The following is a 114356-nucleotide window of genomic DNA, read 5'->3' on the forward strand; positions in this document are numbered from 1 at the left end:
ACGTATTTCGGATCATAGGCCGGAAAGATGGTGGCAAAGGTCGCGATGACCTTGTCATCGTAATACCCACCACGCGGCTTGGGTTTATCCGCCGTTCCCGTTTTGCCCGCAACGTCATAACCTTTGACATCGCCAAAGCTGGCGGTGCCGTCGGTCACCACTTTGCGCAGCATCTTCTGCGCCTGCGACGCGGCGCTGTCCGACAAGACGCGCGGACCGTATTGCGGGCCGTTTTTCTTCAGGATCGTCGGGCTGACATAGTGCCCGCCATTGGCAATCGCCGCATATCCCGCCGCCAGATGCATCGGGCTGGTCGACAGGCCATGGCCATAGGAAATGGTCACCGTGCTCAGTTCACCCCATTTCTTGGGCTTCAGCGGCGCGCCCCCGGCGGCCTCGACAATCTCGAACGGTGTGGGTTCAAACATGCCCAGAGTCTGCAGAAACTCCTGCTGTCGTTTGGAACCGATCTGCAAGGCCAACCGCCCGGTTCCCCGATTTGAGCTATGGACGATCACATCCGCGACGCTGATCTTGCCATAATTTTTGCCGTTGAACTCACCAATCGGGAAGCGACCGATTTTCATCGGCCCCGAGGTGTCGATAATGGTCTCGGAGTTCACCAGCCCAAGCTGCACGGCCTGCGCGGCAGTAAAGATCTTGAAGACCGAGCCCAGCTCGTACACGCCCTGCACATAGCGGTTGAACAGTGGGCTGTCAGACGGATCAAAGCCCGAGGTCGGCGGGCGCGGGCGATCATTGGGATCGAAGGACGGCAGCGACGCCGCCGAGACCACCTCACCCGTATGCGCATTCATCAGAACGGCCGAAGCCCCCTTGGCGTTCATGATCTTCATGCCGCCATACAGCACCTGCTCGACCGCGGCCTGAATGGTCAGGTCCAGCGACAGTTGCAGCGGCTTGTTGCCGTTGGCCGGATCGCGCAGATAATCATCGAATTTCTTCTCGACACCAGCAACGCCGATCACTTCGGCAGCACTCACCCCCTCGCGACCAAAACCTGACCCGCCCAGAATATGCGCGGCGAGTTTACCGTTCGGGTACAGCCGCATCTCACGCGGACCAAACAGGATGCCGGGATCGCCGATGTCGTGAACAGCCTGTTTCTGCTCGGGCGAGATGCGCTTCTTGATCCACAGAAACTTGCGGTTGCCGGTGAAGTCCTTGACCAGACGCTCTTTGTCCAAATCGGGGAAAATCGCCACCAACTGATCCGCCGCAGCAATCGGATCGATCATCAGGGGTGGTTGGGCGTAGACCGAATAGGTGTCCAGATTGGTCGCAAGAATCCGACCCTCACGATCCACAATATTGGCGCGCTGCATGGCAATCGCCGCCCCCGGCGCGCTGGCCAGCGGCTCTTGCGCCTCGGACGTCGCCAACATCCCCATCCGGAACCCAACAACCGAGAAGGCACAGAAAAAGAACAGGCCCAGCACCAGCAGGCGCCCCTCGGCCCTGGCGCGGGCGCGATCTTTCATCTGTTCATGGCGCTGACGGATGTTCTCGCGTTCGATGACCTTCGGATTTTCCCCACGCGCACGGGCATCCAGAACACGGGCCAAAGGGCGGAGCGGTGTACGTGTCATGGAATCTGCACCTCGCCCAATGCCTGCAAGTCAGTAATCGCCTGCAATTCAATCGGATCCACGATGGGCAGATCGGGGTCTTCGGCATAAGCAATCTGATCGGCACGCCCAAACTGCTCGGCCCGCAGGGGCAGCAGACCCAGACGTTCGAAATTTAGATCCGCCAGTTCGCGCAACCGGTCAGGACGGTTCAGATAGGCCCATTCGGCGTTCAGAACCGCCAGACGCACCTGCGCCATGCCGATCTCACGCCGCAATTTCTGCGTTTCTTTCAACACTTGCTGGGTGCGGTAATTCTCTTGATACGCCCAAAGCGCCAATCCAAACACGGACAGAGCGGTCAACACATACAAAACACTCTTCATCTTGCCCTTCCCCCCAATTGCGGCATCCCGATTGCGCGGGCGTCAATTTCCCCCGCCGGAGCCTCGGTTCGCACCGCAACACGCAGTTTGGCCGACCGCGCGCGCGGATTTTCCTGCAATTCCTGATCATCCGGGCCCACGGCCTTGCGGGTTTTCAAAGTGAATTGCGGCAATTCCTGTTCCATTTCGGGCGCATAGCGGTTCGCCCGGCCTGTTTTGCCCGCGCGGGACTGAAAGAACCGTTTGACCATGCGGTCTTCGATGGAATGGAAGGTGACAACAGCCAGTTGCCCGCCCGGCTTCAACGCCCGTTCGGCGGCCATGAGGCCCTGAAACAGTTCTTCGTATTCCGCGTTCACCGCGATCCGCAGCCCCTGAAAGCTGCGCGTCGCTGGATGCGATTGCCCCGGCTTCGGGCGCGGCAAGCAGGATTCGATGATCTCTGTCAGACGCAGGGTTGTGGTTATCGGCTCCTCGGCCCGCGCTTTGACAATTGCCTTGGCAATCCGACGGCTGGCGCGTTCTTCACCGTAGTGAAACAGAATATCGGCCAGTTGCGCCTCGGTCGCTTCGTTCACCAGATCAGCGGCGCTTTCACCCTCCTGGCTCATGCGCATGTCCAGCGGCCCGTCCTTCATGAAGGAAAACCCACGCTCGGCCTGATCCAACTGCATGGACGACACCCCGAGGTCCAGCACAACGCCATCCAGACCTTCGGCATATTCGTCCATCCGGGAAAACACGCCGGGTTGCATCACCAGCCGGTCACCATATTCGGCTGCCCAACCCGCCGCCATCTCAAAGGCCAGCGGATCGCGGTCCACGCCGATGACCTTGTCAGCCCCAGCCCCCAACAAGCCACGCGTATACCCGCCCGCGCCGAAGGTTCCGTCCAACCACACGCCTGAAACCGGCGCCACCGCACCCAGCAACGGGCGCAACAGAACAGGGATATGAGGTTTATCGGAAGGGGTGTCAGCGCCGGGCATGCCGTCACGCGTCCCCGATGCCATCGAGATAGACCATCGGGTCGAAATCGCCTGGCAGATCGTCCATCCACTCTTCGGCCTTGGCCAGTTCCTCGACCTCGTAGGTCTCAGGCTTCCAGATCTGGAAGGTGTCACCGGCAGCGATAAAGAACGCCTCATTTGCAAGGTCGATCTTGCTGCGCAGCTTTGCCGGCAGCACCAGCCGCCCGGTTTCGTCCACATTGGTCGGGAAGGATTGACCGTGGAACATGCGCTGCAACATCTTGCGCTCCATCGAGCCGCGCGGCAGCGCATCGATCTTGGCATCAACCTCGTCGATCGCCTGCATCGTATAGCATTCAAGATATTTGCGGCGGTGATCGCCATAGACAATCACAAGCTCAGGATTGTCACCGGGCTGCCAGTTGGGATCGGACGCTTCAAGCACACGGCGAAACGAGGCCGGGATCGAGACCCTGCCCTTCGTGTCCACCTTATGGTGGCTTTCACCTCTAAACCTGCGCGCCAAGACGACTGTCCCTTTCGCTTGCGCCCCACCTCAAATTCACGCCCCCCCCGGATGAAAAACGGCGGGTTGATCTGCTGCCACTGATCAACCCGCCGCATTGACCCGCTTTGCGGGATGTCCAGCTGCACGCGCCACCTGGGGGGATGTCTGCTCGCCCGCGCGCCGGATCTCTTGATAGATGAAAGCGAGATGCCTGTATGAAACCTGATTATTATTGGTTGGGGTCGTTTTGTGCCCCTGCTGCCTCGTCCTCATCGGATAAATAAGGGATGACATGGGAAATCATGGAAATCAACTGGAAAATTTGGTCACTGCGTTCGTCAAGCTGCGATGCGACCATCATATCACTATGATTCACAGGCGTATATACACTGCATATAGACAAGCCGGGCATCCATGTACCCATATGTTCCAATTTCTATAAGCGGAAGAGACTTCCCACGATTTCCCAACTTTTTTCAGAATTACCCCGGCTTTCCGGAAATATCGCCCAAAAACCGTGACACCAATCCCGAATCAATGACCTCAAAATCCACGGCAGTCTTGCTTGGACTATCAATCCACAGAACATCCCATGAATTCCAAAGTGGGGGCCGTCACAGTCCCAAACAGGCTGGCGCTGCTGAAATCTTGGGCTTTTACAACGCACAAATTTTCCAAGTTAGCGCTCAAACATATGGCGAATGCTTGCGGTAACTTTTTTCCGCTTCGCAAACCACAAGCAAAGGCGTGTCCAAAACCCATATTTATAAGGGGAATCTACAGGTGCCCGCTCAACATTCTGATATCTATGCATTTGCTGCATAGCAGCATTGACGTCGCCCGGTATTGTGCAATCGCAGCATTTGCCTATTTTCAGTCTCAAGCAAGCGCCGGACGACACCGGCACAGACACACGAGACCGAGTAAAGCACATGGCTGTTGCAGCAAATTCCACCGCGCTGAATGGCGCACACACAAGCGGGCTGAGCGCGCTGATCGAAGCCGCCAAAACCCGCTTTGCCCGTCACCGCATGTACCGCCAGACGGTCAACGAACTGTCTGGCCTGTCCAACCGCGAGCTTGCCGATCTGGGCCTGCACCGCTCGATGATCCGCCGCGTAGCGATGCAGGCGGCTGACGACTACACCGCGCGCTAAGCGCACCGAAATACCCGAGATCAGACCCTTCCTCCTCCCTTTAGGGTCTGTAATCAGCGGCAGCGTCTCTCCTCCTCCCTGACGCTGCCGCACCTTATACCGGCCCTGAACGCCGGAAACTGATACATCGGGGCTCTCCTCCTCCCTGCCCTGATGTTGAAAGCGCGCGGCGACGTCCTTCTCCTCCCTGACGTCGCCGCGTCGTACCCATACCGGGCTCAAACCCGGGTGCTGATACATCAGGGCTCTCCTCCTCCCTGCTCTGATGTTTCAAAGAGCGGCGGTTCCCCCTCCTCCTCCCTGGGAACCGCCGCTTTTCATTTGCGCACAGCAAAAAAGGGCGCGAACGCCCCTGCTTCTTCTGTTCAAAAATACCTCGGAGCGCGAGGCAGAGCCTCGCAAAAGATCAAAACGGCACGTCGTCCTTGGCAGACAGGAACCGAGAGACAACTTTCTTGGTCCCGGCCTTGTCGAAATCCACCTCGACCTTGTCGCCCTCGATGCCCACCACACCGCCATACCCGAATTTCTGATGAAAGACCCTTTCACCCAGGGTGAAACTGGCCACGGCGGTTGCATCGATCACCGTATTGCGGCTCTCACGCGGTTGCGACATGCCATACTGCCCCTGCCGCGCCTGCATCCGCTTCCAGCCCGGCGAATTGTAGACATTCGCCTCCGCCGCACGGGTTTCGATGCCTGCCGTGGTTTGACCACCGCCATACAGCCCCGGAGGCGTCAGCACCTCCACATGATCCTCGGGCAATTCGTCGATGAACCGCGACGGCATCGAGTTCTGCCACTGCCCGAACACCCGCCGATTGGCCGCAAAAGAAATCATACAAACCTCTTCCGCACGAGTGATGCCCACGTATGCCAAGCGACGTTCTTCTTCGAGGCCTTTGATCCCCGATTCGTCCATAGAACGCTGTGATGGGAACAACCCATCCTCCCACCCCGGCAGGAACACGGCGGGAAACTCCAGCCCTTTGGCCGCGTGCAGCGTCATGATGGAAACCTTGGCCCCATCCGAATCCTGCTCGTTATCCATGACCAGGCTGACATGTTCCAGAAACCCTTGCAGGTTCTCGAAATTGTCCAACTGGTTGACGAGTTCTTTGAGGTTCTCCAGCCGTCCCGGCGCTTCGGGTGTTTTGTCGTTCTGCCAGTGACCGGTATAGCCGGACTCGTCCAAAACAATCTGCGCCAGTTCGATATGCGTATGCTCGGGCGCGCCATAGCGGATCGGCGACACGCCATCGTCGATAACCGAGTCATCATCGACCTCAATCCGAGGGCCCCGCGTCATCGCATTCCAGCGCGCCAGACCATCGATCAGTTCACGCAGCGCCTTCCCGCCTTTGCCCTTGATCAGCCCGTTATCAACGGCAATCCGCGCACCATCGACTAGAGACACCCCGTGTTCCCGCGCCGTCATCTGAATCGTCTGCTGCGCCTTGTCACCGAGGCCTCGTTTGGGCGTGTTCACAATCCGCTCAAACGCCAGATCATCCTCGGGGCTGACCACCAGCCGGAAATAGGCCATGGCATCGCGAATCTCCATCCGTTCATAGAACCGAGGGCCGCCGATCACCTTGTAGGGCAGACCAATGGTCAGAAATCGATCCTCAAACGCCCGCATCTGATGCGAGGCGCGGACCAGAATAGCAATCTCATCGAGGTTCATCGGCCGCACGCCGCGCGTGCCGCCCTGCATCGCGTCGATTTCCTCGCCGATCCAGCGCGCCTCTTCCTCGCCATCCCAATGGCCGATCAGACGAACCTTTTCGCCTTCTTCCCGGTCGGTCCATAGCTCTTTGCCTAAGCGACTTTCATTGCCTCGAATGACATTCGACGCAGCCGCCAGAATATGCGGGGTCGAGCGGTAGTTCTGTTCCAGCCGCACCACATAAGCACCGGGAAAATCCTTCTCGAACCGCAGGATGTTGCCCACTTCGGCCCCGCGCCAGCCATAGATCGACTGATCGTCATCGCCGACGCAGCAGATATTCTTGTGCCCTCCGGCCAAAAGACGCAGCCACAGGTATTGGGCGACGTTGGTATCTTGATACTCGTCCACAAGGATGTATCGGAACCAGCGCTGGTATTGCTCCAACACGTCCGCGTGGGTCTGGAAAATCGTGACCATATGCAGCAGCAGGTCACCAAAATCCACCGCGTTCAACTCCCGCAGTCGGGTCTGGTACTGCGCGTAAAGCTCGATGCCTTTGTGGTTAAAGGCCCCGGCGTCTGCAGAGGGCACCTTATCTGGCGTCAGGGCGCGGTTTTTCCAATCGTCGATGATTCCGGCCAGCATCCGCGCGGGCCAGCGTTTATCGTCGATATTGGCGGCCTGTACCAACTGCTTGAGCAGGCGCAGTTGGTCGTCGCTGTCCAGAATGGTGAAGTTCGATTTCAGATCGACCAGTTCGGCATGCCGCCGCAGCAGCTTGACACAGATGGCGTGGAAAGTGCCCAACCAGGGCATGCCCTCGGCTGGTTGCCCAAGCAGCCGCCCCACACGCTCTTTCATCTCGCGTGCGGCTTTATTGGTGAAAGTTACTGCCAGAATCTCATTTGGACGCGCTTTCCCGGTGGTCAGCAAATGCGCAATCCGGGTCGTCAGGGCCTTGGTTTTCCCCGTCCCCGCGCCCGCCAGCATCAGCACGGGCCCGTCCAACCGTTCAACCGCTTCGCGCTGGGCCGGGTTCAGGTCATCCAGATACGGCGCTGGTCGCGCGGCCATGGCTCTTTGCGACAGCGATGCGCCCTCGAAGGCGTCCATTTCGTCAAAACTGCTCATGGCTCCAAACTACGCCGGATGCGTGCCAAGGGAAAGAGTTTGTTCACGGCTTGTTCACACGCGCTTTCAACTTTCTTGACGCGCACTGAACAGGCGGCGTAACGCGCGCTTCGAACGGCTCATTTTGATCGGCCAAGGCGCGTCGAAGGACCTGCACCGCCCCAAACCCTTGCCGAATCGCCGTGCAGGTCGGATCAATCCGCATGGATTTGCACAGCATGTATCCCGGAATCCCGGATCTGAAACGCCGCGCCCGGCGCAGGTTGCCGCATTTTGTCTGGGAATATGTAGACAGCGGCACCGGAACGGAAACCACTTTGCACCGTAACCGGCAGGCGCTGGACGATGTGCGACTGTACCCTTCGATCCTGCATGGAGAGTTAACGTTCGACACACAGGTCGAGCTTTTGGGGCAGACCTGCGCCTTGCCTTTTGGAATCGCTCCGATCGGGATGTGCGGCCTGATCTGGCCGAATGCCGAAGCACTGCTGGCGCGCGCAGCCGCGCAGGCCGGTCTGCCCTTCACCCTGTCGACCGTCGCCAGCCAGTCGCCCGAGGATATGGCCCCGCATCTGGGTGAAAACGCGTGGTTTCAACTCTACCCGCCCAAAGACCCCGAGATTCGCAGCGATGTGCTGGCCCGCGCACGTAACGCCGGGTTCAAGACTCTGGTTCTGACCGCCGATGTGCCGGTTGCGTCGCGGCGCGAACGACAAACGCGCTCGGGCCTGACGCAGCCGCCGCGTCTGACGCCGCGATTGCTGGCTCAGGTTGCGATGCGCCCGGCCTGGGCCATGGGCATGTGGCGACACGGAACGCCCAGGATGCGGACCCTGGACAAGTATATCGATGGCCAGCAGACCCTGCCCCCAACCGCCCATATCGGGTACCTGCTGCGCACCTCGCCCGACATGGATTACGTCAAATGGCTGCGCGATCATTGGGACGGGCCGTTTGTCGTGAAAGGCGTATTGCGCCGCGAAGATGCGGAACGGCTTGAGAAAACAGGCATTGATGCGCTTTGGGTCTCGAACCACGGCGGACGCCAGTTTGACGCTGCACCGGCCAGCATCGACGTGCTGCCCGAGATTCGCGCCGCCTGCGCCCTGCCGCTGATTTTCGACAGCGGCGTCGAGGGTGGTTTGGACATACTGCGCGCCATGGCCAAAGGCGCGGATTTTGTCATGTTGGGGCGGGCGTTTCTGTACGGGTTTGCGGCCCTTGGCGCGCAGGGTCCGACCCATGTGATCGACATTCTGCGGCAGGATTTGCTGGCCAATATGGGTCAAATGGGCATCGCTTCGCTGGATCAGGTGCCGCGGGGTCAACTCTGCGATTGATGCTGCGCCGCAGCAACGCTAAAGAGAAACCGCCATAAGGCGGCGTTTGCGAGCGATAACATGCCGGTTCTACCCAGAACGACTGATATACGTGCGCGTATTGTCCGCCTATTAAACGGCCACACCTAAATGACCGGGACCTAAAATGACCGACTTCAACAAGATCCTGATCGCCAACCGCGGCGAAATCGCTATCCGCGTCATGCGCGCAGCCAATGAGATGGGCAAACGCACCGTCGCCGTCTTTGCCGAAGAAGACAAGCTGGGCCTGCACCGTTTCAAAGCGGATGAGGCATATCGCATTGGCGAAGGCATGGGACCGGTCGCGGCCTATCTGTCGATTGACGAGATCATCCGGGTGGCCAAGGAATGCGGCGCGGATGCGATCCATCCCGGCTATGGACTGCTGTCCGAGAACCCAAGCTTTGTGGATGCCTGTGTTCAGAACGGCATCACCTTTATCGGCCCCAAGGCCGAGACGATGCGCGCCCTGGGCGACAAGGCCAGCGCGCGGCGCGTGGCGATTGAGGCAGGTGTTCCGGTCATCCCCGCGACCGAGGTTCTAGGCGATGACATGGATGCGATCCGGGCTGAGGCCAAAGAGATCGGCTATCCGCTGATGCTCAAGGCCAGCTGGGGCGGCGGCGGGCGCGGGATGCGTCCGATCGAGTCCGAGGATGAGCTGGAAGAAAAGGTGCTGGAAGGTCGGCGTGAGGCCGAGGCCGCATTCGGCAATGGCGAGGGCTATCTGGAAAAGATGATCACCCGCGCCCGCCACGTTGAGGTGCAGATCCTTGGCGACAAGCATGGTGAAATCTATCACCTCTATGAGCGCGACTGCTCGGTCCAGCGTCGGAATCAGAAAGTCGTCGAACGTGCCCCTGCCCCGTATCTGTCCGAAGAACAACGCGCAGAAATCTGCGAACTCGGCCGCAAGATCTGCGCCCATGTGAACTATGAATGCGCAGGTACTGTCGAGTTTCTGATGGATATGGAAACCGGCAAGTTCTACTTCATCGAGGTGAACCCCCGCGTGCAGGTGGAACACACCGTCACCGAGGAAGTCACCGGCATCGACATCGTGCAGGCCCAGATTCTGATCGCCGAGGGGAAAACGCTGGCCGAAGCCACCGGTGCTGCCAGCCAGGCCGATGTGCGCCTGAATGGCCACGCGCTGCAAACCCGGATCACCACCGAGGACCCGCAGAACAACTTCATTCCCGATTATGGCCGCATCACCGCCTATCGCTCGGCCACTGGTATGGGCATCCGTCTGGATGGCGGCACGGCTTATGCGGGCGGGGTGATTACACGCTATTACGACTCGCTTCTGACCAAGGTCACCGCGAAAGCGCCGACGCCGGAGGCTGCGATTGCCCGAATGGACCGCGCCCTGCGCGAGTTCCGTATTCGCGGCGTAAGCACCAATATCGACTTTGTCATCAACCTGCTAAAGCACCCGACATTCCTGTCGAATGAATACACCACCAAGTTCATCGACACGACGCCGGACCTGTTCCAGTTCAAGCGCCGCCGCGACCGGGGCACCAAGGTTCTGACCTACATCGCGGATATCACCGTGAACGGGCATCCCGAAACCAAAGACCGCCCGGAACCGCGCACTGATCTGAAAGAGGCCAAGGCCCCGGCCGCTAAGGCCGAACCGCAGATGGGCACCCGCAACCTGCTGGAACAGAAAGGCCCGCAGGCGGTTGCCGACTGGATGAAGGCGCAGCGGCAGTTGCTGATCACCGACACCACCATGCGGGACGGGCACCAGTCGCTGCTGGCGACCCGGATGCGCTCGATCGACATGATCAAGGTTGCCCCGACCTATGCGGCCAACCTGCCGCAATTGTTCTCGGTGGAATGCTGGGGCGGTGCGACTTTCGATGTGGCCTACCGCTTCCTGCAGGAATGCCCGTGGCAGCGCTTGCGCGATCTGCGCGAGGCGATGCCGAACCTGATGACTCAGATGCTGCTGCGCGGCGCAAACGGGGTTGGCTATACCAACTACCCCGACAACGTCGTGCAGGAATTTGTGCGTCAGGCATCGAAGAACATCGACGTCTTCCGCGTGTTCGACTCGCTGAACTGGGTCGAGAATATGCGCGTTGCGATGGATGCGGTTGTTGAGAGCGGCAAGATCTGTGAAGGCACAGTTTGCTATACCGGCGACATTCTGGACCCGGACCGCGCCAAGTATGACCTGAAATACTATGTCGGTATGGCGAAAGAGCTTCGCGATGCTGGGGCGCATGTGCTGGGCCTCAAGGATATGGCGGGCCTGCTGAAACCGGCCTCGGCCAAGATCCTGATCCGCGCGCTGAAGGAAGAGGTCGGCTTGCCGATCCACTTCCACACGCACGACACCGCCGGTATCGCCAGCGCAACCATTCTGGCGGCCTCCGAGGCGGGCGTGGATGCGGTGGATTGCGCGATGGACAGCTTCAGCGGCAACACCTCGCAGGCAACGCTAGGCACCGTGGTTGAAGCCCTGCGTCATACCGAGCGGGACACCGGGCTGGACATCAAGGCCATCCGTGAGATCAGCGACTATTTCGAAGCAGTCCGCGGCCAGTACGCGGCGTTCGAATCCAGTCTGCAGGCCCCGGCCTCTGAGGTTTACCTGCACGAGATGCCGGGCGGTCAGTTCACCAACCTCAAGGCGCAGGCCCGCAGCCTCGGCCTTGAAGAGCGCTGGCACGAGGTCGCTCAGACCTACGCCGATGTGAACCAGATGTTCGGCGATATCGTGAAGGTGACGCCTTCGTCCAAGGTGGTGGGCGACATGGCGCTGATGATGGTCAGCCAGAACATGACCCGGGAACAGGTCGAAGACCCGTCGACGGATGTGGCCTTCCCCGACTCGGTGGTGGACATGATGCGCGGCAATCTGGGCCAGCCTCCGGGCGGGTTCCCCGAGTCGATCATCAAGAAGGTGCTGAAGGACGAAACGCCCAACACCGAACGCCCAGGCAAGGGGGTCGAAGCGGTCGATCTGGAAGCCACCCGTTCCGATCTGTCCAAACAGCTTGAGGGCATGGAGGTCGATGACGAAGACCTGAATGGATACCTGATGTATCCCAAGGTCTTTCTGGACTACATGGGCCGCCACCGGGTTTACGGCCCGGTCCGCACCCTGCCCACGCGCACCTTCTTCTATGGCATGGAACCGGGCGAAGAGATCACTGCGGAAATCGACCCCGGCAAGACGCTGGAAATCCGCTGTCAGGCCATTGGCGACACTGATGAAAAGGGCGAGGTCAAAGTGTTCTTTGAACTCAACGGCCAGCCCCGCGTGATCCGGGTACCGAACCGCATGGTGACATCGACCACGCAGGCCCGTCCGAAGGCCGAAGCCGGCAATCCCAACCATGTCGGCGCGCCGATGCCGGGTGTCGTGGCAACCGTAGCTGTGACAGCCGGGCAAGAGGTCAAGGAAGGCGACATGCTGCTGACCATCGAGGCGATGAAGATGGAAACCGGCATCCACGCCGAACGCGACGCAGTTGTCAAAGCGGTCCATGTTCAGCCCGGCGGTCAGATTGACGCCAAGGACCTGCTGGTTGAACTTGAGTAACTGACATTCAAGCAATCGACGAAAAAAGGCGCGCCACCGGCGCGCCTTTGTTTTTGCAAGGTACAACCGTCACGGGTCGGTTTTCCGGCCTTACCCCATTACCTCAGGGCTCAACTGCCCCCACAACTGCCGCCAATCGTCAGGTCACCTCGGGTCCAACAGGACTATCGTGGCAGTTTCCGCACGCATTCGACCGACATGCCGCATCTACACAAAACTGTGACTGGCCGAACTGAACCGATCTGTTTAGTCCGCGTGGCTGTAAAGCCGCCCGGACGACCCGGCGGTTGCAAAACGGCCCGAGGAGAAACAGGACCAATGCTATCGATCACCCCGCTTTATGCGGCCCCCATCGCCATTCTGTATGTTGTACTCAGCCTTCTCGTCGTCCGGTATCGCCGCTCGGGCCAGGTCTCGTTCGGGGATGGCGGGAAGGAAGAAGTGCTCAAGGCGATGCGCACGCAGGAGAACTGCCTGGAATACGCCCCCTTTACCCTGCTGTTGCTGGCGATGATCGAAATTCAGGGGGCCGAAGGCTGGCTGATCCACGCATTTGGCGCCGCCCTTCTGGTCGGACGCCTGATGCACGCCTATGGTTTCGGCCGCACGCCTCAGATTCAGCCGCTGCGGATGTACGGGATGATCCTGACCTATATCGCCCTTTTGGGTACGGCCATCACCAGCTTCGTTCTGGCCATCTGATGGACCCCGGCGGCGCAAAAGAAAATTTCGATTGCGCCGCATTTTCCACTTGCAGCCCCGCGTGGGAATTTATACATCCCTCCTCACTCAACGGCGCGGGCGTAGCTCAGGGGTAGAGCATAACCTTGCCAAGGTTAGGGTCGGGCGTTCGAATCGCCTCGCCCGCTCCATTGAGAGGTCTTCGGACCTACACATATGTATCTGATGCGGGCGTAGCTCAGGGGTAGAGCATAACCTTGCCAAGGTTAGGGTCGGGCGTTCGAATCGCCTCGCCCGCTCCAGATACCAAAACCTTCAGAAAGCCTTGAATGTCATCGTGGTCAGTGACCGTTCGATGTTTGGGATGACCAGCAGGTTTTCATTGATGAAATGGCCCACGTCCTCGGTTTCCGGGATATAGAGCTTCAGCAGCAGGTCATATTCGCCGCTTGTCGAATAGAGTTCGGAATGGATTTCGCGCAGCGCGATTTCCTCGGCCACACTGTAGGTGGTGCCGGGTTTGCAGCGAATCTGGATGAAAACGCAAGTGGACATGGCGTCGGTCCTTCAATTGACTTGCCGGCAGGCTGGCACGGGGCCGGGCCGGGTGCAATCCCCTGCAACAGTTTGCGGCGAATGCCACACATGGTCTGGATCAACCCGCCCCACCCCGTCTATAAGCTCCCTCGAAGCAAAAGGAATTCGCCCATGCGCACCGCATCGATCAGCCGCAAGACCGCTGAGACCGAGATTTCGGTTCAGGTCAATCTGGACGGCACCGGCCAGTATGACAATCAGACCGGCGTTGGCTTCTTCGACCACATGCTGGACCAGCTGGCGCGCCATTCGCTGATCGACATGACCATCCGGGCCCAGGGTGATTATCACATCGACGATCACCACACGGTCGAGGATACCGGCATCGCGCTGGGACAGGCTTTGACGCAGGCGTTGGGCGACAAGAAGGGCATCCGTCGCTATGGTGAGTGTCATTTGCCGATGGATGACGCGCAGGTACGCTGTGCGCTGGACCTGTCGGGGCGTCCGTTCCTGATCTGGAATGTCGATCTGCCAACGCCCAAGATCGGCAATTTCGACACCGAACTGGTGCGCGAGTTCTTTCAGGCGCTGGCCACTCATGGCGGTATCACGCTGCATATAGATCAGCTGCACGGTTTCAACAGCCACCACATCGCCGAGGCGGCGTTCAAGGCTGTCGCGCGCGCATTGCGGCTGGCGGTTGAGACCGACCCGCGCAAGGCGGATGCGATTCCATCCACCAAAGGCGCTTTGTAGGCGGTCGTAAGGGGCGCTGCCCCTCTTGGCCTGCGGCCAATTCACCCCGCCGTATTTGGAACAAGAAGAAGAACAGGTCCGTATCATGCTGACTGCGATCATTGATTATGAGTCGGGCAATCTGCACTCGGCCGAGAAGGCGTTTCAGCGCATGGCGCGTGAGGTGGACGCGGGTGAGGTTGTCGTCACCTCGGACGCGGATGTCGTGGCGCGCGCGGATCGGCTGGTGCTGCCAGGCGACGGGGCCTTCCCGGCCTGCGCCGCCGAGCTACGCGGGCACAAGGGCATCTATGACGCTATGGTCGAGGCGGTCGAACAAAAGGGCCGCCCGTTTCTGGGCATCTGCGTGGGAATGCAATTGATGGCCTCGAAGGGGCACGAATACACAGAAACCGACGGGCTGGGCTGGGTTGGCGGCGATGTTGTTCGAATCGAGCCGTCAGATCGCGCATTGAAAGTGCCGCATATGGGCTGGAACGATCTGGTTCTGGAAAGCGACCACCCGGTGTTCGATGGGGTGCGTTCAGGCGATCATGCCTATTTCGTTCACTCCTACCACTTCCGGGTCAGCAATCCGGCGCAGCGGCTGGCCTATGTGGGCTATGGGCAAGAGGTCACGGCCGTGATTGGCCGCGACACAATGGTTGGGATGCAGTTCCATCCTGAGAAAAGTCAGGATGTGGGCCTGCGCATGATCGGGAATTTCCTGACCTGGGCCCCCTGAGCAATTACTGAACGCGCGTCCAGGTCTGCCCGCGACAGACCAGACCACCAGCAACGCAGCCTTTGACGGTCAGTTGATTCTGGCTGTCCAGAGTCATCTTCGAGTTATAGGTCTTGTCGCGGTCTGGGGCCCAGATCTTGCCATTGTCATAGCTCCCGTCACCTTCAGGGACCATGTCCCAAATGATTTGCTTGCCCAGATTCTCGTATTCCAAGTTTTGATTGCCGCTGCCATCAAATGCACTGTCAATGGTTCCGCAGACGGCGCTGCCGCATTCCGAAATGGATACGTGCAGGTAACCGCCTTCATCACCTGCTTGGGTTTTCCAGATGCCATCGACCGGATCGGCAAAAGCACCGGTGGCCAGTGCTACAAAACCGGCGGCAAGAGTGAGTTTCTTCATAATCAACCTCCCTGATTTGCGGGCAGTCTGACCCGAGGCGTGCGTGTGGGCAAGAATGACCCAGCGTCGCGTTGCATCCCCTGCCCCGCCTGTGCGATATGCCGCGCGTGTAACACTTAGATAGGGCCGCCCGACATGATCCTCTACCCCGCCATCGACCTGAAAGACGGCAACGCCGTTCGCCTGCTGCGCGGAGAAATGGACAAAGCCACCGTGTTCAACGAGGACCCGGCAGCCCAAGCCCGCGCTTTTGTCGAGGCCGGGTGCGAATGGCTGCATCTGGTCGACCTGAACGGGGCATTTGCGGGCGAGCCGGTCAATGCCGCCCCGGTCGAGGCGATTCTGAAAGCCTGCGACGTGCCCGCGCAGCTGGGCGGTGGTATCCGCGACATGGCAACCATCGAGACCTGGATCGACAAAGGGCTGGCGCGCGTCATCCTGGGCACTGTCGCGGTTGAAAACCCTGATCTGGTGCGCAATGCGGCCAAAGCATTCCCGGGCAAGGTCGCCGTGGGCATCGATGCGCGCAACGGTATGGTAGCGACCAAAGGCTGGGCTGAGGAAACCGACGTGCAGGTCACCGACCTTGCGCGCAGTTTCGAGGACGCAGGCGTTGCCGCGATCATCTACACCGACATCAACCGCGACGGCGCGATGCAGGGTCCGAATATCGAGGCGACGGCGGCTCTGGCGCAGGCTGTGTCGATCCCGGTAATTGCCTCGGGCGGTGTCAGTTCACTGGACGACCTGATCGCCCTGCGCGATTGCGGCGTTGAGTTGAACGGCGCGATTTCGGGTCGCGCGCTTTATGATGGCGCGATTGACCTGGCCGAGGCCATTCGCGCCCTGAATTAACCTCTACTGCGCGGCAGCCGAGGTCAGTTTGTTCAACGCACCGCGCATCTTTTCGATCACGGGCGAGTTTTCGACATCATCAAGCTCGTCCATGGTCTCTTTCGGGTCTTCATAGGCCAGCCAGACCTGCCCGTTTTCGTCTTCATAGGCCTGCACTTTCAGCGGCAGGAACAGACCTGCGCGCGGATCAATTTGCATCGCTGGCGTGCCCAGTGCGGGGTTGCCAAAGATCAGAACCTGATTGGGCGGGATGGGTGTGCCAACCTTCTCGGCCCCTGCCGCGTGGTCGATCCGGGCAAAGACCGTTGCGCCTGCATTGCCCACTGCAGCCTCAAGCGCGTCCAGCGCCTCGGCCACGGATTTGTCGGTTTCCACCTTGATGATATCGTCTGCCATTGCGGCGACTGCTCCTGCAAAAATGAACGTGGTCGTCAAAAAGAGGTTTCGCATCTCATTGATCTCCTGCTGAATTTGGGAACAGTTTTCACAGCTTTGAGAGGGGTGGCAATCACAAGTCTGGCATCGGCGGGGCTTTGCCGGTAGAGGTGCGCTCAACAAAGGACGACCCATGCTGAAAACCCGTATCATTCCTTGTCTGGATGTTGCCGATGGCCGCGTGGTCAAAGGTGTGAATTTTGTGGGCCTGCGCGATGCGGGCGACCCGGTGGAATCGGCCAAGGCCTATGACGCCGCGGGTGCTGATGAGATCTGTTTTCTGGACATCCACGCCACGCATGAGAACCGGGGCACCATGTTCGACGTGGTGCAGCGCACAGCAGAGCAGTGTTTCGTGCCCCTGACCGTGGGCGGCGGCGTGCGCACCAAGGACGACGTGCGGGCCCTGTTGCTGGCGGGGGCGGATAAGGTCAGCTTCAACTCGGCTGCTGTAGCGAACCCGGACGTAATCGCCGAGGCTGCGGATCAGTTTGGCAGCCAGTGCATCGTCTGCGCGATCGACGCCAAGACCGTCAGTCCCGGCAAGTGGGAGATTTTCACCCATGGCGGCCGCAAACCCACCGGCATAGACGCGGTGGAATTTGCTAAGACCGTTGTGGCCAAGGGTGCGGGTGAGATTCTGCTGACCTCGATGGATCGTGACGGCACCAAGGCGGGGTTCAACCTGCCTTTGACTCGCGCGATCTCGGACGCGGTGGATGTTCCGGTGATCGCAAGCGGGGGCGTCGGCAATTTGGACCATCTGGTCGAGGGCGTGACCGAAGGCGGCGCAAGTGCCGTTCTGGCGGCATCCATCTTCCATTTCGGCGAATATACCATTCGCGAGGCCAAGGAACACATGGCCGCTGCGGGCATTCCGATGAGGCTGACATGAGCATTCTGAACGATCTGGCCACCACCATTGAGGCCCGCAAAACCGCCGATCCGGACTCCAGCTGGACCGCCAAGCTGCTCGCCAAAGGCCCCGAGAAATGCGCGGAGAAATTCGGGGAAGAGGCCGTTGAAGCCATCATCGAAGCCGTCAAGAATGACAAGGCGGGGCTGACCTCCGAGGCGGCGGATGTGCTGTATCACCTGCTGGTCATGCTGGCGGCGCGGGACGTGGCACTAGACGATGTGCTGGCCGAACTGGCACGGCGTCAGGGCCTCAGCGGTATTGCCGAAAAGGCCGCGCGCCCCAAGGGGTAAGCTGCGGGGTTTCAGAACGACCGCCCCGGCCCTATGATCGGACTGTGCGGTCTTTAACCCTGAGGGCATGAGAATGATCAGAGCTTTGGCCTTTGTTCTGGCCCTCGTGATACTGGGGGCCTGTGCCTCCCCGCCGCCGTCGACCGGCGACGAAGTCCAGCGTCTGGCCACCGAAATTCGCGAATTGGGCCCCGGCATCGATCCCGAAGAGGCCGACCGCGCCGCCCGGATCGCCTATGCCTATACCGCGCAACTGGTGCAGGAATACCAGATCACAGACCCGCCCCTGATCCACAATGCAAAGGTCAACAGGGGGCTGCGCCCGCGCGGGTTGTGCTGGCATTGGGCCGAGGATGTCGAACGACGTCTGAAGCAGGAACAGTTCCAGACACTGACCCTGCATCGCGCCATCGCCAATGCGGACAATCCGTTCCGAATCGACCACAGCACCGCCATCATCAGCCGCGCCGGAGACCCTATGGACCAAGGCATCGTGCTGGACCCGTGGCGCTATGGCGGCGTGCTGTACTGGTCCCCCCTGTCCGAGGACACAAGATACGATTGGGTGCCACGCAATGTGGTTCTGGAAAAGCGTCGCCAGACGCAGGTGGCCCGGCTGAGGCCCTACCCGGCTGAATAAGCTAAAGCTTGGATGAGATGATGCCGGTGCTGAATCCACCCATGCGCAACTCGCCAAACAGGCGCTGATATTCGATCTTCGGGCAACGGTTCATCACCACCTCAACGCCGCGCGCCTGCGCTTTGGCAGCGGCCTCGGCGTGTTCGACGCCGATCTGCATCCAGACGGTCTGCAGATCGGGGAAGACCTCCAACGCCTCATCCACAATCGGCGGAACGGCTTCGGACCGTCGGAAGATATCCACCATATCGACGGGCTCGGAAATCTCGGCCAAGCTGCCGCGCACTGTCTGACCAAACAGGTCCTTGCCCGCGTGGCCCGGATTGACAGGGATCACGGTATACCCCTTCAGCGACAGGTAGCGCGCCACGTAATAGCTGGGCCGCACAGGATTCATCGAAACGCCGACAACAGCAACACGTTTGGTGCACTGCAGGATACCTTTCAGATGATCATCGGAATAGTCAGGCATAGCGGCATCCTAAGCACAGACCGCAAAAAGAAAAAAGCGCCCAAGAAGCCTTGGGCGCCAGTTGTTGGAACGAGGGACAGTGAAATGACCCGCGGCAGTTCCGTTCCGCGGTCACTGTGACATTTAAGCATGATCCGGATGAAAAAAAGAGGGGGCCTTCTTTTTTGTGATGACTTTTCACAAAAAGCGGAAACCGACCTATTCCTCGTACAAAACCACCGGCCAGTTCTGTTCGGCCATCTGGATGTATTCCGACCTGTCCTGCTGCCAGATCTGCTCGATTTCCGGCGAATGCGTCAGGTACAGTCGGCCATCTACCACCTGCCACGCCATCGGGTCGGTGCTTTTCAGCACACCCTTGGCCATCGCGTAGGAACAATACCCACCGAATTGCGGCGCATAGGCGCGCGGATTGCTTTCAAAACGCTCGCGGTTTTCCTGCGACGCGAAATGCCATTCGGCCCCTTTCCACATCACGGCAATCGTCGGCTGACCCTGAATCGGAACGTCGCTGTCAAAATAAGACACGGGATCGTACCCCGCCATCGCGGCCCCTTCGGTCGCGAAATAGACAGGTTTATCCTGCGCCTGAACGGCAGGCGCCAAGGCCAAAGCAAATATTGCACCAAAGATGGAGCGACGACAAAGCATCACGGAACCCACAACTGAGAATCGAGAGTATCAAAGTGCAATTTTTTGACGCTTCGGGAACCCCTGTTGACGCGGTTGTGAACGCCTGTGCTGCCTGGGTTGCAGTTTAGTCGAAAATATCCTCGATCACGTCCCAGGCTTCGTCCAGCACCCGATACAACACGCTTTTCTTCTTTTTTTTCTTGCGTGCCTTGGGCGGGGCAACATGGCTGATTGCGGTGCGTTCCTGCCTGGGCTTTGCCACTTTGCGCTTTGGCAGCTTCTTCAGGTCATGCAACGGCGCGCCGCAATTGGAACAGCTCAACTCGTGCCGGTTCTTACCGGTCAGAATCAGCGCAGCCCGGGTCCCGCAGTAACAGCAGGTGGCGATTTTGGATGGTCCGGAAATGACGCTCTCCTGTTCAATGGTGACGTGAGGCATATAAGGCGATTGCCGCCGCATTTGAGACGTTCAGGGACCCGAACCCGCCGGATGCGTCAATTTTCACCAGCTGATCAACCGTTTCCTTGGTCTTTTGCCGCAATCCCGGCCCTTCGGCGCCCAGCACCAGGGCCACGGGCCGGTCGCGCTGATCGCCCAGGGCGGTTTCGATCGTCTCTTGCGCCTCACCGTCCAGCCCAAGCACCAGAAAGCCCATTTCCTGCAATTCGGTGATCGTGTAGGCCAGATTACGCACCCGAAGATAGGGCTGACGTTCCAACGCGCCGCTGGCCGTTTTCGCCAGCGCCCCGGTTTCAGGGGCCGAATGGTGCCGCGTTCCGATCACGGCGCTTGCGCCCAGAACCTCGGCCGAGCGCAGAATCGCCCCCACGTTATGCGGGTCGGTCACCCGGTCCAGCAGGATCACGCGCGGGTGTTCGCGCCCGATGCAGTTTTCAGCCAGACCGCCCCAATCCAGCGGCTTGACCTCAAGCGCCGCGCCCTGATGGACCGAGCCTGCATCGATAGGTGCCGTGAACTTGCGCGGATCGACCATCTCGGCTTCGATCCCTGCAAACTCAATGGCTTCGGCCAGCTTGTCGCGGGCATTTCGGGTCACGATCAGGCGCAGTTTTTGGCGTTTGGGGTTCATCAAAGCGTCCCGCACGGCGTGCAGGCCGAACAACCAAACGGTCTCTGCAGCGGCGGCTTTTCGCGCCTGTTCCTTTTCGACGACCCACTTGGGTTTTTTCATTTTGGGGGCCTCCGGGCCGGGAATTCGGTTTCCTGCGTCAAAGCGGAATTTTCCTGTTGACGCTCCTTTGGTGCGCTAGTAATCACGCCTCCACGTCAGGTGCAACGCCTGACAGTGGGCGACAGGCCGCAAGGTGTGGCAGGGGACTGTAACTCCCTCGCGGAGACGCACGCCTGGTTCGATTCCAGGGTCGCCCACCACTTCTCCATATACATGAAATCAAGGCAATGGGCGGTTATCACTTGCGCCTGGCAGGCCTTTTCGCCTGCGGACCTCCGTTCGGACCCGCCACCCCAAAAACCACGCTTTTTATGCCACGAAGCTCTTTTGCCCCTCGAAACCGACCCGTCCGATAACAACAACGTTCTAGAACGTGCTCTTGTCGAATCAAGGTGTTTCATGTTCTGTCGCCCGCGATGGTTCCCGACCGCTTTCTGCGGACGGGACAAAAGGGAATACGGTGCGGCCCCATGGCCAATTCCGTGACTGCCCCCGCAACTGTAGGCGGCGAGCGACCCGAGATCGTCCACTGGGCATTTGCCTGGGAAGGATCGGGACAGCGTTGACCCGCAAGTCAGGAGACCTGCCATCCGAATTTGAATGAACCTGGGCGGGGTGTCCCAGAGGGAGATGACAATGTTTCAAACGGCCTGTGCCGTCCAAAACCTTGCACTCGCTTTGCCCTCGACCTCGCGAAGGAGGCGATGCTTTTGTCATTGCAAACAAATGAATTTCCACCCTGCAACCCGCATCGGGTGACCGTCGCCCCGGTGACCTGCAACACCCCTGTTTGCGCGCACGCCATTGGGGTAACCCGATGACGCGGCACATTACCCATGACGACTCGGGTGCACGAGGGCGCTGCCTAACCGAATTCAGCGTTGTGGCGCTGATTGCTGGCGCTTCGGCCGTGTCGGCTGTGTTGTGTCTTGCGATTTACGTGGTGCTGTGATGACGGCTGTCTTGCAACTCCGCGATCTGACGCTTGGATACCCTGATCTGACGCTGTTCCGTCGCCTGTCCATGGATATTGAAGCCGGCACAACTCTGGCCGTTCTGGGGGCCAATGGGTCGGGCAAAAGCACGTTTGTGAAGATGCTGCTGGGTCTGCTGGATCCGCTTTCGGGCAGCATGAACTGGCCCAATGGCCGCCCCGGCGCCATCGGCTATCTGGCGCAAATGACCGAGTTTGACCGCCGCTTTCCCATCCGCGTGCGCGATCTGGCCGCGATGGGGGCCTGGCGTGGGTTTGGCTTCCGATCCGGTCTGGACCGCGCCGCGCGCGACCGGATGACCGCAGCACTGGACGAGGCCGGGGTTCTGGACATCGCCGACCGTCCGCTTCACATGCTGTCGGGTGGCCAGCTTCAGCGCGCCCTGTTCGCGCGTGTCATCATGCAGGACGCCCCTTTGATCCTGCTGGACGAACCCTTTGCCGCCGTTGACCAAAGCACGGAGGCGCATCTGCTGACGATCATCCGCCGCTGGCGCGATGAGGGCCGCGCCGTTGTGCTGGTCGTGCATGACCTGTCATCGGTTCTGGACCATTGCAGCCATGCCCTGCTGTTGGGCGGGCAAGAAGCGACCCATGGTCCGGTGAATGACGTCCTGACGCCCGACCGGCTGGTCGCGCAGGGGTATCTGTCCGAGAGTCAGGCCTCGTGGATGTTCCGTGGAAACCCTTCAGCATCGGAGCATGCCCATGTTTGATCTGCTTACCGAAATGTGGAGCTTTGCCTTCATGCGCCGCGCCTTTGTGGCGACCACCGTTCTGTCGGCCTCGGTCGCGCCGGTGGGGGCATTCCTGGTCCTGCGCCGCCTGTCACTGGCGGGTGAAGCCATGGCCCACGCGATTACGCCCGGCATCGTCATCGGGTTCGTGACGGCGGGTCTATCGGTCATGTCGCTGTTGGTCGGCGGGCTGATTGCTGGGGTCGGGGTGGCCATCCTTACGGCCCTGCTGGCGCGCCGGACGATCCTGCGCAGCGATGCCAGCCTTGCCTCGCTGTACCTGATCGCCTTGGCCGTAGGGATATTCATTCTATCCGCAGCCGGGTCCGCCGTTCCGCTGAAAAGCTTCCTGTTCGGTTCGATCCTCGGAATTGACGATGCGTCGATGATGCTGGTGGGTGGGGTCGCGACGGTGACGCTGGTGGCCTTTGCTGTCCTGCTGCGCCCCTTGATTGTCAGCACCTGCGACCCGGTGTTTTTCGAAACCCAGACGCGCCGCCCCTGGCTGGTCGATCAGGGCTTTATGCTGCTGCTGGTTCTGAACCTGCTGGCCGCGTTCAAGACGCTGGGCACACTTATGGCTGTTGGCCTGATGATCCTGCCCGCAACCGCCGCGCGGTATTGGGCAAGTACCATCACGGCGCAGCTGGTTTTGGGTTTCCTTTTCGCCCTGTCCAGCTGCTGGATCGGTCTGACCCTGTCCTACCTGTTTCCCGACACGCCATCCGGCCCGGCCATCGTGCTGGTCGCGGGCGGGTTCTTCCTGTTTTCGGCCATCTTTGGGCCGCTTGGTTTTGGCGGACGGCTGCGCAAACCGTCCGTTTCGAAAGACATCCCCGTCGCGCAAGTTCCACAAGAAGAGAGAGCTCAATGACTCTTATGAAATCCCTCTATGCCGGTATTGCCACGGCATCCCTCGCTCTGGTTGCCCTGCCAGCCTATGCAGGTGAAGACCACGTCAAGGTCGTCGCCAGCTTCTCGATCCTCGGCGACATGGTCGAAGAGGTCGTGGGCGACCTGGCCGATGTGACCACAATCGTTGGCCCCGATGCGGACGCGCATGTGTATCAGCCGTCGGTTGCGGACGCCAAGGCCGTGGCGCAGGCGGACATCATCTTTGTCAACGGTCTGGGCTTTGAGACATGGTCCGACACGCTGATCGCGGAATCGGGCACCGAAGCCACCGTGCATGTCGCAACCGACGGCATCACGCCGGTCGAGGTCGACGGTGCAATTGACCCCCACGCCTGGAACTCGCTGTTGAACGGCGTGATCTACGTGACCAACGTGGCGGACGCGATGAAAGACGCCATGCCCGAGCATGCAGATGAAATCGCCGCCAATGCCGACGCGTATATCGCCAAGCTGGAGGCACTGGACGCCGAAACCAAAACCAAACTGGCGAACCTGCCCGCAGACCGCCGCACTGTCGTCACTGCCCATGACGCGTTCGGCTATCTGGCGGACGCCTATGGCATGACCTTCCTGGCGCCAGTCGGCATCGACACCGAAGCCGAGCCGTCCGCCAAGGAACTGGCCGTTCTGATCGACCAACTGAAAGCCGAAGGTGCGGCAGCCTTGTTTGTTGAAAACATCACCAGCCCGGCCTTGGTTCAGCAGATCTCGGACGAAACCGGTATTGAGATCGGTGGCCGTCTGTTTTCGGACGCCCTGTCCGAGCGTGGTGGCCCGGCCACAAGCTATCTGGCGATGTTCCAGCATAATCTGGGCACGCTGCTGACTGCGCTGGAAACCCAAGGCGCGAGCTGATGATACCCGGTCGAGGCGGTTTTCAAGCCGCCTCGTACCACCTCAGGCAGGTTGCAACCGGTTGCAGCCGCTTCGCAATAGTGCATAATCAAACCCAATGATTATCGCGACCCCACCCACACCCCAACCGCATGAACGGTACGCCCTGTGAGCGTGACTTTGAAAGATGTTGCGGCGCTTGCCGGGGTGTCCCGATCCGCCGTTTCGCGAACCTTTACCGAAGGGGCCTCGGTCTCGGCCAAGACGCGCAGTAAGGTTCAAAAAGCGGCGCGTGAGTTAGGCTACAGCCCAAATGCGCTGGCCTCATCGCTGACGACCGGGCGGACCAAGCTGATCGGCCTGATCTCCAACAACTTCCACAACCCGATCTTTCTTGAGGTGTTCGACCAGTTCACCCGCGCGCTGCAGGAGCGCGGCTTGCGCCCGCTGATCGTAAACCTGACGGACGAGACCGAGCCTGCCAATTCCGTGCGAATGCTGCGTCAGTATTCAGTCGATGCGGTCATTGTCGCGTCATCAACCCTGCCCCCCAGTTTTGCCAAGGCGTTCCACGATGCGGGCGTGCCGGTTGTGCATACGTTCGGACGGTCGGCGACCTCGCCCGAGGTGCATGTGGTCGGCATCGATAACGTCGAATGCGGGCGTATGGCGGCGCGCGAGCTTGTTTCGCGCGGGTACAAACGCGTCGGCTACCTCGGCGGGCCAAAAGATGCGACCTCGGCCATGGATCGGTATCGGGGATTCATCGAGGAAACCGATCAGCACCCCGACCTGGACGTGTCGCATTCCTTCGCCGACAACTATTCGTTCGAGGCGGGGCGCGCGGAAATGCTGCGCCTGCTGCAAGGCAAACCCGCCGAAGGGTATTTCTGCGGCGACGACATCCTGTCCATTGGCGCGTTATCGGCGTTGAAGGATCACGGGCTGAAGCCGGGGCAGGACATCGGCATCATCGGTCTGAACGACATGGAGATGGCCCGATGGGAAAGCGTCGATCTGACGACCATTCACCAGCCAATCAAGCAGATCATCACCTCATCCGTTGATCTGGTCGAGGAGATGCTGAAAGAGCCTCAGAGATACCCTGAGGCCCGGATTTTCCCCTGTCGGGTGATCGAGCGGGGCACGTTGCGGCCCCGCCCTTGATCAGCGGAACATCGGCGGGCGGGCGTCTTTCCACGCACCCTGCTCTTTGCCGGACGCGACAGCGGCGTGGACTGCCGCGATAGACCGCACCCCATCCGCAGCGCCAGGCAAGCCGTCGCGCGTCTCGCCCCGGATCGCGTCGGCCAGATCGCAGTAGATATTGGCCACGGCCAGCGGAAAGCCCTCGGGGTGCGCGATCGCCACCCGAGAAAGACGTTGCACTTCATCGTGCAGCCCGCCCTCGCCCTTTTCGATGATCTGGGTGCGCCCACCGGCAGGCGTGTAAATCAACTGGTTCGGCTGTTCGGAGGCCCAGCGCAGGCCGCCGGTTTCGCCAAACACCTGAATGTCGAACCCATGCTGTCGCCCAATAGCCACGGACGAGGTCCAGAGCCGCCCGACCGTGCCGCCTTCCATCCGGAAATTCACCATCGCGTCGTCTTCCAGTTCCCGGCTGGAGATGGTCGAGGCCATATCGGCGGACAAGGACTTCACCTCGTCATCGCAGATGAAACTGGCCATATGCAGCGCGTGAATGCCACAATCCGCGAATTGGCCCGAGACACCCGCCATCGCCGGATCGTATCGCCAGCGCACGCGCGGGTTGTCGGCATCCGTGGCATCACCGTGGTGCCCGTGGCTGAAATTGGTGACAACCAGACGGACCTTGCCAATATCACCCGCCCGTACCATGGCGCGGGCCTGACGAACCATCGGATAGGCCGAATAGCAATAATTCACCGCGCAGATCTTGCCCGAGGTTTCTGCGACGCGAACGATCTCTTCACCCTCTTCCACTGTCATGGTCATCGGCTTTTCGCACAGGACGTTGAACCCGGCTTCCAGAAACGCCTTGGTGATCTCGAAATGGGTCGAGTTTGGCGTGGCAATCGTCACCAGATCGACGCGATCGTCGCGGTCTTTCTCCCCCGCCAGCATTTCTTGCCAATTGCCATAAGCGCGGTCGGCAGCAATACCCAACCGTTGCGCGTATTCACGGCCTACCTCGGGCCGATGATCCAGCGCACCTGCGGCGAATTCGAACATCCCGTCCGCCTGCGCGCCCAACCGGTGGGCGGGCCCGATCTGGCTGCCTTCGCCACCGCCGATCATGCCCCATTTCAGCTTTGCCATGGTCTTGGTCTCTCTATCGATTGTATCGTTAAGCGATCAGAAATCGCTGATGTTTTTCCACTGCCGCTGATCCGATGAGGCCAGCGCCGCCGCCAGCACCCGGTTGACCTGATGCCCGTCGCGGAAGGTGGGCCAGATCGCTTCGCCTGTGTGGATAGCCTGCAGGAAATCCTTGGCCTCGATGATGATCTGGTCCTGATAGCCGGTGCCGTGGCCGGGTCCCTGACAGAAGGGTTCGTAATCCGGGTGCGCCGGGCCGGTCAGAATCTTGGTGAATCCCCGCTGCGCCTCAGGCCCTTCGCGCCGATAAAGCCACAGGGCATTCTGATCTTCCTGATCAAAGCGGATTGCGCCTTTTGTTCCCGAAATCTCATAGGCATAGCCCATCTTCCGCCCCGTCGCGACGCGACTGAAATAGAGGTTGCCCATCACGCCGTTTTCAAACCGGCACATCATCTGCGCGTGATCGTCATTTGTGACCTCACCGCCGGGGCGCGTGCGGTGCACGGTTTCCACATCGGCCATGACCTGCGCAATTGGCCCGATCAGGGCCATCGCGCCGTTCACCATATGCGGGGCCAGATCGCCAATCGTGCCGTTCGCCATGCCCGTGGTGCGCCATGTGGCGGGGGCTTGCGGGTCAGCATAGAAATCCTCGGTATGCTCGCCGCGAAACCAGGTGACGTTGCCAATCTCGCCCTCGGCTATCAATTGACGGGCGTACTGGCTGGCGGGCGTGCGAATATAGTTGAAGCCCACCATATTGACGGCGCCCGCAGCCTCGGCAGCGTTGACCATCGCCTGACTGTCCTCAAGCGACGCGCCCAGCGGTTTTTCGCACAGAACAGGCTTGCCCAAAGTAAAAGCTGCCTCGGCGATCTGGCGATGGGTTTCCTGCGGTGACGCGATCACCACGGCCTCGACCTTTGGGTCCTCGACCAAAGCGCGCCAGTCATGGGTCGCGCGCTGAAACCCATAGGCTTCCCGATACCGCTTGGCGCTTGCAGGCATGGACGCGCAGATCACCTCAAGCCGAGGTCTGAGCGCCGTATTGAACACCGCACCCACGGCGGACATGGCAACGGAATGCGCCTTGCCCATATAGCCGCCACCAACGATTCCAATTCCGATTCCAGGCATCTGTCACGGCTCCGAACATATCATTTGCAACCGGTTGCAAAATCAGTATCGTGTGAATCGATTCAACGCAAGGTCCAAACTTTGCCGACGCCCCTAAGCCGGAGGAATATGACGTGAGCGCTTTGATGGACGGTATCAAAGGGAACCGTTTTGCAGTTTTCGGGCGTGCTGGCATGGACCTGTTTGCCGATCCCATCAACGTCAAAAGCGAGGATGCTGAAACGTTCCACGCCGATCTTGGCGGGTCGTCGGCCAATATCTGCGCGGGTCTGGTCAAGCTGGGCAGTCAGGCGTCGCTGGTCACCTCGGTCTCGGATGACGCAATCGGGCGTTTTTGCCTGAACCGGCTGCGGCATTACGGGGTGGATACGTCCTATATTCGCGTATTGGGGGGCGAATATCGCACCTCTCTGGCGTTGTATGAAAGCCGGACCGAGAATTTCCAGAACGTCATCTATCGCAACGGGGCTGTCGATTTTCAGGTGACCGAAGAGGACGTGGACCGGGTCAACTACGACAAATTCTCGGCTGTCCTGTCCGCCGGAACGGTGTTCGCCTCGGAACCTTCCCGAAGCGCCACGTTCCGCGCTTTTGACAATGCACACAAAGCCGGGTTGCCGGTGATCTTCGATGTCGATTACCGGCCCTATAGCTGGCCCTCACCCGAGGTGGCCGCCGATGTCCTGTCCCGCGCCGGAGAGGCCAGCGACCTGATCGTCGGCAATGATGAAGAATTCGGTTTCATGGCCGGTGGCATCGAAAAAGGGTTCGACAAGGCCCGGGAACTGGCCTCGAAACCGGGCCGGGTTGTCATCTACAAGATGGGCGAAAAGGGTGCCGTGACCCTGACCGACGGGCAAGAGATTCAAACAGGCATCTTCCCGGTCGATGCGATCAAACCCGTTGGCGCGGGTGACAGTTTCATGGCCGGTCTTTTGGCCTCGATCGCTGCTGGCGCGTCGCTGGAACAGGCGGTCCTGCGCGGTTCAGCCTGTGCGTCCATCGTGGTTTCCAATCCCGGCTGCGCCCCCGCCATGCCCACAACCCCGGAACTGGATGCGTTCCTTGCCGATCATCCCGGCCCGACCACATAGGAGTTTCCCATGCACATCGCGCCCTATGACAACCAGAACAAACCCATTGTGGATGCCGACGATCCGACGGTGCCGCTGAACTATTTCAACATCGTCAAACTGCGCCGTGGCGAGGCGTTCGAATATCAGGTACCGGGGTATGAGACCTGCATCGTGCCGGCCACCGGCAGCGCCGATGTCGAAGTCGAGGGGGTGCCATTCCCCAAGCTGGGCAACCGGGGCGAGGACGTGTGGGATGGCGAGCCCGAGGGCGTCTACGTTCCGGTCGGGGCCAAGGCACAACTGGTCTGCGTATCGGACGAGGCCGAGGTTTTCGTCGCGGGCGCGAAGTTCGACAAGGTGCTGGATCCTTTCGACGTGCGCGAACATGACCTTGTGCAATATGGCAGCGATGACACCAAAACCCATCGTAAAATCAAACACATCCTTGGCCAGAAGCAACACGACAAGGTCGGTCGCCTGCTGGTGAGCGAGTTGTTCACGGTTGGTCAGGGCGGCTGGTCAGGTTTCCCCAGCCATAAGCACGACACCAACCGCCTGCCGGATGAATCGCGCCACGACGAGACCTATAATTTCCGCTTCAAACCCAACTGGGGCTCGGGGCTGCAAATGCTGCAGCGTGAGGATAACGAACCGGGCGATGCCTATCACATCGTCGATGGCTCAACGATCTGCATCGACAAGGGCTATCACCCCTGCTGCGTGCTGCCGGGGTACGAGATGTATTATTTCACCATCCTCGGCGGTCTTAGCCAGCGGTCTCTGGTGCAGTATTTTCAGCCCACGCATGCCTATCAGATCGAAACGATTCCAGGCATCAAAGACATGATCGCGAAGTTCAAATGACCCTCGTCACTCTGAAAGACGTCCTGCAACCGGCCTACGAACAAGGCTATGCCGTGGGCGGGCTTGTGACCCTCGGCTGGGAAGACATGCGCGCCTATGTGGCCGCGGCCGAGGCCGAAAATGCCCCGGTGATCCTGCAAGCCGGACCCAGCTGCCGCGAGCATACGCCGCTGCCCATTCTGGGTAAGATGTTCCGGCATCTGGCCGAGAACGCTTCGGTGCCGGTAGTGGCCCACTTGGATCACGGCTATACGTTTGAGGAATGCAAGATCGCACTGGACAGCGGCTTTACCTCGCTGATGTTCGACGGATCGCGCAAGCCCCTGCAGCAGAACATCGACGAGACCGCCGCAATTGCCGAGATGGCCCACGCGGCAGGCATTTCCTGCGAGGGCGAGATCGGGTTCGTCGGCTATTCCGGCGGCGAAGGCTCGAACGGAACCGACCCGACCGAGGCTGCGCAGTTCGCACGTGACAGCGGCGTGGACGCGATGGCGATCTCGGTCGGCAATGTCCATCTACAGCAAAACAAGGAAGGCGGGCTGGACGAAGATCGCATCCGCCAGATCGACGCCATCACCGAGGTTCCGCTGGTCATCCATGGTGGTTCAGGTGTGCCGGTCGAACAACGCGCGCGCCTCGCCCGCGAGTCCGCAATTTGCAAGTTCAACATCGGAACCGAACTGCGCATGGCCTTTGGTCAGGCCCTGCGCGAGGCCGTGAATGCAGACCCCGACAGGTTCGACCGCGTGACCATCCTGAAGGAAACGCATGACCCCGTCGAGGCTGCTGCTCGCATGGTGATCCGCGCTTTTGGTGCGCCGTCGCAGCGATAGAAGCAAAAAGGCCCCGGAATGGCGGGGCCCGGTATCCAGCAGGCGCTAAGCGTCACGCTCCATGATCCATTCGACCTCGGGGGCCGGGACGAACCGCCATTTTCGCAGCGGCCCGGCCATGACGTTCAGGTAATACATCTCGAACCCATAGGGCGCGCCGCAGGGGTGGTGGCCGCGCGGGACGGTCACGACGTCGCCATCAGACACCGCCATCGTTTCATCTAACTGGCCGTCATCGGTATAGACCCGCTGGATGCCGAAGCCGTTGGACGGGTTCAGGCGGTGGTAATAGGTCTCTTCCAGATAGGTGATCCGGGGATAATCGTCCTCGTCGTGGCGGTGACTGGGATAGGACGACCAGTGGCCATTTGGCGTGAAGACCTCGGTCACCAGCAGGCTGTCGGCGAAGTCCTCCGCCTCCATCGCTATGTTGTTGATATAGCGCGTGTTCACGCCCTTGCCGCGTTCGGTCAAGGTTATTCCATCAGGGCCAATACGCCGCGCCGCATGACCGCTTTTGCCCGGTGCCGAACAGACGGCGATGACACAATCGGTTTCTGCCACGGCTTCCCATTCGGTTCCGTTCGGCAGGTACAGGCAATGCGGTGGCGTCTTCTCGAACACGTTCATCCGGTCGCCCAGAACACCCCAATCCTGCCCGGCCCCGGTGATCTGTGCCTTCCCCTCGACCATGACCAGAATGACCTCACGATCCCCGGTGACCTCAGACGCCTTGTCTCCGGCCCGCAAGTGATAGAGACCAAACCCGACATACCGCCACCCGGCGCTGGCCGGGGTGATATCGTGGACCTTGCCGCGCGTGCCGAAGGGTTTCTTGAGCAGATCTGCCATTTTGTTCTCCTTGCGGGCAGCCATTCGGGCCGCCCGATTGTTGTTTCAGGCAGCTTGCCTTTGGTTCAGGGCCGAAAGAGCCTTGGACAGTTGCGCCTCGGTCCAGCCTTCCGCAACAGCACAGCGCAGTATGTCCGCCTGACTTTCAGGCGCGTTGCCCCTGACCGGAGGGTCCGTGTCCAGATTGGTGGGGAAGGGATAACCCTCAGCCGTGGCTGCAATCGCGGCCTCCAACTGCGATGCGTCCAACGCCCCGCGCTGCTTCAAGGCAACCAGTGACGGGAACACCGCCAGCGACATCGCCTGACGATCCACCGCCTCCATCGCACGCCCGAAGGGTGACGAGATTTGCAGCAGGTTCGCCATGCGGTGAATGTTGGTGCTGCTGTTCCCGCCCGCCGCGTGGAACAGGGCCGGGTTGAAAAACACCGCGTCGCCCTTTTCCAGTGGGAGCTGGATATAGCTGTCCTCGAAATACGCCCGGTGGGCTTCGTCGTGGAAGGCCAGATAGCCCGGCGGGTAGAGCTGCGAGAACGGTAGTAGTTTGGTAGGACCGCTTTCCAATGGCATGTCGCAATGCGCAACCGCCCCCTGCAGCGTCAGCGAGGCTGTTACCAGATGCGCATGGGCCGGGTATCGGGCCGCGCTGTCCGCGCTTTGAAACCCAAGGTGATAGTCCCGATGCGCCTGTTGCGCCTTGCCACCGGGACGCACCTGATTGATCTGCGCCGTCACCTGATAGTTCGGCCCAAGCCATGCTTCACAAGCCGCCGAGATCGCCGTGTTCCCGAAATAGAGCGCAAACCCCTCCGGATCGCGCAGGCACTGTTTTTGCAAGGCGTTCCAAATCCGGTCATTCGCGCCTGAGGCGGCGAAATGATCACCCTCACCCGCCCCGCTTTGGCGTTCTAGTTCGATAATCTGACGAAACACATCCGTCGCCCGATCAATGATCGAGGTGTCCGGATACGCCCCTTTCAAAGCGATCACACCGGCGGATTTGTCCAGAACCCAGCCCCATTCCGCCAGCAAAGCACGGCGTGTGTCGGGCTGTTCCAACATCGGACGCAGCGCCTGCATGTCATAGACGGGCACGTTCTTTTCGACGGAGGCCGCAAAAGGCACCGTTTCAGCCAAAAGGTTCTGAGAGGTCAACACCTTGAATTCATCCAGATCACAGGATTCCCGGTCGAAATAGCCGACATATCCAAGCTGTTGAGTCACCATGACAGTCTCCTTTCTCATGGCTTTTGGTGTTGCCCTTTGGGGCTGGGTGTTACGCCGTGATCTCCAATCCCGCCCGTTTGCAGACCTCGACAATGTGGTCGTAGCCCATCTTGGAATACTCATAGGGCGGCGCCTTGGCCGGGTCCTGTTCGGCCTCGACCACAATCCAGCCGTCGTAATCCATCGCTTTCAGCGCGTTTGCGACCGCCTGAAAGTCGATGCAACCATCGCTTGGAACGGTGAAAGCGCCGCCGACCACCGCATCCAGGAAAGAATGGTCATTCTCGCGGGTTGTCTGCACGACCTGAGGGCGAATGTCCTTGAAATGCACGTGATGCACCCGGTCGCCCCAGCGGTTCAGGGTTGCCATCACATCACCGCCGCCAAACAGCAGATGGCCGGTGTCAAAGCACAGGTTCACCTCGGGGCCCGATCCCTCCATCAGCCAGTTCACGTCATCCTCGCTTTCGATGATCGTGCCCATGTGGTGGTGATAGGCCATCGGCATCCCCTGATCGGCCATCCATTTCGCCAATTCGGTGATCTTGGCTGCGTAGGCTTTAACCTCATCCTTCGACAGTTTCGGACGGTGATTGACCGGCGTGCCCATCTGCCCCTGCACGGTGTTCGAGCATTCGGCATAGACAATGCACGGGCTGTTCAGCGCCACGAATTGCTCGACCTGTTCGCGCACCGCCTCACGTTCGGTCGCGAAGTCGTTGACCAGCGACGCACCGGAACACCAACCGCCGCACAGGGCGATGTCGTTGCCGTCGAGATAGGCGCGCAACCCTTCGGTGTCGCCGGGCATCCGCTGGCCGCGCTCAACGCCTGTATAACCAATCTCTCTGGCCTCTTTCAGCGCCTGTTCCATGGTATAGGCCGCCGTCAGGTCGGGCAGATCGTCATTCTGCCACGCAATCGGAGAGATACCGATCTTCACGCTCATTTCGTGTTTCTTTCCTTGATCGCAACTTCATATGCCGCGCGTTTTTCGTTCACTTCGGGGCGGATTGAGACCTCGGGCACGGCTACTTCCCACCACGTGCCGCCATATTCGGTCGACGGGTACGGATCGGTATCAATGACCACCACGTAAGGTCCTTTGATGTCGCCCCGTTTGGCCAGTGCCTCTTCCAATTCAGCAATTGAACTCACCTTGACCGAGGTCGCCCCCATCGCCGCCGCATGTGCGGCAAAGTCGATGGCCGACGGTGTCTCATGCACCGCGTGATCCAGCAGATTGTTAAACTCGGCCCCGCCGGTGCCCATCTGCAAGCGGTTGATACAGCCAAAGCCCCGGTTGTCGGTGATGACAACAGTGAAGGACACGCCCATCATCGCGGCAGAGGCCATTTCCGAGTTCGCCATCATATAGGTGCCGTCGCCGGTAAAGCAGATCACGTCGCGCTCGGGCTGGGCCATCTTGATGCCCATGGCGCCTGCGATCTCATACCCCATGCAACTGAACCCGTATTCCATGTGATAGGCGCCGGGGCGCGGGGCCTTCCACAGCTTGTGCAACTCACCGGGCATTGTTCCGGCGGCGCACATTACAACGGTGTCGTTATGCGAGGCCCGCTGAACCGCGCCAATCACCTGCATGTCGGTGGGCAGAGCATTGCCGTCACCGGGCGCATCGGTCAGCTTGTCGACCTTGCCGAACCAATCGGCTTTCAGGGTATCGGCCACTGGATCGGCGCTGTAGCCCTGCAAGCCTGCGCCCAGCTCTTGCAAGCCCACGCGTGCGTCGGATTGCAATGGCATTGCTCCGTGCTTTTCGGCGTCATAGGCTGCGGTGTTCAGGCAGATCATCTCGCGTTCGGGGTTCGAAAACAGGCCCCATGACCCGGTGGTGAAATCCTGCAACCGCGTACCAACCGCAAGAACCAGATCAGCCTCGGCGCATACATCGTTGGCTGGTTCTCCACCGGTCACACCAATCGGGCCAAGGTTCAATGGGTGGTCCCAGGCCAAGGCCGATTTGCCTGCCTGCGTTTCAGCGACGGGGATATTGTGGGTTTCGACAAAACTCTGCAACGCGTCGGTCGCGCCCGAGTAATGCACCCCGCCCCCGGCCACGATGACCGGGCGCTTGGCCGCTTTGATCGCGGCAACGGCGCGGGCCAATTCACCCTCGTCCGGGCGGATGCGGCGCTGATACCAGACGCGTGGCTCAAAGAAGCTTTCGGGATAGTCGTAGGCCTCGGCCTGCACGTCCTGGCAGAAGGCCAGCGTCACCGGACCGCAATCTGCCGGGTCGGTCATGGTACGGAAGACGCGCGGTAGCGCGGTCAACAGGTGTTCGGGGCGCGAGATGCGGTCATAGTACCGGCTGACCGGCCGGAAACAGTCATTGGCGCTGACCGTGCCGTCACCGAAATTCTCGATCTGTTGCAGCACCGGGTCCGGGCCGCGCGAGGCAAACACATCGCCGGGGATGATCAGTACCGGCAGTCGGTTCGCATGAGCCAATGCCGCCGCTGTCACCATATTCGTGGCCCCCGGCCCGATGGATGAGGTCACGGCCATCGCCCGCGTGCGACGCATCTGCTTGGCATAGGCAATCGCGCAATGGGCCATGGTCTGTTCGTTGTGACCACGATAGGTGGGCAGGCTGTCCTTGACCGCGTGCAAAGCCTCACCCAGACCTGCCACGTTGCCATGGCCGAAAATGGCCCAGACTCCGGCGATATAGGGCTCTCCGGCCTCATTCATCTGTGCCCCGAGATAGCGCACCAGAGCTTGCGCCGCGGTCAGTCGGACTGTCTTGCTCATCATGATCCCTTTCAACACGAAGCCGTCATGGGCTTTAGGTCGGTTTTCACATTTCTGAAGGTTCCAGGCCACCCAATCTGACCTGTGATTTATGTGTGGCCTTGCACCACTGAATGATCGGGCGCCCCGCATGCCTGCGGGGCACCGGTGTTTTAAACGGTCCCGCCCAGCGAACCTTCCAGCTCGGCCAGTTCCTGACCGCCAGCCATGAGGTCCTGAAGTTCCTCAGGCGTGATCTCACCCCGCTTTGCGGTGCCCAGCGTCTGCCCCCGGTTCAACACGGTAAAGCGGTCGCCCACCGCCAACGCGTGGCGGACGTTGTGGCTGATGAACACGACGCCCACACCCTGACTGCGCACCTTGTCGATGGTCGCCAGAACGTTCGAAGTCTGACGCACCCCAAGGGCCGAGGTCGGCTCGTCCAGAATCAGGATCTTCGCACCGAAATGCACGGCGCGGGCAATCGCAACTGTCTGACGTTCCCCACCCGACAGCGTGCCGACGGCCTGATCCGGGCCACGCAGGTTGATGCCCATCTTGCGCATCTCTTCCATGGTGATCTCATCCGCCAGTTTCTTGTCGAAGAAGTTGATCCCGGCCACTTTGCGTGTCGGTTCATTGCCCATGAAGAAGTTGCGGCTGACGCTCATCAACGGGATCATGGCCAGATGCTGGTGCACCGTGGCGATACCCGCTGAAATGGCGTCACGCGGGTCTTCGAAATGCATCGGCCTGTCTTCGAAGAAGATCTCACCGGCGGTTGGCTTGTGCACACCGGACATGGTTTTGATGAAGGTCGACTTGCCCGCGCCGTTATCTCCCAGCAGGCAATGGCATTCCCCCGGTTTCAGGTCGAAACTGACGCCAGCCAGCGCGATCACCGAACCAAAGTGTTTCTGAATGTCGACCATACGGATGATCGGCTTTTGCTCTTGCGAGTCGCCGTGGTGGAATTTGGTGTCTTCGGTCATCTCAGCGTTCTCCTGTGATGATGCGACGAATATAAGTGTTCAGGATCACCGCACCCAGCAGGATCACACCCAGAAACACCCGGAACAGCGAACTTTCGACGCCTGCAAAGAACAGCCCCTGCTGCACCACACCAAAGATAAGCGCACCCAGCGCCGCCCCCAGAACCGAGCCATAGCCGCCGGTCAGCAACGCGCCACCGATGACCACGGCGATGATTGCCTCGAACTCTTTCAGCAGACCACGATCCGCGCCGGCCGAACCGAATTCCATGACCTGACAGGTCGCAAATACGGTGGCGCAGAAGGCGGTGAACATGAACATCAGGATTTTCACCTTGTTCACTGGCACACCCGAGTTTCGCGCGGCCTCGGCATCGCCACCGGCCGCAAAGATCCAGTTGCCAAACTTGGTTTTGGTCAGCAGCACATGGCCAAAGATAATGATGACAATCGCCCAGACGATCAGCATGGGGATACCGTCAACAACAGGTTGACCGGCGCGCGTACCGCGTTCGAACGTGGCGATAATGCCGTTGTCGCCCAGCCAGACGAACAGCCCCTGCAGAACTTTCCCACCAAAGATCGGGGCCAGCCAGTCGCCTTCTGCCGCGTCGCGGATACCGCCGATGATGGTCTTGTTCTCGAAGGTTTGCGGCAGATAGATGGTAAAGCCCCGCAGCACGAACAGCGCCGCCAGCGTCACGATAAAGCTGGGCAGCCCGGTGCGGATCACGATCCAGCCGTTAAAGGCACCGATCAGCATGCACAGAATGAAAGTCACAATGATCGAGATCCAGGCGGGCCAGCCCAGGATCACCAGAAAGATGGCAATCATCATGCCCGAAAAGCCGATCATCGAGCCGACGGACAGGTCGAATTCACCCGCGATCATCAGCAAGCACGCGCCGACAGCGATGATCATGAACTGAGCGGACACGGTGCCCCAGTTCATCACGCCCTGCGCGTTGAACATGCCGGAATCAGCGGCGAATAGAAGAAAGAAGGTAAAGACTGCGACGGTTCCAACGATCCCGCCCAGCTCGGGGCGGATCAGCCAGCGGCGCAGCGCGGACATTTCCTTGACGCGTTCGTCAGCGACTTGGGTGGTGGACATGGCGTGCCTCCACGATTTGAAAGGTGCGGATTTAAGTCAGGCGGGTGGCGCGCCCTGGCGCCACCCGGTTGGGATCAGCGGTATTCGCCCGCGTGTTCCTCGACTTTTTCAAGGGCGTCTGCGGTCACAAAACCGGGGCCCGAGTTGATGTTGTTGCCCGGCAGAACGCCGTAGCGATGGTAGTTGGTCAGGATCACAACCGGCAGATACGCCTGCAGGAAGGGCTGCTGGTCGATGCCCCACTGAATGGTGCCGTCCTTGATGCCTTTGACGATTTCCTCACCCAGATCGAAGGTGCCGAAATAGATGTCACCGGCCATGCCGTTTTCCTTCAGCGCCGCCACGGTGGGATCAGCCGACACCGGACCCAGAGTCAGTATGCCATCGGTATCCGGGTTTGCGGACAGATAGGCCAGAACCTTGTTCTTGATTTCCGCCGGGTCGGTGCCGCTGTCCAGCATCGCATCGCCCAGTTCAACACCCAGACCATCGGCAAAGCCACGGCAACGCTCGCCCACCGTGGGCTGCTGGATCGCGTGGTTCACGCACAGGAATTTGGTAACGCCGTCACCTTTTGCGCGCTGACCGGCGGCAAGACCGGCGTCATATTCGGGCTGGCCGACATACATCAGCGCTCCAACCTCGCGCGCCTGATCCGGCGTGCCGGTGTTCATGATGATAACGTCAATGCCCGAGTCCACGGCAGATGTGATCGGACCTTTCAACACGTCATAATCGGCCAAAGTGGTGATGATCCCGTTCGGCCCCGAGGCCGCCGCCTGATCGATGATCCGCGCCATGTCGGCGATGTCGCCGGTGGGCGGGTTGCGATACTCGACCTCGACACCCATCTGATCACCCGCCAGCGCGATGCCGTTCTTGATCGTGTTCCACCAGCTGTCGCTGTCCGGGGCATGGCTGACCAGGATGTACTTTTCGCCTTCCGCCGCAGCGCCCGTGGCCGCTGCAACCGCCACAGCACTGGCCATCAGCACTCGTTTCACAAACTTGTTCATTTGGTTTCCTCCCATAAAAACCGTCTGTTTTTGTCCTGGGCTATCCGCCCCATTCACTCGGTCGGACCGAATCTGTCGTAGCCGGAAGTGGTACCGAGCCGTTTTCAGTTTGAAGAAATTCGCTCATTTTGCAACCGGTTTCAAAATTTCCGCCATTTGGACGGGTGCGCCCGAACGTGCGGATTGCGTTGCCGCTTCGGCCATGGCCAGCGCAGCGACACCGTCATCCAAAGTCACCGGAACCGCTGCGCCCGACGTTGCGGCCTGGACAAATGCATCCCATTCGGCCCGATACGCAGGCATATAGCGTTCAAGGAAAAAGTAGGTAGGCTTGGCCCCGACAACGCCGTCCGACGTCGATTTGACCACCGTATTTTCCAACATGTTCTGGGCCTGCAGCAGTCCCTTTGATCCCAGCATTTCGACCCGTTGGTCATAACCATAGGCCGCACGGCGCGAGTTCTTGATGACCGCGATCCGACCGTCCGCGTAAGTCATTGTGACAACAGCGGTATCAACATCCCCGGCCTGCCCGATCTCAGGGTCCACGACCGAGGATCCAACGGCGGAAATAGAGGTCGGGATTTCCCCCATCAGATAGTTCGCCATGTCAAAATCGTGGATCATCATGTCACGGAACAGCCCGCCCGAAACCTTGATGTAGCTGACCGGCGGGGGTGCAGGATCGAATGAGGTGATCGACAACAGCTCAGCCTTGCCAATCTCACCTGCGTCGGCAGCGGCCTTCATCGCGGAAAAGTTGGGATCAAACCGGCGGTTGAACCCAATCATGACAGGTGGCTTGCGCCCGGCCACAACAGTCTGGCAGTCAAGCGCCCGCTGCAGGTCCAGATCGACCGGCTTTTCGCACAAAACCGCCTTGCCTGCCTGCGTTGCAGCCTCGATCAGGTCCGAATGCGTGTCGGTCGGCGTTGCGATCAGTACCGCATCAATATCCGGGTTATCGATAATTTCGTCCGAGCTTTGCACCTGCGCGCCATGCGCCTCGGCAAGTTGCGTCGCGGCTTCGGCCATTGCGTCCGACACCGCACATAGCTTGCTTTCCGAATGCAACGTAATGGCTTGCGCGTGGACACGTCCGATACGACCAGCACCAAGCAGCCCGACCTTCAGCATGTAATTCTCCCGAATCTTACTTGGCGTCACAATGTTGCTCTTTGCAACCGGTTGCAAGATTTTTTTTCGGGATGCCACGAGGAAACAGGCAAACACAGGCCAAGCGCCTTTTGACGGATGGGAATCACCCGTCGGACTCACGCCTAAGGTTGGCCCTGTTTTGATCAAAGGCCCCGAAAATCGCTCGAATTTTGTGGGAAATCGCAGAAAATCCGACCAGAAAAGGCGATCCGTACGGGAATCCCCCAATATCCGCGGCCCGAGACTTGGGCTAATTTGAGGTCAGCGGATTACACTACCACTCAGTAACCCCTTACGAGGGGCTGGCCTGACCCCCTCACCCAGCCCCTCACCCTCCCCCAAGGCCAAAAGAAAATGGCGCGTTTGAAACAAACGCGCCAAGTGTCTTGGGGAGAACTTTAAAAAAACTCACGTCATAAAACCAACTGACGCCAACTCATCAATAGGGTCACTTTGACTGATTCTGTGGGGCCGGTCAGTGACCCCGATCACACAAACGAGATTTCGCGAGCGATGTGTCGGTTGCAACAGTTGGAAATGGCGATCCCTGAAGGACTCGAACCCTCAACCTGCTGATTAGAAGTCAGCTGCTCTATCCAGTTGAGCTAAGGGACCGCTGCGCCCTTCTTGCGGTTTTTACGGGCGGGGTTCAAGGCCCAAGCGCATGAAGGCGCTGTTGGGATCATCCTCATAGCCGTAGATCGGACCGCAATAGGAATATCCCAATGCTTCGTACAGTTTGCGGGCGCCGTCATATTCCGGCAAATGCGCCGCGCCGGTTTCCAGAACCAGCGCGGACATCCCTTCCGACCGGGCGTGTTCCGCAAGATGATCCATCATCGCGCGCGCAAGCCCGCGTCCGCGCACTTGTGACAGGATGTGCACCGATTTCACCTCGGCCGTTTGGTCCGGCAACAGCTTCAGCGCCCCGCATCCCACCGGTTGATCGCCGTCATAAACGGCCCAAAACCGGATCCCCGGCCCGGACAGCGCATCGGCATCCATTGTATGATTGCTTTCCGCAGGGCCAGCCGTTTGGCTATGGGCAAAATGCGCCTCGACCACCGGGCGCAAAGCGTCCGATGTGGGGTCGGCCTGACGAATGTCGATCACTCAGTGCGTCCAGGGGCCGCGCCGGTCGGTGGCGAAGTTTTCGCCATAACCCCGGGCGCGCAGGTTGGGTTTGCGCTTATGCGGCTCGCTGACCTGCGCCTCGATACCGTTATCCTTGGCGTATTCCAGCGCCTCTTCCTTGGTATCGAATTTCAGCCGAACCTGAGTCTGCGTGTCATTGGACGAGGTCCAGCCCATCAGTGGATCAACCTCGCGCGCCGAGGCGGGGGCATATTCCAGAACCCATTTGCGGGTCTTTGCCATGCCCGAGGTCATCGCATTTCTTGAAGGCTGGTAAATCCGTGCGCGCATGTCGCCTCTCCGTCCTCACTTGGCTGATCATGTTTATGCGCGACGCAAGCGGCGCGGACAAGTCCGCAATTGTCGCGGGTTTCAGCGATCCCACTGATGCCAGAAACTGTCATCAGCGTGACCTAAAAGGGTTCAGCTCATGATGAGGATTGCAACATGATCCACCAAGAAAGAACCCTTGAAATCGATGCCCGGCCCGAGGCCATCTAGGCCGGTTTATGAACACTGATGAATTTCCGCCACAGGTGCAATCAGATCAAATCCCGGACGGTCGGCTTGCGTATAGCTGAAAGGCGTTTTCAAAAACCAGATCAGGACTTGCAGTTGGACAAAATAAGAACAAATGTAAGGGCCTGACCCGGAGCCTGCCCATGCCCTACGCCCATTCCGACAAGACCCAACTGACCGCCGAAGACGTCCGCGCGCGCCTGAAACTGGAAGGCGGCAAACAGTTCGTAATGCATACCGAGTTTGCCCCCGCAGGCGACCAGCCGACAGCGATCAGGGAACTGGCCGGCGGCGTTCTCGACGGCGAGCGCGATCAGGTTCTGCTGGGCGCGACCGGGACGGGCAAGACCTTCACCATGGCCAAGGTGATCGAGGAAACCCAGCGCCCCGCCATCATCCTTGCCCCCAACAAGACGCTGGCGGCGCAGCTATATGGTGAATTCAAGGGCTTCTTCCCCGAGAACTCGGTGGAATATTTCGTGTCCTACTACGATTACTACCAGCCCGAGGCCTATGTGCCGCGCTCGGATACGTACATAGAAAAAGAATCCCAGATCAACGAACAGATCGACCGGATGCGCCACTCGGCCACGCGGGCGCTGTTGGAGCGGGACGATGTGATCATCGTGGCCTCGGTCTCGTGCATCTACGGCATTGGCTCGGTCGAGACCTACGGGGCGATGACGCAGGACCTTAAGGTTGGCAATGAATACGATCAGCGGCAGGTGATGGCCGATCTGGTGGCCCAGCAATACCGCCGCAACGATCAGGCGTTTCAGCGCGGCTCGTTCCGGGTGCGGGGTGACTCGCTGGAAATCTGGCCCGCCCACCTTGAGGACCGCGCCTGGAAACTGTCCTTCTTTGGTGAGGAACTGGAACAGATCACCGAGTTCGACCCGCTGACCGGTGAGCGCGCTGCGACGATGGAACAGGTGCGCGTCTATGCGAACTCGCACTACGTGACGCCGAAGCCGACGATGCAGCAGGCGATCATCGGGATCAAAAAGGAACTGCGCATCCGGCTGGACCAACTGGTGGGCGAAGGCAAACTGCTGGAGGCCCAACGTCTGGAGCAGCGCACCAATTTCGATCTGGAAATGCTCGAGGCCACTGGCGTCTGCAACGGGATCGAGAACTATTCGCGCTATCTGACAGGCCGCGCACCGGGCGAACCGCCCCCGACCCTGTTCGAATTCATCCCCGACAATGCCATCGTTTTCGCCGATGAAAGCCATGTCAGCGTTCCGCAAATCGGCGGCATGTACCGGGGCGACTATCGGCGCAAGTTCACGCTGGCCGAACACGGGTTCCGCCTGCCGTCCTGCATGGACAACCGCCCCCTGAAGTTCGAGGAATGGGACGCTATGCGCCCGCAATCCGTCTTTGTCTCGGCCACCCCGGCGAAGTGGGAGATCGAACAGACCGGCGGCGTTTTCACCGAACAGGTGATCCGCCCAACCGGTCTGCTGGACCCCGAGGTCGAAATTCGCCCGGTATCCATGCAGGTGGACGACCTGCTGGATGAGGTGCGCAAGGTCGCCGCGAGCGGCTTCCGCACGCTGGTCACCACACTGACCAAACGCATGGCCGAGGACCTGACCGAATACCTGCACGAACAGGGCATCAAGGTGCGCTACATGCACTCGGATATCGACACGCTGGAACGCATCGAAATCCTGCGCGACCTGCGGCTTGGGGCGTTTGATGTACTGGTCGGCATCAACCTGCTGCGCGAGGGGCTCGATATCCCCGAATGCGGTCTGGTTGCCATTCTGGACGCGGATAAAGAGGGGTTCCTACGTTCCGAAACCTCGCTGATCCAGACCATCGGCCGCGCCGCGCGTAACGCCGATGGCCGGGTGATCATGTATGCCGACAAGATCACCGGCTCGATGGAGCGCGCCTTGGGCGAGACCAACCGCCGCCGCGCCAAACAGCTTGCCTATAACGAGGAACACGGCATCACGCCTGAGACGGTCAAGAAAAACGTCGAGGACGTTCTGGCCGGTCTCTACGAAGGCGACGTCGACATGAACCGCGTCACCGCCACCATCGACAAACCGATGCACGGTGCCAATCTTGAGGCCCATCTGGACGGTCTGCGCGACCAGATGCGCAAAGCCGCAGAGAACCTGGAATTCGAAGAAGCCGCCAACATCCGGGATGAGATCAAACGTCTGGAAGCGGTCGATCTGGCGGTCGCAGACGACCCCATGGCGCGTCAGTGGGCGGTCGAGAAGGCGTCAGAGGATGCGGTGAAATCGCGCGGACGGTCAACGGCTGGGCGACCGGGGCAGCGGGGTGGGAATGTGAAGCGGCGGAAGCGATGACGTTGAAATCCTCAGTTCAAGCATTTTGGAACAGGACTCTCCGTCCAACGCTCTATGCCGCAGTTCAGTTTCTGATATTTGGAGGTTACTCAGCTTACCTATTACGAGCCAACGAACCTGAAAAATTTGCCAAATTTGGAGCTTTGATTATTGCTTCGGCAGTTTTAAAAATAGCTTTTCAAAGAAACCGATTTACCCGGGCGCTGGAAAGCTGGGAACGATCCCAAGCTAAATGGCAATTCGATCAAACGGCCAAAGCGATAGCTTTCAGGGACAAAGCGATTGTAAACACTTTTGACGTCCACGCATCGCAAATTGCCCGGCTAAACCATCAGCTTGGATATGACAACCCGTTTGTCGAAAACACCCCTGACTCAATTAGAGAGTTTCTGGAAAGTACTCAGATTGACCAAGAGCAAGCCGACAGATTTCGTCGAGAACAAGAGCAATTCCATAAGGAGTTTCTGGAGTTTCAAGACCGCTACCGAAGTTCTACTCAATTTCAAGAAGGCTGGAGCAGTCTTATGTGGCGATTGGAGTTGCTGCTGGTCGCCGTTGGAACCGTTCAAACAGCATACGGCACCGATTTTGTGGTTTGGTTTCATAGTGTTTTCTAAATGGTAAGCGTAGGATGGGTGCTCGCACCCACCTTTTTTGGTGATGAACATTGATGGGTGAAATCACCCATCCTACAGCCCGACACTACCCTTACAGCCCAACGCCCTCTCCTCCACGTTTGAAAAAACAGGTTGTGTTTTCAAAACGGTTGTCATGACGAACACCCCGCGCAGCCCGCATGAAGTCCAAAGCGCCATTCACCGGGTGCGCAGCACCCGCGTGGTGCTGGCCGAGAATCTGGCGCGCCTCAGCGGAAAGTTCATCAGCGCCTTCAACCAGGCCGCCTCGTGCACAACCAACCTCTGTCGTAAAGACAGATCACCACCCTTGCCCAAGGCCCATCGACAGCTAAGTTTCCGTCATGCGCCTTCTTCTGCTCTCTATACTCCTTGCCACCCCAGCCACCGCATGGGAGGCCTCGGTGGGTTCAATCTGCACCCTGTTACACGACACCGGACAGGCAGAGATCTTCCTGACCTACGACCCGGCCCAACCTCTCTACACGCTGACCGTCACGCAAAAGACCGAGGCTTGGACACAGGCCCCATGGTTTGCCATGCGGTTTGATGGGCCGAACCCGATCGAAATTGCCACCTCGCGCCATGTGTTGTCGGACGGTGCGGCCTCGCTGACCGTCGCGGATACCGGGTTCGGAAATGTGCTGGACGGGTTGGAATACAATCAGACCGCCTACGCGTTCACTCAGGACGGGCTGGCCGAGTTTCCGTTGGACGGGGCCGCGCCCCAGGTCCGCATTTTCCGCGACTGCGCCGGGGCTCAATTGTCCTGAGGTGAAGAAATCAGGCCGAACGGATCAGGGGCGCACGAATTTCGCGTTCCCCACAGCGCGTTGTGTTGCCGTGCCGGATGTGGGTGCTTTGTTGGCGCGCACCTGACCTGACTTTTCGCACGAGACACCGTTGCGGTCCGGGTCATAGCGTTCGTGATACCCGGCATAACCTTTGCGGAAGGGACCAAAGCCAAGCTTTGCGGGTGCTTCGCAGCCTGACAGGGCGATGAGGTGCAGGATCGCTCCGTTCCGGTCGAACTCGGACATTCGGATGTAGATGTTCGCCGCGATCAGAGCAGTTGTCAGGGGTAAGGCCACGACCATCAGCCCAATGCGAAAAGGCGACAAAGCCCGCCGCCGCGTCGCATCAGCGCGCAGGTGTCGCTTTGAGGGCTGCGGGTTCAGGTGTTCCTGTTCCTGCGTAGGGCGATCCAAATCCATACCCCGTCTGTATACGCGATTTGTGGCAAAGCCGAGGCGGCGGCGACCCGACGGGCTGGAACTGTGTCCCTCAAACCCGTATCAAATGGTCATCTCTGACGCGACAGCAAGCCGAGTGCGATGCCCAAGGCCGACCCATACCAACCCACGGACGATACAGCGCGCAAGTTGGCGCGCGATCTGGTGGGCAGCGCTAGTTTTGCCGCGCTGTCCTTTCTGCGCCCGGACAACGGCTTGCCATCATCGTCGCGCATTGCATTGGCGACAGATGAGAATGGGCAACCGATCTCGTTGATTTCAACGCTGTCCGATCACACACGTGCTCTGCACGCGAACCCAGCCTGTGCGCTATTGATCGGAGAACCGGCGGACAAGGGCGATCCGCTGACACATCCGCGCCTGACATTGCACGCCACAGCGCAGTTGATCGCCCGAGGCACACCCGATCATGCGGGTCTGCGCCTGCGCTATCTGGAGTTGCGCCCGAAGGCCAAGCTTTATGTCGATTTTGCCGACTTCGGGTTTGTTCGCTTTGACGTCACCGACGGGTTGCTCAACGGCGGGTTCGGAAAAGCCTACCGCCTGAGCCCTGCGGATTTCTAGACGTCATCGGACCACGTGAACCGCGCATTTTGCGTGGCGCACGACATGCGTCGCGGTAGACCCCAACAGCAGGTCCTGCATCCCCGGCCGATGCGATGCCATGATGATCAGATCCGGGCTGTGTGCCTCGGCCCAGTCCAGGATACTGCGGCCCGAATGCCCCTCGATCACCAGCCCTTCGGCATTGGGCAGTTTTGCGGCAAGGTCATCCAGCTCAGTCTGAATGGCCTTGCGCGCTTCGGTCAGATATTCGGCGGGCATGTAGGAAATCGCATAGTTGGGAATATGCTCGACAACATGCAGCAAGGTGACCTTTGCGTCCGATGTTGCCAATAACTCGGCCAGTTTGATCGGGCCGGACGTATCCCGTTCGGTGTCGAAGGAAATGGGGACAAGAATGTTGTGATACATTTTAGGGCCTCCGTTTAACCGCAGTCATAGTAAACCACGCGGAAATCAGAGGCCTTGATCCAGGTCAGGATCGGTCAAAGGTTTCGGCCACCTCGTACATGACCGGTTCAAAACTCTTGCATAATTCGTTGAGCTTGCGGTTGCGGTCCCGCATCTCGGGCGTGCGCAACATGGCCAGGAAATCCTCACGGCGTTCCCACTGTGAATAGTTGGCAATGCGGGTCTGCGCGTCGTTCACATGAAGGCCCGCTGACACAAATCCCGGCTGCTTGGAGATGAAGCTGGAATAGGCATCCGTCAGCGCTTCCAACAGATCCTGACAGGTTCCCGGTGTCATTTCAAATGTTGTAATGACGGTCTGCACGGTTGCGGTTTTGGCGATGGTCGGCATCTGATCCTCCTTTGGCTGATCTCAGCCTAGCACAGGAAACCTATAAGTCGCGCAATTCCTTGGATTCTTGTGATTTTGGCAAGAGAATGACGGCCGCCCGCTTGGGGCGACCGCCTGAGCACTTACCGCTCCATTCGCACCAGAACAGATGCCGTACCCCTCAGGTTTTCCTGCCACCGCAGGCGAACGCCGTCTTCGTTATTCCCCTGCTCGACATCGACATAGGGCGTGGCATAGCGGACTGTGCCAAGCGTACTTCTGAGCGCCCCCAGCGCGGTGACGGAATCGCAGCTGCGCGCCTTGCCCTTGAATGGCAAGCGGGCAGAGGTCCAAACGCTCCATGTCCCGGCAGCCGTGTTCTGTGTATGGCGAAGCCGAAGAGGGTTCGCTACTTTCTTGTCGATGCCGTGAAAGGTGTTGTTCTGGAACGTCACATTGACGTGGCGATCCTTATTGAGGTCAGCAAAAGTTGTATCCACCCGCTCGGCACGTTCGATGTCGCTGCTGCTTGACCGGAACACGTTCCCCGTCACCGAAAGCCCGTTCAGAAAATGCCCCGGCCCATGGGGGCGGACCACAATATAGCTGAACCAGGGCGGTGCTTCGCTGGAATAGAAGATGTTGTCCGTGATGCTCATGGCGCTGAACGAATTGCCCGAAACATAGCTGGGTTCTGCGTCGCGCTCGTTGCTCCATTCGATAAAGCAGTTGTCGATGTAGTTCTGGGCAATGGTCGAGCTGTTATAGGTGCCAATCATGATCAGGCCAGCGGTGCGAACGCCCTGCGGAATGCTGTCCCCCTGAAAGAAATGATTGCCCAAAATCATGTTGTTGTCGCCGCCCACCACGGCGAAATGCTTGAACCTTACGACACGGTTATGGCGCAACTTGATGTCATTTGCGTTTGTGTTCAGCGCAATCGAGTTACGCTCGGGTACGGTGAAGGATTCCTCGGCGGACAGGAACTGACAATTGTCGATCAGCATCCCCTTGCACCCGGTCCCGGTTGACGAGATGCCGCGATCTTTGGGGCGGCTGATGAAACAATCGTTCAGCGAAAACGTGCTGCCCGACTGCGCCAGACGGATGGCGCTGCACCGGCTGTTGCACTGGAATTCGATCTGCTCCATGCCGAATTTGCGCAGTGTACTGAAGCCGCTGAAATCCAGCAGATATTTGAAGGACTGGAATGTATAGGTCTGCGTGCCCGAGGCGTCATAGATCGGCGCATTCAGCGTGATCTCGCCCGCGCCGACATCCTTGGACCGCACGTAAATCTCGCGCCCCACGCCTGCGCCCTGCACCAGTGATCCAACAGGGATGTTCGCCACATTGGCCACATCCGTCAGACGGGTATTGTCGGAAGGGTCATAGGTGGCGACCGAGGTGAAGGTCTCGGTGTCCCAATCCGTGCTGCTTTTGACGTCGAACTGTCCGTTACGGATCACACGTCGGGTGGAGAAGCCTTGCTTGTTGGGCACAGCCGCCGCCATATCAATCGGCCCCGTCACCGCGACCTTGCGCCCGCCCAGATCCAGCGAGTCGTGGTCCGAATTGTTCAGCAACGCCTGAAATGCCTTTTTGAAGGCCAGTTCCTCATCCCCGAAAGCGGTGATGTAGGCAGGCAGATCGAAATTCTTGGTCAGCAGCAGCATCTTGTCGTCGGGCATGGTCACTGTGCCCTCGAAATCCATCTCGGACGCCATGCTGGTATTTTCGGCCAGATGATATGTTCCCTGCGGAACATAAACCCGACGACCGCCCGCAGCCTGATCCGCCGCTTCGAACGCAGCCGAGTCATCGGTGACGCCGTCGCCAATGGCCCCGTAATCGCGCACATCCACAACGCTGATCATCTCGCGCAGGAACACGCCGGTCACATCCGTGATCTCGATGTCATCGACCCGCACCAGTGCGCCGTTGGCACCAAGGATATCCAGACCAAAATGGCCGTACAGCGCATCGACACCCCAGGGCATGTCCACCCCGGGGCGACGCCCGGTGCCGACGATTGCGGTGATTTCATGCACCGCCCCGTAGCCTGAAAGTTGCGTCGCCGGCCCCTCTTCGATCACGCCGGTCAGGTTTGTATCCCCGGCCCCGCCGGCCCAGGCCGCAATCCGAACCTCGGGCAACGGACCGCTGACGGCTTTGACCCGCGCCTTGATCTGCAAATAGCAACCAGGCAGCAGCGGTGTCTGGCCCATATAGCGCAATTGCTGCGTTGGATTGACCTTCAGAATCTCAAGACAGCCGCCAAAATCCGCATCCGCTGGCACAAATGCCCCCGTGCCCGACCCGGCATAGGTGGGAGAGCCCGGTGTCCCGTCCCCCGCAGACCAAACCCCCAGACCATCCGCGAATTGAGGCGGCATGAAAACGATGCCGTCGGTGATTGCCTTGTTCATAGAAATCCCTTTCCCAATCGCGCCGCACAAAACAGCGGCACGTTCAAACCCTCAGCCCGGGTCCACCCCGAACGCGAAAGTCTGAGTATCCAAAAGGGATTAACTGCGGCTCATCCCACCGTGACGGTGGCGTTGCCTCAGGCTGATGGGTCGGAATTGCCCAGCAATTGCACGCCGTTGATTTTCCAACCGCTTTCCTGCTGGATCATCTGGTAGTCGAGAATGTGAACCCGGCCGTCACCATCCACGATCATGACCTTTTGCCACAGCGCGCCCGCAATCTCGCGCAGTTCCAGAAACCGCACCTCGGACGGCCGCCACACCATCGGATAGCCGTTGCGCACCATGGCACCAAAGTTGTCGGGATTCTGGAACAGGCGCTGGATATTCGGGCTGGCAAAGGTGAAGGCGGTGGCGAAATCGTCAGCTTCGAACGCTTCGATCTGCGCCGCGATATTGGCCTCGATCTCTTCGCTCTGACCATAGGCACCCGAAGCCAGAGCGACACTCAGGGATACAACAAGCAAAAATCGACGCATGGGGCCACCTCCTGACGGAAGGGTAGCCCCAAGCGGGGTCAGGTCAAATCAGACCAGCTCTCCGGTCAGGGCCTTGTCGATCAGGGCGATCGTCTCGGCCACGCCGTAAAGCGCGATGAAACCTCCAAAGCGCGGCCCCTGTGAGGCCCCCAGCAGCACCTCATAAAGCGCCGTGAACCAACCGCGCATCGGGTCGAACCGCTCGCGTCCGATGGAATAGACCACCGATTGCAGCGCCTCGTCCTCGACCGGGCCGTCATAGGCCTCAAGCGCGGCTTTCAGCGCCTGCAGCGCTTCGCGTTCCTGATCGGTCGGTGCGCGGTGCTTGCGGGTCGGTTTGACGAAGTCGTTGAAGTAGCGCACGGCAAAGCCTGCCGCCTGATCCAAATCGGGATGGCTTTCCGCAGTCGCGTCGGGCGCATAACGGCGGATAAAACCCCACAACGCCTCTTTGTCCTCGGCCCCGGACACTGATGCCAGGTTCAGCAACATCGCAAAGGGCACCATCAGGGTCGACTCGGGCACCTCTCCGCCATGGATATGCCAAACCGGGTTGTTCAACTGCGCCTTCAGGTCCTGACCCGGATAGGCACGCAACTGTTGATGATACTCGTCATAAGCTTTTGGGATCACATCAAAATGCATCCGCTTGGCGGTCTTGGGCTTTTGATACATGAAATAGGCCAGCGACTCGGTCGGCGCATAGGTCAGCCATTCGTCAATCGACACGCCATTGCCGGAGGACTTGGAGATCTTCTGACCGTTTTCATCCAGAAACAGCTCATAGCTGAAATGCTCAGGCGCACGGCCACCCAACGCACGGCAGATCGCGTCATAGATCTTTTCGTTGGTCGCGTGCTCCTTGCCATACATCTCGAAATCGACGCCCAGCGCCGCCCAGCGCGCGCCGAAATCCGGCTTCCACTGCAGCTTCACGTGGCCGCCGGTGACGGGCACGGTCCATTCCTTGCCGGTTTCATCGTCAAAGGTCACCGTGTAGGTCTCGGCGCAGACCTTTTTCATCGGCACATACATGACCCGCCCGCTTTCCGGGTGCAGCGGCAGGAAGATCGAATAGGTCTGCTGACGCTCTTCGCGCAGGCTTTTCAGCATGATTGCCATGATCTCGTCATAGCGTTCGACCGCGCGCTTGAGGATCTCGTCAAACTGCCCGGACTCGTAGAATTCCTTGGCCGAATAGAACTCGTAATCGAACCCAAAGGTATCAAGAAACCGCCGCAGCATCGCGTTGTTGTGCGCGCCAAAGCTGTCGTATTCGCCGAACGGATCCGGGACCGAGGTCAGCGGACGCTGCAAATGCTGTTCAAGTATCTCAGGGTTCGGCACATTGGTCGGAACCTTGCGCATCCCGTCCAGATCGTCCGAGAAACAGATCAGCTTGGTGGGGATATCCGACAGCGCCTCGAACGCACGCTTGACCATCGTGGTCCGCGCAACTTCGCCAAACGTGCCGATATGCGGCAAGCCCGAAGGGCCATAGCCCGTTTCAAACAGAACATAGCCCTTTTCCGGAGCATTCTTCTGATAGCGCTTGAGCAACCGGCGCGCCTCTTCAAAAGGCCAGGCCTTGGACGACATTGCGGTGTCACGCAGTTCAGACATTTCGATATGCTCCATCGGGAAAGCTGTGCCGGTCACCCGATGCGACCGGACCGACCCCTCCTATTGTGCTAGTGCAGCATGAGTCAATAATGGCTCATGCTTTTTCGGCCAAGCAAGCGTGGCAGGCTGATCGCACGCAGACGAAATCGGCCTGGCTGGTCAGCCAATCCCCAAGATCGCGCGCGCCTCGGCCGGGGATGCGACTGCGCGCCCGGCGTTGCCAGCACATGTGGCCAGCGCTTCGATCAACTGCCCGTTGCCCGAGGTTTTGTCGCCCGACGGCAGATAGAACGTGTCCTCAACCCCGGTGCGCAACATACCACCCAACTCGGCGCTTAGCTGGTGCACTGGCCAAATATCCGCCCGTCCGATCAACGTTGTCTGCCATTTTGATCCGGGGATCATGTATTTCTGAAGCAGACGCAGCAGATCACCATCCACCGGCATGCCCGAGGCGACACCCATCACAAGGTTATACTGTGCTTGCCTGGCCATTCCCGCACGGACATACATCTCGACCGAACGGACAATGCCCACGTCAAAGCACTCAAACTCTGGGATGCTTCCGGTCTCTGCCATTACGTCCAAGAAGCCCTGCACCTTTTCGGGCGGGTTATCGAAGACCATCGGTGGCCAGGCCCAATCGCCCGAGGCCCGCAGCTTGAGGTAGTTCAGCGTCCCGGCATTGCAGGCCGCAATCTCGGGCCTGAGTTCACGCAACACACCAACCGGCGCGCTGATATCCGCACCGGGCAAGCCGGTGGTCGAATTGATCAGCACTTCCGGACAGGCATCGCGGATTGCATCTGTAATGTCACGGGCAACTTTTGGATCCCAGCTGGGTAAGTGGCCGCGACCGGGGCCCTGATCCCGGTAGTGGACATGAATGATCGACGCCCCCGCATCATAAGCTTCACGCGCCGAGGCTGCGCAGTCTTCGGGGGTAACCGGAACGGGATGCTGCATCGGGTTGGTCAGCACACCGTTCAGCGCACAGGTCAGGATCGCCTTATCCATGGTCAAGGCCGTGGCAGGCACCAAACGCAGCGGGTTTGATGGGGGTGGTTGGGTCGTTCAAATGGGGGCTCATAAAGGCTCCTGTTCGGGGGGATTTGCATAGATTGCATCGATTAAAGCGGCATGGTTTTTCTCGATCACCCGTCGCTTCATCTTAAGGGTCGGGGTCAGTTCATCGGCGTCCTGAGACAGAGGTCGGTGCAGAATACGGAATTCATGCACCTGATTGACGCGAGAATAACGAGGGTTGATCTGGGCAATGGCGGCAGCGACAACCTCTTGCACGCAGGGATGCAACGGTGTCGGGTTGTCCAACCCTTCGGCCTCGGCAAAGGCGGCCAGCGCATCTTCCGAGATACTCAGCAGCGCGGCCACGAATTTGCGCCCATCTCCCAACAACATGGCGTGTTCGACCAGCGGAATATCCGTCAGGTCATTTTCAATCGCGGCGGGCGAGATGTTCTTGCCGCCGGTGGTGATCAGAATTTCTTTCTTGCGCCCGGTGATGGTGACAAACCCATCCTCGTCGATCTGCCCCAAGTCACCTGTAAGAAGCCAGCCATCTTCGGTCAGGGTTTCGCTGCTGGATTCAGGGTCTTTCAGATACCCATCAAAGACGTTCGGACCACGCACCAAAACCTCACCGTCCTCGGCAACGCGCGCCTCGATGCCCGGCAGAGGTTTGCCGACACTGCCCAATCGGTTGGCGCTGGCGCAGTTCATCGTGCTGGGGCCGCAGGCCTCGGACTGGCCGTAACCTTCATAGACATCGATGCCGAGGCCGAAAAAGAACTGCAGTGTCTGAACCGAGATCGGTGCCGCAGAGGACAGGATCGTACCGCAATCCGCCAGCCCCAATGCGCGGCGCACCCTTCTCAGCAACAGCCGATCAGCCAGACGGTATTGCAGCGCAAGGCCAAAGCCGGGCTTTTGACCCCCAAGCCGCTTTTGAGCCACCTCCTGCCCAACACCCAGTGCCCAGCGCGCCATCGCGCCTTTGGCCCCTTTTGCCGCAGCAACACCCGTGGTGATCCGTTCTTCGATCTTCTGCCAGACGCGCGGCACGCCCAGAAACACCGTTGGGCGGCACAGGGGCAGCACATCGCGCATGGTCAAAGGGTCCAGACAATACCAGACCTGACTTCCAAACACGGCTTGGCCCAAAATCGAGTTGTTGAACTCTGCAATATGGGCCAGCGGCAGGTATGACAGCATACGCGCGCCGTCCTTGACCTGCATGAACTCACCAAGCGTCTGCGTTATCCAGATCGCGGCGCGATGCGACAGCACAACCGCCTTCGGTTTCCCGGTGGTCCCCGATGTATAGACTAGAAGTGCCGTGTCTTTCAGCGTCAGCGCATTGCGGCGGGCGTCCAATTCGGGCTGAAACTCTGCCCCGCCAAGCCCAAGGAAATCAGGCCAGGACAGCACATCGGCCTCTGCCACCTGTCGGTTCATGGACACGACGTGGCGCAGACCCGGGACATCTGCCCGCACCGATTGCACCCGCGACAGGTTTTCGTCCGTGTCGCACAAGACCAGCGGGCAATCCGAATGGCGGATGATATAGTCAATCTCTTCGGCTGATGAGGTGAAATAGATCCCTGTCGGATTGCACCCGGCCGCCATTGCCGCATGGGCCATGACCACCCATTCCGGGCGATTGCGGCCGAGAATGCAAACGACCTGTCCGGGGTCAAGCCCCAAGGCGATCAATGCACGACCCGCCCGCTCAACCTCGGCCCCGAACCCCGACCAGCTTTGCGATTGCCAATCCCCATCAACCTCGTGCCAATAAGCAGGCGCATCCCCAAGCCGCCTGACGGTGTCGATCAGGTGAAGCGGTACGGGCTTCAGGGTATTGGCGTCGATCGGCTGCATCTCGTCCTTTCCGGGGTCAGGACCGTTTATTGCCGGAACCGCGATCCGGGCGGCGGCGTGGTCTCAGGCGGTCCAGCAAAGCACTGGGCGTTTTCCATCCATTCCCTCGCCAGATCGCCCGAAACGGTCAGATCAGTGTCCACATAGCTGCGCGTCTGCGTCACCGTCTGCGCAAACCCAAGGGCCGAACCGCTGATCTGCCCCACCGACGCGTCGCCAAATTGCCAGACCTCGCCCGAGGGCGCAGTCAGTTCGACGGCAGGCATCGCAGGCGGAACCTCTTTCCCGCGCAGTTGGAACGAAAACCCGAATGTGTTGACGCCCAGAATGACGATGTTCTTGATCCGGTCGCTCTCGGTGCGTTCCGCGCCGAAAAGGTCAAAGACCTCGTGCCCATGGGCCCAGGTCTCCATCTGGCGCGCGCTGATGGACGACCGCGCCGACATCGACGGTCCCACCCAGGGCAGGCGCGTTTTGGGATCCACACCCTGCCAACGGGTGGCCATATCGCGGAAGTAATCCCGCCAGAGGGTCAGCAGCGCCTCGCCCCGTTCCGAGATGGCGGCGTTTTCCATGGCCCGAAACCCCAGCGTCTGGATTTTGGGCAGGCTTTCACCCAGCATCGCATTGAACGCATCCGCCGAGGTCAGCGACAGATCGGCGGCCCGGTTCCAGAAATGCAGATGCGCCAACACATCATTCACCGTCCACCCCTTGAACTGGGTGGGCGCATCCCAACGTCCGTTGCACTGCGCCTCGATTACGGCAGCCAATGCTTCGCTTTCCTCCAGAAAGGCAGTGACCTGTTCCATTATGTCTCCAACAGAGTATTGAGCCGGTCGACGGCGTCCAGAAAATCGGCTTTGAAATCCTGAACGACCTGTCCGGCCGAGGTTGTTTCATTCATCAATCCAACCGCCTGTCCGACCCAATAGGTCGCCAGTTCGGTCGCACCTTCATGCCCGGCTGAGGCCAGTTTTTCGGTCAGATGCAATGCCGGCTCGCTGACGATGGTCTGGAACGGCATCGGCAAGGGGGACACATCGCTGTCCTCCCACGCATCTGTCCAGGCCGATTTCAACTGTCGGGACATCTTGCCGGTACGCGACTTGCTGCGCACAGTGTCCGAGGACGTGGCCGCCAGCATCTTGTCCTTGATCGGCTGCGCCGGTTCCCCTTCGGCAGTTGTCAGCCAAACCGAACCGCACCACGCGCCCGCAGCCCCCATCGCCATCGCGCCCGCCATCTGGCGACCCGTGGCAATACCGCCCGCCGCCAGAACCGGCCTGCCTTGCGCGACCGAGACGATCTCGGGCGTCAACACCATGGTTGAAACCTCACCGCAATGACCACCCGCTTCGCCGCCCGCAGCCACAAGAACATCCACCCCGGCGGCGATCTGCCGTTCGGCGTGTTTCTTTGCCCCGACCAGAGCGGCCACCGGAACGCCCCGCTCATGCGCCATGTCGATCATGATCTTCGGCGGCTCACCCAAAGCGTTTGCGATCAGCTTGATCGGGAACGAGAACGCAACCTCAAGCATCGCCTGCGCGCCTTCTGCATCCATGTTGCGGGCGAAATCCAGGAACCTGATCCGATCATCATCAATCCCGGACGTGTCGATGCCATGGCTTTGCAGGACTTGTTCGGCCAGTAGTTTCTGCTCGGCGGGCAACGCGGCCAACAATTGGTCGGGGTCAAGCCCTGCACCAGAGGCCGCCAGGTTGTTCGGTACGATCAGGTCCACGCCGTAAGGTTTGCCATCGACGTTGGCGTCAATCCATTCCAGTTCCTGCCGCAACTGCTCGGGCGTGTACATCACCGCGCCAAACACACCCATCCCACCGGCCCGCGACACCGCAGCGACCACATCCCGGCAATGGCTGAAAGCAAACAGCGGGAACTCCAGCCCCATATTCTTGCACAGCTCAGAATTCACGGCGCGTCTTCCTCCAACGCGATCATCAGCGCGCCAGCGGTCAGTTGCGCACCGGCCCGGGTGACAACCTCGCGGACCTGTCCGTCGCGCGTGGCCGTGATCTGGTGCTGCATTTTCATCGCTTCGAGAACGGCCAGCGTCTGGCCCTTTTCGATCTCATCACCCGGCGCGACGTTGATCGAGACCACAACCCCCGGCATCGGAGCCACGATCCGGCTGCCGCCCGCATCGTCGCCTGACGCGGCCAACGGATCGAAAATCGTGAAGGTAAGGTCAACTGTGTCGCGGCGCAGACCGAATTGGCCGTTGCCCCAGCGGGTGAAGCTGACGGTAACGCGCCGCCCGTCCAGCGCCAGGGTTGCGCTGGTGTCGCCCATGCTCTGAACCGTCACGACAAAGCTGTCATCGCCGCAACGGACGTCGAAATGATCGCCAACCGGTGAGACCGAGACCTTGGCCTCGGCCTCGCCGTGGATCAGTGTGACCATGTTCGGCAGCGGCGCAACGCTGTGCCAGTCCAGCAGTTCTTCGCTGACGACGGTGGATCGCGCAAACAGGCGGTCGCGGTCCTGACAATGGATCAGAACGGCGGTCAACGCGAAATCGGCGGGCCGGGCCTGAACCGGGTCGACGCCATCGGGATAGGTCTCGGCGATAAAGGCCGTGGTGGCCGATCCGTCGGCAAAACCAGGCTGGTTCAGCGCGTCGATCAGAAAGCCGCGATTGGTGGTCAGACCCAACAGCGCGGTTTCCTTCAGCCCGGCGACCAGACGACGACGCGCCACGTCGCGGCTGGGGCCGAAGCCGATCACTTTGGCCAGCATCGAGTCGTAGAAGGGCGAGACCTCACCCCCCGTTTCGATGCCGGTATCGGTGCGCATCCCTTCGCCGTCGGGTGTTTGCCACAGGGCAATCGGGCCAGTCGCGGGCGCGAAATCCGCGCCGGGGTCTTCGGCATAGAGACGCGCCTCGATGGCGTGCCCGTCAAGCCGCACATCCGCTTGCGTCAACGGCAGGGGCAGGCCTTGCGCCACGATGATCTGCAACTCGACCAGATCGAGGCCGGTGATGGCCTCGGTCACCGGGTGTTCGACCTGCAACCGGGTGTTCATTTCCAGGAAATAGAACGCACCCGAGGCATCCAGAAGGAATTCCACCGTACCCGCGCCGCGATAGTCCACCGCACGGGCGGCGGCGATTGCAGCGTCGGTCATTTCCTTGCGCAGTTCGGGCGTCATCACCGGGCATGGCGCCTCTTCCAGAACCTTCTGGTGACGACGCTGGACCGAGCAATCGCGTTCGCCCAGATGCAGAGTTGTGCCGTGATCGTCAGCAAAGACCTGAACCTCGACATGGCGCGGTGCGATGACGGCTTTTTCCAGAATCAATTCGCCGGACCCAAAGGCGTTTTCCGCCTCCGACCGGGCCAGTTGCAATCCTGCGGCCAGATCGTCGGCACCACGCACGATGCGCATCCCGCGCCCGCCGCCACCGGCAGCGGCCTTGATCATCAGCGGGAAGCCGATCTTGGCGGCGGCCTCGGTCAATGCGGCATCGGATTGATCCTCGCCTTCATAACCGGGTACGCAGGGAACCCCGGCGGCGATCATCAACCGTTTTGCGGCTGCCTTGTTGCCCATCGCACCAATTGCTGCGGCAGGCGCGCCGATAAAGGCCAACCCCGCAGCACCCATGGCGGCGGCAAACGCCTCATTCTCGGACAAAAAGCCATAGCCCGGGTGGATCGCCTGTGCGCCCACCTGTTGGGCTGCGGCAATGATGGCATCGCCGCGCAGATAGCTGTCCGCCGGGGCCGAGCCACCGATATGAACCGCATCATCCGCCAGTTTCACATGGCGAGCGTTGCGGTCCGCGTCCGAGTAAACCGCGACCGTCCGCAGGCCCAGCCGCCGAGCGGTGTCGATGACGCGGCAGGCGATCTCACCCCGGTTGGCAATCAGAATTGTGTCAAACATCTTCGGCCTCGGCCCATTTCGGATTTCGTTTCTGCATAAAGCTGGTGACGCCTTCGATCCCTTCGGGCGACAACAGGCACCCGGCGAAGTCATCGGCGGCGCGGGCAATCTGGTCCTGTCGTGGCAGGCTTTCCATGTCGCGCAACAGCGCCTTGGTCACTGCCAGAGCATTGGGTGACACACGGGTGATCTGCGCCCGAATGTCGGTCAAGGCCGCATCAATCCCGTCTGCGCCGCTGACCAACTGATCGACCAACCCAACCTCAACGGCTTGCTGGCCGGTCAGAGTGGCAGCAGACAGCATCAAACGGCGTGTCTGACGCCGCCCCAGCCGCCGCTGCACCATGGGCGCGATCTGGGCGGCAACGATGCCGATCCGGGTCTCCGTCAGGGCGAATTTGGCGTTTTCCTCGGCGATCACCAGATCACCGCAGCAGACCATGCCAAAACCTCCGGCCATGGCGGCCCCTTCGACCACGATGACCACGAATTGCGGCAACTGATCGATGGCATCGAACACCATAGCCCCACGGACCGATGCCGCAATGACCTCATCGCGCGCATCCGCTCCTTGGAAAGCGGATTGAAACGCCCGCAGGTCCCCTCCGGCGCAGAACACTCCGCCCCGACCGCGCAGAACCACGCCGCGAATGTCACGGCGTTCCTGCAAATTGGCGCAGAGGGCCAGCAACTCATCGATCCGCTCGAACGTCAGCGGGTTGCGACGGGCCGGTTCGTTGAACCAGACCGTCAGCCACCCGCCCTGCTGTTCAAGGTCCAGATGCTTATAGGCAGCGCCGTCCATCACATCCGCCCCACGCCAAATGCGTTGAGTTTGAGACGGCGATTGCGGCCTTCCTCGACCGTTTCCAGACACATGGCCAGAACCTTGCGGCTGTCGCGCGGATCGATGATGCCATGGTCCAGAACACGCCCCGAGGTGACGAAGCTATCGGATTGTTCGTCAAAGATATGGCGGATGATCTTGCCTTGCTGCTCCAACGCCTCTTTCGGCAGGTCTATGCCCTTGCGCTTGGCGGTCATGGCCTGCACGACACCCATGGTCTTGGCAGCCTGCTCGCCCCCCATCACACCGGATTTCGAATTCGGCCAGGCGAACAGAAAATCGGGCGCAAAGCCATATCCGGCCATGCCGTAATTCCCGGCGCCGAAGCTGGACCCGATATACATCGTGATCTTGGGCACCCGCATGTTGGTGACTGCCTGAATCATCTTCGAGCCGTGCTTGATCATGCCCGCCTGTTCATAGGCGGTGCCGACCATGTAACCGGTCGTATTGTTCAGGAAGATGACCGGGATGTCCGCCTGATCGCACAGCTGGAAGAACTGCGTGGCCTTGTTCGCCCCTTGCGTATCAATCGGACCATTATTGCCAATGATGCCGCAGGCAAACCCGTGGATCGAGGCGCGCATACAGACGGTGGCCGGGCCGAAATCCGGTTTGAAATCCTCAAACTCAGACCCGTCGACCAGACGCGCCACCACCTCGCGCACGTCATAGGGCACCTTGGGGTCGGCAGGCACAATCCCAGCCAGTTCCGCCGGGTCATAGACCGGAGGTTCAAACGCGCGGCGCGGCGGCATGGATTGTCCCTTGTTCCAGTCAAGCTTGCCGACCACATCGCGTGCCATGGCAATCGCCTGCACATCATCCTCGGCCAGATACTCGACCAGTCCGCTGACCGAGGCGTGCATCTCGGCCGAGCCAAGCTCTTTCTCGTCCGCCTCTTCCCCGGTGGCCGCATAGACCAAGGCGGCCCCGGCCAGAGCCGCCATGCCGTTCTTTTTCACCCCGATCACATAATCCGACAAGCCGGGCATATAGGCCCCGCCCGCAGTTGACGCCCCGTGCAGGACCGCGACTGTGGGAATGCCTGCCGCGCTCATCCGGGCCAGATTGGCAAAGGCTGTGCCGCCCCGCGCCCACATCTCGACCTTATAATTGGTCAGGTCGGCCCCCGCGCTTTCGACCAGATGAACAAAGGGCAGCTTGTGTCGCAGCGCCAACCGCTGCACGCTTAGCCCGGCCTCAAGCCCCTTGACGCCCATCGCACCAGCTTTGATGCCGCTGTCATCCACCCAGATGATGCAGCGCACGCCGTTCACAAATCCGATCCCCGCGATCAGCGAAGAACCCGGCACCGATTTCTCTTCTTTCGAGCTGTCGATCAGATACCCAGCAATGGTGTGCAGCGCCAGAAACGGCATGCCGGGGTCAAGCAGCCGGGCCAGACGCTCGCGCGGTAAAATCTGCCCGCGCTTTTCGAACCGCTCGCGCTTCTGTTCCGACAGCTTCACGGGCCGCGCCTCAAGCTCGCGCAGTTTTTCGACCAGAGACAGCATCGCCGCCTGATTTTCGTGAAAAGTTTCGCTGCTGGTCTGAATTGATGATTGATATGGCACGGTGGCTCTCATATAAAACAGGACGTCCTGTTTTTTTCACAAGTCCAGAGCAGCCTGTCAACATGAAAACCAACACGACTTCGTCTGACGCAACTGGCACATCGCCCCGTCGCCAGCAGGATCGCGCGGTTGCGACACGGCGCGCGGTGCTGGATTCCGTGATCGAATGCCTTGACCAACTTGGCTATGCCGAGACCAGTTTCAGCGCGATCCAAAGCCGGTCAGGCCTGTCGCGCGGATCGGTGAACTATCACTTTCCAACCCGCCACGACATGATCGTGGCCGCTGCGGAACTGATGTTGGACAACGCCCGCGCCGGTGCGATCAGCTATTTCGGACGCGCGCATGGTCAGGACAGCGCCGGGGACTATGGGCAGATCGCGCAGTTGCTGTGGTCAAGGGTTGTGAACACCTCGGCCGGGCGCGCCTTTGTCGAGCTGATGGTGGCTGCGCGCACTGACCCCAATCTGGAATTCGCGCTTAACGACATGCTGGCGCAGTGGGACGCGGATTTGAACCAGCAACTGCGCGCCACCTATCCCGATGATCCGGAATTGATGGTGATGGTCTGGGATCTTTGCCGCACCTATTTGCGCGGGCTGTTGATTCAGGCGCGGTTTGCGCCGGACCCGATGGCCCTGCAATCCAAAATCGACCAGTTCTCAAAAATCGTCTGGCAATTCGTTCAGTCCAGAAATAGCACCTGATCACAGTTCGGGGGAAAGAGCATCATGTACGACAATACGCGGCCCGACCGTCATTTCAGCGCAGAGCATCAGGCCTTCCGCAGCAGCCTGCGCGCTTTTGTCGAGGCCGAGATCATGCCCAATATCGACACATGGGAAGACGCCGGTCGCCTTCCGCGCGAGCTGTACAAGAAAGCTGCCGAGGTTGGATTTCAGGGCGTCGCCTTCCCCGAAGATCTGGGGGGGGCGAACGGTGATCTGTTCATGCAAGTGGTTGGCACCGAAGAGATAGCGCGCTGTGGTGCGGGGGGCGTTGCAGCCTCGCTGGGGTCTTTTTCGATTGCGCTGCCTCCGATCGCGCAAAGCGGCAACGCGGTACTGCTCGAAAAGTTCGTGAAACCGGTGATCGCAGGCGACCGCATCGCGGCGCTGGCCATAACCGAGCCCGGCGGAGGATCGGACGTGGCCGCCCTGCGCACCACCGCGATCCGGGATGGTGACCATTACATCGTGAACGGGGAAAAGACCTTTATCACCTCGGGCATGCAGGCCGATCAACTGACCGTGGCTGTGCGCACAGATCCTGACGATCAAAGCATGACCGGCATCTCGTTTCTGGTTGTCGAAGGCGACACGCCGGGGCTGACCCGGACAGAACTGAAAAAGATGGGCTGGTGGGCGTCGGACACAGCGCATCTGCATTTCGACAACTGCCGCGTTCCGGCTGAAAATCTGGTGGGTATGGAAGGCGAAGGCTTTCTGGCGGCCATGCTAAACTTCAACAATGAAAGACTGGCCCTGGCGGTGCACGCCTACACGATGGCGCAGGTCTGCTACGACGAGGCCCTGGCCTGGGCCAGACAGCGCACTGCCTTCGGCAAACCGCTGACAGCGCGTCAGGCCATTCAGCACAAGCTGATCGACATGGCGGCCCGGATCGATGCGGCCCGAACCCTGACCTATGACATCATCTGGCGCTACATGCAGGGCGCTGACCCCTTGAACGTCCACGTCGCCCGCACCTCGATGGCCAAGGTAACAGCGACGGACGCGCTGAAATTTTGCGCCGATGAGGCGGTGCAGATTCTGGGCGGTGCGGGATATATGCGGGGGACGGCCTCGGAACGGATTTACCGCGAAGTGAAGGTGATGACCATCGGCGGCGGCACGGATGAGGTGCTGCGCAATCTGGCAGCGTCACAACTGGGGATTTGACGGGGCATTCATCCTCAAAGTTTCATCTGTCACCTGAAGCACATCGGCCTGCCTACAGATCAATTCAAACCGCTTTGCGTGCTGGAATTTTACCGGTCCGCATACGACCCCGGTCTGACGACCGGGGTCAAAGACAGATCAATGGCCGGTCAGGACCAGAGTGTTCACCGGCATCAGGATCAGTCGCAGACGCAATCCCGCAGCATGAACCACGCCGATGGTGTCGACGACATGCAGGAAGGCCCCTTCCCAAAACCCAAGGTCTTCATGCTCTAGCCGTTCGTGGTTGTCGGTGTAGACATTTGCCAGACAGTTACTGCCCGGCGGAATGTCGTCGGTCATGCCTTTATACAGTGGCTCCATATACACCAGAATAGAACCGGGGTTGTTGTTGGTCTGCACGTCCCGCAACTCATCCGACGGGCGGATCTGGCCCGAGGGGATCACGTCCTGCACTTCGACCACGACCATCGGGATCACGGTAAAGGGTTTGGTCATGCAACCCAGCTCTCCGATCATGCCGGGTTTGATGACTTGTGCAGAAAGCTGGTTGAATGCAGCCTGAAACCTGTCATGCCCGAAATGCGACGGCACCAGAATACCGGCAGGTCGCAAAAGCGGGCTGACGTAATCCCCCACTTGCAGCCCGAATTGTTCGACCCGACCGGTTACTCCGGCGTTGATCACGGTCTTGTCCAACTCGGTCAGCGCGGCGTCCAGTTGGGCGTTGGCGCTGGCTAGCTGGGCCGGGATCAACTCTTCGATCTGCTGAACCACCGCCGCACGCCGGGATTCCGCAGCCGTGACCTGCGCCTCGCGCTCCTCTACCAGATTCTCCAACCGCTCGATCTCGGTCAGACGAACGGCGCTCGATCCTTCATCCCGCAGCGTGGTATTGCGTTCCAGATCCTCAAGCGATTGATCCAGCGCGGCGCGGGCACCGGCGATCCCGGCGTCGGCTTCGGCCAGATCGGTTTCGGCCACTTTCAGCGAGGCCTGCACCTGAGCAACCTGCGCATGCGCGGCCTGAACCTGCGCCTGCTGAGTGAAATCCTCGATCCGGAAAATCGGCTGGCCCGCCTGCACCAATTCGTTGTTGCGGACATAGACCTCGGACACGCGCCCACCCAGTTGCGGCAGGATGGTGACCGTCCGGAAATAGGACGCAGCGGTTGTGCTGGCCGGGTGGAAATAGAACAGCGTGGTGATTACCGTCAGGGCCAGAATGGCACAGGTGGTCAGCCCCCAGCGCAATTCATACCACATGGTGAACAACGTAATCTCATGCCCGATCCGCTTACCTTGGACAAAGCGGCGGAACAGATAGTCGGGCAGCACCGTAATCAGGGCGCAGATCATCGTCTCGATCATGACTTAGTGCTCCTGCGCTTCGGTTCTGTCCGCACTCGGCGCGGCTGGGGGCGGCGCTTCGGGCAGCGTCTCTGGCACAGGTGACCGACCCAAAGATCGAATAGCGTCGGCAATGTTCTTCATCGGCGTCGCAAAATCCGGGAACTGGAACCCGGCAACCAGAATGGCCGCAATCCAGAAAATTCCGTTATGCGTGAACAGGGCCAACAGCGCCAGAATTCCCACCAACTGGAACTGCGGATGGTTGTTTTCATGCGCCATTTTCTCGGGAACCGAATGAAGTGTCAGGTAGCCAACACCGATCAGCACCACAAGCACCACAAAGAAAACGACCATGGCGGAGAAAAGGTAATCGCTTCCGTCGGCTGCGACGACGTATCTGGGAATATGCCCGGTGGCCATTGGATGAAGCTCTGCTGCGGTCACCTTACCCTCCTGTTTGTTTTGCTACTTCTTTGACCGGGTTGAAGCACAAATTCAAGCTTGCTTATAGTCCACGGACCGACTGTCGAGACGAACAGGGACCTCAGACACCGATATGAAACCTGAAACCCTTTGGGGTACCTGCCTAAATGAAAGCACATGATATGATTGATTTCCTCATCATAGGCGGCGGCATTGCGGGGCTGAGCGCAGGTGCCCGGCTGTCACAGCACGGGTCCGTGACCGTGTTAGAGGCAGAAGATGCAGTTGGCTATCATGCATCCGGTCGATCAGCCGCCCTGTTCGAGCAGAATTACGGCCCGCCATCGGTGGTAGAGCTGAACAAAGCCAGCGCCCGGTTTCTGCTTACAGAGAACGGAGGCTACCTTACACCCCGCGGTCTGATGCTGGTCGCAGCCAAAGATCAGCGTGAAGCCTTCGATGCTGATCTGAGCAGTCTCGACATGAGCAGGGTGTCGGTCGAAGATGCAGTTTCCCGAATACCAATTCTTGATCGCGCAGGTGTTGGCTATGCCGCACTCAGCGAAGCCGCGTTTGACATCGACACGGATCGCTTGCTGCAGGATTTCTCGCGCACCATTCGCAGAAATGGCGGGGCCGTGCTGACAAGGCACAAGGTGACGGCCATTCACAAATCGGCGTATTGGCGGGTCGAGGCCGGAGACGTATTCGACGCCCGCCACCTGATCAACGCGGCAGGCGCATGGGCGGATGAGATTGCACAACTGGGCGACGTTCAGCCCATCGGCATCACCCCGCGCCGCCGTTGCATGGCGCGAATCCCGGCCCCAGGAGGGCACGACGTCTCGGGCTGGCCGATGATGCTGGGCACAGACGAAAGCTGGTATGCTAAACCGGATGCGGGCAAGTTGCTGGTATCTCCGGCCGACGCAACACCGGTTACACCGCATGACGCCTATGCGGACGACATGGTACTGGCCGAAGGCTTGGCGCGGTATGAGGCTTTGGTGACCGAACCTGTCACGCGGATTGAGACAAACTGGGCCGGGTTGCGCAGCTTTGCGCCAGATGGGACGTTGGTGTTGGGCCCCGACCCGCTGGAACGGTCGTTTATCTGGTGCGTTGGTCAGGGCGGGTACGGGTTCCAAAGCGCGCCAGCCGCTTCTCAGTTTCTGGCAGATCTTGTTGTCGGAAACACTCCGATATTTGATCAAACCATCATCGACATGCTAACCCCGGACCGATTGAACAGATGAGCAAGCGCATCCCTCCGCCAAATGCCAGCGTCGCCACCCCGGCGGAAAACGGCAAACTGGTCGCGCCCGCCGCCACCCGGAACGCAGGCGTTCTGAGTGACCTTTTGGAAGCGTGGGCCCCCTCCGACGGCTCCGCCCTCGAAATCGCCAGCGGCACGGGCCAGCATGTTTGCGCCTTTGCCGAGCGTTTGCCCAACCTGTTCTGGCAGCCGACAGAGATTGATCCCGAACGCCGCGCCAGCATTGATGCATATGCACTCAATCTCCCCAACATCGCACCGGCTTTGGAACTGAACGCAACGCAAGCGGGTTGGAGCAAGCAATTCGCGCCGAAGGACCTGATCGTGCTGATTAATCTGCTGCACCTGATCAGTTGGGAAGAGGCGGAAACTCTGGTGTCGGAAACCGCAAAAAAGCTCTCACCCGGTGGGCGCTTTATTCTGTACGGCCCGTTCAAACGGGACGGGCTGTTGACCAGTGACGGAGATAAACGGTTTCATGAGGCGCTTGTCCTGCAGGACCCCGAAATTGGTTACAAAAACGATGCCGACATTCGATCAATGCTGTTTGCCAAGGGGATGAAGCGCGTCGAAACCGTTGAAATGCCCGCAAACAATCTGGCCTTCATTGCCACGGCATAAGTCAGCCGGCCTTGTTCAAAAAGCCTGCTGTCGCAGGCTTGCCTCCGGCGGAGGTATTTTTGAACAGAAGAAGTAACGGATCGTTAACTCTGATCGGCGACAGTGTTTTTGCGGTACAGGCGGAGGCGCCGATGACCGTAACAGGAGAAGGCCCCCCTCGCCAAAAGCAGGGGGGCTGGATCTTGTGACCAGCCCCCGCTTCTCTTGTTCAAAAATACCTCCGCCGGAGGCATGGGGCGCCGCAGGCGGCCCATTTATTGCGACCCATTAGCCGTCCTTGCGGATGACCTCGTTTTTCGGGTCATACGGGCTGTCGCAAGTGACAACCGCATCCCACAGTTTGTCCTGCATTTTGACCTGCAGCTTGGTGCCTTCGACCGCCAGTTCTGGTTTCACGTATCCCATACCGATGGATTTTTCGAACGCCACCGAGTAGCCACCCGAGGTCAGACGTCCCACGCGCTCACCTTCCGGCGTATAGAGCGCCTCGCGGCCCCACGGATCGGCATCGTCCGGCCCGTCGATCAGCAGCGTGCAGCATTTCACGCGCACGCCGGTTTCTTCCAGCTTGGCCTTGCCGTGGAAATCCTTGGACAGGTCGACAAAACGCGGCAGGTCGGCCTCAAGCGGGGTCGCATCGCGACCTAATTCAGTGCCGAAGGCGCGATAGGATTTCTCCTGCCGCAGCCAGTTTTGGGCGCGGGCACCGACCAGCTTCATACCGTGTTTCTCACCGGCCTTTTCCAGCAGATCGAACAGGTAGTTCTGCATCTCGATCGGATGATGCAGTTCCCAGCCCAACTCACCGGTATAGGCCACACGGATCGCGTTGACCGGGCACATGCCCAGTTCGATCTGGCGCGCCGACAGCCACGGGAAGCGCTTGTTGGACAGCGCGGTGTCCGGGTCGGCGTCCTTGATGACCTCTTTCAGAACGTCACGCGACTTGGGTCCGGCGATAGCGAAAACACCCCACTGAGTGGTCACGTCCTGGATTTCGATATAGCCAAACTCCTCCATCTTGTCCTCAGCCGCCTTGCGCAGGTAGTCGGCGTCATACTCAGTCCAGGCACCGGCTGAGACGATGTAGTAGTTGTTTTCGCCATTCCGGACGATGGTGTATTCGGTGCGGGTGGTGCCGTGCGAGGTCAGCGCGTAGGTCAGGTTGATGCGCCCGACCTTGGGCAGCTTGTTGCAGGTGAACCAGTCGAGGAATGCGGTCGCACCGGGGCCTTTGACGACATGTTTGGTGAAGGCCGAGGCGTCGATCAGGCCAACTCCCTCGCGGATCGCCTTGGCTTCTTCGACGGCGTATTGCCACCAGCCGCCACGGCGGAACGAACGGCTTTCCTTGTCGAAACTGTCCGCCGCGTCTAGCGGGCCAAAGTAGTTGGGGCGTTCCCAACCGTTGACCCAGCCGAACTGTGCGCCACGCGCCTTCTGGCGGTCATACGCCGGGACGGTGCGCAACGGGCGGCAGGCCTCGCGCTCTTCATCCGGGTGGTGCAGGATGTAGACGTGTTCGTAGCATTCCTCGTTCTTGCGGGCTGCGAACTCGGTGGTCATCCAGTTGGACGAATAGCGTTTCGGGTCCAGCGAGGCCATGTCGATCTCGGCTTCGCCATCGACCATCATCTGCGCCAGGTAATAGCCGGTGCCGCCTGCAGCGGTGATACCGAAGCTGAAGCCCTCGGCCAGCCACATGTTGCGCAGGCCCGGAGCCGGTCCAACCAGCGGGTTGCCGTCAGGCGTGTAGCAGATCGGGCCGTTGAAATCGTCTTTCAGACCAGAATCGGCGCAGGAAGGGACGCGCTCGGCCATGGCCATGTACTGATCAGCGATCCGGTCCAGATCCAGCGGGAACAGGTCGGCGCGGAAGCTGTCCGGCACACCATGTTCGAACTGCGCAGGCGCACCATGTTCGTAGATGCCCAGAATCCAGCCGCCGCGTTCCTCGCGCGCATAGGATTCATTGTCGGCGTCGCGGATTACAGGGTGCTCCGCGTTGCCCGCCTCACGCCATTTGACCAGCTCGGGGTCTTTGTCCATGACGATGAACGTGTGCTCGACCGGGATCGCGGGCATCTTGATGCCCAGCATCTTGGCGGTGCGCTGCGCGTGGTTGCCTGATGCGGTCACCACATGCTCGGCGGTGATGACCACCTGCTCATCGGACGGGATAAGGTTGCCGCCCTTTTCGACCATCTTGGTGCAGGTGACTTCCCAATGGGTGCCGTTCCAGTGGAAGGCATCGGCCTGCATCTTGCGCACGATGTCCACGCCGCGCTGACGGGCACCCTTTGCCATGGCCTGAGTAACATCCGCAGGGTTAATATAGCCATCTTCAGTGTGATAAATCGCGCCCTTCAGGTCCGAGGTCTCGATCAGCGGCCAGCGTTCCTTGATCTGCTCGGGCGTTAGCCATTCATAGGCGACATCGCAGGTCTCGGCGGTCGAGGCATAGAGCATGTATTCATCCATACGCTCCTGCGTCTGCGCCATGCGCAGGTTGCCCACCACGGCGAAGCCCGCGTTCAGGCCGGTCTCTTCCTCAAGCGTCTTGTAGAAATCGACCGAGTATTTGTGGATGTGGGTCGTTGCGTAGGACATGTTGAACAGCGGCAGCAGGCCCGCCGCGTGCCAGGTCGAGCCCGAGGTCAGCTCATCCCGTTCGATCAGCATCACATCGTCCCAGCCCGCTTTGGCCAGATGATAGGCAATCGAGGTGCCGACGGCACCGCCGCCAACAACCAGTGCTTTGACTTGGGTTTTCATAACCGGGCGTCTCCCCTTGAATTCAGTTGCACCCATATGGCGCAAATCCAGGGCGCGGCGCGACATTCATCCGACCGGTGATAAGAAAAAAACGACCCGCAGGCTGAATCAGTGTCCTAAAAAGTCGCAGTGAGACAGCGAATATGGCCCGCGATACAGCGGGCTATTGGTCCCGAACCATCTTTCCTGGGTTCATGATATTGTCCGGATCCAACGCAGCCTTGATCGTGGCCATGTACCGGGTCGCAGCGCCAAGTTCCTTGACCAGATAAGGGCGCTTTCCCTGACCAATTCCGTGCTCACCCGTGCAGGTTCCATCCATCGAGATCGCCAGATCGTTCAGCCAGCCGACGAACTGATCGGCCCTGGCAACCTCATCTTTGTTGTCCATATCGATCAGGGGTAAGGTGTGGAAATTCCCATCGCCCACATGCCCGACAATCGGGGCGATCAGGTCCAGTTCGGCGGCTTTGCCTTGCGCGGCACCCACCGCTTCGGCCAAGCGCGAGATCGGAACGCAGACATCCGTCGATATGCCCTGTGCGCCGGGGCGCAATTGCAGGCAGGCCCAATACATATCATGGCGCGCCTGCCAAAGCTTGTTGCGTTCTTCGGTGGTCGAGGTTGCGGCGAAATCGGTTCCCCCGAATTCAGTCGCTATTTCACCAAAAGTTGCGGCCTGTTCCGCCGCGCCATTCTCGGACCCGTGGAATTCCAGCAGCAACAGCGGAGTTTCGGGCAACGTCAGGCCAGAATAGGCGTTCGCGGCCCGAACCGACATCTCATCCAGCAGTTCAATCCGCGCGACCGGGATGCCGTATTGGATTGTCATCATCACCGCCTGACACGCGGCATCGACGGTTGGGAAAGAACAGCGGGCCGAGCTGATCGCCTCGGGTATCCCGTGCAACCGCAGCGTCAGTTCCGTAATAATGCCCAGCGTCCCCTCGGCCCCGATCAGCAGCCGGGCCAGATCGTAGCCGGCCGAAGACTTCTTGGCGCGGTTCCCGGTTCGGATCACCTGCCCGTCTGGCATCACGGCCTCAAGGCTCAGCACGTTGTCGCGCATGGTCCCGTATCGCACGGCATTGGTGCCCGAGGCCCGCGTTGCGGCCATTCCACCCAGCGAAGCGTTGGCCCCCGGATCGATGGGAAAGAACAAGCCCTGATCGCGCAGATGGGTGTTCAGGTCCTCTCGGGTGACGCCGGGTTGCACGACACAATCCAGATCGCTGGCATTTACCGCCAGCACCCTGTTCATCTGCATCAGATCAACGCAAACCCCACCGGCTGGCGCATTGACGTGCCCCTCAAGCGAGGTGCCGGTGCCGAAGGCAATCACCGGAACCTTGTGGGCCGCGCAGGTTTTTACGATGTCGGCGACCTCGCTGGTCGTCTGCGGAAAGACGACGGCATCGGGGCTTTGGTTCGCGATCCACGTCGTGGTGTGACCATGCTGTTCCCGGATCGCGGCGCTGGTTTGAAGCCGGTCGCCAAAGCGCTGTTTCAGAATTCCAATCGCCGTTTCAATACCCGCGTCATTGCGGGGCAGCGCGGTTGCCTGCACCATCTTGGTTCTCCCCTGCCCGACAGGGTGCCGGGCCTTTCAGTTCATGACTAAAAGGCCCGGCAACGCGGGACAAGTCCCAAGACCTATTCGCCCAGCGCGATGCCTTCGCGCCGAGGGTCCGCGCCACCGCTCAGCCCGTCGCGAATTTCGATGGCGTGCAGGCCCGAGGTCAGGTCGCGGGGGTTCACCTCGAACCCAAGCTCGGTCAGGGCATCGACATAACCTTCGGCGGTGGTCCCCAGTTCAACGTCATAGGTGCCAAACCGGTTTACCAGATGCGGCAGCGAGACGGCCTGCTGCACATCCATGCCCCAATCCGCCCAGGCGATGATCGACTTGGCCACGTAGCCAATGATACGGCTGCCACCGGGCGATCCAATGGCCAGAACCGGCGCGCCGTCCAGCATCACAATCGTCGGGCTCATCGACGAGCGGGGACGTTTGCCAGGCTCCAGCCGGTTGGCAATGGGTACTCCGTCCGAATGGGTCTTGAACGAGAAATCCGTCAATTCGTTGTTCAACAGAAAGCCGTTGGTCATCAGCCGCGAGCCAAAGCCGTTTTCGATGGTCGTGGTCATCGACAGGACATTGCCATAGCCGTCCACAATCGAGATATGCGAGGTCGAAGGCAGTTCCAGCGAGGCATCATCGGCCCAGTTCAACGCGTGGTCGAATTCGGGATTGCCGGGCGCGACCTCGATCAGCGCGCTTTCGGTGTTCAGCAAGGTGGCGCGTTCCGACAGGTAGTCCGGGTCCACCAGCCCATTGGTCGGCATGGGGACATAATCGCTGTCCGCCATGTACCGCCCTCGGTCCGCAAAGGCGAGGCGCGAAGCGTCTCCGATCAAACGCCAGGCTTCCATGCTGTCCGGCCCCATGGCGGACAGGTCGAAATTGTCCAGCTTGCCCAGAATCTGCCCCACGGTCAGCGCGCCCGACGAAGGGGGCCCCATACCGCATACATCAAACGACCGGTATGCGGCGCAGACCGGCTCACGCTCGATCACCTGATACAGCGCAAGGTCAATGCCTGACAGAACGCCCGGATTGCCCGGAGCGGTCCGAACGGTGTTGACGATGCCCGCAGCGATATCACCGCCATAAAACCCCGCAGCCCCATCGGCCGCCAGAGTCCGCAACGTCTCCGCGTAATCGGGATTCACCAATCGCTGCCCTTGTTGCAAGGGTTCGCCGCCGGGCAGGAAATACTCGGCCGTTGCCGGAAAGCGGGAAAGCCGCTCGGCATCATTCTCGACCAGCGTGGCGAGGCGTGGCGACACAAGGAAGCCGTCCTCGGCCAGCCGGATACCATCTGTGAACAGGCCGGGCCATGGCGACCGGCCCCAGCGGCGATGGGCCTCCTCCAACAGGGCGGGCGTTCCCGGAGTACCCACCGACAGCCCGCCGACAACCGCGTCGAAGAATTTCAGCGGTTCACCGTTTTCGTCGTGAAACAGCCTCGGCGTCGCCTCCAGCGGGGCCGTTTCGCGCCCGTCCAGCGTGTTCAATTCTCCTGTGGCGGCATCGTACCAAACCAGAAATGCCCCGCCCCCAAGACCCGAAGATTGCGGCTCGACCAGCCCCAGAACAACCTGAACAGCAACCATCGCATCCGCAGCCGAGCCGCCTGCGCGCAGCACCCGCGCCCCGGCTTCGACGGCCAGCGGATTGGCGGCGGCGACCATCCAGTTGTCGGATTGCACCGGCACGCCTGCGGCCTTCGCCTCAAGCGCGGCAACCACTTCTTCGGTGAGGGCCTGAACCTGACCTTCCGTTGCCCCTTCGGGCGCAACCGCATCTGCGGTTTCCTGCGCAATAGACGGGGCAGCAAACGTGATCGCAGACAGTATGAGACCTGAAATATAACCGGAACGCATCGTATCCTCCAATTCAACTATTGCTTTCAACACTGTACGGGCCACCGCAACACCGCAACCATCGGTTGATACAGAACCGAACGACGGCAGAGTTCCGCCACGCCGTTCATCACCTAATCTGCGCGGTCCCGATCGTATCGTTGCATGCCCTCAAATTCGGGCAGCCAGCCTTCCCGCCGGATTGTCCAGCATTCATATGTCGGTTTCAATTGGCCGGGTTGGTCAAAACTGCCCAAATGAACCTCGACCTCTTCTCCGGTTTGGGCAAATACCGGCGAACCGCAGATCGGACAAAATGACCGCCCCGCATAGCTGCGGACCACTCCGCTGATCTCAACCGCGTCCGTGGGAAAGATGGCAGCGGCATAAAACAACGCTCCGTGATGCTTACGACAGTCAAGGCAGTGGCACATCCCAACCCGCGACGGAGGCCCCTTTGTCGTTACGCGCACGCTGCCACAGCGGCATCCGGCCCGATAAACCTCCATCACAGTCCTTTCCCAATGCGCTATAGCATAGCGGGCACAACCTGATCCGGCGGGCGGTGGCCATCCTCAAACGTCTTGATATTGATGATCACCTTCTCGCCCATCTCGATCCGCCCTTCCAACGTGGCCGATCCCATATGCGGCAGCAAAACAACGTTCGGCAATTGCCGCAGGCGCGGGTTCACATTGGTGCCGTGTTCATAAACATCCAGCCCGGCCCCGGCGATCTCACCCGCGCGGATCAGGCGGGTCAGGGCGTTCTCGTCCACCACCTCACCCCGCGACGTGTTGACAAGCACTGCCGAGGGTTTCATCAGCTTCAACCGCCGCGCATTCATCAAATGAAAAGTCGATGGCGTTGACGGACAATTGACCGAGATCACATCCATGCGCGCAACCATCTGATCCAGGCTTTCCCAATAGGTCGCCTCAAGCTCTTCCTCGGTCTCGGGGCGCAGGCGGCGGCGATTGTGATAATGCACCTGCATGCCAAAGGCGCTGGCACGGCGGGCAACGGCCTGCCCAATCCGGCCCATGCCCAGAATGCCAAGACGCCGACCACCGATCCGGCCACCCAGCAATGCCGTGGGTGCCCACCCGGCCCAATCGCCCTGCTGCATCACGGCCAACCCTTCGGGTATGCGGCGCGTAACCGCTAGAATAAGGCCCATGGTCATGTCGGCCGTATCGTCGGTCAGCACACCCGGCGTGTTTGATACCAGAATGCCGCGCTGCCGGGCTGTGGCCACGTCGATATTATCGACACCCGCGCCATAGTTCGCGATCAGACGCAGGTTCTCACCCGCCTGCCCCAGCAATCCACCGTCAATTGTGTCGGTCACTGTGGGTACCAGCACATCGGCCTCTTGCACCGCCGCGACCAGTTCTTCGCGTGTCATGGGCGCGTCATCCTCGCGCAGGCGAACATCGAACAACTCGCTCAACCGCGTTTCCACTGCCTCGGGCAACCGTCGCGTTACAACAACACTCAGACGTTCTCTTGGCACTTCAGCCCTCCCATCGCTTTGCAAACGCGCGCGCTCCATGGCATCGTGGCGCAGGATAAGGCGGGGCACAAGAACCCCTAAGGCATTGAGTCGACCTTTTTTCGAAAGCAGATCAACAGGCACAAGAGCAGACAGTCAGTGAGTGGTCTTCTACCGGTGAAACGCCGCTGTTTGGCGATCCTTACCGTGGTTCTTATGGCGTTCGGCCCAATCGCCGCCGCGACGCAAGAGGCGCGCGGCCCCGTCACGAATCTGCCCCTGCCCCGCTATGTCTCGATGAAAGCGGCCGAGGGGAATGTGCGACGCGGCCCGTCCCTGACCCATCGAATCGACTGGGTGTTCAAACGTCGGGGCATGCCGCTGCAGATCACCGCCGAGTACGGCAACTGGCGCAAGGTACAGGACCGTGACGGAGCAGGCGGCTGGGTCCATTACGCGTTGCTGTCAGGTGTTCGGACCGTTCTGATCGAATCCGATATGTTGCCCGTTTACGCCCGCCCTGACCCGAATTCTCAGATCAATGCGCATTTCGAAACCGGAGTCGTCGCCCGCCTTGGCACATGCTCATTGGATTGGTGCCGGATATCCGCAGGCGGCTATCGCGGCTGGACCTTGAAATCCAACCTTTGGGGCGTCGAACCCTCCGAAATCCGCGAGTAAGAGCCACCGCCTTGTGCTGGCGGCACCGCGCAATCGTTCGGGCGCGACCGAGGTTCGAATCTCTGGCAATGCCCCGCGACGCAGCTAAATTGACCTGACAGGGCCGAGGGGACACCATGAAAGCCATCACATACTCAGCATTCGGCGATGCGTCAGACGTTCTGAAACTGGAAGACCTTCCCGACGTGCCTCCGGCCCCAGGTGACGTGATCGTTGATCTGGCCTTTTCCGGTGTGAATCCCTCGGACGTCAAAGCGCGTGCCGGATCCAGACCCGGGGTCACGAAACCTGCGTTCCCGGTGATCGTCCCCCACAGCGACGGGTCCGGTGTAATCTCTGCCGTTGGAGAAGGCGTTCCAAAATCGCGGCTGGGTCAGCGCGTCTGGATATGGAATGGCCAGTGGAATCGCGCCTTGGGAACAGCGGCCACCCAAATCACACTGCCCTCGGATCAGGCGGTTGCCCTTCCTGACGCCGTCTCCCTGGAAACCGGGGCGGTTCTGGGCATTCCGGGCCTGACGGCCAGCCACGCTGTCTTTTCAGGCGGTGAAATTGAAGGCCAAACCATTTTGATCCACGGCGGAGCAGGCACGGTTGGCTATCTGGCCGTCCAAATGGCGAAATGGGCAGGCGCCCGTGTCATTAGCACTGCACACCCTCGCAACTATGAGCGCGTGCGACAGGCCGGATCGGAAACGGTACTGGACTACAGCGATCCTGATCTGGCCCAGCAAATCCTTACCGCCAATGATGGCGTTCCGATCAACCGAATCGTCGATGTCGAATTTGGCCGGAATGTAGAAACAAATACTGCCGTGATCGCCGAGAATGGGCGTATCAACGCGTTCGGCTCCGCGCAGGAGATGTCCCCCACCCTGCCCTTTTACCCCCTGATGTTCAAAGCTGTGACGCTTGAGCTTATCCTGATCTACCTTCTGCCGCCTGCACCGCGATCTGCGGCGATCAATCGGCTGCATGCAGCATTGGAAGATGGCAGCTTAATATGCCCGGTTGAAAAGATCCTGCCGCTACAGGATTGCGCATCCGCCCATGACCTTGTCCAAACCGGCAATCGCAACGGCGCAGTGCTGTTGAAAACCACCTGACGACCGGCCAAAAATATTTTTTCAAGGCAGTCGCATTTTTTACCCAAAAGCCCTTGAACCCCGCCAACAACAATCGTAGATAGCCGCTCACCGTTGGGGTGTAGCCAAGTGGTAAGGCAGCGGTTTTTGGTACCGTGTATCGTAGGTTCGAATCCTACCACCCCAGCCATGATCCTCCCATAACATATTGATTTTCAACGATATTACCCAACATCGTTCCGTAAATGTTGCGGGATAACGCAAAATCCCGCAACATTTTTGAAGTTGCTTGCATCCGGCGCTTTCACTAAGGCTCTGAAATAATTGGGTAGTCCTTTTTTGTTTGAGGCAATATGAAATACGTTCCACCGTCGATTGAAGAAACCGCATTCAACTGCCCACACTGCAGCGTTTTGGCCAAACAATTTTGGTACACCGCATATGCGGATCCCATGAGAAAAGACGATTCTCCTCAGGTTTGGTCGGATGAAGAGGCAAGGAACTTCGATCTGAGCGAAGAAGAAGACCCTGACGAGCGGGAAAAAACTCGCTCTCGTTTGATACGTTTGGCGCAAGGTATTCCTTATGTTGAAAGTAGACGCGCTAGCCGGGAAAGCTTGGTCTCCAATTTATGGTTATCCAGGTGCTTTAACTGCGAAAAGGTAGCAATTTGGGTTTACGACAAACTACTTTACCCAAACTCGGGGGTAGTAATAGCACCAAACCCAGATCTGCCCCCAGACATACGCCGAGACTATGACGAGGCCGCAGCGATTTTAGATAAATCTCCGCGAGGGGCGGCGGCACTAATCAGACTTGCTATTCAGAAACTCTGCGTGGTGCTTGGACAGGCCGGAAAAAACATAAACGATGATATCAAAGCATTAGTAGCTAGCGGTTTGGATCCCCGGGTGCAAAAGGCGTTAGATGTAGTTCGTGTTGTTGGCAACAATGCAGTGCATCCCGGCCAAATTGACCTCCGCGACGATAGAGCGACAGCCGAAACCCTGTTCCGGTTGTTAAACCTTGTCGCAGAAAAGATGATCTCAGAACCGAAGCATGTCGACGAAGTTTACGCATCTCTACCCCAGTCCCAATTGGACGCGATTCAAAGGCGCGATAAGAAATGACGGCTTTCTGCGTTGCAGAAATTCCCGCAACAAATCCCGCAACATTTTTTCGCCGAACTAGATGTAAGATGCTGAAATAAAATACTTTTTGCAATAATCCAAATCCTACCACCCCAGCCATGATTTTCCATTAAATCACACACTGAATAATTGGTTGCCGATTGTGGCTAATTTTCAGGGACTTAGTTTTTGACGATTCGAGCTGAGACGCGAACGTGAGCACAACAATAGCCGATTTCGGGCCGCAGTCTCAGTACGCGGTTCCGGCGGTACGAGTTTGGTGACTTTGGGAGAGTCTGTAGATCAGAGCGCAGCGAACTGCTGGCGCTGTTCTGACCAGATCGCTGGGAAGCCGGACTTGATTAGGTATTCCGTGGTCAGGCCGTCAGGTTGCTCGCCTGCAGCGATGGCATCCAGAACATCAGGCGCTAGCATGGCCAGATCGACCACATCCTGAACGCGGCGTTTGGAAATGCCCTCTTCTTCAGCAATCTCAGAAAACGTTCTGCCGTCAATAATCATCGCCAACAATTGGCGCGCCTTGATTATGTTGCGGACAAGTGTCTGATCGATCTCAGGAGGCGGATCGCCCAAGTGCAATTTCAGTTCCACGCCTCTGCGGCGCATCTGGAATGGAGCTTCAATTGTTAGTTCTTCGGCATTGACCTGATCCGCTCTGCACTCGATCATCCGGGCCAGTGCCTGTAGATCCAGCTGCAGACTCAGCGACCCCTGTCGTATGTCTGCCCGCGCAATCAGGTCGAGGCATTTCCTGACGGACTGGCAATTTCTGAGATGCTCCGCTGCTGAAGCAATTTCGGCCGCAGACATATCCTGTAACATTGATGTCACAGCGTTCGGTCGGCTTAGGTGTTGTCTAACCACTTCAGCCAGGAGGTTCTCAAGCTGTTCTGCAGGCAGTCGCCACGTATCGGGAAACTTCTGACTGCGATCCGTCACAAGACGACCAGAGATAAAGTACCGCAACCGCTTTCCATTTTTGCGACTATGGCTGGGCGTCAGCCGATCTCCGGTCTCATCATAGAGCTTTCCGGCCAGTGCTGATCGCTTTGCTTTCTGCTTAACGCCGCGCTCCCTTACTGCGCCATCTTTCAGCAGCTGCTGCACCCGCTCCCACACCGCCGGGTTGATGATGGCAGAGCGTACCTTTGCCAGATCCAGATCGCTCAACAGTATGTCCCGCCTTGCGCAACATCGAAATCGCCGCGCGCGCGGAATGCGGTTGCCACCCAAAGGCGTTCTGAATCTGCGCAATCGTTGCACCAGCCTTGCGGGACAACAGTTTCTGCAACTGTTGCTGTCGCGTCGGGTTGTTCCGGGCGGGTTTGGCGGGTGGTGTTTTGATTTCCGTATCACATGAAGTTGTCATTGATGTCTCCACTTTGCGGGCACAGGCTGATCCTGCGCCCTGTACTGAGTGGAGCCCGGGTGCCCCGAGCGAATCTCAACCGTCGTCAGTACCACTTCCGTACAAGCCAAAGTCCAGTTGTTTACTGTAAGAATCGGGCGGGAAGCGGTCGTTCGCTGCGTTCGCGAAACCACATGGTTTGCTGTCAAAGCGGACTTTCGAATTGATCGTCTAAGGAAGTGCATTTGAACGTCCCAGAGCTAAGGAGTGCCCCCCAAAAAGATTCGATCCAATGCGTCACCGCGGTGTTCACTGTAAAATTTTTTGATACATGCAAAGAAACTGTGCAGACATTCCGCTGCGCGCGAAAAATAAGCTGAGAAATTGGGCGAACCGGTAGTCCGATGACTACTTTTGATGGAGTTGTAATTGCGATCAATGACGCTTGGGCTCACTTGATTCTCTATGAAAACAAACCTGACAGTCGTTGTAGTCGAACAGAATCAAGAACGTGCTTTTGCAATTGTAGATTCCTTAAAAGAGTCCGGAGACGTTGAGGTTTTTGTGATCGGTAATGTCTCCGGGCTGGCACGCAAAATCGCAACGCATAGCCCAGACATTGTCCTGATAGATATCGACAATCCCTCGCGCGATATGCTTGAAGAGCTGACCGTTGCGTCGGGTCCACTGGAACGTCCTGTGGCCATGTTCGTCTCGGGCGCAGCGGGCGCGTTGTCAAAAGCCGCCGTTGAAGCTGGGGTCTCAGCCTATGTAGTCGATGGACTTCAAGTCGAGCGCATAAAACCTGTGATCGATACCGCCATCGCTCGCTTTCAGGTACTACGTCAGATGCGGACCGAACTGGCGGAGACCCGCCGCGCCTTGGAAGATCGCAAGGTGATCGACCGCGCCAAAGGGTTGTTGATGAAGGCCAAGGGTGTGTCGGAAGACGAAGCCTATGCCCTGCTGCGCAAAACTGCGATGAATCAGAACCGCCGGGTCGCGGATGTTGCCGAAGCCCTTGTAACTGCGTCGGGGTTGTTGTCATGAGAACCGCAATCCTGCCCGTCGCCTATATGCCTCTGGTCGACGCGGCCCCGCTTATCGTCGCGCGCGAGATGGGGTTTGACCATGCCGAGGGTATTTCGCTGGACCTGCACCCAGCCCCGTCATGGTCCTCTTTGCGCGACATGCTCGCCTTCGGGCATGTGGATGCGGCGCATTTGCTGTCGCCTATCCCCGTTGCGATGGCTTTAGGTCTTGGTGGCATTGCAACGCCGCCATCCGCCGTGTCTGTCCTTTCCCTGAATGGCAATGTCATCGGCGTTGGAACGCAATTGGCTGGCCGGTTGACCGAACAAGGTTACGGCTTCGACTTCTTTGATGCCGCTGCGGCTGGGACTGCGCTGGCAAAGGCCGCCGGTGACGTTTTGGTATTTGGCGTGCCTTTTCCCTTTTCAATGCATGTTGAATTGCTGCGCTATTGGGTTTCTAGAACCGAGCTGGCCTCTAAACGGGTCGAAATCCGAACTGTGCCACCGCCGCTGATGGCAAAGGCACTCGCGGGTGGCGAGATCGATGCCTTCTGCGTGGGCGAGCCTTGGGGCTCATTCGCCGTAGACGACAATGTCGGCGCACTGCTGCTGCCCGGCAAGGCGATCTGGACCTGTGCACCTGAAAAGGTGTTGGCGGTCAGAAACGATTGGGCCGAAACCGAGCCGCATTTGCTGGGCAGCCTCATGCGGGCCGTTTGGCGCGCGGGGCGCTGGCTATCAAACACGGACAGCCGAACAACTGCGTCCGAGATGCTGTCGCGTAAAACCTACCTCAACGTCTCACCCGAACTGATCGACCGCGCTTTTATGGGCGAATTCACAATCTCGGCCCGCGGCGAGCAACGCCATGTGGATGGGTTTGTCGAATTCTTTGACGGCGCTGCCACCTTCCCGTGGCGCAGCCAGGCGAAATGGGTCGCGCATCAATTGGCGCAAAGAAACGGACTGGACGCCGGAACTGCGGAACGACAAGCCGCCAAGGTCTTTCGCAGTGATCTCTATCGCCGCGAGTTGCAGGGGCTGGGCGTTGAAACACCCGGCGCGTCAGAGAAACTGGAGGGGGCATTGCCCGAGTCGACGGCGGTTGCCTCGGCCAATGGCAGCCTGATTCTGTCTCGGAATGTCTTTTTCGACCGGCGCATTTTCGAGCCTGCGGGATAAGTTTGCACAAAATTATTGCAGCGCAGCATTTCTTTTCGCTGCATTGCAGAAATTTCTGGGTGATAACATCGAAAATTGATGACGTCTCGCTGCGCGACTGACTTAATCGGGACATCGGCAGGCAACGACGCCCACCGACGGAATTCGCCCATAATCCAGGGCACCTCACATGAGCAAAGCCGCTCGACCATCCGCCACCTCCTCCCGGCGGACTGTGTCGGCGGCTTTTTTGTTTGCCCAAGGGGTTGGGCTGAACCGAAAGGGATCGAGATGAAAAAGCTTCTTTTAGGCCTCGCAGCGACGACGGCGCTTGTGTCTCCAGCACTGGCCGAATTGGAACTGGAAAAAGACGAGCTGACCTTTGGCTTTATCAAACTGACCGACATGGCGCCGCTGGCTGTCGCCTATGAGAATGGGTACTTTCTGGACGAAGGCCTGTTTGTGACGTTGGAAGCACAAGCAAACTGGAAAGTCCTGTTGGATGGCGTGATTGACGGGCAGTTGGACGGCGCACACATGTTGGCCGGTCAGCCGCTTGCGGCAACCATCGGCTACGGGACCGAAGCCCACATCATCACGCCGTTTTCGATGGACCTGAACGGCAACGGTATCACAGTTTCCAACGAGGTTTGGGAAGAGATGAAGCCGAACATCCCCGTCATGGAAGATGGTCGACCCCAGCACCCGATCAGCGCCGAGGCGCTGGCTCCGGTGGTCGAGAAGTACAAATCCGAAGGCAAGCCCTTCAACATGGGCATGGTCTTCCCTGTTTCGACGCACAACTACGAACTGCGTTACTGGCTGGCGGCCGGGGGGCTGCATCCCGGATACTACAGCCCGGACAACGTGACCGGCCAGATTGGTGCGGATGTGTTTCTCTCCGTAACCCCTCCGCCGCAGATGCCTGCGACGCTCGAGGCCGGTACGATTTATGGCTATTGCGTGGGAGAGCCGTGGAACCAGCAGGCCGTGTTCAAGGGCATCGGCGTTCCGGTCATCACCGATTATGAGCTGTGGAAGAACAACCCGGAAAAGGTCTTTGGCCTGAATGCCAAGTTCGCTGAACAATACCCCAACACCACTTTGGCCGTTACCAAAGCGCTGATCCGCGCGGCGATCTGGCTTGATGAAAATGACAACGCCAACCGCCCCGAGGCGGTCGAAATCCTCAGCCGTGCGGAATACGTAGGCGCCGATTACGACGTGATCGCCAACTCGATGACTGGCACGTTCGAATACGAAAAGGGCGACAAGCGCGAAGTTCCCGATTTCAACGTGTTCTTCCGCTATAATGCGACCTACCCGTTCTATTCGGACGCTGTCTGGTACCTGACCCAGATGCGCCGCTGGGGGCAAATTGCCGAGGCCAAACCGGACAGCTGGTATCACGACGTCGCGAAATCGGTCTACAAACCCGAGATCTATCTGGAAGCAGCGCGCCTGCTGGTCGACGAAGGTCTGGCAAATGAAGCCGACTTCCCTTGGGAGAGTGATGGCTACAAAGCGCCGACCCCGGCCGAGGATATTATCGACGGCATCGCCTATGACGGCCGTACCCCCAATGCCTATCTCGAAAGCCTGCCCATCGGCCTAAAAGGCGATCAGAAGATCGTCGGTTCGGACGTGCAAGGCTAACCCTGAAACGCCGTGCCCGGCATCGGTCGGGCGCGGACCACAAAGTGCCCCGCCATCGCAAGGACACATCAGATGACAACGGTCGATCCCGAATTAAACGCAGACGCCGCCCGAGAGGCGCGCCGCGCCTGCCTGTACACCCGCATCAACGCTGCCGACAAATGGTTCCAGGTTCTGGGCCTCAGCTGGGCCACCCCGGTTCTGAAGGCCGCTGCCGGAGACAACCCGCGCGCCCAGATGACCGAGATCTGGCGTCTTCTGGTCGTTCCCCTTTTGTCGATCTGCGCGTTCCTGCTGTTGTGGGGGACATTGGCACCCAAAGTTCAAACCTCTCTGGGCGCGGTCCCCGGACCGGCTCAGGTCTGGGAAGAAATGATCAACCTGAACGAGGACGCGCAGGCCAAGGCCGCCAAACGCGACAAGTTCGAGGCGATGGTTGAGAAACGGAACCAGAAGCTGATCGATGCGGGCCGGGCGGATGAGGTCAAGCAAGTCGCTTACACCGGTGCTCCGTCCTACTACCAGCAAATCTGGACCTCGATCAAAACCGTGTTTTTCGGCTTCCTGATTGCTACGGTTGTGGCTGTTCCGCTTGGGATCGCTGCTGGCCTTTCACCGACTGCAAATGCGGCGCTGAACCCGCTGATCCAAATCTTCAAGCCGGTCTCACCGCTGGCATGGCTACCGATCGTGACCATGATCGTCTCGGCGGTTTACGTCACCAATGACGGCTGGTTTGCGAAATCCTTCCTGATCTCTGCTATCACCGTGACCCTGTGTTCGCTTTGGCCCACGCTGATCAACACTTCTCTGGGCGTGGCATCCATCGATAGAGACTTGGTAAACGTTTCCAAGGTTCTGAAAATGAACACTTATACCAAGATCACCAAGCTGGTGCTGCCCTCGGCCTTGCCGCTGATCTTCACTGGCCTGCGCTTGTCGCTGGGCGTCGGCTGGATGGTTCTGATCGCGGCTGAAATGCTGGCGCAGAACCCCGGCTTGGGCAAATTTGTCTGGGATGAGTTTCAGAACGGCTCGTCCAGCTCGCTCGCCAAGATCATGGTTGCGGTCTTCACCATCGGCATCATCGGCTTCCTACTGGACCGAGTGATGTACGCGCTGCAATCCCTGTTTACCTTCACGAATAACCGGTGATCGAGATGAGCATTCTGAGCTTCAAGAACGCCTCGAAATCCTTCGGTGAAGGCACCGCACACACCGATGTGTTGAAAGGCATTGATCTGGACGTGCAAGAGGGCGAATTTCTGGTGATCCTCGGCTTCTCGGGCACCGGCAAGACGACCCTGATCAACCTGATGGCGGGGTTGGACACACCATCTAAGGGCGAAGTCACCTTCAAAGGCACCCCGATCAAAGGGCCGGGCCCGGAACGGGGCGTGATCTTCCAGAACTATTCGCTGATGCCGTGGCTGACGGTCAGCGGAAATGTAGGGCTCGCGGTGGATACGGTCTTTCCCGGCCTCAGCAAGGCCGAGAAAGCTGAGAAGGTGGCGCACTACGTCAAGATGGTAGGCCTCAGCCATGCCGCAACGCGTCGCCCGGCGGAATTGTCGGGCGGGATGCGCCAACGGGTCAACGTAGCGCGCGCCTTGTCGATGAATCCCGAGGTGCTGCTGCTGGACGAGCCGCTGTCAGCGCTCGATGCGCTGACCCGTGCCAATCTGGCAGATGAGATTGAACATATCTGGGAGGCTAACAAGAAAACCTGTGTCCTCATCACCAATGACGTGGATGAGGCAATCATTCTGGCCGACCGGATCATTGCCCTGAACCCGGATGGTACGCTCGGACAGGAGTTTCGGGTGTCGATCCCGCGCCCACGGGATCGGGGCGCGATGAACAACGAAGAAACATTCAAGCGCTTGCGCGCTAACGTCACCAAATACCTGATGGATGTGGGAATCGAGGCCAAGGTCGAAGGCTCGCGCATCCTGCCCGATGTCACCCCAATTCATGGCGTGCCAACGGCGGTGGCAGAGGCGCAGAAAGGGATGATCCAGGACCGCTTCCTAGACTTCTCGCAACTGCACAAGGTTTATCCGACTCCCAAAGGCCCGTTGACCGTGGTCGAGGATTTCGACCTGAAGATCGACAAGGGAGAATTCATCTCGCTGATCGGCCACTCTGGCTGTGGCAAATCCACGGTTCTGACAATGGCCGCTGGGCTGAACGACATCTCGAAAGGCGCGATCAAACTGGATGGACGCCATGTCGAAGGGGCAGATCCTGAGCGCGCCGTCGTGTTCCAGTCACCCAACCTGTTCCCGTGGCTCAGCGCCAAGGAAAACGTCGCGATTGGGGTGGATAAAGTCTATCCCAAGGCCAGCTTGGCCGAGCGGCAGGATGTGGTCGAATACTATCTGGAGCGGGTCGGTCTGGCCGATGCGATGGACAAATCCGCCTCAAACCTGTCGAACGGCATGAAGCAACGCGTCGGCATCGCCCGCGCTTTTGCCCTGTCTCCCAAACTGCTGCTGCTGGATGAACCGTTTGGAATGCTCGACAGCCTCACACGATGGGAATTGCAAGAAGTTCTGATGGAGGTCTGGTCCCGCACCAAGGTCACCGCGATCTGTGTGACCCACGACGTGGATGAGGCGATCCTTCTGGCCGACCGTGTGGTGATGATGACCAACGGCCCGCAGGCAACGATCGGCAGGATCACCAAGGTTGACCTGCCGCGGCCGCGCACTCGCAAGGCCCTTTTGGAACATCCGGACTACTACGCCTACCGGCAGGAAGTCCTCGATTTCCTCGAAGATTACGAACACGGCGCCAAGCCCAACACACCCGCCCCCAAGGCGATTGCAGCGGAGTGAAATCATGAAGCAAAGACTTGTTGTCATTGGCGCAGGTATGGCCTCAGGTCGGGTGCTGGAACACCTGACCGATGCCGCGCCGGATGCGTTCGACATCACCCTGTTCAACGCCGAGCCTCGCGGGAACTACAACCGCATCATGCTGAGCCCCGTTCTATCGGGTGAGAAGACCTATGAAGAGATCGTCACCCATGACGACACCTGGTATGCCGAGCGCGGCATCTCCTGCCGCTTTGGCGAAAAAGTTGAAAAAATCGACCGCGAGATGAAGGTGGTCGTGGGCGCAAACGGCCACGTTCCATACGACAGGCTGGTGATCGCCACCGGGTCTAACCCGTTCATCATCCCCTTGCCCGGTCATGATCTGGACGGCGTGATTGCCTATCGTGATCTGGAAGACACCCAGCAGATGATGGGCATGGGCCCGGACAACAAGGTTGTCGTCATCGGCGGCGGCCTGCTGGGGCTTGAAGCCGCCGCGGGCATGGCCGCGCATGGGGTTGACGTCACGGTCGTTCATATCATGGGCCACCTGATGGAGCGTCAGTTGGACGAAGCTGCAGGCTATCTGCTGAAGAAGTCGCTCGAAGACAAAGGCATCAAGATTTGCCTGCAGGCGAATTCCAAGGAAATCCTCGGGGAAGACGGCAAGGTCCGCGCTCTGTTACTGGATGAAGGGACCGAACTGCCCTGTGATCTGCTGGTCATGGCGGTGGGCATCCGCCCCAATACCGCGCTGGCGCAGGAGGCAGGGCTGGCAACCGGGCGCGGCATTCGTGTGGATGACCAGATGCTGACCTCGGACCCGGATGTCTACGCCGTGGGAGAATGCGTCGAACATGACGGGGCGGTCTTTGGCCTTGTCGCGCCGCTCTATGATCAGGCGAAAGTGGCCGCGCAGGTGCTGTTGGGCGAAGAGGCAGCGTTTGTTCAGAAAACCCTCTCAACGAAGTTGAAGGTCACCGGCTGTGATCTGTTCAGCGTGGGCGATTTCGCGGATGGGCCGGGACGTGAGGATATCGTGTTCCGCGACCCTTCGCGCGGCGTCTACAAGCGGCTCGTCATCGAAGAGGATCGTCTGGTCGGCGCGGTCATGTATGGCGACACTGCCGATAGCAATTGGTTCTTCGGCCTGATCAAGGACAGTACTAGCATCGAAGACATGCGCGAGACGCTGATCTTCGGTCCGGCTTATCAGGGGGGCGATACCGCGGACCCTCTTTCAGCCGTTGCAGCATTGCCGCCTGAAGCGGAGATTTGCGGCTGCAACGGCGTATGTAAAGGAAACATAGTTGAGGCGATCAACGCAGGCGCCAACGGTCTGGGCGCCGTGCGTGAAAGCACCAAGGCCAGCGCCTCGTGCGGGACATGCACGGGGCTGGTTGAACAGGTGTTGCAAGTCACCCTGGGCGATGAATTCCAAATGCCAACGGCGCAACCGATCTGCGGTTGCACCGATCTGACGCATGAGGACGTACGGCGTTTAATCAAGGGCCAGGAACTAAAAAGCCAGGCCGCTGTCTGGCAGGAGCTTGGCTGGACAACGACAAATGGCTGCCATGTCTGCCGTCCGGCGATCAACTACTACCTGCTGGCGGATTGGCCTTTGGAATATCAGGACGACCCGCAAAGCCGGTTTGTGAACGAACGCAAACACGCCAATATCCAGAAGGATGGTACATTCAGCGTTGTGCCGCGCATGTGGGGCGGGATCACTACCCCCGGAGAACTGCGCGCCATCGCTGACGCAGCTGACAAGTATGATGTGCCAACCGTCAAGGTCACCGGCGGTCAGCGCATCGATCTTCTGGGCGTGAAGGGTGAGGATCTGCCTTCGATCTGGTCGGATCTGAACGAGGCTGGTCTGGTCTCGGGCCACGCCTATTCCAAGGGTCTGCGGACGGTCAAAACCTGTGTCGGAACCGATCATTGCCGGTTTGGCACGCAGGACAGCACCGGCCTTGGTATCAAGCTGGAGAAAATCCTGTGGGGCTCGTGGACGCCGCACAAGCTGAAACTGGCAGTATCCGGTTGTCCTCGCAACTGTGCTGAGGCGACCTGCAAGGATATCGGTGTCGTTTGCGTGGAATCTGGCTATCAGATCAGCATCGGCGGGGCCGCAGGTATGGACGTGAAAGAGACCGAGTTGCTCTGTCAGGTGCCCACCGAAGACGAGGCCATCGAGGTCGTGATGGCCGTCACCCAGGCCTATCGTGAAGGCGGTAAGTATCTGGATCGATTGTATAAATGGCTGGAGAAGGTCGGCATGGACTGGGTCAAGGCGCAGATTGTGGATGATCTTGAAAACCGGGCCGACTTGGTCGCGCGGTTTGAACTGTCGCAAAGCATCTACCGCAAGGATCCATGGGCCGAACACGTGCGCGACAAGGCGCAAACTTATGCGCCGATTGCAGATTTCACACTGGAGGCGGCGGAATGAGCTGGATCGACATCGGACATATCGACGACATACCACTGCGCGGAGCGCGTCTGGTCAAAACCCATATCGGCTGTATCGCCGTCTTCCGGACCGCCAAGGCAGAAGTATACGCCGCGACAAACAGCTGCCCGCACAAGGGTGGCCCATTGTCCGAAGGCATTGTCCACGGCCAGTCGGTGACCTGCCCCTTACACAATTGGGTGTTCGACCTGAACACAGGCGAAGCGCAGGGTGCCGATGACGGTCGGATCACCACATATCCGGTGCGCCTCGAAGATGATCGTATTCTGCTCGACGTCAGCGCGGTTGCTCAACGGAGCGCAGCCTGATGGACGGCACCAGCCTACCCGAAGTTCGTTCGACCTGCGCTTATTGCGGGGTTGGCTGCGGTGTGCTCCTGAGGCCTGATGGGGTCGGAGGTTTGACCGTTCGCGGCGATCCGGATCATCCGGCGAACCGTGGTCGTTTATGTTCAAAAGGACTGGCGTTAGGTGAAACTGTCGGGCTGCAACACCGGTTGCTGGCTCCTCGCGCCTTTGGCCAGGACACCAGTTGGGACAATGCCTTGCAATTGGTCGCAGATCGGTTCTCTGCCGCAATTAAGAAGCATGGGCCGGACAGCGTGGCTTTTTATGTATCAGGACAGTTGCTAACCGAGGACTACTATGTTGCCAACAAGCTGATGAAAGGCTTCATAGGCTCGGCGAATATCGACACCAACTCGCGGCTATGCATGGCTTCGACCGTGGCCGGGCACAAACGCGCCTTCGGGACAGATACAGTACCCGGAACCTTTGAGGATCTAGACGAGGCTGATCTGGTTGTCTTGGTTGGCTCGAATCTCGCTTGGTGCCACCCCGTTCTGTATCAGCGTGTCATAGCTGCCCGTCAGGCGCGCGGTACGAAGATTGTAGTTGTCGATCCGCGTCGAACAGCAAGCTGCGATCAAGCAGATCTCCATCTGGCGCTGCGACCCGGCAGTGACGTGGCGCTGTTCAATCGGTTGCTGAACAGAATTCACCAAACGGGGCATATTGCTCCGGATTTTCTGGATCGCAGCCTGGGGTTCAATGAAGCCCTCGAACTCGCGCAGCTTGATGATGCGAATGAGACCGGGCTAAGCCCTGATGAAATTGAGGCTTTTTGCGATTTATGGATCGGTACAGAGCGCGTTGTTACGATCTTCAGCCAGGGAGTAAATCAATCCTCCAGCGGATCAGACAAGGTCAACGCGATCCTGAACTGCCATCTGGCCACCGGGCGGATCGGGCGCGCAGGGATGGGTCCGTTCTCGGTCACCGGTCAGCCTAACGCTATGGGAGGCCGAGAGGTCGGTGGCTTGGCCAACATGCTCGCATGTCACTTGGATATCGAAAACGAAGCTCACAGAACAGCCGTCCAGGACTTCTGGAAAGCTCCAAAGATGCCAGAAAAGCAGGGGCTGAAAGCGGTTGACCTGTTTCGCGCTGTCGAAGGCGGTCAGATAAAGGCACTTTGGATCATCCACACCAATCCGGCGGCCACCATGCCGGATGCAGACCGAGTGATGGCGGCTATCAAAAAAAGTCCATTCGTAGTTGTCAGTGACCTGACTGCCCGAACAGACACTGCACGCGTTGCAGACGTTTTGTTGCCCGCTGCGGGATGGGGCGAAAAAAGCGGAACAGTAACCAATTCAGACCGCACGATCAGCAGACAACGCGTCGTTCTGTCACCTCCGGGACAAGCACGTGCGGATTGGGATGTTATGGCCGAGGTGGGCCGCCGCATGGGGTGGACCGAGGCATTCAGTTATGAGTCACCGGCGCAGATTTTTCGAGAATACGCGAACATGACTTCGCTTGCCGTGGCATTTGGCAAAGACTTGGACATTAACGAATTTTCGGACATTGATGACTCGGACTACGAAGATCTGAACCCGTCACGGTGGCCGACGACATCTCGCAAATCGGATGGCCGATTTTTCGGTGATGCGCAGTTTTTTCATCCGGATGGCAAAGCACGTTTTGTTCCTGTCACTCATCGTTCACCCAAAGCGGCGACGTCTGACCAATACCCGTTTCTGTTGAACACAGGACGAAACCGGGATCAGTGGCACACTATGACTCGGTCTGGGTTGTCTCCCCGTCTTTCGGCCCATTTGGCCGAACCATACGTCGAGGTTAATCCGAAGGACGTTGATCGGTTGGGTCTTGGTACCGCAGATTTGGTTGAGCTCAACAGCGTGGTCGGAAGCGGCATCTTTCGACTTCGCATCACAGACACCGTCGCGCCAGGTCAAGTATTTGCTCCCATTCACTGGACAGGTGAAACGGCGCCAACAGCCCGTGTGGATGCGCTTGTTCCAAGTGTAGTCGATCCAATCTCTGGACAGCCTGAGAGCAAGGCGGCGGCCGTTTCTGTGCGACGTATGAATGCCTCGTGGTACGGTTTCGCCGTGTCCGTCGATGCGGCCTCACCTACGGCAGAATATTGGGCAATGAGCAAAACGGCCAAAGGTTACAGGATCGAGTTAGCGGGGAAGCAAGATATTGACGATTGGGAAGACAAAGCCCGCGAGTGGTTTGGGCTATCCGATGCCGTAGTGACTTCAATCGAAGATTCCAAACGCGGCTCGTACAGGATCGCATTGTCTGACGGACAGCGCCTTTTGGCAGCGCTCTTTGTTTCCCGACAACCCATCACACTAATGCGAGAGTTTTTGGCAACTTTGCCTGAGGTCTCACTCCATCAGATTCTGTCTGGCCGGTCATCTTCCGCTTCTGAAGACTGTGGACCAATCATCTGTTCGTGTTTCGGGGTGGGATTAAAGACCATCATTAGCGCCATTCACGACAAACGTTTGATCGATGTGGACGATATCGGAGATACCCTTCAGGCTGGAACGAACTGTGGTTCATGCCGTCCAGAGTTGGTTGACTTGGTCACGGAGCATTCGAAGTTGAAACGCAATAACCCGAAGAATTGCCTGCAAGAACAATAAGGGTAGACACGGGGTTTTCGACCAAGACTGCGGTTTGCTTTTATCGGCATTCAAATAAAGCATGGGTTCTGTTCATACTGTTCAACATATCCAATTTAGCCTTACTGGGGTCAGAAGATGTCTTTGCCTATTGTTTCCGACCTCCACCCATGCCCGAGTTTCGCGTTTGTAGTAAGTGTCTCGTCTGACGAGCCGCACTTAGCAAAAGCGATGAAATTCGCGTCGCTACAGAGGGCCGCGAGGCAACTGAAACAACCCCGCCACCTTTTTTGATGGCGGGTTATTTTTGAGCCCAAATAGAGTCAGAGCTTGATCCGGAAGGCTGCGAAGCCGTCGGCACCTTCTCCGGCGTCCTCAATTGTGACACCCTTGACGTCGCCTATGTAATCCCGTGCTTTCGGGCCTGTCTCGAACAAAACAGTCGTGTCCGCAAGCGGAGCAAAAGACCAGTTGGCATCTGCCTTTGGATCAATCGTACCCTGTTCGACAATGTAGCGAACGATGACGTCGCGGTTGGTATCCGGGGCCTCAAATACGATTGTGTCACCTAAAGCTCCGGGGAATGAACCACCCCCTGATGCGCGATAGTTGTTGGTGGCGATAATGAACTCCATATCATCGGTAACTGGTTCGCCGTCGTAAGAAAGGTTCACAATGCGCGCTGCATCGGGGTTAATCTCTTCTCCCTTGGGTCCGAAGCGCGATGGCTGGGACAGGTCAATTTCATAGGTCACGCCATCTATGACGTCGAAATTGTAGGACGGGAATTCCGGGTTCAGCAGGATCGCATCCTTTGAACCCGTCTCAACCTGATTGAACATTCCGGCCGACCGTTCCAACCAACCCCTAACTTGCGCTCCATTCACGCGGACTGCGCGCACCGTGTTCGGATAGAGATAGAGATCCGCGACGTTTTTGATGGCAACATCACCAACGGGTACATCGGTGTAGTATTCCGGACCACCGCGGCCACCAGCCTTGAAAGGCGCTGCCGCAGACAGGATCGGCAGGCCTTCATGTTCGGTGCCTTTCAGCATCTCTTCGACATACCACTTCTGCGCAATCGAGACGATCTGGACTGAGGGATCATCTGCGACCAGCGCGAAATAACTGTGCAGCGGTGCCGAGGTCTTGCCAACTGCGCGACGAACATAGGCCAGCGTTTCGTCGTGATCCGTCGCAACCGAGTCCAGGACGCGCTCATCATCTTCGACCAAGGCGGTGATTGACCGGTCTTCGTTCCGCCGCGAGATAGGCCGCGCCTCGGATGTGGTTGTCACCACCCGCCATTCATTTCCATCCCGTTGCAGCAGCAGATCAAGCAGACCAAGATGCGACCCCCAGAACCCGCCCATGACGGCGGGCTTGCCCATCAGAGTACCTTTATCGACGTCAATTCCGGGGCGGTCTGCAAAGGTAGGCGACGGAAAAACTAAATGGTTGTGACCTGTGACCAGCGCGTCGATCCCTTCGACGCCAGCCAGCACGACCGACGCGTTTTCCATACCATCTTCATGGTTGGCGTCCCCAATCCCGGAATGCGACAAGGCGATGATCAGGTCGCAGCCCCGCTCCTGCATCTCAGGGACAAAAGCCTTTGCCGTCTCAACGATATCCCGCGCTTGGACATTGCCTTCGAGATGCTTGCGATCCCAGTTCATGATCTGCGGAGGCGTAAAGCCTATCACACCGATCTTGATCGGATGTTTTGTGCCGTCACCCATTTCGATCTCGCGGTCGAGAATGGCGTATGGTTGGACAAGCGTCTTGTCCTCGCGCGGGCTTGCGCCTTTCTCCTTTGCTACATTAGCCAGAACCGCTGGGAAATCCGCACCTGCCAATGAGGTCTCAAGAAAGTTTAATCCGTAGTTAAACTCGTGGTTGCCCAGTGTGGCCGCATCATAGCCAATCGTATTGAATGCGGTGATGATTGGATGGCTGCCCCCTTCTTTCATACCGCGTTCATAGGCGATGTAATCGCCCATTGGGTTTCCTTGCAGAAAGTCTCCGTTGTCCACCAGAAGCGAGTTCGTCGCCTCAGAGCGGATTTCATTTATGATCGAAGCCGTACGGGACAGGCCCACCGTGTCACGGGGCTTGTCGGCATAATAATCATAGGGGAATACATGAACATGGATGTCGGTTGTTTCCATGATCCGCAAATGTGCCTGGTTGTTCGCCGCAGCAGCCGAGAAGGGGTGAAGCGTAACGGCTGCGGCACTTGCAGCAGTTGTGTACAGAAACTGACGACGCGAAATTGGTGGGCGGTTAGAGAACGACATTGGGCACCTCTCAAGTGGGTTGGTCAACGCGACTTTCGCGGACTATCCGAGCCATTCGTATGAAATCGGTTACGAGAGCATGTGTCGCGTTATTCACAGGCGGCTGTACTTAACACCATACGTTAAAATTGGGGGTTTGCTAAGGGATCGCAGATGGTGAACCTAAGCCAATAGTTGCTTATCAATCAAACGCGGCGAGATTTTGAACCTTCGAACCTGAAGGAAGCAAACAAAATGCTGAAAAAGGTATGCTTTGACATATATTTTCTCATTCATGCAACCTTGTTTCGCAGAGCTGCAACAGATGGTTTCTCCTGTCCGCAGTCCGCTAGTTCTCCAGGCAACACAGCTTGCAGCCTCGGCGAAACCGCCTGCTTGGATCCGACGTGGCTTCCAGTAAAACGTCAATAGAGCTAATGAATTCCTTGACTTGGTATTAAACGGTCGTCTTCATTGAATAGGTACTTGTTCTTATTGTTTAACAAATAAGCCATCGGTTAATTGGCGGTTTAAGTTAACAAGGAGATGCTTGCTGGCAGAGTACATGTAGAGATCCTGTTACTAACGTAAGCAAAACTTATTGATGTCCGATATAGAGTCTTGGCTAAAGAAACATGGTTTGTCCAAGTATGCTGTCGCTTTTACTGAACATGAAATCGAACTTGGCGACCTGTCCGAATTAACTGACGAAGACCTAGTAACAATCGGACTTCCCCTCGGGCCGAGGAGGCGGTTTCTGAAAGCTATTCGCGCCAGCATAGAAGTGGAGCGGCGACCGCCCAGCAAAACCAGTAGCCCCGAAATCGTGGCAGAGCGGCGACAGCTTACGGTAATGTTTATCGATCTTGTCGGATCAACGGAAATAGCACAAAGCGTCGATCCGGAGGATCTGGCCGATGTTCTTCGACTTTTTAAGGAAACCTGTGCGGCTGCTGTTGCAGCGTTTGATGGCCATATTGCCAGCTACTATGGCGACGGAATCATGGTTTTTTTTGGATTTCCCCACGCCCATGAAGATGATCCCGAACGCGCCATACGTGCGGGTCTGCGTATCATTGATGAGATGCCGGATGTTCGCACCCACGCGAAACTCAACGTCCGCATTGGGATCGCAACCGGATTGGTCGTGGTCGGCGATCTGCGAGGCGAAAAGATGTTTGAGGACGGAACGGCGATGGGTGAGACGCCCAACTTGGCCGCGCGTCTTCAAGCGATGGCAGATCCGGGGACGATGATCATCGCCCCAACCACTCATCAGTTGGCTGGTGATGCTTTTGAATATGTTTTGCGTGGCGCGTTCAAGCTTAAGGGTTTTGCTAAGGAGGTCGAAGCCTGGCAAGTAACCAGAGAGCGGGAAACAGTCAGCCGGTTTATGGCGATCGACAGTGTTTTGCTCAAGCCTTTGGTCGGTCGCGCCGCAGAATTGAAGGCGTTGAACGATAATTGGGCCTTGGCCAGTGATCGTAATGGGCAGGTTGTGTTGGTGTCAGGCGAGCCGGGAATTGGCAAGTCGCGTCTGGTGGAGGAATTTCGGCAGAACATCTCCGATTTGCCCCACACGCAAATGCGATATCAATGTTCTCCATATCACTTTGCGACTGCACTGTACCCTGTCATTCGCCAACTTGAGAGTGCCGCTGATCTTCGCGCTGACGAGTCAAATCACGTCAAGCTTGAAAAAATCCGCGGCGTGTTGAGCGATCAAACCGACCAAGCTTTGAAGTTGGCAGCATCCCTTTTGTCCATACCGTTCGAAGATCATTTGGGGTCGTTGGATCTGACACCGCGGCAGATCATGGATCGGTCTCTGGAATTGTTGCTGAACAATCTTTCGTCAAAGGCTGAAGATCATCCGGTTCTCTTCCTGTTTGAAGATGCTCACTGGATTGATCCAACAACCAAATTGTTGCTGGATCGGTTGGTGGAGCGAATTCGCGACCTTCCAGTTCTGGTGGTTATGACGTTCCGGCCTGAATTCGATCCAGGTTGGACACTGCAATCGAACCTTACAAAGCTTGATTTGAAGCAATTAAGCTTTCGACAGGTCAAGAGCATTGTTGACGAAGTCGCCAAAGACGAATTGGTCGCTGACGGGATGTATGACGTGGTCGCGGCAAGATCCGACGGTGTGCCGCTATACGTCGAGGAGGTGACAAAAGATCTCCTTGAATCGGGCATCCTGACCAGGGGAAGGGACACTTACACGATGGGTGGGGCATCGCCTGCGAACTCGGTGCCCAGTACGTTACATGATGCACTGATGGCACGCCTTGACCGCCTGAGCTCTGCCAAAGAGGTTGCCCAGATTGGAGCTGTAATTGGCCCTCAGTTTACTTACCAGTTGATTTCAAAAGTGGCCAGAATCAGCGATAAAGCGTTACGCGCAGGATTGGAGCTTCTGGTCGAAGCTGGCATAGTTTCAGTTTCTCGTGCAGAGGATTTTGAAACCTTCAGCTACCGTCACGCCCTTATTCGTGACACCGCCTATAACAGCCTTTTAAAGCGGGAACGTCGGGTTCTGCACTCTCGCGTCGCGCAACAATTGAATGACACGTTGGCTCACACTGGTGACGCAAGCCCTGAAATTCTGGCTCATCATTATACCATGGCAGGAATGTGTAAGGAGGCCGTAGACTATCGTTTCCTTGCGGGCCAACGAGCAGTCCAGCGATCAGCTAACATTGAGGCAAGCACGCAACTGTCGTTGGCGATTGAACAGCTTGGCGAAATGGATCAAAGTATTGAACGGGACCGCAAGGAAATTGAGATTCAGGTTCTCAAGGCTGGTGTCTTACGATCAACCGCAGGAATAGCTGCCGACGAAACCGGTTCTGTTTATGCAAGAATACGCGACTTGTGTGAACGCATCGACGATACTGAGCATCTGTTCCCAATTCTGAATGGTTTGTATTCCTTCCATTTGGTGCGTGCCGAGTATGATTTGGCTAGGAAAGTCGCAGCGCAATTGCTGGACCTAGCGGTGTCGACTCGTGAGACGCAGCATCAGATGGTGGCGCATCGCGCAATGGGTGCTGTACTGTTCCACATTGGCGACCTGGTATCGGCATACGAGCATTTAAGCAAAGCACTGGACCTCTACAGCCGGGAACGTGATGCGCATCTGGCGTACATCTATGGATCCGACCATGCGGCGATTACTTCGTGCTTTCTAAGCTTGGCCATTTGGATGCGTGGGGACCCGGACAAAGCCCTTGAGGTTCAACAGCTCGCGGTGGCGGGCGCAAAAGAGCTGGAGCATGCTCATAGCATCGCGCAGTCAATGACTTATCTGTGTATGCTTCACCTTCTGCGCCGTGAACCGGCAAAAGTGCTGGAGATCGCGGAACAGCTTGAGGAACTTTCAGCCAAGCACTCGTTTACATTCATGTCTTTGACCGCGACCTTGTGGCGAAGCTGGGTGAATGCCTATGTTTCGCCGAAACAAGAAACGATCGATGCGTTACACGCAGCGTCGATAACTTGGTGGGAGAGTGGTGCGGGAAACTACAAACCGTTCTTTCTGACCCTAGTGGCGGAACTCACCTTGAACATAGGTAATCGGGACGGTGCCCTAAAATTGTTGGCTCAGGCCCGTGATCAACAGCACCACACAAATGAAGGCTGGGCCCGATCTGAGACCGATCGAGTCTACGCGCTCGCACGTTGCGAGAATGAGCTCGCAGAAAAAGCATTTCTTGAGGCTTTGGCGACTGCAAGAGAACAGAAAGCTAAGATGTTTGAACTCCGAACGTCGGTAGATTACGCAGAACAATGCAGACTATTTGGACATACGCACAAGGCGATATCTGATCTTCGTACTGCTCTGGATGGTATTGCAGGAGGTGAGTCTACGATCGATGTGATTGATGCAATTAAGCTCCTTAATCAAAGACCCATAAGCTAAATTTCATGCTTTTCAAGGCATCACGCGGTTCTACTGATTGCGAAACTCTTTTTACGGAATGCGGAAATTTTACACTTCATTGCGCCAACTGTGAGGCAACACGCTTGGAGATTTCGCTGACGCAGCGAATGACAGCATTGCGGGGTGCAACTGTAGCAATAATAGTCGCGCTCAAAGTCGTATCGCGCCGTTTGTCTGGGACGTGGGTACGACGGCAATCGAACTCACGGGACGCATTCATGCGCCCGGCGATGTAGGCGCGCAAACGAGCTAATTCCTTTCCCGCACCGAAAAAGCGCCAAAGGAGATGGGGGCCGATCTGCGCAATGTGGCCGGTTGCAGTTATATCTGACTGACCTGTTACAGGCAGGCGAATTCGCCCGTGTGCATGGTGAGGTGTTCAAAGATATCGACCGGGTACTGACCGCTGTTCAGGTCGACCTGACGCAACCCGGTCTGTTGGTGAAGATCGACGTTGACGCAGTGATTCGCAACAAAAACGGAGAAATCAGCGGATTCTGAACATGAGTCCCCAAGAAAGGATTTGATCGCACCTTCGGCTTGTGTACTGTATACAGAATACAAGAATGGTAAAATAACAGACACAGGGAGCTAATGTGATGATCAAAACAGCACTACTAAGCGGAACATGCATCGCGCTAGTGGCCTCGACGGCCGCTGCAGAGATCAAAGTTGGATTTATCGGGTCACTGTCTTCGGACACCGGTTTGTCCACGCTGCGCGGTGCCGAAGTCGCAATTGAGGAACTGAACGCCAATGGCGGTGTTCTGGGCCAGCAGATCACGCTTGTTTCGGCTGATACCGGGCAGGACCCGACCGAAGGCGTCCGCGCGTACGAGTATCTGGCGGAAACCGAAGAGGTTGATTTTATCATCTCGGGCTCGATCGATGATGTGTCGCTGGGCTGGCTGCCACGGATGCAGGAATACCGCATCCCGACGCTGGACACCTGGACATCTTATATCGGCATCATCGACATGGTGGCCGAAGACCCCGAGGGTATGGCTCCCTATTTCATGAACATCGCCTCGGACGAGGCGCTGGCAACGCTGTACATTAACTTTGGCGCGGATGTGTTGAAGGGCCAAATGGGCTGGGACACCGTGGTCATTTTAGCCGAGGACACAGCCTTTGGCGAGGCCATCACCGGTCTTGTGACCGAGGCGCTGGCCCCCGTGGCCGGGATCGAAGTCAAGGACATCATCACCTATGACGTCGCCACCGTCGATTTCGCGCCGATCTTCAGCCGGGCGCAGGATACGGGCGCAGATTTCATCTATCAGGTCTCGTCGGTAAACTCGCAGGTGGTATCCTCGCAATATGTAAAGCTTCAGGTGCCGATGGCGATGACGGGCGTAAACGTCTCTGCCCTGGGGATGGAGTATTGGGAGGATACAGGAGGGGCTGGCGGTGGCATCTCAACCCTGTCGCCGGTGCCTTCGGTGGGTTTCAAGCTGGACCCGGCCAGCCAGGAATTTATCGACACCTATCAGGCCAAGTATGACAGCCGCCCGCTGCTGCCCCATTTTAATGGGTTCAACGCTTATCACGGGTTGAAACAGGCGATGGCGGCAGCCGAAGAGGCCGGTGGGTTTGACAAGGTCGAGGCCTGGGCCGAGGCGATGAAGAAGCAGGATCTGGTGCTGGATCTGGATGGTCAGTTGTGGCTGCGTTACGCCTTCTGGGGCGATGACGAGGTTGAGCCCGTCACCAACCGGACCTATCCGCATAACGCGCGTTTTGACTTGTCTGAACCTTTCGACGATGCCCAGCCTTCGATGGTTGTGGTCCAATGGTACGAAGACGGCACGGCGGCTGTGGTCTACCCCGAGAAATACGCGACGGGCGAGTTTACCTTGCCCAGCTGGGTAAAACAGTAACCGTGTAGAGTTCATAGACGGAAACGGGTACGCGTTCGCGCGCACCCGCAGCCGAGGATCCTCATATGTTGCAGATACTGATCCAAGGGCTTTTGCTCAGCGGTCTCTATGCGCTTATCGCCATGGGTTTCACGCTGATCTTCAGCATCGGCCGCGTCCTGAACCTTGCCTATGGCGCATATCTGATGGTCGGTGGGTATATCTATTTCTGGGTGTCGCAGACCCTGGGAATGCCCAAACTGATGGGTGTTGTCGTTGCCGCCGCGCTGGGTGTGGTGATGGGGGTGCTGAAATACCGCCTGATCGTCAAGACACTGAAAGGCGATCATGTCGCCGTCGAGATTTCAACGCTGATACTGGCCGTCGTCATTCAGGCGGGCGTGGTGCTGGCCTTTGGCGACAGCAGCAAGATCTTGCTGCCGATCGTGCCGGGCGTCATCAACGTGGCCGGAGCATCCGTCACCTTTAACATCCTTCTGGCCACTGTCATCAGCTGGGCCATTTTGCTGGGGCTCTATGCCTTTGTGCGCCTGACCCATACCGGGCGGGCCATGCAGGCGGTGTCGATGGACGCCAAGGGCGCGGCAATCTCGGGCATCGACCCGGACCGGATCAACCTGATCACCTGGGGCATTTCCGGCGCGCTGGGTGCGCTTGGCGGGGTGTTCTTCGCCAGCTACACGCAGCTGTCACCCTCGATGTGGGTGGCCCCGCTGATCATCTCGGTCGCGGTTGTCATCGTCGGCGGGATCGGATCGATCATCGGCACGCTGGTCGTGGCCCATATCGTCGGTTTTCTCGAGGTTATCGTGGTGGCGACACTCGCCCCGGAACTGCGCGGCGTGTTCACCATGCTGCTGATCATTGGCGTGCTGGTGACACGGCCACAGGGCCTGTTCGGCCGCGAGGAGTTATAACATGGGGCTGCGCTGGTTTCACTTTGCCCTTTGGGGCGGTCTGATCGCGGGGATGCTCCTGCTGCCGCAGGTGGTCTCGAACGGGACGCTCAGAACCTTGATCTTTGCCAACTATCTGGCGGTCTTCGCCATCAGCTGGGACGTATTGTCCGGTCGCACCGGGTATATCAGCTTTGGCCACCCGTTCCTGATCGGGATCGGGGCCTATACCACGGCGATCCTGACCAAACGGTTTGACGTGCCGGTCGAAATCTCGATCCCGGCGGCTGTTCTGGTCACCATGGCCGCGGGCCTGCTGGTGCTGCTGCCCGCGCTGCGCATCCGTGGCAGTTACTTCGCTCTGGTCACGCTGGCCTTCATGGAACTGCTGTACCAACTGGTGCAGGTGATCCGCCCGGATCTGACCGGCGGCACCCGCGGCATGTCGGGCATCCAGACCCTGACACGCGGTGCGGCAAACGGTTACTATCTGTCGACCGCGCTGATGCTGAGCGTTGCCATCAGCATGTGGCTGCTGATGAAAACCCGTCTGGGCACCGCGCTGGCCGCCATCGGCATGAACGAGGAAAGCGTGCGGGGCTCGGGCCTCAACACCACGCGGCTCAAGGCGTTTGCCTTTCTGACCAGCGCGATGGTCGCGGGGCTGGGCGGGGCGTTCTATGTCCACTATCTGGGCTCGCTGGCACCACGTGCTCTGTTCGATATCAGCTTTTTGTTCACCATCATCGTGGCGGCACTGCTGGGCGGTACCTCGACCATCATCGGTCCGATGATCGGCGCGTTCTTCATGACCTTCCTGCTGGAATACCTGCGTCCGGTGCTGCCGGGGGCGGAACGGTACTTCGTCTACGGGGCGATCGCGCTGGTCCTTTACATGTATCAGCCCAAGGGTCTGATCGAACTGATACAGCGCGGCTTTGCGCGGCTGCGGAAAGGAGGTGTGGCATGACCGCAGCGCTGGAAGTCACAAACCTGTTCAAACGCTTCGGCGGGCTAGTCGCCACTAATGGTCTGTCCTTTTCCCTCAAAGAGGGTGAATCCCTGGGCCTGATCGGCCCGAACGGGGCGGGCAAGACCACCGTGTTCAGCCAGATCATGGGCGAGCATCGCCAGAACAGCGGCACGATCGAGCTGTTTGGGGACGAGATTTCATCCCTGCCAACCTCACAGCGGATTCAGGCCGGGGTCAGCCGGACCTATCAGATCCCGCGCCCTTTCGGCGACATGAACGTGGCCGAAAACATCCGCGTAGGCCTGATGCCCGACAATATTTGGCAGATGATCACCAGATCTCCCGATCCCGACCGGGAACGCGAACTTGCCCTAAGCGTCGGATTTACCGAGGCCGATCTGGAACGGACCCCGTCCGAGCTGGCCATGGGTGATCTGCGCAAGCTGGAAATGGCCCGCACCATGGCCACCGCACCCAAGGTGATGCTGCTGGACGAGGTGTTCGCCGGTCTGACCGTGGGGGAGATCGCGCAGATCTCGGAACTGATCCAGCAGATGCGCAAGGATGGCATGACCTTCCTGATCGTCAGCCATGATCTGCCCGCGCTGGAGCCACTGATCGACCGCGCCGTCGCCATCGAGCGGGGCACGATGATCGTCGAGGGCACCTTTACCGAGGTGATGAATGACAAGGCCGTGCAGGCCTCGTATCTGGGGAGCGCCTGATGTCTTATCTGGAAATCGAAAACCTGTCGGCGTTCTACGACAAGGCGCAGGCGCTGACCGACATCTCGATCACCGTCGAACCGGGCGAGATCGTCGCCGTGGTCGGCCCCAACGGGGCAGGCAAGTCCACCCTTTTGGACAGCATCATGGGTTTGGTGGAAACCGAAGGTGACATCCGGCTGCATGGCCACAGCCTGACGGGCCGGACCCCCGCTGAGATCGTGCGCCACGGCGTCGGTTATGCGCCGGAACGGTTCAACCTGTTCCCCTACATGTCGGTGCGCGACAACCTCATGGTCGGTGCCTATACCGCCCGCGAGGATATCGAGGACAATATGGACATGGTCCACAAGCTGTTCCCGCGCCTGAAAGAGCGGGAAGGGCAGGAAACCTCGACCCAATCGGGGGGTGAACGGCAGATGGTGTCCTTTGGGCGTGCGCTGATGACCAGCCCCGAACTGCTGCTGATCGACGAACCGACGATCGGCCTGGCCCCCAAGATCTGCAACGAGATCGCCGAAGTTGTTCGACAGTTGAACAAGGAATTCGGCCTGACCGTTGTGATCACCGAGCAAAACGCCAACTTCGCGTTGTCTCTGGCCAGCCGGATCTACGTGCTGGAATCGGGCCGGATGCAAACCTCGGGAACCGCCGAAGAACTGCGCAACGATGAACGGCTGCTGGAGGCCTATTTCGGCAGCCACTGAGGCATGCGCGGCTTTGTGCTGGCCATTTCTCTTCTTTGCGTCGGCGCTTGTTTGACGAACTGAAAGACTGCAGTCCAACAAAAAATTGTTGGCGAAAGCGTAGCGAATTTTCCTTATGTCCAAGAAGATTAAATTTGTTTACGATCTAACTTAGCGGCTGCATCGAGCGTCCAGAATGCGGGCTGCGATCACAGTATCTTTCCTAGTCGATGAATGACTGGCTGGGGCCGCCAACGAAAGCGGCCCGCAGTATTCAGATTTCAATTGCCTCTGCTATAGCAAGTGCATCCTCGAGCTCAACTCCGAGATACCGAACGTTACTGTCCATCTTTGTATGCCCAAGTAAGAGTTGTACCGCGCGCAGATTGCCCGTCTTTTTGTAAATCTGAGTAACCTTTGTGCGCCGCATCGAATGTGTGCCATATGCGCTGGCTTCCAAACCTATAGACGTGACCCAATCACGCACGATCCGGGCATACTGGCGCGTTGAAATGTGCAAACGCTCATGGAAACGCCCTGGCCAAAGGTATTCAGACCCAACCATAAGTTCATCTTCCATCCACTTCTCGACGGAGGTCCGAGTACCTTCAGAAATTTCGAAGCGGACCGGTTTCTGAGTTTTACTTTGCAGCACCGAAGCCCGCTCCTTGATCTGACCAGAGGCCATGATGTCAACGACTTTCATCTTCACCAAGTCACAACCGCGCAACTTGCTGTCGATGGCCATATTGAAGAGAGCGAGGTCGCGATGGTTCTCTGCGAGCTCCAATCTTACTCGAATTGCCCAGACGTGTTTGGGTTTTAACGGGCGTTTTTGACCGACGATGCGTCCCTTGTTCCAAGCTGGGCGAAGCGCGCGAATGGCAGGTAAGTTTGGTGTATCCATAACTGATCCTCCTTTCCGCCATTCCCGCCCACAACGACAACCCGACGTTGACAAAAGAGGATATCACAGGATGCCGCGTTGCCGCCGAGATTGGCTGCGAATCATACCTCCCAAAGGCCGCAAAGTGAAACTCTTTTAGGTGCACCAAAATTAGACCTTGGTCACCGTGAGACGTGCTTATCACCGCAGATTTCACTGGGCGAAGTTACGAGCATGTTGCGGGTGCCAGCGTCACAGTCGGAGTACATGCACCGAACACTGAGCATGGCGAACAACGAGAGCAGCCGTGGAACCCAAAAAGAACTCTTTCATCCCAGGTTTGTGTGAAGCGAGGACGATACAGTCGATGCCGTGTTTGTTGGCGTATTCGGTGATTGCGCGACCCGCCGATTGGCTCTCGATCAGGATAGACGACACTTCTGTCTCACTTGTTAGGCGCTCGGCCAAGCGCGCCTTTGCTTTTTGGAGAGACTTTTCTGCGATTCCTTCATCCATATAGTACATTATCTGTCTGTTTGGGGGCTCATGGATATGCGCGGCAGTGATTTTTCCACCTTCGGATACAAGGGCATGTGCCGCCGCAAGTGCGTGTTCACTGATGCCATGCTCCAGAGACAGAGCGACTAGAATATTTTTGTACATTTCAAACCTCCGTATTCAGGTCTTCAGTTTTCTACTGCTAACTCGCCGCTCCTATTTCACCTTCGGGAGGGCGCACAGGCACCCCAGCCGTAAGAATGGGGTGCGTGCAGTTTCGTCTTGGGCTTATTTGTGCTTTCCCGTCGCTACCTGCTGAGCAGGAGGTCCGGCAGGAACAGGGCCAACTCTGGTACAAAAGTTGTCAACATCAGCGTTGGGAGCCAGGCAAAGACTATGAAGATCAAAGTCGGCCATAACATGCGCGAAACCGGTTCATCACAGACCTGCGCACCAAGATAGAGCAGAGGTGCAGTCGGAGGGGTGATGTTCGCCATACCTAAGTTCACGCCAATCACGGCCGCAAAGTGGATCGGATCCATACCAGTGCTCTGCGCGATGGGCAGCAAGATCGGCGTCGCCAGAAGCAGACCCGAAATATCATCCATGAGCATCCCGATCAGGATCATCACGACGTTGATCATCAGAAGGATGACGACCGGATTGTCCGACACGGAATAAACCAGATCCTTGGCCAACTGAGGGGCGCCCTGCGAGATCAAATTGTCCGACACGATCAGAACCATGAAGATCATGACCATGACCACGCCAATCGTAACACCGGAATTCTGGATGGTCTGAGCCAGTGTTTTCCAGGTCAGGCCACGGTAGAAGTAAATCGCGATCGGGATCGAGTAGACCACTGCGATACCCGCAGCCTCGGTTGGCGTCATTATGCCGCCATAGATCCCGCCCAGAATGATCAGCGGCATCATAAGCGCAGGCCCGGCCAAACGTGCCTGAACTCCGAATGTCGGCAGGAACGGTTTAGGACGTTCCGTTAGGTTGATGTCGTCATACTTCCGCAGCATGAACTGATTAACGACGATCAAAAGAGTGATCAGGATGATCGCCGGAATGACCGTGGACAAAAAGCACTTCAGTACGTGCTGCTGTGCAACCCAGCCATAAAGGATGTGAGACGAACTCGGTGGGATCAACAGACCCAAGGGGCTGGCCGCCACGATCAGAGCCGCCGATTGCCCACCCGGATAGTTGGCCTTTTTCAGGTGGGGCATCATGATGCCGCCGATACAGGTCAGCGTTGCATTGGCACTACCGGAAATGGAGCCAAACACACCGCAGGCCAACACCCCAGCCGCGCTTAATCCTCCTTTGATATGGCCAATGAACATTTCAGCCAGAGAGACAAGAGGGGCTGCGATTTTACCTTTCTCCATGATGCCTCCGGCGATCATGAAGAGTGGGATCGCCAGAAGTACAAGTGAGCGGATACCTGTAGAGCCGGTGGGCAAGTAGCCGGTGATGGATTGATCTCCGACAAGGGCGATGAAAATCAAAACCGATCCGAATGCTACATAAACGCTGACGCCCAACAGCAGCATAAAGCAGACGATTAGGAGACTTCCTCCGATGATCATTGGGTTTCTCCTTTTTGCATTTCTGATCTCAAGGGAAGCCCGAGCCCCTTGCGGATATGCACGTACAGATATGCCGCCGTGAACGTCGCCATGAGGCCAAAGGCAATCATGATCGCAATCCGCCAAGTCACAAACGGAATGCGTAGCACCGGGGTTGCGCGCAGCCGGGGGAATGAGAAGTCATCAAGCAGCGAGACATAACAGGCGTACATGAGGAATAGGATCACCAGCACCTCGACTGTCAGGACGACAAAGCCGCGCCACCAAATCAACCGAGGATTTTGGATCACAATGCCAAGAATGTCCGCGTTGATGTGCAGGTTGCGGGCAGAGGCCAGAACAGCACCTGCAAAAAAGCCGATGATGCTAATGCCCAAAAGCCATTCTTCGTAGGCAAACAGATCACCGCCAAATCCATACCGGATGACAACAACTGCCCCAAATGTGAAAGCCATCAGGAAACCGGCAAACATAACGATCTGCCTCATGACAAAAGCCACTGCTTTCAGCGGATACCCAATAGTGACTGGCAACTCGTCAGTGATTTTTTGCGAACTCTTCTTTTCTGCGCTTTCGACGACCAATGGACGTTCAGCTTCAGAACTAGACATCTTTCTCCCTCCCTTTGTTGAGCCAAAGACCAAAAAAGGGCCAGCTGATCTGCTGGCCCTTCTTCTCAGTGATTATTGCTGTTCTTTTGCTGCCAGCAGGCGGTCGATGATGTCCTGACCGACGTTTTGTGCCATTGCGGGCCAGACCGTTTCCTGGACATGAGCGGCCATCGCAGCTTGTTCTTCGTCGCTCAGGCGCAAGATGGTGTAGCCTTTGTCGATCAGTTTCTGGCCGAACACTTCGTCGTTCTCACGGTTGTAGGCAAAGAAGTCTTCGGACGCCTTGGTCATAGCGGCTTGCAGAGCGGCGCGCTGTTCATCGTTCAGCTTGTCGAGTGTCCGCTGCGACGCATAGAAAGTTGTCAGTTCCGAAATCGAGTTGTACTCGACAAAATGGGTGCCAACATCTGACTGAGCGAAGATCGAGTAGGTGGCTGTCTTGGTGCAGCAGATCGCCCCATCAACAATACCGGCCTGAAGTGCGGGGAAGATGTCGCCCCATGCCATGGTGGTCGCCTGGTAACCCAGTTCTTCGACCATCGACTTCACAACGCTGGACGACCAGACGCGAATGTTCATGCCCTTGTCGTCAAAAGTATTCCAGTTCTGGGGCTCTTGCGACGAAACGATGCCGATGAACCCTTCCGGATTCTGCGCCATGACGCGCACGCCATATTCGTCGGTGATCTCTTGCAGGATGGTGTTGAACTCGGAGTCCATGTTCAGAAGCGTGCTCTCCATGTCATCCCAGCCGCCCAGCAGGAACGGCATTGACAGGAATTCGAGGCGTGGATCTGTATCGGCATAGATGAACGCCGATGCCAGATCGATGTTGCCGCGTGCAACATCTTCGAACAGCGCCTCACCAGAACCCAGCTGGTTTGCAGGGAAGACCTCGACCTTCAAGCCGACATCCGCTGCTGCCACATCCGCTGCGACCTGTTCCATCATCTTCGTGCCCTGATGATCGATCGGGAACACGCCAGCGAAGCGCAGTGTCATGTCTTCCGCTGCAGCGGTCGTTGAGATTGTGGTTGCAGCGAGCAAAGCTGCGCCACCCATCGCGCCGAGGGCGCGGCGGTTAATCTTCGTAATCATTAAGGTTTCCTCCTCAGTGGTGTGTGTCCCGCCGCAATACGCGCAACGGGACATTTCTTTGCTTCAAGTCAGCAAAATTCCGGGGCGATGAACTCGTATCCAAGATCATCGGCCACAGCCTTGTAAGTCACCTTCCCGTGGGCCACGTTCAGGCCATTCTTCAGGTGTCGATTGTCTGCAAGCGCCTGCTTCCAGCCATTGTTGGCAATAGCCAGAGCGTGCGGAAGCGTGACGTTGTTCAGTGCATAGGTCGAGGTTCGGGCGACTGCGCCAGGCATGTTGGCGACGCAGTAATGAACAACATCGTCGACAACATAGGTAGGCTCTGCGTGAGTGGTGGCTTTGGACGTTTCAAAGCAGCCGCCCTGATCGATTGCCACGTCCACGACGACCGCACCGGGTTTCATTTTCGAGATCAGCTCGCGTGAAACCAGCTTGGGCGCAGCAGCGCCCGGGATCAGAACCGCGCCAACAACCAGATCCGCATTGGTGACTTCTTCCTCCAGTGCAGCTTTGGTTGAATAGACAACCTTGGCCGAGGCCTCGAAGTGGTTTTCCAGCTTCTCCAGAACTGCCGGATTGCGGTCCAGAATGGTCACGTCCGCGTGCAAGCCAACAGCCATCTGAGCCGCATTGAACCCAACAACACCGCCACCGATGATCACGACCTTGCCTGGTTTCACACCAGGCACGCCGCCCAGCAGCACGCCTAGGCCTCCCTTTGCTTTCTCCAACGCACCGGCACCGGCCTGGATCGACATGCGACCGGCCACCTGGCTCATCGGTTTCAGCAGGGGCAGACCGCCATTGTCGTCGGTGACGGTTTCATAAGCGATGCAGACAGCGCCCGAGTCGACCAGATCTTTGGTTTGTTCCGGGTCGGGGGCCAGATGCAGATAGGTATAAAGGATCTGACCCTCACGCAGCATGGCGCGTTCCACGGCCTGGGGCTCTTTCACCTTCACGATCATCTCGGCATTGGCAAAGATGTCTGCTGCGGTTTCGGCAATCTCCGCGCCAGCGGCACGATAGGCATTATCATCAGCCCCAATGCCAACACCGGCATTGGTTTCCACGACGACGTTGTGACCATGCGAAACCAGTTCCGCGACACTTTCAGGGGTCAGGCCGACCCGATATTCATGGTTCTTGATTTCCTTGGGAACACCAATGAACATGTTCTTCACTCCTTGGAACGGATGATCATTTTGCGGTTGGCATGACGAACTCGGCACCTTCCGAGATACTTTCAGGCCAGCGCTGCATGATGGATTTCTGCTTGGTGTAGAAACGCACACCCTCCTCGCCATAGGCGTGCATGTCGCCGAACAGGCTCTTCTTCCAGCCGCCAAAACCGTGCCAGGCCATCGGAACCGGGATCGGAACATTGACGCCGACCATGCCGACCTGAACCTGCTTGCCGAATTCACGCGCGACGTTGCCGTCACGGGTGAACAGCGACACACCATTGCCGAACTCGTGGTCGTTGATCAGTTGCAGGCCTTCGGCAAAGTTTGAGACGCGGACGCAGGACAGGACCGGGCCAAAGATCTCTTCCTTGTAGATCTTCATGTCGGGGGTGACGTTGTCGAACAGGGTACCGCCCAGGAAGAAGCCTTGCTCATGCCCTTCGACGGTATAGTCGCGGCCATCGACCAGCAGGTCAGCACCTTCTGCAACGCCAGAGTCGATGTAGCCCTTGATCCGGTCGCGCGCAGCAGCCGTCACGATCGGACCCATCTCGGCGTCCAGCTCTAGGCCATTCTTGACCTTCAGAGTTTCGGCGCGCTCTTTCAGGACCGGCATCAACTTATCGGCAGCATCACCAACCAGCAGAGCAACCGAGATCGCCATGCAGCGTTCGCCTGCCGAGCCAAAGGCTGCGCCGATCAGGGCGTCCGCAGCCTTGTTCATGTCGGCGTCGGGCATAACCAGCATGTGGTTCTTTGCGCCACCCAGAGCCTGAACCCGTTTGCCATGCCGCGCACCAACTTCGTAGATGTAGTTCGCAATCGGGGTCGAACCGACAAAGGAAACGGCCTTGACGTCGTCGTTCTTCAACAACGCATCCACGGCCACCTTGTCACCTTGTACGACGTTGAACACACCGTCGGGGAAGCCGGCCTTCTGCATCAGATCCGCGTATAGCAGAGCAGCGGACGGGTCGGTTGGCGACGGCTTCAGGATGAAGGTATTGCCTGCCGCGATGGCAATCGGGAACATCCACATCGGCACCATGACCGGGAAGTTAAAGGGAGTAATTCCGGCCACAACGCCCAACGCCTGACGCGTTGTCCAGTTGTCCATGCCAGTGGAGACCTGCTCCGTGTAATCGCCCTTGAGGAGTTGCGGAATGCCGCAGGCAAACTCGATGATATCAATGCCGCGCTCAACCTCGCCCTGAGCGTCGGTGAATACTTTGCCGTGCTCTACAGTGATAGCGCGGGCCAGTTCGTCTTTGTGCTCGCGTACAAGGGCGAGGAAGTTGTTCATCAGGCGGGCACGGCGGATCGGTGGTGTGTTCGACCACTTCGGGAACGCCGCTTTGGCAGCGGCCACTGCGTCGTCAACTTTCTGAACAGTCGCCAGCGACACCTCGCCGGTTTGCGCACCGGTTGCAGGGTTGAATACCGGCTGGGTCTTCTCACCAGAAGGAGCAGTGATTTGGCCATTAATGTAGTGGCCGATCAAAGCGATCGGGGATGCATCTTTCATGATGTCAGTCCTTTTTGGGGTTAGAAGTCAGTGGTCATGGCAAGTCAGCCAATACCTCTCCAAGTGTTTGACAGAGTGTCGTTATTTCAGGTTCCGAAATGATAAGCGGCGGCGACAAGGCGATAATGTCACCGGTGACACGGATCATTATTCCGGCGTCCCAGCCCCGTTTCATTGCATCATAACCCCGTGCCCCAGGCGCGCCCTCTCGTGGTGCAAGCTCGACCGCGCCCACCAATCCCAGATTGCGGATATCGATGACGTTGGGCAGACCCTTGAGGCTGTGAAGCTGATCCTCCCAGGGCTGCGACAGCAATGCAGCGCGCCGGAATAGATCATTCTGCTTGTAACTCTCCAGCGTTGCCAGCGCCGCGGCGCAGGACACAGGGTTGGCGGAATAGGTATAACCGTGGAACAGCTCAATCGGCGCATCGGCGTTTTCCATAGCCGAGTCATATATCTTGTCGGATACGATGACCGCTCCCATCGGAATGACACCATTGGTGAGGCCTTTGGCGGTCGTGATGATGTCCGGCTTTACATCATAATACTCTGATGCTGTCGCTGCCCCCAAGCGGCCAAAAGCGGTGATGACCTCGTCGAAAATCAGCAGAATGCCATGGCGGTCGCAGATCTCACGCAGCCGCTTTAGGTATCCTTTCGGCGGCAGGAGAACACCGGTCGAACCGGCCATTGGTTCGACGATCACAGCCGCAATGGTCGAGGCGTCATGCAAAGCAACCAAACGCTCCAGATCGTCTGCCAGCTCTGCCCCGTGTTGTGGGCAACCGCGGGAGAAAGCGTTTTTGTCCAGATCATGCGTGTGACGCAGGTGATCAACGCCGGTCAGAAGCGTGCCGAAATGCATGCGGTTCTTGACGATACCGCCAACCGAGATGCCACCAAACCCTGTGCCGTGGTAGCCACGCTCGCGCCCGATCAAACGCGTACGCGCCCCATCGCCGCGCATTCGATGGTAGTGCAGCGCAATCTTTAGCGCCGTATCAACAGACTCGGAGCCAGAGTTGGTGAAGAAAGCATGGTTCATCCCCTCAGGCATCATCGCGGTCAGCTTTGCCGACAACTCAAATGCCTGCGGGTGTGAGAACTGGAAGTTTGGTGCGTAATCCAGCTCGTGCACCTGTTTCTGTACCGCTTCAACGATAAGCGGATCACGGTGACCGGCATTGACGCACCACAGTCCGGCGGTGCCGTCCATGACCCTGCGACCATCGGAGGTAGTGAAGTACATCCCATCAGCCGCTTGGATCATTCGGGGCTCGCGAAGGAAATCACGATTGGCCGAAAACGGCATCCAAAACGATGACATTGAGTTGGGTTGATCGAGCACGTTCTTTCCTCGTGAAACAGATTTTCATTTGATGACAAATCTTTGCAGAGTTCAGACCTTCCGCACACCCGGCTTTATGCGATTCTGTAAGTTATTGAAAAACAGACCGCCGCCCCCTAATGTGCTTAAAATCAAAAGCGGGAAATCATTATGGATGCCTCACTAAAATCTGATCTGGAGACCGCAAGACGGCTGCGATTGATTCGAACCTCAAAGGGCCTCAGTCAGCGCGAAATGGCAAAGCGGGCCGGTGTGGGAAGCGGTACGATTTCTCAAATTGAAAGCGGATCGTCCCAGCCGTCTGTGGCATTGCTCAAGAAGATTCTTGCAGGTGTAGACATAAATCTTGGTTTCTTTTTCAGCTTTGAACTCAAAAACGACGACAGCTTTTATTTTCCTCACAGCAGCATGCGCGATCTTGGATCACCCGGAGTTTCCTATTTGCTTGTCGCAGGTGAGCGCCGAGACAGAAAGCTTCAGATGCTCATAGAAAAGTACGACGTCGGAGCTGACTCGGGTCGGTCTGAACTATCGCATGAAGGAGAGGAATGCGCGGTTGTGATAGAGGGCCGTCTTGAAGTGACGGTAGATGGGCAGTCCAGGGTTCTGGGTCCCGGGGACGCGTACTATTTCTCAAGCATATTGCCACACAGGTTTCGAAACGCTGGAGACACACCCTGTAAAGTCATTAGCGCATGCACTCCTTCGTCGTTCTGACTAAATCACAAGACCTCTTCTGTGAACGCTTCAATATTTTGCGGGATGGTCAAATTCGATAACCAACTCAGAATGTGGAAATGAAATCGACATTCACGATCAGGAGCCAACTGTCGCCTTTCTCACGCCCCCCCGACGGCGGGCTTATTAGGTTTCGCGCCTGCAGCGAATGGCCGAATGCGTGCTGCCGCTGCGGCATCTTGAATGCTCGGCGAAGGTCGGGATTGGGCCGGTTCCGGCGTCGCATTTTCTTGACCCACGACTGATGCTTCATGTCATGGGACATTGGGCCCACAAGTTTGGGACCTCAATTAGTTGTGCCATGTCCCATAAATTGATGTGGATTCCTCAAAGCGTTTTTTGTCGTACATCCGATGATAGTAAAGAAATTGCTCGACTTCCATGGCTTGGCAAGCGGCACTGCTGGCATGGACAACACAACCCGTGAACAGCTCAGTTTCGTTTTTGCAAAGCTAACGGGTAGTTTGGAGGACGCGGCATCGCAAGCTCTCAGAGGCCAGCGATCGAAGATTAGCCCAAAAGAAGCAATAGAGCTTGTTCAGTCCCTCCAGGTCCCGCTGCAACACGCCGCCGCGCGTATGCGGGCGATTGAGCTCTTAGCCCGTCAGAACGGGCGAAAATGAAGCGAAGCACCAACTTTGGATTGCGCAAAGCGGGCGTATGAGCCTGCACAGGATCGGTAGTCAGTCAATCCGTAGAACTAGTCCAACAACTCACCCAGCGAGACACCAAGCGCGGTAGCCAGTTTATCCACAACGGTAATCGTTGGGTTGCGGGCACTGCGCTCGAGATCGCTAATGTACGTCCTGTGAACATCCGCTTGATGCGCGAACTCCTCTTGCGACCAGCCTTTTATCTGCCGCAAGCGTCGCAGGTTTTTGGCAAGGCGGTCGCGCACATCCATACAGCGTGTTGGACATCGACACAGATGATCAGTCTACAGACGATCAGTGACATATTCTGTTGACTTCCGTCCTAAACGAAGCGCTGGTATGTCACCGATCGACGACAAGGCGCGGCGGATGAAAGACCAGTTGAACCCATCAGATGTGCGATATGTAAAGCTAGGCTCTGGCGGCAAACATGTTGATTATGCCCTGGAGAATGCGGTCATTCCTGTCGACTTTGACCTGGCCGACCACTCGCTGTGTCTGGAAGGCGATTGGGAGATGTTGCTAACAACGATGACCCAGGCCGGGCGCGGAATTCAGGCCGCAAAAGAAGATATACGGGAATTGAAAGACTTCTACGACCTGCCAGACGGCTCGCTTTGGATTACAATGGCGCGTGGGCACCTATGGTGGGCGCTTGCGGGCGACAAGATCGAACTATCCAAGGTAAAATCGTCGGGCCCGGTGCGTTGGCGATCAACACAAAGTGGCTGGTCCAAAATATCGCTTGCTGGCACCCCTCTCCAACTAAACACCCTGAGTTCAGCGCTCACCAAGACAGCATCATACAGGCGGACAATTTGTAAGGTCGAGGCTCAGGACTACCTGTTGCGATCCATCCGGGGAGAGCGCCATCCGCTACAACACCACGCCTGCGCGCTCACCGACGAGATGCATAATCTGGCAGAGCAAATGATCAGGACCCTGCATTGGGCAGAATTTGAAACATTGATTGATCTCATCTTCCTGCGAAACGGCTGGCGGCGTACCAGCCTGCTGGGTGGCAACATGCCTGATGTGGACCTGGTGCTCGAGCAACCCCTGACCGGGGAAACGGCCTGGGTTCAGGTCAAGAGCCAGGCACGTCAGGCTGAGCTCGACAGCTATATTGAACGATTCTTAGCCGATGGGTCCTGGGACCGTTTCATATTTGCATGTGCCGATCCACGCGGCGCATTGGCCCTTCCAACGCAAAGGGATTTGAACCTGGACATTTGGACAGGCAACGAGCTGGCCTCAAGAACTTTGGAGTCCGGGCTTTTTAAGTGGCTGTCCGACAGGATGGTCTGACTCACTTAGCTACGCCATTCCAGTGCTGCCTATGTCGGACGGTGCCAGGGTTGTTCATCCTCCTTAACGTATTCGACCCTGAGCAGCGTGGTCTCAAGCGTGCAACCTTCAGGCGCAACAAGACGGCCGTAGCCCATGTTATTGACCTCCTGCGGGCTGTATTTTTCCTGTAGTTCATCAAGTAGAACTTTGGCTTTCAGATTACCCTTCAGCGCTTCACGCTGAATCATCTTCAACACCAATTCCACAGTCGAGTAGCGCTTGCGTTCGCCGTCTTCGCTGACAACATGTGTTTCATGCGCAACTCTCTGGACAATAGGCTTCATCCCTTTCGCACCGCGCGGTCTTCCCTTGGGATTGCCAGATTTTCCTCTTTGGAACCTGGTGGGATAAAGAGGATCGAAATCCTCAAGCGGGTCAGCACCATCGGTCATAGGCTAATTCCTTGATACATAAATTAGGGGCTTGGCCATACTTTGCACCTCGCGGCTTGCCCCAGTCTTTGAGCGTTGAAGGTAGCCATTAGGTGTCGTTTTCATGTTCTTGCACGGGGGCTCTTGGTGCGATCACCACTCCTGTTTGTATCTTCGATCGCGGGGGTGTTATGGCTTCATATTTTTCAAACTGCTTTAGCACGTACCTTGCCGATTGGATGTTTCCCTTGAGATCAAATGGGATTTCCAACTCATCGAGGTACTGGAATTCGAGCGCCAGAAGGCCTGCATCCCAACCCGCATTTTCAGCAAGCTTGTTGTCCGCGATGACATAAGCCCGAATGTCCTCTTGGCTCATGCCTGACAAACAGATCGTTGGGACTTGCTCCAACCCCAAGAGTTTGGCTGCCTCGACACGGCCAGCCGTCGCCCGCAAGCCCGTGACCATTGCTAGCGCTGTCGTCAAATCAGGTCAGAAACGGTCATCTCAGACCGCTTGAGAAATACAGTTGCTAGCTAAGAACCGATCGGGCAGCTGCTTCGACGGCATCCTCGACCACCGGCATAGGAGCAGCGGCATCTATTGCGATAACGCCTTCATTTTGGAGCGGCGGCTCCAGAGTCGCGAACTGGGTATCCAGCAAAGATGCTGGCATAAAATGGTCCCTGCGCGACGCTATGCGCTGTGCAATGGCATCGCAATCGGCATCTA

105 protein-coding genes, 5 tRNA genes and 1 riboswitch (2 of these 111 cut by a window edge) are annotated in these 114356 nt (G+C 58.4%); of the genes, 50 read left to right on the forward strand and 60 right to left on the reverse strand.

Annotation, left to right across the window (positions count from 1 at the left end; all coding sequences use genetic code 11):
- The 4 genes in view from ACR0E6_RS08190 to mraZ are tightly spaced (at most 4 nt apart) and all read right to left on the reverse strand, a layout consistent with a single transcriptional unit that may run on beyond the window.
- Window positions 1-1610 carry the 5' portion of a peptidoglycan D,D-transpeptidase FtsI family protein gene (locus ACR0E6_RS08190; RefSeq protein WP_170633589.1) on the reverse strand. 178 nt of this gene lie to the left of the window's left edge, so the window shows 1610 of its 1788 coding nt (coding positions 1-1610); the start codon lies at window positions 1608-1610; the stop codon falls past the left edge of the window.
- Window positions 1607-1975 carry a cell division protein FtsL gene (gene ftsL / locus ACR0E6_RS08195; RefSeq protein ID WP_480582299.1) on the reverse strand — a complete coding sequence of 123 codons (369 nt, stop codon included), beginning with the start codon at window positions 1973-1975 and terminating at the stop codon, window positions 1607-1609. Before ftsL ends, ACR0E6_RS08190 begins: the two co-directional genes overlap by 4 nt.
- Window positions 1972-2964 carry a 16S rRNA (cytosine(1402)-N(4))-methyltransferase RsmH gene (gene rsmH / locus ACR0E6_RS08200; protein ID WP_170735318.1) on the reverse strand — a complete coding sequence of 331 codons (993 nt, stop codon included), beginning with the start codon at window positions 2962-2964 and terminating at the stop codon, window positions 1972-1974. The genes ftsL and rsmH overlap by 4 nt, the downstream gene beginning before the upstream one ends.
- Window positions 2965-2968: 4 nt before the next feature.
- The gene (gene mraZ, locus ACR0E6_RS08205; RefSeq protein ID WP_480582301.1) at window positions 2969-3436 is read right to left on the reverse strand and encodes a division/cell wall cluster transcriptional repressor MraZ; all 468 of its coding nucleotides are present in this window, start codon (window positions 3434-3436) and stop codon (window positions 2969-2971) included.
- Between the two features lie 950 nt (window positions 3437-4386).
- On the opposite strand from mraZ, the gene ACR0E6_RS08210 reads away from it, so the two are divergent.
- Window positions 4387-4611, forward strand: coding sequence for a DUF1127 domain-containing protein (locus tag ACR0E6_RS08210; protein WP_480582303.1), 225 nt, complete (start codon window positions 4387-4389; stop codon window positions 4609-4611).
- Between the two features lie 406 nt (window positions 4612-5017).
- Here ACR0E6_RS08210 and ACR0E6_RS08215 read toward each other — a convergent pair whose 3' ends face one another.
- Window positions 5018-7414, reverse strand: a complete 2397-nt coding sequence (locus ACR0E6_RS08215) for an ATP-dependent helicase (RefSeq protein ID WP_480582305.1) — start codon at window positions 7412-7414, stop codon at window positions 5018-5020.
- 203 nt (window positions 7415-7617) lie between these two features.
- Between ACR0E6_RS08215 and ACR0E6_RS08220 the strand changes: the two genes are divergently transcribed.
- The 5 genes from ACR0E6_RS08220 (at window position 7618) to ACR0E6_RS08240 (ending at window position 13320) form a co-directional block, all read left to right on the forward strand.
- The gene (locus ACR0E6_RS08220; RefSeq protein WP_480582307.1) at window positions 7618-8754 is read left to right on the forward strand and encodes an alpha-hydroxy acid oxidase; all 1137 of its coding nucleotides are present in this window, start codon (window positions 7618-7620) and stop codon (window positions 8752-8754) included.
- A 145-nt stretch (window positions 8755-8899) separates the two neighbouring features.
- Complete coding sequence (locus ACR0E6_RS08225; protein ID WP_480582309.1) at window positions 8900-12337, forward strand: pyruvate carboxylase; 3438 nt, start codon at window positions 8900-8902, stop codon at window positions 12335-12337.
- A 318-nt stretch (window positions 12338-12655) separates the two neighbouring features.
- Window positions 12656-13039, forward strand: coding sequence for an MAPEG family protein (locus tag ACR0E6_RS08230; protein WP_480582311.1), 384 nt, complete (start codon window positions 12656-12658; stop codon window positions 13037-13039).
- A 95-nt stretch (window positions 13040-13134) separates the two neighbouring features.
- Window positions 13135-13209 (forward strand) — tRNA-Gly (locus ACR0E6_RS08235).
- A 36-nt stretch (window positions 13210-13245) separates the two neighbouring features.
- Window positions 13246-13320: transfer RNA gene (locus tag ACR0E6_RS08240), tRNA-Gly, on the forward strand.
- 13 nt (window positions 13321-13333) lie between these two features.
- Here ACR0E6_RS08240 and ACR0E6_RS08245 read toward each other — a convergent pair.
- A complete protein-coding gene (locus tag ACR0E6_RS08245) occupies window positions 13334-13573 on the reverse strand; it encodes an Lrp/AsnC ligand binding domain-containing protein (RefSeq protein ID WP_170452129.1) in 240 nt (79 codons plus the stop codon).
- Window positions 13574-13726: 153 nt separating this feature from the next.
- On the opposite strand from ACR0E6_RS08245, the gene hisB reads away from it, so the two are divergent.
- Window positions 13727-14314: an imidazoleglycerol-phosphate dehydratase HisB gene (hisB, locus tag ACR0E6_RS08250; protein ID WP_480582314.1), complete on the forward strand. Its 588-nt coding sequence runs from the start codon at window positions 13727-13729 to the stop codon at window positions 14312-14314.
- A gap of 85 nt (window positions 14315-14399) precedes the next feature.
- The gene (hisH, locus tag ACR0E6_RS08255) at window positions 14400-15038 is read left to right on the forward strand and encodes an imidazole glycerol phosphate synthase subunit HisH (protein WP_480582316.1); all 639 of its coding nucleotides are present in this window, start codon (window positions 14400-14402) and stop codon (window positions 15036-15038) included.
- A gap of 4 nt (window positions 15039-15042) precedes the next feature.
- Here hisH and ACR0E6_RS08260 read toward each other — a convergent pair whose 3' ends face one another.
- On the reverse strand, window positions 15043-15441 hold the full coding sequence (locus tag ACR0E6_RS08260) for a DUF2147 domain-containing protein (protein ID WP_170452135.1): 399 nt from the start codon (window positions 15439-15441) through the stop codon (window positions 15043-15045).
- Between the two features lie 135 nt (window positions 15442-15576).
- Between ACR0E6_RS08260 and hisA the strand changes: the two genes are divergently transcribed.
- A complete protein-coding gene (gene hisA, locus ACR0E6_RS08265) occupies window positions 15577-16296 on the forward strand; it encodes a 1-(5-phosphoribosyl)-5-[(5-phosphoribosylamino)methylideneamino]imidazole-4-carboxamide isomerase (protein ID WP_170523316.1) in 720 nt (239 codons plus the stop codon).
- Window positions 16297-16299: 3 nt separating this feature from the next.
- Here the strand turns inward: hisA and ACR0E6_RS08270 are convergent, their stop codons facing one another.
- Window positions 16300-16692, reverse strand: a complete 393-nt coding sequence (locus ACR0E6_RS08270) for a DUF302 domain-containing protein (protein WP_170622352.1) — start codon at window positions 16690-16692, stop codon at window positions 16300-16302.
- Between the two features lie 172 nt (window positions 16693-16864).
- Here ACR0E6_RS08270 and hisF point away from each other — a divergent pair, with 172 nt between their 5' ends.
- The 3 genes from hisF (at window position 16865) to ACR0E6_RS08285 (ending at window position 18580) form a co-directional block, all read left to right on the forward strand.
- Window positions 16865-17626: an imidazole glycerol phosphate synthase subunit HisF gene (gene hisF, locus ACR0E6_RS08275; protein WP_170383233.1), complete on the forward strand. Its 762-nt coding sequence runs from the start codon at window positions 16865-16867 to the stop codon at window positions 17624-17626.
- On the forward strand, window positions 17623-17940 hold the full coding sequence (locus ACR0E6_RS08280) for a phosphoribosyl-ATP diphosphatase (RefSeq protein ID WP_480582320.1): 318 nt from the start codon (window positions 17623-17625) through the stop codon (window positions 17938-17940). Before hisF ends, ACR0E6_RS08280 begins: the two co-directional genes overlap by 4 nt.
- Window positions 17941-18013: 73 nt before the next feature.
- Window positions 18014-18580, forward strand: coding sequence for a hypothetical protein (locus ACR0E6_RS08285; RefSeq protein WP_480582322.1), 567 nt, complete (start codon window positions 18014-18016; stop codon window positions 18578-18580).
- Window position 18581: 1 nt separating this feature from the next.
- Here the strand turns inward: ACR0E6_RS08285 and ACR0E6_RS08290 are convergent, their stop codons facing one another.
- The 4 genes from ACR0E6_RS08290 to rlmB form a co-directional block, all read right to left on the reverse strand.
- The gene (locus ACR0E6_RS08290) at window positions 18582-19052 is read right to left on the reverse strand and encodes a CoA-binding protein (protein ID WP_480582324.1); all 471 of its coding nucleotides are present in this window, start codon (window positions 19050-19052) and stop codon (window positions 18582-18584) included.
- Between the two features lie 198 nt (window positions 19053-19250).
- Window positions 19251-19703 (reverse strand): YHS domain-containing (seleno)protein, encoded by a 453-nt coding sequence (locus ACR0E6_RS08295; RefSeq protein ID WP_480582326.1) that lies wholly within the window; start codon window positions 19701-19703, stop codon window positions 19251-19253.
- Between the two features lie 106 nt (window positions 19704-19809).
- Window positions 19810-20124 carry a hypothetical protein gene (locus tag ACR0E6_RS08300; protein ID WP_480582328.1) on the reverse strand — a complete coding sequence of 105 codons (315 nt, stop codon included), beginning with the start codon at window positions 20122-20124 and terminating at the stop codon, window positions 19810-19812.
- Window positions 20105-20878, reverse strand: a complete 774-nt coding sequence (rlmB, locus tag ACR0E6_RS08305; protein ID WP_480582330.1) for a 23S rRNA (guanosine(2251)-2'-O)-methyltransferase RlmB — start codon at window positions 20876-20878, stop codon at window positions 20105-20107. Before rlmB ends, ACR0E6_RS08300 begins: the two co-directional genes overlap by 20 nt.
- A gap of 116 nt (window positions 20879-20994) precedes the next feature.
- Here rlmB and ACR0E6_RS08310 point away from each other — a divergent pair.
- The 6 genes from ACR0E6_RS08310 (at window position 20995) to ACR0E6_RS08335 (ending at window position 25525) form a co-directional block, all read left to right on the forward strand.
- Window positions 20995-21078, forward strand: a tRNA-Tyr gene (locus ACR0E6_RS08310).
- 200 nt (window positions 21079-21278) lie between these two features.
- Window positions 21279-21483: riboswitch (cobalamin riboswitch) on the forward strand.
- A 212-nt stretch (window positions 21484-21695) separates the two neighbouring features.
- A complete protein-coding gene (locus ACR0E6_RS08315; protein WP_480582332.1) occupies window positions 21696-21830 on the forward strand; it encodes a hypothetical protein in 135 nt (44 codons plus the stop codon).
- On the forward strand, window positions 21830-22588 hold the full coding sequence (locus ACR0E6_RS08320) for a metal ABC transporter ATP-binding protein (RefSeq protein WP_480582334.1): 759 nt from the start codon (window positions 21830-21832) through the stop codon (window positions 22586-22588). Before ACR0E6_RS08315 ends, ACR0E6_RS08320 begins: the two co-directional genes overlap by 1 nt.
- A complete protein-coding gene (locus ACR0E6_RS08325) occupies window positions 22581-23483 on the forward strand; it encodes a metal ABC transporter permease (protein WP_480582337.1) in 903 nt (300 codons plus the stop codon). Before ACR0E6_RS08320 ends, ACR0E6_RS08325 begins: the two co-directional genes overlap by 8 nt.
- A complete protein-coding gene (locus ACR0E6_RS08330) occupies window positions 23480-24379 on the forward strand; it encodes a metal ABC transporter solute-binding protein, Zn/Mn family (protein ID WP_170523220.1) in 900 nt (299 codons plus the stop codon). Before ACR0E6_RS08325 ends, ACR0E6_RS08330 begins: the two co-directional genes overlap by 4 nt.
- Before the next feature lie 147 nt (window positions 24380-24526).
- On the forward strand, window positions 24527-25525 hold the full coding sequence (locus tag ACR0E6_RS08335; protein ID WP_480582339.1) for a LacI family DNA-binding transcriptional regulator: 999 nt from the start codon (window positions 24527-24529) through the stop codon (window positions 25523-25525).
- On the opposite strand, the gene ACR0E6_RS08340 is transcribed toward ACR0E6_RS08335, so the two are convergent.
- Both ACR0E6_RS08340 and ACR0E6_RS08345 read right to left on the reverse strand, forming a co-directional pair.
- On the reverse strand, window positions 25526-26659 hold the full coding sequence (locus ACR0E6_RS08340; RefSeq protein WP_480582341.1) for a Gfo/Idh/MocA family protein: 1134 nt from the start codon (window positions 26657-26659) through the stop codon (window positions 25526-25528).
- 36 nt (window positions 26660-26695) lie between these two features.
- Window positions 26696-27799 (reverse strand): Gfo/Idh/MocA family protein, encoded by a 1104-nt coding sequence (locus ACR0E6_RS08345; RefSeq protein ID WP_480582344.1) that lies wholly within the window; start codon window positions 27797-27799, stop codon window positions 26696-26698.
- 125 nt (window positions 27800-27924) lie between these two features.
- Between ACR0E6_RS08345 and iolC the strand changes: the two genes are divergently transcribed.
- Genes iolC through ACR0E6_RS08360 form a run of 3 tightly spaced genes read left to right on the forward strand, consistent with a single transcriptional unit; the run spans window position 27925 to window position 30575 of the window.
- The gene (iolC, locus tag ACR0E6_RS08350) at window positions 27925-28893 is read left to right on the forward strand and encodes a 5-dehydro-2-deoxygluconokinase (protein WP_480583129.1); all 969 of its coding nucleotides are present in this window, start codon (window positions 27925-27927) and stop codon (window positions 28891-28893) included.
- 9 nt (window positions 28894-28902) lie between these two features.
- Window positions 28903-29739: a 5-deoxy-glucuronate isomerase gene (locus ACR0E6_RS08355; RefSeq protein WP_480582346.1), complete on the forward strand. Its 837-nt coding sequence runs from the start codon at window positions 28903-28905 to the stop codon at window positions 29737-29739.
- Entirely contained in the window at window positions 29736-30575 is an 840-nt protein-coding gene (locus ACR0E6_RS08360) for a class II fructose-bisphosphate aldolase (protein WP_480582348.1), read from the forward strand. Before ACR0E6_RS08355 ends, ACR0E6_RS08360 begins: the two co-directional genes overlap by 4 nt.
- 45 nt (window positions 30576-30620) lie before the next feature.
- Here ACR0E6_RS08360 and iolB read toward each other — a convergent pair whose 3' ends face one another.
- The 11 genes from iolB to ACR0E6_RS08415 all read right to left on the reverse strand — a co-directional run bounded on the left by iolB (window position 30621) and on the right by ACR0E6_RS08415 (window position 41116).
- Window positions 30621-31427: a 5-deoxy-glucuronate isomerase gene (iolB, locus tag ACR0E6_RS08365; RefSeq protein ID WP_480582350.1), complete on the reverse strand. Its 807-nt coding sequence runs from the start codon at window positions 31425-31427 to the stop codon at window positions 30621-30623.
- A gap of 45 nt (window positions 31428-31472) precedes the next feature.
- Window positions 31473-32654 carry a phytanoyl-CoA dioxygenase family protein gene (locus ACR0E6_RS08370; RefSeq protein ID WP_480582352.1) on the reverse strand — a complete coding sequence of 394 codons (1182 nt, stop codon included), beginning with the start codon at window positions 32652-32654 and terminating at the stop codon, window positions 31473-31475.
- 49 nt (window positions 32655-32703) lie between these two features.
- Window positions 32704-33603 carry a myo-inosose-2 dehydratase gene (iolE, locus tag ACR0E6_RS08375; RefSeq protein WP_480582354.1) on the reverse strand — a complete coding sequence of 300 codons (900 nt, stop codon included), beginning with the start codon at window positions 33601-33603 and terminating at the stop codon, window positions 32704-32706.
- A complete protein-coding gene (iolD, locus tag ACR0E6_RS08380) occupies window positions 33600-35432 on the reverse strand; it encodes a 3D-(3,5/4)-trihydroxycyclohexane-1,2-dione acylhydrolase (decyclizing) (protein WP_480582356.1) in 1833 nt (610 codons plus the stop codon). Before iolD ends, iolE begins: the two co-directional genes overlap by 4 nt.
- 152 nt (window positions 35433-35584) lie before the next feature.
- On the reverse strand, window positions 35585-36403 hold the full coding sequence (locus tag ACR0E6_RS08385) for an ATP-binding cassette domain-containing protein (RefSeq protein ID WP_170452219.1): 819 nt from the start codon (window positions 36401-36403) through the stop codon (window positions 35585-35587).
- A 1-nt stretch (window position 36404) separates the two neighbouring features.
- Window positions 36405-37517 (reverse strand): ABC transporter permease, encoded by a 1113-nt coding sequence (locus ACR0E6_RS08390; protein WP_170452221.1) that lies wholly within the window; start codon window positions 37515-37517, stop codon window positions 36405-36407.
- A 74-nt stretch (window positions 37518-37591) separates the two neighbouring features.
- Window positions 37592-38533, reverse strand: a complete 942-nt coding sequence (locus tag ACR0E6_RS08395; protein ID WP_170452223.1) for a sugar ABC transporter substrate-binding protein — start codon at window positions 38531-38533, stop codon at window positions 37592-37594.
- 123 nt (window positions 38534-38656) lie between these two features.
- Window positions 38657-39670, reverse strand: coding sequence for an inositol 2-dehydrogenase (gene iolG, locus ACR0E6_RS08400; protein ID WP_480582358.1), 1014 nt, complete (start codon window positions 39668-39670; stop codon window positions 38657-38659).
- Window positions 39671-40229: 559 nt separating this feature from the next.
- A tRNA-Arg gene (locus tag ACR0E6_RS08405) sits at window positions 40230-40306 on the reverse strand.
- A gap of 21 nt (window positions 40307-40327) precedes the next feature.
- The gene (locus ACR0E6_RS08410; protein ID WP_480582360.1) at window positions 40328-40804 is read right to left on the reverse strand and encodes a GNAT family N-acetyltransferase; all 477 of its coding nucleotides are present in this window, start codon (window positions 40802-40804) and stop codon (window positions 40328-40330) included.
- Entirely contained in the window at window positions 40805-41116 is a 312-nt protein-coding gene (locus ACR0E6_RS08415; protein WP_170452229.1) for an ETC complex I subunit, read from the reverse strand.
- Window positions 41117-41487: 371 nt separating this feature from the next.
- On the opposite strand from ACR0E6_RS08415, the gene uvrB reads away from it, so the two are divergent.
- From uvrB to ACR0E6_RS08430, 3 genes are all read left to right on the forward strand, one after another.
- Window positions 41488-43674, forward strand: a complete 2187-nt coding sequence (gene uvrB / locus ACR0E6_RS08420; protein ID WP_170523177.1) for an excinuclease ABC subunit UvrB — start codon at window positions 41488-41490, stop codon at window positions 43672-43674.
- Complete coding sequence (locus ACR0E6_RS08425) at window positions 43671-44291, forward strand: hypothetical protein (protein ID WP_480582363.1); 621 nt, start codon at window positions 43671-43673, stop codon at window positions 44289-44291. The genes uvrB and ACR0E6_RS08425 overlap by 4 nt, the downstream gene beginning before the upstream one ends.
- A 422-nt stretch (window positions 44292-44713) precedes the next feature.
- Window positions 44714-45082: a hypothetical protein gene (locus tag ACR0E6_RS08430; RefSeq protein WP_480582365.1), complete on the forward strand. Its 369-nt coding sequence runs from the start codon at window positions 44714-44716 to the stop codon at window positions 45080-45082.
- 24 nt (window positions 45083-45106) lie between these two features.
- On the opposite strand, the gene ACR0E6_RS08435 is transcribed toward ACR0E6_RS08430, so the two are convergent.
- Window positions 45107-45523 (reverse strand): excalibur calcium-binding domain-containing protein, encoded by a 417-nt coding sequence (locus tag ACR0E6_RS08435; protein WP_480582367.1) that lies wholly within the window; start codon window positions 45521-45523, stop codon window positions 45107-45109.
- Window positions 45524-45643: 120 nt separating this feature from the next.
- On the opposite strand from ACR0E6_RS08435, the gene ACR0E6_RS08440 reads away from it, so the two are divergent.
- Window positions 45644-46126, forward strand: coding sequence for a HugZ family pyridoxamine 5'-phosphate oxidase (locus tag ACR0E6_RS08440; protein WP_480582369.1), 483 nt, complete (start codon window positions 45644-45646; stop codon window positions 46124-46126).
- A gap of 3 nt (window positions 46127-46129) precedes the next feature.
- Here ACR0E6_RS08440 and ACR0E6_RS08445 read toward each other — a convergent pair whose 3' ends face one another.
- From ACR0E6_RS08445 to ACR0E6_RS08500, 12 genes are all read right to left on the reverse strand, one after another.
- Window positions 46130-46537, reverse strand: coding sequence for a universal stress protein (locus tag ACR0E6_RS08445; protein ID WP_480582371.1), 408 nt, complete (start codon window positions 46535-46537; stop codon window positions 46130-46132).
- 64 nt (window positions 46538-46601) lie between these two features.
- Complete coding sequence (locus tag ACR0E6_RS08450; RefSeq protein ID WP_170452244.1) at window positions 46602-46928, reverse strand: antibiotic biosynthesis monooxygenase family protein; 327 nt, start codon at window positions 46926-46928, stop codon at window positions 46602-46604.
- Between the two features lie 122 nt (window positions 46929-47050).
- Complete coding sequence (locus ACR0E6_RS08455; RefSeq protein ID WP_480582373.1) at window positions 47051-49336, reverse strand: glycosyl hydrolase family 28-related protein; 2286 nt, start codon at window positions 49334-49336, stop codon at window positions 47051-47053.
- 137 nt (window positions 49337-49473) lie between these two features.
- The gene (locus tag ACR0E6_RS08460; protein WP_480582375.1) at window positions 49474-49875 is read right to left on the reverse strand and encodes a DUF4864 domain-containing protein; all 402 of its coding nucleotides are present in this window, start codon (window positions 49873-49875) and stop codon (window positions 49474-49476) included.
- Window positions 49876-49923: 48 nt separating this feature from the next.
- Window positions 49924-51498 carry a lysine--tRNA ligase gene (locus tag ACR0E6_RS08465; RefSeq protein ID WP_480583132.1) on the reverse strand — a complete coding sequence of 525 codons (1575 nt, stop codon included), beginning with the start codon at window positions 51496-51498 and terminating at the stop codon, window positions 49924-49926.
- A gap of 159 nt (window positions 51499-51657) precedes the next feature.
- Window positions 51658-52515 carry a beta-keto acid cleavage family enzyme gene (locus tag ACR0E6_RS08470; protein ID WP_170523158.1) on the reverse strand — a complete coding sequence of 286 codons (858 nt, stop codon included), beginning with the start codon at window positions 52513-52515 and terminating at the stop codon, window positions 51658-51660.
- A 69-nt stretch (window positions 52516-52584) separates the two neighbouring features.
- A complete protein-coding gene (locus ACR0E6_RS08475; RefSeq protein ID WP_480582377.1) occupies window positions 52585-54396 on the reverse strand; it encodes an AMP-dependent synthetase/ligase in 1812 nt (603 codons plus the stop codon).
- 26 nt (window positions 54397-54422) lie between these two features.
- Entirely contained in the window at window positions 54423-55208 is a 786-nt protein-coding gene (locus tag ACR0E6_RS08480) for a TIGR03084 family metal-binding protein (RefSeq protein ID WP_480582379.1), read from the reverse strand.
- Window positions 55208-56335: an NAD(P)H-dependent flavin oxidoreductase gene (locus tag ACR0E6_RS08485; protein ID WP_170622328.1), complete on the reverse strand. Its 1128-nt coding sequence runs from the start codon at window positions 56333-56335 to the stop codon at window positions 55208-55210. The genes ACR0E6_RS08480 and ACR0E6_RS08485 overlap by 1 nt, the downstream gene beginning before the upstream one ends.
- Complete coding sequence (locus tag ACR0E6_RS08490) at window positions 56332-58311, reverse strand: acetyl/propionyl/methylcrotonyl-CoA carboxylase subunit alpha (RefSeq protein WP_480582381.1); 1980 nt, start codon at window positions 58309-58311, stop codon at window positions 56332-56334. The genes ACR0E6_RS08485 and ACR0E6_RS08490 overlap by 4 nt, the downstream gene beginning before the upstream one ends.
- Window positions 58304-59116 carry an enoyl-CoA hydratase-related protein gene (locus ACR0E6_RS08495; protein WP_170452258.1) on the reverse strand — a complete coding sequence of 271 codons (813 nt, stop codon included), beginning with the start codon at window positions 59114-59116 and terminating at the stop codon, window positions 58304-58306. Before ACR0E6_RS08495 ends, ACR0E6_RS08490 begins: the two co-directional genes overlap by 8 nt.
- Complete coding sequence (locus ACR0E6_RS08500) at window positions 59116-60735, reverse strand: acyl-CoA carboxylase subunit beta (RefSeq protein ID WP_480582383.1); 1620 nt, start codon at window positions 60733-60735, stop codon at window positions 59116-59118. Before ACR0E6_RS08500 ends, ACR0E6_RS08495 begins: the two co-directional genes overlap by 1 nt.
- Before the next feature lie 62 nt (window positions 60736-60797).
- Here ACR0E6_RS08500 and ACR0E6_RS08505 point away from each other — a divergent pair, with 62 nt between their 5' ends.
- Window positions 60798-61442: a TetR/AcrR family transcriptional regulator gene (locus ACR0E6_RS08505; RefSeq protein WP_170523141.1), complete on the forward strand. Its 645-nt coding sequence runs from the start codon at window positions 60798-60800 to the stop codon at window positions 61440-61442.
- A 24-nt stretch (window positions 61443-61466) separates the two neighbouring features.
- On the forward strand, window positions 61467-62636 hold the full coding sequence (locus ACR0E6_RS08510) for an acyl-CoA dehydrogenase family protein (RefSeq protein WP_170523138.1): 1170 nt from the start codon (window positions 61467-61469) through the stop codon (window positions 62634-62636).
- 138 nt (window positions 62637-62774) lie between these two features.
- Here the strand turns inward: ACR0E6_RS08510 and ACR0E6_RS08515 are convergent, their stop codons facing one another.
- Complete coding sequence (locus ACR0E6_RS08515) at window positions 62775-64007, reverse strand: HlyD family secretion protein (protein WP_480582385.1); 1233 nt, start codon at window positions 64005-64007, stop codon at window positions 62775-62777.
- A gap of 3 nt (window positions 64008-64010) precedes the next feature.
- Complete coding sequence (locus tag ACR0E6_RS08520; protein WP_480583135.1) at window positions 64011-64409, reverse strand: hypothetical protein; 399 nt, start codon at window positions 64407-64409, stop codon at window positions 64011-64013.
- Window positions 64410-64594: 185 nt separating this feature from the next.
- Between ACR0E6_RS08520 and ACR0E6_RS08525 the strand changes: the two genes are divergently transcribed.
- The gene (locus tag ACR0E6_RS08525) at window positions 64595-65668 is read left to right on the forward strand and encodes an NAD(P)/FAD-dependent oxidoreductase (RefSeq protein WP_480582386.1); all 1074 of its coding nucleotides are present in this window, start codon (window positions 64595-64597) and stop codon (window positions 65666-65668) included.
- Window positions 65665-66309 carry a DUF938 domain-containing protein gene (locus ACR0E6_RS08530; RefSeq protein ID WP_170452270.1) on the forward strand — a complete coding sequence of 215 codons (645 nt, stop codon included), beginning with the start codon at window positions 65665-65667 and terminating at the stop codon, window positions 66307-66309. Before ACR0E6_RS08525 ends, ACR0E6_RS08530 begins: the two co-directional genes overlap by 4 nt.
- 267 nt (window positions 66310-66576) lie before the next feature.
- Here the strand turns inward: ACR0E6_RS08530 and ACR0E6_RS08535 are convergent, their stop codons facing one another.
- From ACR0E6_RS08535 to ACR0E6_RS08555, 5 genes are all read right to left on the reverse strand, one after another.
- A complete protein-coding gene (locus ACR0E6_RS08535) occupies window positions 66577-69084 on the reverse strand; it encodes a GcvT family protein (protein ID WP_170523122.1) in 2508 nt (835 codons plus the stop codon).
- Window positions 69085-69247: 163 nt separating this feature from the next.
- Window positions 69248-70654, reverse strand: a complete 1407-nt coding sequence (locus tag ACR0E6_RS08540; RefSeq protein ID WP_480582388.1) for an FAD-binding oxidoreductase — start codon at window positions 70652-70654, stop codon at window positions 69248-69250.
- A gap of 83 nt (window positions 70655-70737) precedes the next feature.
- Window positions 70738-72531 carry a gamma-glutamyltransferase gene (gene ggt, locus ACR0E6_RS08545; protein WP_480582390.1) on the reverse strand — a complete coding sequence of 598 codons (1794 nt, stop codon included), beginning with the start codon at window positions 72529-72531 and terminating at the stop codon, window positions 70738-70740.
- Between the two features lie 113 nt (window positions 72532-72644).
- On the reverse strand, window positions 72645-73019 hold the full coding sequence (locus ACR0E6_RS08550; RefSeq protein ID WP_480582392.1) for a GFA family protein: 375 nt from the start codon (window positions 73017-73019) through the stop codon (window positions 72645-72647).
- A 20-nt stretch (window positions 73020-73039) separates the two neighbouring features.
- Window positions 73040-74026: a 2-hydroxyacid dehydrogenase gene (locus tag ACR0E6_RS08555; RefSeq protein WP_170453125.1), complete on the reverse strand. Its 987-nt coding sequence runs from the start codon at window positions 74024-74026 to the stop codon at window positions 73040-73042.
- Between the two features lie 195 nt (window positions 74027-74221).
- Between ACR0E6_RS08555 and ACR0E6_RS08560 the strand changes: the two genes are divergently transcribed.
- The 4 genes from ACR0E6_RS08560 (at window position 74222) to ACR0E6_RS08575 (ending at window position 76901) form a co-directional block, all read left to right on the forward strand.
- Window positions 74222-74686: an SH3 domain-containing protein gene (locus tag ACR0E6_RS08560; protein ID WP_170453126.1), complete on the forward strand. Its 465-nt coding sequence runs from the start codon at window positions 74222-74224 to the stop codon at window positions 74684-74686.
- A 116-nt stretch (window positions 74687-74802) separates the two neighbouring features.
- Window positions 74803-75792: an NADPH:quinone reductase gene (locus ACR0E6_RS08565; RefSeq protein WP_480582394.1), complete on the forward strand. Its 990-nt coding sequence runs from the start codon at window positions 74803-74805 to the stop codon at window positions 75790-75792.
- A gap of 94 nt (window positions 75793-75886) precedes the next feature.
- A tRNA-Gln gene (locus tag ACR0E6_RS08570) sits at window positions 75887-75961 on the forward strand.
- 163 nt (window positions 75962-76124) lie between these two features.
- Window positions 76125-76901: a DUF4145 domain-containing protein gene (locus tag ACR0E6_RS08575; protein WP_480582396.1), complete on the forward strand. Its 777-nt coding sequence runs from the start codon at window positions 76125-76127 to the stop codon at window positions 76899-76901.
- 303 nt (window positions 76902-77204) lie between these two features.
- Here ACR0E6_RS08575 and ACR0E6_RS08580 read toward each other — a convergent pair whose 3' ends face one another.
- Together ACR0E6_RS08580 and ACR0E6_RS08585 are read right to left on the reverse strand one after the other, a co-directional pair.
- A complete protein-coding gene (locus ACR0E6_RS08580) occupies window positions 77205-78092 on the reverse strand; it encodes a hypothetical protein (RefSeq protein ID WP_480582398.1) in 888 nt (295 codons plus the stop codon).
- Window positions 77983-78291 carry a DUF3489 domain-containing protein gene (locus tag ACR0E6_RS08585; protein WP_480582400.1) on the reverse strand — a complete coding sequence of 103 codons (309 nt, stop codon included), beginning with the start codon at window positions 78289-78291 and terminating at the stop codon, window positions 77983-77985. The genes ACR0E6_RS08580 and ACR0E6_RS08585 overlap by 110 nt, the downstream gene beginning before the upstream one ends.
- Before the next feature lie 444 nt (window positions 78292-78735).
- On the opposite strand from ACR0E6_RS08585, the gene ACR0E6_RS08590 reads away from it, so the two are divergent.
- From ACR0E6_RS08590 to ACR0E6_RS08625, 8 genes are all read left to right on the forward strand, one after another.
- Window positions 78736-79320, forward strand: a complete 585-nt coding sequence (locus tag ACR0E6_RS08590; protein ID WP_170523107.1) for an ANTAR domain-containing protein — start codon at window positions 78736-78738, stop codon at window positions 79318-79320.
- A complete protein-coding gene (locus ACR0E6_RS08595) occupies window positions 79317-80486 on the forward strand; it encodes an ABC transporter substrate-binding protein (protein ID WP_480582402.1) in 1170 nt (389 codons plus the stop codon). Before ACR0E6_RS08590 ends, ACR0E6_RS08595 begins: the two co-directional genes overlap by 4 nt.
- Window positions 80487-80756: 270 nt before the next feature.
- Window positions 80757-82121, forward strand: a complete 1365-nt coding sequence (locus tag ACR0E6_RS08600; RefSeq protein ID WP_170523101.1) for a CmpA/NrtA family ABC transporter substrate-binding protein — start codon at window positions 80757-80759, stop codon at window positions 82119-82121.
- Window positions 82122-82193: 72 nt separating this feature from the next.
- Complete coding sequence (locus ACR0E6_RS08605) at window positions 82194-83276, forward strand: ABC transporter permease (RefSeq protein ID WP_480582404.1); 1083 nt, start codon at window positions 82194-82196, stop codon at window positions 83274-83276.
- A gap of 5 nt (window positions 83277-83281) precedes the next feature.
- Window positions 83282-84961, forward strand: coding sequence for an ABC transporter ATP-binding protein (locus tag ACR0E6_RS08610; RefSeq protein ID WP_480582406.1), 1680 nt, complete (start codon window positions 83282-83284; stop codon window positions 84959-84961).
- Window positions 84962-84965: 4 nt separating this feature from the next.
- A complete protein-coding gene (nirB, locus tag ACR0E6_RS08615) occupies window positions 84966-87401 on the forward strand; it encodes a nitrite reductase large subunit NirB (RefSeq protein WP_480582408.1) in 2436 nt (811 codons plus the stop codon).
- Window positions 87398-87730, forward strand: a complete 333-nt coding sequence (nirD, locus tag ACR0E6_RS08620) for a nitrite reductase small subunit NirD (protein WP_170455998.1) — start codon at window positions 87398-87400, stop codon at window positions 87728-87730. Before nirB ends, nirD begins: the two co-directional genes overlap by 4 nt.
- Complete coding sequence (locus ACR0E6_RS08625; RefSeq protein ID WP_480582409.1) at window positions 87730-90384, forward strand: molybdopterin-dependent oxidoreductase; 2655 nt, start codon at window positions 87730-87732, stop codon at window positions 90382-90384. The genes nirD and ACR0E6_RS08625 overlap by 1 nt, the downstream gene beginning before the upstream one ends.
- 302 nt (window positions 90385-90686) lie before the next feature.
- On the opposite strand, the gene ACR0E6_RS08630 is transcribed toward ACR0E6_RS08625, so the two are convergent.
- Entirely contained in the window at window positions 90687-92666 is a 1980-nt protein-coding gene (locus tag ACR0E6_RS08630) for a bifunctional 2',3'-cyclic-nucleotide 2'-phosphodiesterase/3'-nucleotidase (protein WP_170623052.1), read from the reverse strand.
- A 583-nt stretch (window positions 92667-93249) separates the two neighbouring features.
- On the opposite strand from ACR0E6_RS08630, the gene ACR0E6_RS08635 reads away from it, so the two are divergent.
- The 7 genes from ACR0E6_RS08635 (at window position 93250) to ACR0E6_RS08665 (ending at window position 101772) form a co-directional block, all read left to right on the forward strand.
- Window positions 93250-96570 (forward strand): ATP-binding protein, encoded by a 3321-nt coding sequence (locus ACR0E6_RS08635; protein WP_480582410.1) that lies wholly within the window; start codon window positions 93250-93252, stop codon window positions 96568-96570.
- A gap of 336 nt (window positions 96571-96906) precedes the next feature.
- A complete protein-coding gene (locus tag ACR0E6_RS08640) occupies window positions 96907-97092 on the forward strand; it encodes a RidA family protein (RefSeq protein ID WP_170456006.1) in 186 nt (61 codons plus the stop codon).
- 98 nt (window positions 97093-97190) lie between these two features.
- Window positions 97191-98471: an ABC transporter substrate-binding protein gene (locus ACR0E6_RS08645; RefSeq protein WP_480582412.1), complete on the forward strand. Its 1281-nt coding sequence runs from the start codon at window positions 97191-97193 to the stop codon at window positions 98469-98471.
- 65 nt (window positions 98472-98536) lie between these two features.
- The gene (locus ACR0E6_RS08650) at window positions 98537-99388 is read left to right on the forward strand and encodes a branched-chain amino acid ABC transporter permease (RefSeq protein ID WP_480582414.1); all 852 of its coding nucleotides are present in this window, start codon (window positions 98537-98539) and stop codon (window positions 99386-99388) included.
- A gap of 1 nt (window position 99389) precedes the next feature.
- Window positions 99390-100337: a branched-chain amino acid ABC transporter permease gene (locus ACR0E6_RS08655; RefSeq protein ID WP_480582416.1), complete on the forward strand. Its 948-nt coding sequence runs from the start codon at window positions 99390-99392 to the stop codon at window positions 100335-100337.
- Window positions 100334-101065: an ABC transporter ATP-binding protein gene (locus ACR0E6_RS08660; protein WP_480582418.1), complete on the forward strand. Its 732-nt coding sequence runs from the start codon at window positions 100334-100336 to the stop codon at window positions 101063-101065. The genes ACR0E6_RS08655 and ACR0E6_RS08660 overlap by 4 nt, the downstream gene beginning before the upstream one ends.
- Entirely contained in the window at window positions 101065-101772 is a 708-nt protein-coding gene (locus ACR0E6_RS08665) for an ABC transporter ATP-binding protein (protein ID WP_170456014.1), read from the forward strand. The genes ACR0E6_RS08660 and ACR0E6_RS08665 overlap by 1 nt, the downstream gene beginning before the upstream one ends.
- 253 nt (window positions 101773-102025) lie before the next feature.
- Here ACR0E6_RS08665 and ACR0E6_RS08670 read toward each other — a convergent pair whose 3' ends face one another.
- The 8 genes from ACR0E6_RS08670 to aptA all read right to left on the reverse strand — a co-directional run bounded on the left by ACR0E6_RS08670 (window position 102026) and on the right by aptA (window position 110490).
- Window positions 102026-102658 carry a tyrosine-type recombinase/integrase gene (locus ACR0E6_RS08670; RefSeq protein WP_480582419.1) on the reverse strand — a complete coding sequence of 211 codons (633 nt, stop codon included), beginning with the start codon at window positions 102656-102658 and terminating at the stop codon, window positions 102026-102028.
- Window positions 102659-102889: 231 nt separating this feature from the next.
- Entirely contained in the window at window positions 102890-103300 is a 411-nt protein-coding gene (locus ACR0E6_RS08675) for a universal stress protein (protein ID WP_170456018.1), read from the reverse strand.
- Between the two features lie 143 nt (window positions 103301-103443).
- Complete coding sequence (locus ACR0E6_RS08680; protein WP_170511078.1) at window positions 103444-104736, reverse strand: TRAP transporter large permease; 1293 nt, start codon at window positions 104734-104736, stop codon at window positions 103444-103446.
- Window positions 104733-105347 carry a TRAP transporter small permease gene (locus ACR0E6_RS08685; protein WP_480582420.1) on the reverse strand — a complete coding sequence of 205 codons (615 nt, stop codon included), beginning with the start codon at window positions 105345-105347 and terminating at the stop codon, window positions 104733-104735. Before ACR0E6_RS08685 ends, ACR0E6_RS08680 begins: the two co-directional genes overlap by 4 nt.
- A gap of 72 nt (window positions 105348-105419) precedes the next feature.
- Window positions 105420-106409 carry a TRAP transporter substrate-binding protein DctP gene (gene dctP, locus ACR0E6_RS08690; RefSeq protein WP_480583138.1) on the reverse strand — a complete coding sequence of 330 codons (990 nt, stop codon included), beginning with the start codon at window positions 106407-106409 and terminating at the stop codon, window positions 105420-105422.
- Between the two features lie 104 nt (window positions 106410-106513).
- Window positions 106514-107623 (reverse strand): alanine dehydrogenase, encoded by a 1110-nt coding sequence (gene ald, locus ACR0E6_RS08695; RefSeq protein ID WP_170734265.1) that lies wholly within the window; start codon window positions 107621-107623, stop codon window positions 106514-106516.
- Window positions 107624-107648: 25 nt separating this feature from the next.
- Window positions 107649-109160, reverse strand: a complete 1512-nt coding sequence (locus ACR0E6_RS08700) for a CoA-acylating methylmalonate-semialdehyde dehydrogenase (RefSeq protein WP_480582422.1) — start codon at window positions 109158-109160, stop codon at window positions 107649-107651.
- A 34-nt stretch (window positions 109161-109194) separates the two neighbouring features.
- On the reverse strand, window positions 109195-110490 hold the full coding sequence (gene aptA / locus ACR0E6_RS08705) for an omega-aminotransferase AptA (protein WP_480583141.1): 1296 nt from the start codon (window positions 110488-110490) through the stop codon (window positions 109195-109197).
- Between the two features lie 171 nt (window positions 110491-110661).
- Here aptA and ACR0E6_RS08710 point away from each other — a divergent pair, with 171 nt between their 5' ends.
- A complete protein-coding gene (locus ACR0E6_RS08710; protein ID WP_170456026.1) occupies window positions 110662-111228 on the forward strand; it encodes a cupin domain-containing protein in 567 nt (188 codons plus the stop codon).
- 721 nt (window positions 111229-111949) lie between these two features.
- On the opposite strand, the gene ACR0E6_RS08715 is transcribed toward ACR0E6_RS08710, so the two are convergent.
- A complete protein-coding gene (locus ACR0E6_RS08715) occupies window positions 111950-112153 on the reverse strand; it encodes a helix-turn-helix domain-containing protein (RefSeq protein WP_170452299.1) in 204 nt (67 codons plus the stop codon).
- An 88-nt stretch (window positions 112154-112241) separates the two neighbouring features.
- On the opposite strand from ACR0E6_RS08715, the gene ACR0E6_RS08720 reads away from it, so the two are divergent.
- Window positions 112242-113210, forward strand: coding sequence for a restriction endonuclease (locus ACR0E6_RS08720; protein WP_480582425.1), 969 nt, complete (start codon window positions 112242-112244; stop codon window positions 113208-113210).
- A 29-nt stretch (window positions 113211-113239) separates the two neighbouring features.
- Here ACR0E6_RS08720 and ACR0E6_RS08725 read toward each other — a convergent pair whose 3' ends face one another.
- From ACR0E6_RS08725 to ACR0E6_RS08735, 3 genes are all read right to left on the reverse strand, one after another.
- The gene (locus ACR0E6_RS08725) at window positions 113240-113644 is read right to left on the reverse strand and encodes a DUF5681 domain-containing protein (RefSeq protein WP_480582426.1); all 405 of its coding nucleotides are present in this window, start codon (window positions 113642-113644) and stop codon (window positions 113240-113242) included.
- Between the two features lie 88 nt (window positions 113645-113732).
- Window positions 113733-114092 carry a ParB N-terminal domain-containing protein gene (locus ACR0E6_RS08730; RefSeq protein ID WP_480582428.1) on the reverse strand — a complete coding sequence of 120 codons (360 nt, stop codon included), beginning with the start codon at window positions 114090-114092 and terminating at the stop codon, window positions 113733-113735.
- Between the two features lie 64 nt (window positions 114093-114156).
- Window positions 114157-114356: the end of a gluconokinase gene (locus ACR0E6_RS08735; RefSeq protein ID WP_170525039.1), read on the reverse strand. The gene runs 331 nt beyond the window's last position; the window shows 200 of its 531 coding nt (coding positions 332-531); the start codon falls outside the window, past its right edge; the stop codon is at window positions 114157-114159.

The sequence above is a fragment of the Ruegeria sp. AP12 genome (assembly GCF_056540025.1).

Coding starts and splice junctions, on each gene's coding strand:
- ftsL (WP_480582299.1), bottom strand. CDS start 1,975: ATGAAGAGTGTTTTGTATGTGTTGACCGCTCTGTCCGTGTTTGGATTG.
- rsmH (WP_170735318.1), bottom strand. CDS start 2,964: ATGCCCGGCGCTGACACCCCTTCCGATAAACCTCATATCCCTGTTCTG.
- ACR0E6_RS08210 (WP_480582303.1), top strand. CDS start 4,387: ATGGCTGTTGCAGCAAATTCCACCGCGCTGAATGGCGCACACACAAGC.
- ACR0E6_RS08215 (WP_480582305.1), bottom strand. CDS start 7,414: ATGAGCAGTTTTGACGAAATGGACGCCTTCGAGGGCGCATCGCTGTCG.
- ACR0E6_RS08220 (WP_480582307.1), top strand. CDS start 7,618: ATGGATTTGCACAGCATGTATCCCGGAATCCCGGATCTGAAACGCCGC.
- ACR0E6_RS08225 (WP_480582309.1), top strand. CDS start 8,900: ATGACCGACTTCAACAAGATCCTGATCGCCAACCGCGGCGAAATCGCT.
- ACR0E6_RS08230 (WP_480582311.1), top strand. CDS start 12,656: ATGCTATCGATCACCCCGCTTTATGCGGCCCCCATCGCCATTCTGTAT.
- ACR0E6_RS08245 (WP_170452129.1), bottom strand. CDS start 13,573: ATGTCCACTTGCGTTTTCATCCAGATTCGCTGCAAACCCGGCACCACC.
- hisB (WP_480582314.1), top strand. CDS start 13,727: ATGCGCACCGCATCGATCAGCCGCAAGACCGCTGAGACCGAGATTTCG.
- hisH (WP_480582316.1), top strand. CDS start 14,400: ATGCTGACTGCGATCATTGATTATGAGTCGGGCAATCTGCACTCGGCC.
- ACR0E6_RS08260 (WP_170452135.1), bottom strand. CDS start 15,441: ATGAAGAAACTCACTCTTGCCGCCGGTTTTGTAGCACTGGCCACCGGT.
- hisA (WP_170523316.1), top strand. CDS start 15,577: ATGATCCTCTACCCCGCCATCGACCTGAAAGACGGCAACGCCGTTCGC.
- ACR0E6_RS08270 (WP_170622352.1), bottom strand. CDS start 16,692: ATGGCAGACGATATCATCAAGGTGGAAACCGACAAATCCGTGGCCGAG.
- hisF (WP_170383233.1), top strand. CDS start 16,865: ATGCTGAAAACCCGTATCATTCCTTGTCTGGATGTTGCCGATGGCCGC.
- ACR0E6_RS08280 (WP_480582320.1), top strand. CDS start 17,623: ATGAGCATTCTGAACGATCTGGCCACCACCATTGAGGCCCGCAAAACC.
- ACR0E6_RS08285 (WP_480582322.1), top strand. CDS start 18,014: ATGATCAGAGCTTTGGCCTTTGTTCTGGCCCTCGTGATACTGGGGGCC.
- ACR0E6_RS08290 (WP_480582324.1), bottom strand. CDS start 19,052: ATGCCTGACTATTCCGATGATCATCTGAAAGGTATCCTGCAGTGCACC.
- ACR0E6_RS08295 (WP_480582326.1), bottom strand. CDS start 19,703: ATGCTTTGTCGTCGCTCCATCTTTGGTGCAATATTTGCTTTGGCCTTG.
- ACR0E6_RS08300 (WP_480582328.1), bottom strand. CDS start 20,124: ATGCCTCACGTCACCATTGAACAGGAGAGCGTCATTTCCGGACCATCC.
- rlmB (WP_480582330.1), bottom strand. CDS start 20,878: ATGAAAAAACCCAAGTGGGTCGTCGAAAAGGAACAGGCGCGAAAAGCC.
- ACR0E6_RS08315 (WP_480582332.1), top strand. CDS start 21,696: ATGACGCGGCACATTACCCATGACGACTCGGGTGCACGAGGGCGCTGC.
- ACR0E6_RS08320 (WP_480582334.1), top strand. CDS start 21,830: ATGACGGCTGTCTTGCAACTCCGCGATCTGACGCTTGGATACCCTGAT.
- ACR0E6_RS08325 (WP_480582337.1), top strand. CDS start 22,581: ATGTTTGATCTGCTTACCGAAATGTGGAGCTTTGCCTTCATGCGCCGC.
- ACR0E6_RS08330 (WP_170523220.1), top strand. CDS start 23,480: ATGACTCTTATGAAATCCCTCTATGCCGGTATTGCCACGGCATCCCTC.
- ACR0E6_RS08340 (WP_480582341.1), bottom strand. CDS start 26,659: ATGGCAAAGCTGAAATGGGGCATGATCGGCGGTGGCGAAGGCAGCCAG.
- ACR0E6_RS08345 (WP_480582344.1), bottom strand. CDS start 27,799: ATGCCTGGAATCGGAATTGGAATCGTTGGTGGCGGCTATATGGGCAAG.
- iolC (WP_480583129.1), top strand. CDS start 27,925: ATGGACGGTATCAAAGGGAACCGTTTTGCAGTTTTCGGGCGTGCTGGC.
- ACR0E6_RS08355 (WP_480582346.1), top strand. CDS start 28,903: ATGCACATCGCGCCCTATGACAACCAGAACAAACCCATTGTGGATGCC.
- ACR0E6_RS08360 (WP_480582348.1), top strand. CDS start 29,736: ATGACCCTCGTCACTCTGAAAGACGTCCTGCAACCGGCCTACGAACAA.
- iolB (WP_480582350.1), bottom strand. CDS start 31,427: ATGGCAGATCTGCTCAAGAAACCCTTCGGCACGCGCGGCAAGGTCCAC.
- ACR0E6_RS08370 (WP_480582352.1), bottom strand. CDS start 32,654: ATGGTGACTCAACAGCTTGGATATGTCGGCTATTTCGACCGGGAATCC.
- iolE (WP_480582354.1), bottom strand. CDS start 33,603: ATGAGCGTGAAGATCGGTATCTCTCCGATTGCGTGGCAGAATGACGAT.
- iolD (WP_480582356.1), bottom strand. CDS start 35,432: ATGAGCAAGACAGTCCGACTGACCGCGGCGCAAGCTCTGGTGCGCTAT.
- ACR0E6_RS08385 (WP_170452219.1), bottom strand. CDS start 36,403: ATGACCGAAGACACCAAATTCCACCACGGCGACTCGCAAGAGCAAAAG.
- ACR0E6_RS08390 (WP_170452221.1), bottom strand. CDS start 37,517: ATGTCCACCACCCAAGTCGCTGACGAACGCGTCAAGGAAATGTCCGCG.
- ACR0E6_RS08395 (WP_170452223.1), bottom strand. CDS start 38,533: ATGAACAAGTTTGTGAAACGAGTGCTGATGGCCAGTGCTGTGGCGGTT.
- iolG (WP_480582358.1), bottom strand. CDS start 39,670: ATGCTGAAGGTCGGGCTGCTTGGTGCTGGTCGTATCGGACGTGTCCAC.
- ACR0E6_RS08415 (WP_170452229.1), bottom strand. CDS start 41,116: ATGCGCGCACGGATTTACCAGCCTTCAAGAAATGCGATGACCTCGGGC.
- uvrB (WP_170523177.1), top strand. CDS start 41,488: ATGCCCTACGCCCATTCCGACAAGACCCAACTGACCGCCGAAGACGTC.
- ACR0E6_RS08425 (WP_480582363.1), top strand. CDS start 43,671: ATGACGTTGAAATCCTCAGTTCAAGCATTTTGGAACAGGACTCTCCGT.
- ACR0E6_RS08435 (WP_480582367.1), bottom strand. CDS start 45,523: ATGGATTTGGATCGCCCTACGCAGGAACAGGAACACCTGAACCCGCAG.
- ACR0E6_RS08440 (WP_480582369.1), top strand. CDS start 45,644: ATGCCCAAGGCCGACCCATACCAACCCACGGACGATACAGCGCGCAAG.
- ACR0E6_RS08445 (WP_480582371.1), bottom strand. CDS start 46,537: ATGTATCACAACATTCTTGTCCCCATTTCCTTCGACACCGAACGGGAT.
- ACR0E6_RS08450 (WP_170452244.1), bottom strand. CDS start 46,928: ATGCCGACCATCGCCAAAACCGCAACCGTGCAGACCGTCATTACAACA.
- ACR0E6_RS08455 (WP_480582373.1), bottom strand. CDS start 49,336: ATGAACAAGGCAATCACCGACGGCATCGTTTTCATGCCGCCTCAATTC.
- ACR0E6_RS08460 (WP_480582375.1), bottom strand. CDS start 49,875: ATGCGTCGATTTTTGCTTGTTGTATCCCTGAGTGTCGCTCTGGCTTCG.
- ACR0E6_RS08465 (WP_480583132.1), bottom strand. CDS start 51,498: ATGTCTGAACTGCGTGACACCGCAATGTCGTCCAAGGCCTGGCCTTTT.
- ACR0E6_RS08470 (WP_170523158.1), bottom strand. CDS start 52,515: ATGGATAAGGCGATCCTGACCTGTGCGCTGAACGGTGTGCTGACCAAC.
- ACR0E6_RS08475 (WP_480582377.1), bottom strand. CDS start 54,396: ATGCAGCCGATCGACGCCAATACCCTGAAGCCCGTACCGCTTCACCTG.
- ACR0E6_RS08480 (WP_480582379.1), bottom strand. CDS start 55,208: ATGGAACAGGTCACTGCCTTTCTGGAGGAAAGCGAAGCATTGGCTGCC.
- ACR0E6_RS08490 (WP_480582381.1), bottom strand. CDS start 58,311: ATGTTTGACACAATTCTGATTGCCAACCGGGGTGAGATCGCCTGCCGC.
- ACR0E6_RS08495 (WP_170452258.1), bottom strand. CDS start 59,116: ATGGACGGCGCTGCCTATAAGCATCTGGACCTTGAACAGCAGGGCGGG.
- ACR0E6_RS08505 (WP_170523141.1), top strand. CDS start 60,798: ATGAAAACCAACACGACTTCGTCTGACGCAACTGGCACATCGCCCCGT.
- ACR0E6_RS08510 (WP_170523138.1), top strand. CDS start 61,467: ATGTACGACAATACGCGGCCCGACCGTCATTTCAGCGCAGAGCATCAG.
- ACR0E6_RS08515 (WP_480582385.1), bottom strand. CDS start 64,007: ATGATCGAGACGATGATCTGCGCCCTGATTACGGTGCTGCCCGACTAT.
- ACR0E6_RS08520 (WP_480583135.1), bottom strand. CDS start 64,409: ATGGCCACCGGGCATATTCCCAGATACGTCGTCGCAGCCGACGGAAGC.
- ACR0E6_RS08525 (WP_480582386.1), top strand. CDS start 64,595: ATGATTGATTTCCTCATCATAGGCGGCGGCATTGCGGGGCTGAGCGCA.
- ACR0E6_RS08530 (WP_170452270.1), top strand. CDS start 65,665: ATGAGCAAGCGCATCCCTCCGCCAAATGCCAGCGTCGCCACCCCGGCG.
- ACR0E6_RS08535 (WP_170523122.1), bottom strand. CDS start 69,084: ATGAAAACCCAAGTCAAAGCACTGGTTGTTGGCGGCGGTGCCGTCGGC.
- ACR0E6_RS08540 (WP_480582388.1), bottom strand. CDS start 70,654: ATGGTGCAGGCAACCGCGCTGCCCCGCAATGACGCGGGTATTGAAACG.
- ggt (WP_480582390.1), bottom strand. CDS start 72,531: ATGCGTTCCGGTTATATTTCAGGTCTCATACTGTCTGCGATCACGTTT.
- ACR0E6_RS08550 (WP_480582392.1), bottom strand. CDS start 73,019: ATGGAGGTTTATCGGGCCGGATGCCGCTGTGGCAGCGTGCGCGTAACG.
- ACR0E6_RS08560 (WP_170453126.1), top strand. CDS start 74,222: ATGGCGTTCGGCCCAATCGCCGCCGCGACGCAAGAGGCGCGCGGCCCC.
- ACR0E6_RS08565 (WP_480582394.1), top strand. CDS start 74,803: ATGAAAGCCATCACATACTCAGCATTCGGCGATGCGTCAGACGTTCTG.
- ACR0E6_RS08575 (WP_480582396.1), top strand. CDS start 76,125: ATGAAATACGTTCCACCGTCGATTGAAGAAACCGCATTCAACTGCCCA.
- ACR0E6_RS08585 (WP_480582400.1), bottom strand. CDS start 78,291: ATGACAACTTCATGTGATACGGAAATCAAAACACCACCCGCCAAACCC.
- ACR0E6_RS08590 (WP_170523107.1), top strand. CDS start 78,736: ATGAAAACAAACCTGACAGTCGTTGTAGTCGAACAGAATCAAGAACGT.
- ACR0E6_RS08595 (WP_480582402.1), top strand. CDS start 79,317: ATGAGAACCGCAATCCTGCCCGTCGCCTATATGCCTCTGGTCGACGCG.
- ACR0E6_RS08600 (WP_170523101.1), top strand. CDS start 80,757: ATGAAAAAGCTTCTTTTAGGCCTCGCAGCGACGACGGCGCTTGTGTCT.
- ACR0E6_RS08605 (WP_480582404.1), top strand. CDS start 82,194: ATGACAACGGTCGATCCCGAATTAAACGCAGACGCCGCCCGAGAGGCG.
- ACR0E6_RS08610 (WP_480582406.1), top strand. CDS start 83,282: ATGAGCATTCTGAGCTTCAAGAACGCCTCGAAATCCTTCGGTGAAGGC.
- nirB (WP_480582408.1), top strand. CDS start 84,966: ATGAAGCAAAGACTTGTTGTCATTGGCGCAGGTATGGCCTCAGGTCGG.
- nirD (WP_170455998.1), top strand. CDS start 87,398: ATGAGCTGGATCGACATCGGACATATCGACGACATACCACTGCGCGGA.
- ACR0E6_RS08625 (WP_480582409.1), top strand. CDS start 87,730: ATGGACGGCACCAGCCTACCCGAAGTTCGTTCGACCTGCGCTTATTGC.
- ACR0E6_RS08630 (WP_170623052.1), bottom strand. CDS start 92,666: ATGTCGTTCTCTAACCGCCCACCAATTTCGCGTCGTCAGTTTCTGTAC.
- ACR0E6_RS08635 (WP_480582410.1), top strand. CDS start 93,250: ATGTCCGATATAGAGTCTTGGCTAAAGAAACATGGTTTGTCCAAGTAT.
- ACR0E6_RS08645 (WP_480582412.1), top strand. CDS start 97,191: ATGATCAAAACAGCACTACTAAGCGGAACATGCATCGCGCTAGTGGCC.
- ACR0E6_RS08650 (WP_480582414.1), top strand. CDS start 98,537: ATGTTGCAGATACTGATCCAAGGGCTTTTGCTCAGCGGTCTCTATGCG.
- ACR0E6_RS08655 (WP_480582416.1), top strand. CDS start 99,390: ATGGGGCTGCGCTGGTTTCACTTTGCCCTTTGGGGCGGTCTGATCGCG.
- ACR0E6_RS08660 (WP_480582418.1), top strand. CDS start 100,334: ATGACCGCAGCGCTGGAAGTCACAAACCTGTTCAAACGCTTCGGCGGG.
- ACR0E6_RS08665 (WP_170456014.1), top strand. CDS start 101,065: ATGTCTTATCTGGAAATCGAAAACCTGTCGGCGTTCTACGACAAGGCG.
- ACR0E6_RS08670 (WP_480582419.1), bottom strand. CDS start 102,658: ATGGATACACCAAACTTACCTGCCATTCGCGCGCTTCGCCCAGCTTGG.
- ACR0E6_RS08675 (WP_170456018.1), bottom strand. CDS start 103,300: ATGTACAAAAATATTCTAGTCGCTCTGTCTCTGGAGCATGGCATCAGT.
- ACR0E6_RS08680 (WP_170511078.1), bottom strand. CDS start 104,736: ATGATCATCGGAGGAAGTCTCCTAATCGTCTGCTTTATGCTGCTGTTG.
- ACR0E6_RS08685 (WP_480582420.1), bottom strand. CDS start 105,347: ATGTCTAGTTCTGAAGCTGAACGTCCATTGGTCGTCGAAAGCGCAGAA.
- dctP (WP_480583138.1), bottom strand. CDS start 106,409: ATGGGTGGCGCAGCTTTGCTCGCTGCAACCACAATCTCAACGACCGCT.
- ald (WP_170734265.1), bottom strand. CDS start 107,623: ATGTTCATTGGTGTTCCCAAGGAAATCAAGAACCATGAATATCGGGTC.
- ACR0E6_RS08700 (WP_480582422.1), bottom strand. CDS start 109,160: ATGAAAGATGCATCCCCGATCGCTTTGATCGGCCACTACATTAATGGC.
- aptA (WP_480583141.1), bottom strand. CDS start 110,490: ATGTCATCGTTTTGGATGCCGTTTTCGGCCAATCGTGATTTCCTTCGC.
- ACR0E6_RS08710 (WP_170456026.1), top strand. CDS start 110,662: ATGGATGCCTCACTAAAATCTGATCTGGAGACCGCAAGACGGCTGCGA.
- ACR0E6_RS08715 (WP_170452299.1), bottom strand. CDS start 112,153: ATGGATGTGCGCGACCGCCTTGCCAAAAACCTGCGACGCTTGCGGCAG.
- ACR0E6_RS08720 (WP_480582425.1), top strand. CDS start 112,242: ATGTCACCGATCGACGACAAGGCGCGGCGGATGAAAGACCAGTTGAAC.
- ACR0E6_RS08725 (WP_480582426.1), bottom strand. CDS start 113,644: ATGACCGATGGTGCTGACCCGCTTGAGGATTTCGATCCTCTTTATCCC.
- ACR0E6_RS08730 (WP_480582428.1), bottom strand. CDS start 114,092: ATGGTCACGGGCTTGCGGGCGACGGCTGGCCGTGTCGAGGCAGCCAAA.